Raw genomic sequence first — 111748 nt, 5'->3', positions numbered from 1 at the left:
GAGTTCGCAACTCGGCTAGGTGCCAACAAGTAAAGCAAGCAGAAGCCGTTTCGTGGCTCGGCTAAATTCAGACGTTAGGCATCGCAGTCAAGGACTTTGGCTCTTGAATACTCGAACCCAATTGAGCCTATATGTGCCTGATCCTACGGTCAGTTTGCTTGAGTCAGTCCGCCAGACTCTGGATCCTATCCAGAGCAACCTAATCCCTGCCCACGTGACGCTATGCAGGGAAGATGAGCTTGCTCCATTGGATCATCGCACCCTCACTTCTCGGCTTGCGGATTTCCCCGCCGAATCGGTAACCCTGTGCTTCGGAAAGCCTGAGCGCTTTTATGAGCACGGAGTCCTCTTGCCTTGCATCGCCGGGGAGCATGAGTTCACGTCTCTTCGGGAGCATGTTCTTGGCTCTCGTACCATCAGGCGCCAACCCCCGCACATCACTTTGGCGCATCCACGCAACCCAAAAGCTGCTGGAAACAGCCTCGCCAAAGCGGGTGTACTCCCTGAGGTAATCTCCGTCTCGTTCACCAGCGTCAATCTCATTGAGCAAACGGGCGTCACACCTTGGCGTGTACTTGGCACTTTCGACCTCCATGGTGCGCCGCCTAACAGTTCATTCAAGCCGAATCCGCTCCGCGGCTCGTATTGATTCAGGCAGCAGACCGATGAATGCGCCATGTGGTGAGCACGTCAGACAAAGTTGAAGGCAAGGAGCTATATGTCGCATCCGCTAATCTTCCCTATGACGGCACATGTTGCGCTAGCTGCTTTCCTTTACGTGCTACTTACCATCGCGCGAGCTCCGTCCATTTGGGGTGTTGGCCGGCTTCCTGATGGCAGCAATCCGTGGACAAAGATTGAACCTCGCATCAGCGCCAATCTCTCGAATCAGTTCGAATGGCCTGTATTTTTCTACGCGGCGTGCCTGATTCTTTCTCAGCATGAGACGGGACGCCTCGCGCTAGTGCTCGCATGGATCTTTGTTGGTGGACGTTTGTTGCACAGCTCCGTCCAGATTTTGACAACCAGCGTTCGACTTAGGGGCGCCGTTTTCACAGTGAACTTCATTGCCGTCTTGGGTCTTTGGGCAATGGTTCTATTTGCTGCACTAGAGGGTTCATAGTTCGATGAGCTATCAGAAGCGTCAGCGACAAAACAATCATTCAAGCCGAAGTCCGCTTTGCGGCTCGGCTTAATTCAGGGCGCACCTGCGAGCTAATCGCAGTCACAGTAATCGGAGATCAAATGTCAGGCCCAGCGGATTCTGGTCTTTTCATCTACGCAAAGGACATTTTGCGTGTTGCCGCCTTCTATGAGTCGATCCTTGGTATGGCCAGACGGCACGCCACCTCCGATTTGGTCGTACTCCAAGGTAGCGGGCTGCAGCTCGTCGTTCATGCGCTGGCACCAGAGATTGCGACCGCCGTTGCCATATCCGATCCACCGATCCCACGCGACAACGCAGCGCTCAAGTTCTTCTTTACTGTCCCAAGCCTTGCTTCGGCCAGAAAGATAGCTCCTGCCCTTGGGGGTGTGGTGCTCTCTCAGGAATACTCTGGCCGGGGGTTTCGCGCTAGCAATGCCGTAGATCCCGAGGGCAACATCTTCCACTTGCGTGAGAGTGCGTCCTAAGAATTCATTCAAGTCGAAGCCGCCTAGCGGCTCGGCCCAAGTTCAGACACTAGCTGCCAAGGAGACAACGTCGCGTGCGCATCATTACTATCCTCATACTTGCTTTTGCATTAATGCCTCAAAGCGCAGTCGCGCAGCATGATTCAGGGGCTCGCGCTCCGTTTGTTGTCGAGCACACGTATTGGATCAAACCCGGTAAAGAGCTGCAGTTCATAGGTTTGTTCGAGAAGAGTCGCGTTCCACTTCTGCGCGCCAAGATTAAGGAAGGCCGCGTACTATGGGTGCGCTTGTCCAGGCCGCACTTCAACGCTATCAATGAGCAATGGGATCTTCGGGTTACTGTCGCTTGGCGCGATGCGGACAGCGCCGTGGAGCGAACTCCCCAAGCAAAGGGACAACTGGCCATGGAACAGCAAATCATGGAAGAACTTATTATGGAGCGCACCGACGTACCAATTCAGGAGTGGAGCCTCAACGACGTTGGTGCCTAACAATCCATTCAATCCGAAGCAGCTACTCGGCTCGGCTTAATTAGGCGTTAGTCCCATGAAGCAAAGGATCGCACTCGTTGCAACTCTGCTGGCTCTGGCGAGTCAGCCCACCATCGCGTCGCAGACGGCCTGCACGTTTTCTGGTGGCAAGGAACCTCAGTACTTCGAGATGGAGTTCATCGGCTACAGCGACGCCAATCCGTTGATCGTCTTTAGTTCATCAGAATTCGCGTCCGGCAAACGTGTCACCCTGAATCCCACTCATTACGTTTTGAAGCACTTCAGCCAATCAACGGCGACGATCAATCTGGCATTTCGTAATCCCGGGAACCGCATGCTGCCTCCATCATTCAGCCTCCTCACAGGACATGATGGTCGTGATCAACTCAAGATGGGCTCCACGGTCGTCGACGGGGAGCTCAAATGCGACTATTGAATGTCCGTCGGATGGGCCTCCGAAGCCGCCTCGCGGCTCGGCTTGATTGAGGCCATTGGCATACTTATCGCGGGCTAACAACTCATTCAAGCCGCAGCTGCTTCGCGGCTCGGCTTAAGCCAGACGTCAGGTGGCCATGTCAGGTTCGATCACCCTTGTGGCAGTAGAGAGCCAAGAGCAGGTTGAGTTGGCGCGTAGGCTCTTTCGTGAGTATGCGGATGCGATCGGCGTGGACCTTGAATACCAGGGATTTACCGCCGAGCTAGAGGCCTTGCCGTTGCCTTACGTACCGCCGTACGGAGCATTGCTCTTTGCGCAGATCAACGGCGACACGGCTGGCTGTGTTGCTCTTCGGCGGCTCAACGACGAGACCGGTGAGATGAAGCGACTGTACGTGCGCCCAGCATTCCGTAGCTGGGGGCTGGGCAAGCACCTCATCGAGGCCGCCATTCAAGCGGCTCGCCGTGCTGGTTACATTGCCCTCAGGTTGGATACGCTTCCCAGCATGGCGGCAGCTCAGGGGCTTTACCAAAAGCTCGGCTTCACCGAGATACCCGCGTACAACAGCAATCATTTGCCAGGCACGCGATTCTATGAGCTCAAGCTGGCCTGACAAATATATCCAGGCCGAATCCGCTTCAGCGGCTCGGCCGAGTTCAACCCCACACCAACCATCTCGCGACCTATGCCAAACAAGCTCTTCCTAATGTTGTTGCTCGTTGCCCTTTCATTCCCCTTATGGGCCGATAACGTGGAACTGTCGCAACTGGCCGCGGAAGACCAGGCAGTTCGCACCGGCAGCAATGACCCTCAGTCCGATGACGCGCGTCGAGAACATGTACTTAAAATCATCGCGACTGGCGGTGCGGTTACCGCACAGGACAAGTTCAACGCTGCGCTCGTCCTGCAGCACACCGGGCTAACCTTCTGCGATGGACAGCTCAAGAGCCTCAGCGCCGAGAATTACCTGCTCGCGCATTTCCTGTTCAAAGAGGCCATGGATGGCGGGATCAAAGACGCGACCTATCTAGCTGCAGCCTCGATTGATCGCTACCTTAGCTTTAGCAAGGGCTATCAGCGCTATGGGACCAACCGCGTGATAGACCAGGCAACTGGTCGGGAGATGCTGGTGCCCATCGACCGGAGCGTCACGGACGAGGATCGAGCGCTCTACGGAATCCCGCCCTTGCATGAGTTGTTGAAGCAGCATCCCGAGCAGCGCGAGGTACCAGCGGTAGAGAAACAGCAGGCTGGCGGCTGACAATTCCAAGCCTCCGCAATGTTCACGGAGCTCTTCATGCAGATCAGGCAAGCCAGCGAATCCGATCTTGATGCAATGTGGGATATCTTCCAGTCCGTCATCGCTACCGGCGACACTCTGCCGTTTTCTGGATCGCTCGACCGGGACACATTCCATGCGCACTGGTTCGGCGCACATGCCGCTTACGTTGCGACGGCGGATTCTGTTGTTCTTGGCATGTATAAGGTCGGCCCCAACTACCCTGACCTCGGTTCACACATAGCAAGCGCCACGTACCTTGTCAGTCCGTCCGCTCAGGGGAAAGGCATTGGCCGAGCCTTGGTCAACCACAGCATCGCGCAAGCTCAAAGCAACGGGTTCATCGCCATGCAGTTCAACTACGTGGTGAGCACAAACACCCTGGCCCTGAAACTCTACGAGAAACTGGGCTTTTCCATTGTTGGCACCCTTCCCAAAGCTTTCCGCCACCAACAACTCGGCCTTGTTGATGCGCATGTCATGTATCGAGATCTGCAAGATGCATGAATACCCCAATCAAACCCACCCCATCCCACCATAACGTTGCCATGCCAAACAAAAGCGTTCCGACCCTTTACGAGTGGCTAGGCGGCATTGATGCCCTTGGCCGTTTGACAACGCGGTTCTACGAGCATGTCAAGAACGACTTGTTGCTGAGGCCTGTCTTCGCGCACATGGGCGCAGACCATCCCAGTCATGTTGCCGCATTCCTCGCAGAGGTTCTTGGCGGTCCGCAAGCGTACTCAAAACAACATGGCGGTCACCCGCACATGATCCAGCAACACCTGAACCGCCACCTCACTCAGGACCAAAGGCGGCGCTGGGTGACCTTGCTGCTGGAAACCGCGGATGAACTTTCCATGCCTGATGATCCAGAGTTTCGCTCTGCACTGGTTGGCTATTTGGAGTGGGGCTCACGCCTGGCGGTGATCAATTCACAGCCGGGCGCCACCGTCGACCAACATGCGCCAATGCCCAAGTGGGGTTGGGGCGAGGTCAAAGGTCCATACACCGGCTGACCTGGCGGGAGCCGCATCGTGGTCCCGCATGCGCAGTCCAGCACGAATGGAGGCACCATGCTCGACCATATCTCCATCCCTGTCGCGAACATCGAACGTGCGGCTGCCTTCTACGATGCCGTGCTGGCGACGATCGGCCTGAGCCGGCGTAAACAACGTACCGACGCGATCGGTTACGGGCCGGACAGCAGGCCGGCGCCCATCTTCTGGATCCTTGAGCAGGATGAAGGCAGCGCACGCGCCGGTGTCGGATTGCATATCAGTTTCCAGGCCGCGCAACGCACGGACGTGGATGCCTTTCATGCAACGGCCTTACGCCGCGGTGGCCGCGATGCGGGGGCGCCGGGATTGCGCCCTCAGTACACGATGCCGTTCTACGGGGCTTTCATTTACGATCTGGATGACTTCAAGATCGAGGCGGTGTGCCGTGCATCCGAATAAGGTTTCCTTGATCGTCGCGACCATGCTGTCCACCGTGGCCTTCACGGCCACGGCCGCCAGTTTTCCGTGCGAACGCGCGACCACCAAAGTCGAACGCATGGTCTGTGCGAATCCGGAACTGTCGACCTTGGATGAGCAGCTTGGACGCTATTACGCCGCGGCGAACGTGGAACTCGGCAGTGGCGCGGGTTGCCTGCGCGATGATCAACGACAGTGGCTACGGACGCGCGATGCCTGTCACGACGGGCAATGCCTGCGCAACGCGTACATCAATCGACTGGCCGAACTGGACGCACTGCAGCCCGGCGCGACCGCGATCAAGCAGATCGAGCTGCCTGCGGTGCCTGCGCTGGTCTGGGTCATTCCCGCCGCGCTGGACACGATTGCCGCGCCCCCGGTGTCGAAAGCGTCTTCGTTGCAAGCGCGCGGCCGGGTGATCAATGAACTCGAGACCGGCGGCGGCTACGTGCTGCGTACCGATAACGGCGAGCGGCTGCCATTGGTGCTGGACATGTTCCTGGAGCCAGGCACAGCGACCACGCTTGAGGCTTTGGCGCGCGAGGATGCCTGGTTTCTCGCCCGTGGTCATGAAGCCCTGGATCATGGCAAGCGCTACTTCGAATCCAGTCGCTGCGTATTCCTGTATCGGCTGCCCGCCGTAACGCGATGAGCGACGCATTCCCGGGTTGGGACGGTACCATCGCCGGCGCACGCGTTCTGCAGGAAGAGCTGGCGCAGCGCGTCTTGTTGCGTGACGGCTATACGAAGCCGTTACGTACCATCGCTGGGTTCGACGTCGGTTTCGAGGACGAGGGCAAGACGACTCGCGCTGCGGCCGTGCTGCTGGATGCGACGACGTTGCAACTACTCAGCGCGCAGTTCGTCCGTGTCGCCACATCAATGCCTTACGTGCCAGGCCTGCTCAGTTTCCGCGAGCTGCCAGCGCTGCTGCGCGCGCTCGAGTTGTTGCCGCAGGAGCCGGATCTCGTGTTCGTCGATGGCCACGGCATCGCCCACCCGCGTCGACTCGGCATCGCGGCACATTTCGGCGTCGCCACAGGATTGCCGAGCATCGGCGTCGCAAAAAAGGTCCTGATCGGTGAAAGCGCTGCCCTGCACCAGATTCGCGGCGCCTATACGCCACTGCGCGATGGACGCGAACAGATCGGCTGGATGTTGCGCAGCAAACCCAACTGTCTTCCGTTGGTCGTTTCGCCAGGACATCGCGTGGCGATGGCGTCCGCGGCCGATCTGGTGATGCGATTCGTCACCACGTATCGCTTGCCGGAGCCGACGCGCCTCGCCGACCGGCTTGCTTCACACCGCGATGAAGCGCATTGAGGTGCACTCATAGCGATGGCGGCGTAACCTGCACGCTGTGCACGCGATGGAGGCCTGCGATGAATCGTCTTGCATCCATGTTGTTACTCGCCGTCGCCATGCTGGGCTGCGCCAGCGGCGGCACGGCCCGCAGTGTTGCCCTGGGACAACCGTTCACGTTGCAACCTGGCGAGCGCGTATCGCTGCCCGGTGATGCCTCGCTGCGCTACCTCACTATCGCAAACGATTCGCGCTGTCCGCCCGACGCACAGTGCATCCGCGCCGGCGACGCCGACGTGCTGTTCGAATTCACTCCTGCCGGCGGTACTACCGGGAGAATTACCTTGAACACCGAACGCATGACCTCCGCCTCCATCGGCGCGTGGCAATTGCAACTGGTGACACTGGAACAGGGCGATGCGCCACGCGCAACGGTGCGGGTCGACGAAGCGCGTTAAAGTCGCTTCCCATGACAACAATCATCGCTCCACGCGTACATGACCTCGGCGGATTCCAGGTGCGTCGGGCGGTGCCGTCGATCCAGGCACGCAGTGTCGGCCCGTTCGTATTCGTCGACCACATGGGACCGGCCGTATTCGAACCCGGCCGCGGTATCGACGTACGCCCGCATCCGCATATCGGCCTGGCCACGGTGACGTTCCTGTGGGCCGGCACGATCACCCATCGCGATACGCTGGGCAGCGTGCAGGACATCAATCCCGGCGACGTCAACTGGATGACGGCGGGACGTGGCATCGCCCACTCCGAGCGCACGCCGCAGGACCTCCGTGGGCAGCCGCACCCGGCACACGGCATGCAGACCTGGGTGGCCTTGCCGAAGGCGCATGAAGAAGCGGCACCAGAGTTCTTCCACCATCCAGGTGCGACGCTGCCCCGCATCGAGCGCAACGGTGCCTTGTTGCGCGTGATCGCCGGCCGCGCTTATGGCGAGGAATCGCCAGTGCGCGTCTATGCCGACACCTTGAACGTCGCACTCGATCTCGACGCAGGGGCAGAGGCCGACCTCGATGCGTCGCATGCCGAGCGCGCGTTGTACGTGCTCGCCGGCGACGCACAGCTTGATGGCGTCGACATCCCGCCGCAGCACCTGGTGCTGCTCGATCGCGGCACCACGCCCCGGCTGCGAGCGAAGTCGCCGTTGAAGGCGATGCTGCTGGGCGGCGAACCACTGGATGGACCGCGCCACCTGTGGTGGAACTTCGTGGCCTCGTCGAAGGAACGGATCGAACAGGGCAAGCAGGACTGGCTCGAGGGTCGCTTCGGCCATATCGCCGGCGAGACCGAGTTCATCCCGCTCCCGGATCGTTGACACGAAGCGCGGCTGCGGTCGCGTTTAACGCAATTCGAACAACCCCGCGACACCGATGAACTAGCGTCGCTGCGGGCTGCCTTGCGCGGCCCGTCAATCAACCTTTGGGAGAGGAAGGATGATCAAACGACTTGCGGCCGAGTTCCTCGGCACGTTCTGGCTGGTGTTGGGCGGTTGCGGCAGCGCAGTGCTGGCTGCGAAGTTCGGTGGTGACGGCAATCCGCTCGGCATCGGCCTGCTCGGCGTGTCCCTGGCATTCGGCCTGACCGTGCTGACCGGCGCTTACGCCTTCGGCCATGTCTCGGGCGCGCACTTCAATCCGGCGGTCAGCATCGGTCTGTGGGCCGGCGGGCGTTTTCCGCTGAAGGACCTGTTGCCCTACATCGTGGCGCAGGTGGTCGGGGCGGTCTTCGCCGGCTGGATCCTGTTCCAGATCGCCAGCGGCTCCGGCACGTTCGCGATCGATCCGACTGCACCCGGCACGTTCGCCAGCAACGGTTACGGCGCGTTGTCGCCGGGCGGTTACACCGTGGCTGCGGCCTTCCTGTGCGAAGTGGTGCTGACCGCGTTCTTCCTGATCGTCATTCTCGGCGCCACCCATGCACGGGCTCCGGCCGGATTTGCGCCGATCGCGATCGGCCTGGCGCTGACCTTGATCCACCTGATCAGCATTCCGGTCACCAACACCTCGGTGAATCCGGCGCGTTCGACGGGCGTGGCCCTGTTCGCCGGCAGTGGCGCGATCGGACAGCTGTGGCTGTTCTGGCTGGCGCCGATCCTTGGCGGCTTGCTGGGCGGCGTGATCTACGGGTGGCTGGGCAAGGACAACTAGTAAGTCCACCACAGCGAAACGCAAACGGTCAGGTCGCGAGACCTGGCCGTTTGTTTTCAGGAACGATCGAAGCCTAGTAGCGGCCTTCCCTAGAAGCGGCCTTCCTGATAGTCGACGAACGCTTGCATGATTTCCTGCTTGGTGTTCATCACGAACGGGCCGTAGCGCGCGACCGGCTCGTGGATCGGCCGCCCGGCAACCAGGATCAGCCGTGCGCCGACGTTGCCGCCACGTACGGCGAACACATCGCCGCCACCAAGCACCGCGAGCTCATGGGTCTCCAGCGCTCGTGCATCTTCGCCATCACCGATCGTCGCCGCGCCTTCGAACACATACGCGAACGCGCTATGTCCCGCCGGCAACGTGTATAGCCACTGCGCGTTCGCGTCCAGTGCGATGTCGAGATAGAGCGGATCGGTCGCCGGCTGCACGATCGGGCCGCGCACGCCCTCGCCTTTGTCGGTATGCACGTCGCCAGCAATCACCTTGACGCTGACGCCCTCGCCCACCTGCACTACGGGAATCTTGTCGGGTGCGAATTCCTGGTATTGCGGTGCATCCATCTTGTTGCGCGCAGGCAGGTTCACCCACAGCTGGAATCCGCGCATGCGGCCTTCCTGCTGCTCCGGCATCTCCGAATGCACCACGCCGCGGCCGGCGGTCATCCACTGCACGCTGCCGGGCACCAGCAGGCCTTCGTTGCCGTGGTTGTCCTTGTGGCGCATGCGTCCGTCGAGCATGTAGGTGACGGTCTCGAAGCCCCGATGCGGATGCGACGGAAACCCGGCGAGGTAATCGTCGGGCTGGTCGGTGCCGAATTCGTCCAGCATCAGGAACGGATCGAGCATGTCGAGCTCGGGCGAACCGATGACCCGGGTCAGCTTGACCCCGGCGCCGTCGGACGCGGGGCGGCCGCGCAGCTTGCGGGCGACGCGGGCAAAGTCGGTGGTCGTGGTGGTCATGCGCCCTCCCGGGCAAACATTGCGAAGCCGGAAAGATCGGGCCGGGACGGGCCGCACGCCAGCGCCGTGGATGGAACGCAGGGTTGCGTGCGGGGGGTTACGACGGGGTGGAGGCCTCGCGGCCAGCCTGCATGTACACGTACACCGTCGCCGGCGGCACGTTGCGCAGCACGAACTCGCCGCGCCGCACCTGCAGGTCCAGAGCACGCGTCACTTCTTCGGCTACCGGAGGTTGCGGACCGTACGTGAACTGGATGAATCGTCCGCCCTCGCGCAGACAGGCGAAAGCCGCGGCGAGGATCTCGCCCTGCGTGTCGCGCGGCATCGACAGCAACCCGAGCCCGGACACGATCACGTCGACCGGGCCAGCATCGAGGAAACCGCAGCGCCCAGCGATGTCCTGCAAATCACGGGCATCGCCTTCGACGATCAGGACTTCCGGGAAGCGGGCATGCAGATGCGCGTGCAACTCTTCGTTGAGCTCCAGCACTAACAGATTCCTGGGGACGATGCCCGCACCGAGCAGGGCGACGGTGATCGCTCCCGTACCGCCGCCAAGTTCGATCACCCGTCGGGTGCCGGCAGGTAATTCAGCGATCATCGCCGCCGCCAACTCAGCGCTCGAAGGCACGACGGCGGCCGTGCGTAACGGGTTTTTCAGCCATTGCCGCAGCAGGGTCCAGTGCGGGCGCGACCGTTTGATCGGGTTTGTCATGTGAGCATCATGGACCGGGAATTATTCCAGCTGCGTTAAGTCCGACGGGCGGATCGTATCCGGGTCAGGGTTGCACCTGCGGAGATCCTCCATGAAAACCTCATCCGTATTCCTGTTTGCAACCACCCTCTGCCTGGGCACCGGTATCGCCGGAGCGGCCGGTCCGCACGCTCCGCTGCGACCGGTCGGCGAATGCATGGTGTCCCGTAACGTGATGGACTGGGGCGTGGTGGACAACCGTCGCCTGGTGGTCAAGACACTGGGCAGTCGCTACTACGACATCCAGCTGAGCCATAGCTGCCGCGACCTCAACCGCCGGCCGTTCCTGTCGTTCAGCGATGGCATGCAGCAGCTACCACTGGGGTCTGGACGTGGTTGGCGCCGTGGCATCGGCGCCGATCCGGTCACCACCGATGGCCGCATCTGCGGCGACATTGGCGACTCGGTGGTACCGCACAGCGCGCTGTGGACCGGCACTGAAATCCCCTGCCGTATTTCCAGTGTGCGCCGCATCGACAAGCGCGCCTTTGAAGGCGTGTTCGGCAAGTCCTCGGAAGAGGCGCGCCGCATGCTGGATTCCAGCCCGACGGTGCAGCGGACCACAGCCTCGCGCTGACGCCCTTACTGCGACCGCTTCTGCAAACGCCACGCGCGATGGATGCGCGCATCGCGGGCGAAGTCCGGCGGGATGGTTGCCGGCGTGATGTCCTCGCAGGTCGCGAACTCGGCAATCGCGTCGGCATCGATTCGGAAACGGCGGAAGTTGTTCGAGAAATACAACGTGCCGCCCGGCGCGAGTCGCGCGACGGCGGCGCGCAGCAGCCTGAGGTACTCACGTTGCACGTCGAAATCGGCGGCGCGGGCGGAATTCGAGAAGGTGGGTGGATCACAGAAGATCAGGTCGTACTCGCTGCGATCGCTGTCGAGCCAGGTCATCGCGTCGGCCTGCACCAGCCGGTGCTTGGCGCCGCCGATCCCATTCTCGCGCAGGTTGTCGGAACACCATTGCAGGTAGGTCGCGGACAGATCGACGGTCGTGGTCGAGCGCGCACCCCCGACCGCCGCGTGCACGCTGGCCGCTCCGGTGTAGCCGAAAAGGTTGAGGAAGCGGGTGTCCTCCGCTTCTTCGGCGATGCGCAGCCGCAGCGGGCGGTGGTCGAGGAACAGACCTGTGTCCAGGTAATCGAACAGGTTGACGCGAAGACGGACATCGCCTTCACGCACAACCAGGAATTCGCCGCGCTGGTCGAAGCGTCCCGCTCTTATATGTGCATATTTGCTGCCGCCCTTGCCGATGCTGCGGGTCTTCAAGGCGATGCGCTCCTTCGGCAGCGCAAACACTTCGCGTGCGGCAGCCAGCACTTCGTTGAGGCGACGACGGGTGATGTTCTCCGGAATCTCTGGCGGCGCGGCGTATTCCTGCACGTGCAACCAGACTTCACCATCGGGGTCGGTCGTGTAGACATCAATCGCGGCCGCATACTCGGGTAGATCGGCGTCATAGGCACGGAAACAGGTCACGTCTTCTCGCTCGCGCCAGGACTTGAGCTTCTTCAGGTTCTTGCGCAGTCGGTTGGCGACCATCTGCGCGCCTTCGGACAGGGCCAGCTGCTCGTCCGCGCTGCGTTCGCGCTGCGGCGTCGCGACGGGTTCGCACACGATCAGTGCGCATTCGATCGCGCCATTGAAGAGCTGGTAGGTCTTCTTGGCTCGCAGGCCGGTGGCGTGGGCAAGATCCGCATCGCCACAAAGCAGGCTGGCGCGCCAGGCGGGCACGGTGCGTTTCAGCGCATCGCCGAGCGCACGGTATAGCGCCGGGTCGGCGGCTAGGCGGGCGTCGTAAGGCGGATTGCAAACCACGAGGCCGCGCGGGTTGTCCTGCACCGGGATGGCGGAAACATCATGTGTATCGAAACGGATCGCATCGACGACACCAGCTGCGGCAGCGTTCTCGCGCGCGGTCCGGACCGCGTGCGGATCGAGATCGCTGGCGTAGAACACCGGGCGCAATGCCGCGCGCCCTGCCTGCTCGCGTGATTGTGCTTCGGCGACCAAGGCCTGCCATGCCGCTGCATCGAAGCCGAGCCAGCGCGTCGGTGTCATCCCGCCATGCCGCAACAGGCCAGGCGCCACGTCCGCCGCCATCAATGCGCCTTCGATCACCAGGGTGCCGCTGCCACACATCGGATCGGCCAGCGCGCCTCCTTCGGCATACAGCTGCGGCCAGCCGCCACGCATCACCACGGCAGCTGCAAGGTTCTCTTTCAGTGGCGCCTCGCCCTGCGCGCGCCGCCAACCGCGGCGATGCAGAGGGCCGCCACCGAGGTCGACGGACAGCGTTGCCCGTCCTTTGCGCATCACGAAGTTCAAACGCAGGTCCGGCGCTTCGACATCGACATCTGGGCGCGCACCGGTCTTCGCACGCATCACGTCGACGACGGCGTCCTTGATCCGTTGCGCGGCGTAGCGCGCGTGTGTGATCGCGGTGCCGGAGACATGCGCATCGACTGCGAGCGTGTGTCCTGGGCCCAGATGCTCCGGCCATGGCAACGCGGCGACGCCGGCATACAGGGCGTGCTCATCGGGGCAATCGAATTCGGCCAACGGCCACAACACCCGGCTCGCGAGGCGCGACCAAAGCACCGCGCGTTGCGCATCGGCGAGCGTGCCCTCGACATTGGCGCCGGCCATCGTGGCGGTCGCTTTCGCGCAACCCAATGCGATCAGCTCGTCGGCCAACAGGTATTCGAGGCCTTTGCCGCAGCTGGCGAAAAATTTCATGTTCAAAGCGAGGCCAACAGTGCGGCGAATGTTTCGGCACTGGCATCGACATGCGCCGACAAACGATGGCTGTCGTCGACCAGCAACAGCCGCGCCCGTCGTGTCTGCGCCCACGCGACCACGTCAGCGGCGGGAATCAGCTCGTCGCCCCAGCCGTGGATGATGCTGGTCGGTATGCGCGCGGCATCGATCCGATGGGTCACATCCAGTGTGATCGGCGGTGCCATCAGGAACAGCCCCGCAACCGGAACCTGCAACGAGACCCGTCCGGAGATCCACGCCCCGAGGCTGGAACCGGCCAGCACCAACGGCGCGCGCCCCGCCGCTGCTTGTGCGAGCGATAGGAGTCGTTGCTCGCGCGCAGGCACGTCCCCGAGTTCACTGACTTCACGCTTCGCATCGAGATCGGTGAAGTCGGGGCGTTCATGTGTCCAACCCAGCCGCTCGGCCACGTGCGCGAGTGCTGTGACCTTGGTGGCGTCGGGACCACTTTCAAAACCGTGGGAGAGGATGCAGTGGCCGCGCATGGGGACTCGTATTCCGTTCTTCTTAGTAGCGTGCGTTGCGCGCACGGCCTGGTATCGCGTGCGCCACCCCGTTATGGGTCGGCAAGCGCAACGACTGCGTCACCACGGCGGATCGTGCCGCCTTCGAGGATGCGCGCACACAGCCCACCGTGGCCACGCATCGCGTTGTATCCGCCATCACCAAGCGCAGTTTCCATGCGCGAACAGGGATCGCAGGATTCTGTGCCTTCCAGCAACACCTCGCCGATACGGAACCGACGGCCCTTCAACGCCACCAGCGGCAATCCGGACACGACGATGTTGCGACGAAGGATGGCGGGCTGGACTTCGTCATGCCCCGACAGCGCCGCGATCACCGACAGGTGTTCGGCCTGGATCAGCGTGATGCCCCGCTCGCCGCTCCCGGCGGTGTAGCGATCGCCGACCAGGCCAACGCCGGCGACGGCGACGGCTTCATCGACCTCGTCCATCGGCACGTCGCGCCGCGGCCGCAGACCGATCCACACCACGCGCCCGGCGCGGGGCAGCGTCGCCATCAGTTTGCCGAGCGCGGAGTCGGCGGCAGGCAGGGTCATGGGCGGCTCCGTAACGAGAGCGAATGTTAGCATCGGCCGCATGTTGCCCGACCTGTCGCCATCGCCCGTCATCCACGATCCGCTGCCCTACGAAGCGCGCCTCGAACCCCGCCCGGCGGCGCAGATCGACCTGGTGGTGATCCACTGCACCGAGCTACCGGACCTGGCCACGGCGCGCGAATACGGCGAGCGCATCCTTTACGAAGAACGTGCGGATGGCAGCGGTGGGACCGGCAACAGCGGCCACTACTACGTCGACCGCGACGGCACCGTGCTTCAGTACATCAAGCCCGAACGTATCGCCCACCACACCCGAGGCTACAACCCGCGCTCGATCGGCATCGAACTGGTCAACACCGGCCGCTTCCCGCATTGGCTGGACTCGAACCATCAGGCGATGGACGAGGCGTACACCGAAGCGCAGATCGATGCACTGATCGCATTGCTGCAACGCCTGCAGACCGACTATCCGACCCTGAAACTCATCGCTGGACATGAAGACCTCGATACAAACGAGGTCGAAGCCAGCGACGACCCGACGAAGAAAGTGCGGCGCAAACGCGACCCGGGCCCACTGTTTCCATGGCCGCGCGTGCTCGATGCAGTGAAGTTGCAACGCCTGACGCCATGATCGCTTTGTTTGAAGCCTTAGCGCTTCTAAGAAAGCAACGATAGGTAACGATCCCCATAACCCGTAGGGCGGCGCACAGGACGTGCGCCGTTTTTCGACCGAGGCAGGATGCCGAGTCGAAAAATCTCCGTGACCTCCACGCCGCGCGCTGTGCTCTTCCCGAGGAGGCCATTTCTTTTGGTTACTTTTCTTTGGGCCAGCAAAGAAAAGTGACCCGCTGCGCAGCAGTGGAATGCTCTGCTTGAGCAAAGTCACTGAAACCCCACCTTCGCGGAAATAGCGAGCAAGAGCCAAGGCTCAAACCCCCGCCGGTATACTTGCCACCAGGCCTGAACGACACCCCCGCATGACCTCCCCCGTCTCCGAACTGATCGAACTGCTCTCGCTCGAACGCCTCGAGGACAACCTCTTCCGCGGGCAGAGCCGCGACATCGGCACCAAGTACGTGTTCGGCGGCCAGGTGCTGGGGCAGGCCCTGTCGGCAGCGCAGGCCACATTGAACGAACCGCGCAGCGCGCACTCCCTGCACGCCTACTTCCTGCGCGCCGGCAACATCGACGCGCCGATCGTCTACGACGTCGACCGCTCGCGCGATGGCGGCAGCTTCTCGGTGCGGCGCGTCACCGCGATCCAGCATGGCCAACCGATCTTCGTGTTCGCCGCTTCGTTCCAGAAGGACGAGCCCGGTTCCGAACATCAACTGTCGATGCCGGCAGTGCCACAACCCGAGGATGTCGAACCTGCCTCCGCGGTACCGCCGGAAGTGATGGCAAAACTGCCGACCAAGATCCAGCGCTGGCTGACGCGACAGGGCCCGTTCGAGTTCCGCCACGTCTATCCGCGTGACGAGCTCAGCCCACCCAAGCGGCCGCCCTATCAGCAGGTGTGGTTCCGACTCGCCGAAAAAGTCGACGACGCACCGGAACTGCATCGCGCGCTGCTCGCCTACGCCTCCGATTTCTACCTGCTCGGTACCGCGACCTTCCCGCACGGCATCAGCTACTACCAGCCGGACGTGCAGATGGCTTCGCTCGACCACGCGATGTGGTTCCACCGCACGTTCCGCGCCGACGATTGGTTGCTGTACTCGATCGACAGTCCCAGCGCGACCGGAGCGCGTGGCCTCGCCCGCGGCATGATCTACGACCGTCACGGCCATCTCGTCGCCAGCACCGCGCAGGAAGGCCTGATCCGCATCAACACCGATGGCCGCCGGCATCCGATCAGCGACACCGCCGCTGCTGCGACGCCAGCGCCGGGTAGCGAGTAAGCCATGCGCCAGGTTTTCACCAGCCCCAGGCTCGAGAACGTCGAAGGCATCGCCAAGCTGTTGCGCGACGAAGGCATCGAAGTGCGCATCACCCACGGCCGCTCGTACAAAGGTGCGATCCGCGGCAACTTCAACTATCGCGATTCGCTCCGCAAAGGACCGCAACCGGCGGTGTGGGTGGTGAAGTCCGAAGACCAACCGCGCGCACGGGAAATGCTGCGCAACGCCGGCTTGCTCGAGTCGACCCGCACTCCGGGCACCGACAGCTTCCTCGCCCCGAGTGTCCACGAAGCGAGCGACAAGACGGCCACTCCGCAGCAGCGCGCGTTCCGGATCAAGATCGCGTTGCTGATCGGCATCAGCGTCGCCCTGGTGCTGGCACTCTCCCGCGTCTTCGGTTAAACGAGCGCGGTACCAGAGACCGAAGCAGGCCTGGTTTTACGTATGGGAGGTGGACCCCTCCCTGAGGCCGCTTCGCATGATCCGAACACTCCGACTCCTCATCTTGCTGCTTGCCCTCGGCGCGGCGTTCGCCGCCCTGGCGACAGAACCGCAGGTATTCCGCCTCGAGCCCAGGAAAATGGCAGGCATCGAGCATGGCAAGGCCATCGTCGTGAAAGGCGAAGCCGGCCCGCAGCCGCATCGCTTCCTGATCGACAGCGTGAACAGCCTGATGCCGGTCACTGTGCTGTTGCGTCCCGTGCGCAACGGCGATCAGGTCGGCATCAAGCTGACCAAATACGGTTGGAATCAGCCCCTGCGCACAGGGGAAACCAGCAGCAAGCCCGTCAGTTTCAAGATCCGCACCGAGGGCGAGTTCCAGATCTCGGTCGACGCGAAACAGGACAAGACGCCCTATCGGCTCCTGGTCTGGGTCGGCGACGAGGTCAAGCCCGAGCTCACGCCGGTCGTGGTGAAAGCCAGTGAGTTCAAGGGCGACAAGAAATCCGGATCGATCGTGCTTTGGGTGATCGCGGGAGCACTTGTCCTCGCGGTCGCGTTGCTTACAGCCCTGGTTCTGCGGAGGAAATCGTCATGACCCGTTTCCTGCTAGGCGTGGTGCTGGTACTCGCCGCTACCCCGGCATTCGCCCAGACCATGGGCATGGTCGAAGACTGGTACGACGGCGAAAACGAGCGTCGCGAGCAACGCAACGAAGAACAGGACGCGAGCGACGAGGGCGGTCGTGGCGCTGCCGACCAGGGCTTGGAACTGACCAACTGGGGCGTCGGCGTCGTCCAGACTGGCAGCGAATTCCTTCGCGACTGGGATGCGCTCGATGACGAAACCGCCAACTGCGGCGCCGCCTACACCGACAGTTCCGCGCCTACCGTTCCGTCCACCTGTGCCGAGAAGGCGGACTGCGAGGCGTGCTATTCGGCGGCGACCCGCAAGATCGACTTCAACCGCTTCTACATCGAACGTGCGCACTGCATTACGGTCACCAACATCAAGATGGCCAACTCCGCCATGGCGTTCGGCGACAGCACTTCCGGGATCCATGGCGTGGCCGGGCTGTCGTGGCAGCTGCAAGGCAAACCCCAGATCAAGGAAGCCGTCGAAGGACTGCAGCAGACCTATGTCACCAAGGCAGGCCAGTACCTGGCCAACCTCGACGAGGCGCTGCATGAGCTGGGGCAATGCGAGGCGAAGTACTACTCGGAGGGCGACTGGTTTGAGCGCTACGGCTGGATCTACCTCAACTTCATGAAGTCCAAATACGCTTCAAAGCCGGAATGACGCAGGCCCGCGGGGGCCTCGCCACGACCTGATCCGATCGGGGTGGCGTGGCCCTCGTGCGCGCGGTCTTCGCTAGTGCCCAGCGAGCATCACATCGCGACCGACCAGCCAATCGGCTACCACCGCTCATCAGGTGGCCTCCAAATCTGCCGCCTGGTTCCGAAACGGAAATCACCCCGCCCTGTATACGTCCGCCGGGGAGCGTGCCTAAACTCGGCACACCACAAGGAAAGGGGGATCAGCATGGGCTTTTTCAGCAGGCTGTTCGGCGGCGACAAGCAGGACAGCCGCCAGCACAACAACCACGCACGGGTCGACACTTCGGCCCCTGCACGCGGCATCAGCTACGACGCGAGCCTGATCGAGCGGCTCAAGAACGACCACGAAGACCTGGTGGCGCTGTACCAGAAGATCGGCGGCCTGCTCGAGACCGGCAAATATGGGGATATCCGCAGCGAACTGGTCAATTTCAAGACCCGTTTCGAGGCCCACATCCTCACCGAGAACGTACGCTTCTACGTTTACCTCGAACAGCAACTGCAAGACACGCACAACATTGAACTGATGCGGGACTTCCGCCGCGAGATGAATACGATTGCGCGTGGCGTGGTCGAATTCGTCAAGAAGTACCAGTTCACCGCCTTCGATGCCGGCCTGCGCGAGCAGTTCGCGCAGGACTACCGCACCGTCGGCGGGCTGCTGGCGCAACGCATCGAGCGCGAGGAAAGCAACCTCTACCCGCTGTACCAGCACGGCTGAGCCAGACCGGCCCGACCTGGTGCGGTTACGGTTAGCGCGCCGCCGTTCCCGCGGCGGCGCGCTATGCTGGTGGCATGGGCGCGAATGCTACCCACGATCAGGACGAACTGCGGGTCTTCCATACCGGCGAACACGCCTGCGGCTATTTCCCGGAACGGCTCGCCCGCGACCTGGTGCTGGACCCGCGCGATCCGCGCCTGCCCCAGCTATACCCGCAAGCGCTCGGTTGGGGTTTTCGCCGCTCCGGCGACATCGTCTACCGCCCGCATTGCCATGGCTGCCGCGCCTGCGTCGCGGTGCGCATCCCGATCGATGAGTTCCAGCCCAACCGCAGCCAGCGCCGTTGCCTGGCACGCAACCCGCAGGTCGAAGCGCGGATCGTCGCGCCCGAGCGCACCGACGAGCAACTGGCGCTGTACCAGCGGTATCTCCACGCACGCCATCGCGGTGGCGGCATGGACGAACACGGCGGTATCGAGTTCGACCAGTTCCTGCTCGGCACCTGGGCGCAAGGGCGATTCCTCGAGTTGCGCGAGCACGGGCAACTGCTCGCCGTCGCGATCACCGACCTCGTCGAGAACGCGTTGTCGGCCGTCTACACGTTCTACGACCCGGATGCGCGGGAACGCGGCCTGGGCACGCTGGCGATCCTGCGACAGATCGAATGGGCGCGGCGCGACGGCCGCACGCATCTTTACCTCGGCTACTGGATCGCCGGCCACGGCAAGATGGATTACAAGCGCCGCTTCCGCCCTCTGGAAGGCTTCAACGGCCATGGCTGGCAGCGGCTGCAATTCTGACGTCATCGACTTGTAACCATGGCGGTCTAAACAGGTGGTCTCCGGCGCACAGCCGGCCGTTTCGTGCCCAGCCTACGCAGCGATCGCCACCATGCTCACTACGTCCCGCCTGTTCGCCACCACCGCCCTTCTGTGCCTGCTAAGCGCCTGCAGCGCGGAAGGCAGCAGCAATACCGACGACGGCACCATCGGTGTCCTCCAGTGCGACGAATACCTCACCAAAGTGGCCGCCTGCATCGACAAGCAGGTGCCTGAAGCCAAGCGCGCGGAGTTGCGCGCCAGCATCGAACAATCGCGTCTAGGCTGGAAAGCCGCGGCAACCGCGACCACACGGGATCGCGACGCGCTACCGACCGCATGCAGCATCGCCCACGATCAGGCGAAGGAAGAACTCGCGCCGTTCGGTTGCGCGCTGTGACCTGACCGCCGCGCGTTCGCGCGGCGTTGACTCAATCCTTGCCCCGCGTCTGCGATGCGGTCGTGGCATCGTGCGGCAAGGCTTCCGGGAGTGCCTGCGCTGGCGTCGTGGCGATCCGTGGTGTGAAGCCGAAGACCGCATCGCTGTGCGCGGACACGATCATCCGCACCATCCCCGTCGGCACCATCAGCTGCAGTGCGACCGGCTTGCCCTCCGGCGTCCTGCCTGCCAGCGTCATCTCGATCAGCGCGCCGGCGGTGTCGATCTCCGCGCACAGCACATGCGGCTCGCCCGGCCCTTCCTGCAGGTAGGGCTTGATCGCATCGCCCAGCGCTTCCAGTGCCTGCGGGAAAAAGAACACGGCGTAGCCGTTGGCTTCGTTCATCGCGGGGTTCCCGTTGGTTCGATCCTGCCAATCATCGCAGTTCGACGGTGATCGCAGCGCAGGCATCGCGGGCGATGCTGCGCGCAGCCTCGACATCGTCGGCCCGTGCCAGGGTCACGCCGACACGGCGATGGCCCTCCACGCGCGGCTTGCCGAACAGGCGCAGCGCGGTGTCGGGCACGTGCAAGGCGTCCTGTACGTTGCCGAACACCGGCACGCCATGGCCGTGCGCGAGCACGGCGCATGAAGCCGAGGCGCCGAGCTGGCGGATGGCCGGGATGGGCAGGCCAAGGATGGCTCGCGCGTGCAAGGCGAATTCGCTGAGGTCCTGTGACACCAGCGTCACCAGGCCTGTGTCGTGCGGGCGCGGGGAGACTTCGCTGAACCACACTTCATCGCCCTTCACGAACAGCTCAACGCCGAACACGCCCCAGCCGCCGAGCTCGTCGGTGATGCTGCGGGCGATCCCCTGCGCCTTCGCCAGCGCGCGGGTGCTCATCGCCTGTGGCTGCCAGCTTTCGCGGTAGTCGCCGTCCCGCTGCAGATGGCCGATCGGCTCGCAGAAGTCGGTGCCGCCGGCGTGGCGCACGGTCAGCAGGGTGATCTCGTAATCGAAATCGATGAAGCCCTCGACGATGACGCGCCCCGCGCCGGCGCGGCCACCGGTCTGCGCGTACTCCCAGGCCTTGTCGATGTCCTCTTCGGTGCGCACCAGCGACTGGCCCTTGCCCGAGGACGACATCACCGGCTTGACCACGCACGGCAGGCCGATCTCGGCGACGGCGATGCGGTAAGCGTCGAGCGTGTCGACGAATTCGTACTTCGAAGTCGGTAGTGCCAGCGTCTCCGCGGCGAGCCGGCGGATACCTTCGCGATCCATGGTCAGGCGAGCAGCGCGCGCGGTCGGGATGATGCGAGTAGTCGCGCCATTGTCGGCCAGCGGTTGCGAGGCGAACTCCTTTTCGAGTTCGACCAGGGTCTGGGTATGGATCGCCTCGATCTCGGGCACGATCAGGTGCGGGCGCTCTTCCGCGATCAAGGCACGGATCGCGGCGGGATCGAGCATGTCGAGCACGTGGCAGCGATGCGCGATCTGCATCGCCGGTGCGTCGGCATAACGGTCGGCGGCGATCACTTCCACGCCGAAGCGCTGCAGTTCCAGCGCGACTTCCTTGCCCAGTTCGCCCGAACCGAGCAGCAGTACGCGAGTCGCGTGCGGGGACAGCGGCGTGCCAATCGTGATCATTCTGTTCGACTTCCGGATCGGGTCATGAGACAGCGGGCGCGTAGTTTACCCGGCGTCGCCATGTCATCCTGAGTACATGCCCTTTCGTCGTGCCCTGTTCGTCGTGCTGGCCGCACTCTGCTGCGGACTGGCCGCCTGCAACGATGCCCCCGAGCCGCGTCTGGCGGGTTTGCTGCTCACTGGCGATCTAGACGAGGCCAGTGGTCTGGCGGCATCGCATACGCACCGCAATGTGCTGTGGCTGATCGAGGACGGCGGCAACCCGGCGCAGTTGCATGCAATCAACAAGCGCGGCACCCGACTGGCGAGTTTCGCCATCGAGGGCCTGGTCAATACCGACTGGGAGGACCTCGCCGCGTTCGAGCTCGACGGCAAGCGCTACCTGTTGATCGCCGACACCGGCGACAACGGTGGCCTGCGCCGAACGCTGCTGCTGCATGCGGTTGCCGAACCGGAACAACTCAAAGAAGGCCAAGAGTTGCGACCGGCGTGGTCGATCGCATTCCGTTGGCCCGATGGCCCTCGCGATTGCGAGGCCGTAGCGGTCGATGCTGCGCGTCGGCAGATCCTGCTGATCTCCAAGAAACGCCAGCCGCCCGAGTTGTTCGTGCTGCCGCTGCGGCCTCGCGCCAGCGGTGTGCAGACCGCGCGCCGTATCGGATCACTGGCCGATGTGCCACAAGCCAGCGCCGAAGAGCAACGCGTCGATCCGCGCAGTGCCCGCATACGCAGCCAGGTCACCGCCGCCTCACTCGCACCCGACGGCCGCAGCCTGGCCGTGCTGACCTACCAGAACCTGCTGCTCTACCCGCGTCGCAAGGCCGAAACCTGGGCGCATGCCCTCGCCCGCCCGCCGCAGGTGCATGGCCTGCCCTGGCTGCATCAGCCCGAGGCCCTGAGTTGGTCTGCGAACGGGCGCGGCCTGTACGCCACCGGCGAGTTCAGCCCGGCGCCCCTGCTCTACGTCCCGGTCCAGCCCTGACGTCCACGCCATGCCGTTTGTCGGATTTCGCTTGTCTTTGTAGATATCATTTTGATATCAATATTTCGTGCCCATCCGGGCAATCCGCAGAGAACGCGTCATGAAAGAGAACCCTATCCGCTCCGCCACTGGTATCCCGGTCCTGCTGGGCCTGATCGTCGCGCTGGTGTTCGGCGGCTATCTGGTCTTCACCGGCTTCAACACCCATTCGCTGGCCTGGATCCTGTTCGGTTTCACGATCGAAATCGTTGCCCTCATCTCCTTGTTCGGCCTGTACATGGTTGAACCCAACCAGGCCGCCGTATTGAGCCTGTTCGGCAAGTACGTTGGCACCGTGAAAGAGAACGGCCTGCGCTGGAACAACCCCTTCTTCAGCAAGAAGAAGGTCAGCCAGCGCGTGCGCAACTTCGAGAGCGGCAAACTCAAGGTCAACGAACTCGATGGCAGCCCGATCGAGATCGCCGCGGTGATCGTCTGGCAGGTCGTCGATTCAGCCGAAGCGGTGTTCAACGTCGACGATTACGAAAGCTTCGTCCACATCCAGACCGAATCGGCGCTGCGCGCGATGGCGACCAGCTACCCGTACGACCAGCACGAGGAAGGCCAGGTCGCATTGCGCAGCCATCCGGCAGAAATTTCGCTCCATCTGAAAGAGCAACTGGACGAACGCCTCGCGGATGCCGGCGTCAGCGTCATCGACGCGCGCATCAGCCACCTCGCCTACGCCCCGGAGATCGCCCACGCGATGCTGCAACGGCAGCAGGCCAACGCCGTCGTAGCGGCCCGTACCCGCATCGTCTACGGCGCGGTCAGCATGGTCGAGATGGCGCTCGAACAATTGAAGGAAAAGGGCGTCGTCGACCTCGACGAGGAGCGCAAAGCGCAGATGGTGAGCAACCTGCTCGTGGTTCTGTGCTCCGACCGCAGCACCCAGCCGGTGGTGAATACCGGCACCTTGTACTGATCAATCCAGGAGGAATGCCATGAACGCTACGACCTATGGCGGCGCCGCCGTCCTGATTGCACTGCTGCCGATCCTGCCGCTGGCCATGTACCTGCGTCGCCGCGCCGGAACAGGTCACCGCCGCGCTTCCCTCGCGCTTGCCGCAGCCTCGCTCGCCCTGCTTGGCGTTGGCGTGGCCACCGCCGCCAGCCACGGTCTGTTCTGAGCGGCGGCGCGGCAGGAACTATGAGCGAGAAGAAAGCCTATCCGCTGCGCATCAACGCCGAAGTGCTGGCCGCGGCGCAGCGCTGGGCCGACGACGAGTTGCGCTCGCTCAACGCGCAGATCGAATACCTGTTGCGCGATGCATTGCGCAAGGCCGGGCGGCTGAAGGCGCCCGGCGACAAAAGAACGGAGAAAGACGATGGCGAGTGAACGCTGGACCTACCAGGTCGTGGAAGTGAAGCCGGGATTCCTCGGTTCCAGTCGCGAAGCGGTGCAGGAACGTCTCAACCAGCTCGGCCTGCAGGGCTGGGAACTGGTGAGCGTAGTGCAGTCGAATCGCTTCCATCCCTTTCAACTGTTCCTGAAAAAGCCGCACTGATGGACGCGCAAGCCACCATCCCGGGACCTCCTTGGAACCTGGATGTCAGGACGGCTGCGCTATGGGGATTGCTGGCGGGATTGTCGGCGATGGCGGTCATGCCTTACCTCATGCAATTGACGCCGCAGGCATTCGAGGGACTGCGGATTCCACTTCCGGCGTTAGTCGCCTTGCAAGGATTGCAGGCCTTCGTTTTGCTCGGACTGTTGTCCCTGCTGGGCCTGCGCATGGGGCATCGCGTAGGGCTTGGCAGCCCACTGCTGCAGACCTGGCTCGCGCGCCGCGCGATACCTGGCTGGCGCACGCTGAAGCCAGTACAGTCGATCGCCATCGGCGCCATCTTTGCCGTCATTGTGCTGGGCGCCAGCCTGCTGCTGGACCCATTGCTGCCGAAACCACTGCATGCCATCACCGATACCGGCAAGTCGGCGCTCAACGGCCTGCTTGCCTCGTTCTACGGCGGAATCGCCGAAGAACTGCAACTGCGCCTGTTCCTGATGACATTACTGGTCTGGTCTTTCACCGCCTTCGGCCGCCGTCAGCCGCGCGTCACCACCTACTGGGTGGCGATCGTGATCGCGGCGTTGCTGTTCGGCGTGGGCCACCTTCCTGCCGCAGCCAAGTTGTGGGGATTGAGCGACATCGTCGTGTTTCGCACCATCGCTCTCAATGCGGTCGTCGGTTTGGCTTTCGGTTGGCTGTACTGGCGGCGTGGCATCGAAATGGCGATGCTCGGTCACTTCAGCGCCGACATTGTCCTGCACGTGCTCGCGCCGATGGCCTCCATGGCGCCGACAGGATGAAGCGCGAATTCGCCATCGTCCCGCCCGATGCCCGCCTGGTCTGGCTGCTGCCCGGCCTCTCGGCACTCATCGTAGTGATCGGCATCATCCTGCTGGCGACGACGCGGGAATCGCATGCGTGGTTGGTACTGCCGGTCGCTCTCGCGTCGTTCATCGTGCTGGCACTGTTGCTGCGCCGACGTCGGGTCACGCTGGACGCCAATACGCTCATCATCGCGGCCGGCGTCAATACGCGCCGCGTTGCAGTCACCGGCCTCAATCTGGCCGCAGCACGGATCATCGACTTGCGCGAGCGCAGTGAATGGAAGCCATTGATCAAGATATTCGGCACGCGCCTGCCGGGTTGCAGCATGGGGCATTTCCGCCTGCGCGACCGCAGCCCTGCGTTCGTGCTGCTCACCGATCGGTCGCGCGTGCTGGTGTTGCCGGAGACATCAGGGAAGAAACTGCTGTTGAGCCTGCAGCAGCCACAAGCACTACTGGATGCATTGCGCATCGTCACTGGTTAAGTCCATCGCCTTTCGGTCCCGTACCGGGAGGACCACCGAGGAGCACCACATGAAACCGTTCACCACGCTAACCATCATCTTCCTGAGCCTGCTCTCGGTCCTGCAACTGGTGCGTTTCCTGCAAGGCTGGGACGTGATCATCAACGGCGTAGCGATCCCGACCTGGGTCAGCGGCCTTGCCTGCCTGATCGCCGGTGGGCTGGCCCTGATGCTGTGGCGCGAATCGCGTCGCTGACGGATGGGATGACCCCGGCCGCGGCCGCGGCTAAGCTGCGTGCATGCGCAGCCAAGCCCCGCTACTGATCAAGACGATCCTGATCAATACGCCTGAGATCGAGCTCTGGCCCAGCGCCCTGCTGCTCGCGCGCAGCAACGCGGATGCGCGGATTCTCTCACGCGCGCGGCGCGTGCTGCGGCGCAAACGCGATGGCCGCTTTCTCGCCGCCGACCTGCCCGAAGGCCTGCAGGGCCTGGTTCCGCGGCTGATGCGCGAACCCGGCATCGACGCCGCATTGGACGTGCTCGACGCAATGACAACGAGGCATCTGCGCGGGGATCGCATCGCCGAGCTGCCGCTGGATCGCCTGCAGGATCGCCTGCACCAACTCGGCCTCGATGATGGCTACGGCGAACGCACCGGCCTGCCTCTCGTCGCCGAACCCGAATGGCTGGGTTTCGCCGGCTTCGATCGCTATCGCCGCCCGCTCTGGCTGGTCGATCCCGCCGCGCGCGCCTGGGCACACATGCACGAAGGCGCGCTGCGCGACGACGTCGTCCTTGAAGCGATCTCCGGCTACCGCAGCCACGACTACCAGCTCGGCATCTTCGAACGCAAACTCGCGCGCGGCCAGAGCGTCGACGAAATCCTCACCGTCAATGCGGCGCCTGGCTACAGCGAACACCATTCCGGCCGCGCCCTCGACATCGGCACGCCGGACGAACCACCAGCCGAGGAATCCTTCGAACGCACGCCCGCCTTCGCCTGGCTATGCGACAACGCGGGTGCCTACGGTTTCGTCATGAGCTACCCGCGCGGCAACCCGCACGGCATCGTTTACGAGCCGTGGCATTGGTGCTTCTCGCAGGGATAATTCGCCGGAATGAACCTGACGAGACGTTCCACGCTGGCTGATCACTGGAACACCGGCCGCAACAATTTCAACCTGATGCGATTGATCGCCGCGTGGTTGGTGATCTATGGCCACGCATGGGTGATCACCGCCTCGCCAGGCGGCGACCTGGTCACACACGTCACCCGGTTCAAGTTTGCCGGCGGCGTGGCGGTGGATGTGTTCTTCATCATCAGCGGCTTCCTGATCGCCGCGAGTCTGCAGCGCAACAGCGTGCACAGCTACCTGGCTTCACGTGCGTTGCGCATCCTGCCCGGGCTGATCGTCTGCGCCGCCCTCAGTGCATTCGTGCTCGGGTCGTTGCTGACCACCGCCGCCGATTACTGGCAACGACCGGAGCCATGGCGCTATTTTTGGATCAACGCATCGCTGTGGTCGAACGAGTACTTCCTGCCAGGCGTATTCGACTCGTTGCCGCGCGCCGCAGTGAACGGCTCGCTGTGGACACTCCCGATCGAGGCGCGGTTGTACCTGGCACTGCTCGTCGCCAGCGTAGCCGGCCTGCTCACGCCGCGTCGATATACCCCGTTGTGGGCACTCGCGCTAGCCGGCGCCTACGCTTATGCGGTGTGGCGCCATCCGCTGCCGGAATGGCTCGCCAACATCATCTGGTGCACGGCGTTCTTCATCACCGGCACGGCATTGTGGGTGAACCGCGAGCGCGTGCGGATGTCGTGGTGGCTGATGGCGCTGCTCCTCGCGGTCTGCGCGGCGACGCGCGGTTCGCCGTGGTTCCACCTCGCTTATTTCGCGACGCTGAGCTACGGCACTCTGTTTATGGCATTCATGCCGAAGCTGCCGATGATCCGCCACAACGACCTGTCGTATGGCCTGTACCTGTATGGCTGGCCATCCGCCCAGCTGGTGCAGGCCTTTGCACCCGGCGGAGCCTTGCACAATACGTTCTGGACCACCCTGCTGGCGCTGGCATTGGCCGCGGCGTCGTGGTTCCTGGTGGAACGACCGGCGCTGCGATTGAAGCGTCGCTTCGGCACGCGCACGCCGGCGGCGTCGCCGGCGTCGGCTTAGTCCTGCGAGCGCTTGGTCGGCGTTTTCGTTTTCACTGCCGAATCGGCGATGCGCCACAGATACAGGCTGGCGTAGGTGCGGTACGGGCCCCAGCGCTCGCCGCGTTCGATGAGGTCCTTCGGCTTGAGCATGTCGTCGAGCTTGTCGACGACTTGCGCACCCTTGCGGATGCCGAGGTCGTCCACCGGCAGGACGTCGGGACGGCCGAGGCGGAACATCAGCATCATTTCCACCGTCCAGCGACCGATGCCGCGGACCGGCACCAGCGCGGCGATGATGGCGTCGTTGTCCATCGTGCTCATGCGGCGCAGGTCCGGGATCTCGTTCCGCGACTCACGCAGTGCGAGATCGCGTAGTGCCAACAGCTTGTTGCCGGACACGCCGCAGGCACGGATGGTGGTGTCGTCGCAGCGCGCCAGGGTGTCGCAGTGGAAGCGATCGCTCGCGATCGCGGTTTCCACGCGCGCAACGATCGTCGCGGCCGCCTTGCCGCTGAGTTGCTGGTAGAGGATCGCGCGCGCCAGTGCATCGACCGGATCGAAAGGCTTGCGCCAGCGTGGATCCGCTTCTATCGGACCGAGCTTCTTCATCCATGCGCCAAGTTTCCGATCACGCTTGCCGAGGTGCGCGAAGGCAGCGTCGGTATCGAATCCGCGGGCGTGGCGTGGCATGCAATAGGCTCCTTCAGCGTCGCAACATTTCGATCGCGTACAACAACCAACCGATGATCAGCAGCGTGCCGCCGAACGGCGCCAGCGTCGTCGGCCAGTGCGCCAGTACATTGAACACCAGGCTGCCGGAAAACAGCAGCACGCCCACGTACAGCAGCGACATCGCAAGGCGGCCGAGCCCGCGCGCGGCGGGCGCGAGCACCGCCAGCGCGAGACCGTGCCCGAATGCGAATACCGCTGCCAGCCACAGACGCGATTGTGCTTCACCGCTCGTGCCGTGCGCCGCGAAGGCCGCCAGCGCAACCGCCGCGGCGGCGCACAAGGCGCCATTGGCGGCGAGCCAGGAACGACGGGGCGGAGTTGCATTCATGACGATTGCGCTCGAATCCAGGCTTCAGAAACGACGAACGCCGCGTTTGGGCGCGGCGTTCGTAGCGTGTTGCATCAGGGCAAGCGTCTGGATTACTTCAAGGTCCAGTACACGTCGAACTCGCCGTTCTCGCTGAAACTTTCAGGAATGCCAGCCTTCCAGGACTCGAACGGACGGCCGGTCGTCTCATAACCGCGGGTCATCGCCCATGCGCGCAGCGCATCGCGGATCTTCGGCAAGTTGGCCATGTGGCCGGTGAACGGCACCACGGCGACGCGGCTGGGTTCGGTGCGGATGAATTGGACCGGCCCTTCCAGCTTCGGGCTGACCGGCGACGGAGCACCGGTTTCGCCCTTCTTGCGCACCGGGATGGCGATGTCGAAGGCGTAGCTTTCGGCGCCGAACTCGGTGGTGATCACGCGCACCGGACCCGCGGACTCGAGGCCGTTGGCATCGATGACCTTGCGGATCCACTGCAGGTTGTTGGACATCGCGCTCTGCACTGCGACGTTGTCGCGCTGCACGGCAGCCGGCGCAAACAACAGGTTCTCGGCCGGCAGTTCGATCGCCTTCGGTGCCTTGGTCGGATCGTCCTTGCTCATCTCGGCGTAGTCGTAGTTCGGCACGCTGGCGAGGATGTTGGTGAGCTTGTTGAGGCCGAGCTTGATGTCGTCGCCGACGTGGCGGCTGACGTACATGCCGCGGTAGCGACCGATCAGGTCCCAACCGTAATCGACGTCGTAGCTCTGGGTGATCTCGACGTTGCGGTTGTTGCGACCCGTCGCCTTGAAGGTGAACGCGGTCTTCTTGTTGGTGCCGCTGTCGTTGTTGACGATGTCGTAGGCGATGCGTTCACCGGGTTCGCTGGCGGTGATCTTCCAGCTGCCCTGGCCGAGTTGCGGCACGGCGGAATTGAATTCGGCAGTCGCGCCGACGCCGCTCTCGGGACCGGTGAACTTCCACTGCATGCGCGGATCGTGCAGCGCCAGCGGGTTCCAATCCTTGAGGCGACGTGGCGTGTTGAGCGTATCGAACACGATCGTCAGCTTGCGGTTGGTCTCGATCTTCTCGGACAAGTGGCGCGACGAAGGCAGCACCACGCCGACGACGACGAACAGCACGGCGACGATCGCCAGGGAAATCAGGATCTCGATCAAACGGGTCATTCAGGAATCTCCAGGGCCGGCCCGGCGCCAGCGGCAGGGGCCGGGCGCAGACCGACAATGCTAACAAAGCCGGCGGGGGCGGCCCAGCCCGCCCTGCCGGTTTTCGTCACACAAGCTGCAATTCGAGGGCCGTGCCGCGACTCAACTCGCCTTCCGGGCCCCTCGACGCGCCGGGAGGACGCGACAACGGGCCGTGGCTGCGTGCCTACACCAACTGCAATTCAAATGCCTTCAACACAGCCCGCGTGCGGTCGCGCACGCCGAGTTTCGACAGGGTGAGTGGCCGCTGCTTGCGAGCCAATGGCTCGCGCGGCCACGAACGCCCGGCGCGCTGCGCCGGGCAGGCCATCCTGTCCCATCAGACGAGTTGAAGCTCAAATGCCTTGAGAACGGCCCTGGTGCGATCGCGCACACCGAGCTTCGACAGGATGTTCGATACGTGGTTCTTGATCGTGCCCTCGGCCACGCCCAGCGAATTGGCGATTTCCTTGTTGGAGAAGCCGCTGGCCATCAGCCGCAGGATCTCGGTTTCGCGGTCGGTCAGTGGGTCCGGACGATCGAGACTGACGAAATCGTTGCGCATGTGCTCCAGCCCAGAGAGCAGGCGCTGGGTCACGGCCGGCTGCACCAGCGAGCCGCCGGCGGCGACCGCCTGGATCGCGCCGACCAGCTGTTCCAGCGACACATCTTTCAGGAGATAGCCCTTGGCACCGGCCTTGAGCCCGGCCAGCACGAGCTGGTCGTCGTCGAAGGTGGTGAGGATGATGGTCGGCGGCAGAGCATTGATGCGGGCCAACGCCTGCAGTGCTTCCAGGCCGGACATCACCGGCATGCGCATGTCCATCAGGACGACATCGGGTTGCACCTGCGGGATCAGCTCGACCGCCTGCTTGCCGTCGCCGGCTTCGGCGATCACCTCGATCCCCTCCGCCAACGCCAGCAGCGAACGGATGCCCTGGCGTACCAGGGTTTGGTCGTCGACCAGGCAGACGCGGATCATGCCGGCTTTCATATGACAAGCACTCCTTGGGGTACCACGCCAGCGGTAGCCGGCAACGAAAGACGCAAGCGGAAGCCAGCGCCGGGACGGGCTTCGATCTGCAGATCACCGCCGTGTTGCGACAGGCGCTCGCGCATGCCACGCAGGCCGTGGCCCGGAACCACGGTCTCGACGCCGGCGCCGTCGTCGCGCGCCTCGATGCCGATGCGCCCATCCTCTCGGCGGGCACTGATCCACAAATTGTGCGCCCCAGCGTGGCGAACGGCATTGGTGATGATTTCCTGGGTACAGCGCAGCAGCACGTGGGCGCGCTCGGGGTCATCGAGGGTGAGCGGCTCTTCGATATCCATGTGGATGGCCAATGCCGGCACATTCTCGGCCAGCGGCCGCAGCGCTGCGCCGAGGTCGATCGCCCCGCCCTCGCGCAGCTGGCTCACCGCCTCGCGGACGTCGGTTAGCAAGAGTCGCGCCAGCGTGTGCGCCTGCTGGACGTGGTCCTTCACCCGGCCTTCGGACAGGTGGCCGGCGACTTCAAGGTTCAGGCTGAGCGCCGTCAGGTGATGCCCGAGAAGATCGTGTAATTCCCGTGAAATGCGTGTCCGCTCATTGACGCGTGCGCTTTCGGTAAGCAGGGCCCGGGTCGCGCGGAGTTCGGCGTTCAGCCGGCGTTGTTCTTCGCGCGCCTGCGCCTGCTGCCGCGCCACGAGGCTGGTGACGAACACGAAGCCGGAAAAACCCGCATACAGCACGGATTGCATCAGGGCTTCCAGCATCGGGAAGCTCAGCCCGCGCACGAACACCGGCACCACTGCCAACTGGCTGACCAGCAGCCAGGCCACACCCAGCGGCAACGGCAGCAGCCATGGCAGCACGCAAGCCGCGACCATCAGCAGCACGCTGCCAAGGCCGCTTTCGTTGTAATAGCTGACTCCGATCGCGGCCAGGGTCAGGATCACCAGGAGCGCGAAATCGCCCAACGTACGCCGTCTCACCCCGAGGCCGCGGGTCAGCCAGGCGTAGCTCACCCCGAACGCGGCATACGCCACCCAGCCCTGCCAAGGCATCGGCCGCAGCGCCAGCTGCTCCTCGGCCGCTTCGCCGAGCAATGGCAGCAGCCACGAGTACAGCAGCGGAATGCTGACCACCGCCCAGGTGAACAGGCCGGAGTAACGCAACAGGCGGGTATGGCTGAAACGATCGTGCATGGCGCATCCTAGCCCCTATGCGGCCTGCAGCTGCGAGCCGAAAGTCATGCCCCTCCCACTGCCGCGCGTGCGATAATTCGCGCCACGGCCGCCTGGGTAGGATCAACAGCCGGCCGGACGTGGCGATAAGAAGCAAGTACCAAGTAAAAGCACGGAGTCTCGAATGTCGATTGTTGTCCGCGACGTGCGTGAGCACGAGCTGGATTCCGTCCTTGCCCTGAATAACGCCGCCGGACCTGCGATCCTGCCGCTCGACGCGGCGAAGCTGCGGGTCTTCTTCGACACTGCCGAATATTTCCGCGTCGCCGAGCGCGATGGATCGCTGGCCGGCTTCCTGGTCGGCTTCGGGTCGCAGGCCACGCACGACAGCGACAACTTCAGCTGGTTCCGCGCGCGCTATCCGCAGTTCTTCTATATCGACCGCATCGTGGTCGCCAGTCGCCGCCGCGGCGGTGGCCTTGGCCGCGCGTTCTACGCCGACGTGCAGAGCTATGCCGAGTTGCGCTACCCGCAGCTCGCCTGCGAAGTGTTCCTCGAACACGGCGCCGACCATGCCCTGCTCTTCCACGGCAGCTTCGGCTTCCGCGAAGTCGGTCAGCACGTGATGCAGCCGGCCGGCGTGCGCGCATCGATGCTGATGAAGGAGCTGTGCAGCTATCCGTGGGTACGCGAAACCTACGGCGAACAGCTGCCGAATGCACCGTGGTTGTCCCAGCCGCGCGCACTGGTCGCCCAGCAGCGTCCGACCGGAACCTGCGCGTGAGCACCGCCGTCGATTACGAACAAGCCGGTGAACTCAAGATAGGCCAGGTCGGCATCGCCAACCTGCGCGTACGCACCCTCGACGTCGACCAGCTTGTCGCCGAAATGCGCGAACGCGTGCAACGCGCGCCGAAGCTGTTCAGCCGCGCCGCGGTGATCCTCGACTTCGGCGGCCTCAGTAAGACACCCGACGTCGCCAGCGCGCGTGCCCTGCTCGAAGGACTGCGCAGCGCCGGCGTCCTGCCGGTCGCGCTGGCCTATGGCACCAGCGAGATCGAACGCCTGTCCGAACAGCTTGGCCTGCCGTTGCTGGCCAAGTTCCGCGCGCAATACGAACCGGTTGGACAAACTGTAGGAGCGACTTCAGTCGCGACCAGTGCGCCCACGGTCGCGACTGAAGTCGCTCCTACAAAGAAATCTGCGCCGCCACCCGCAGCCGGCGAACCCGGCCTGATGCAGGCAACGCCCGTGCGGTCCGGCCAGCAGGTCTACGCCGACAATCGGGACCTCACCGTGCTCGCCACGGTCGGCGCCGGCGCCGAAGTGATCGCCGACGGCTCCATCCACATCTACGGCGCGCTGCGTGGTCGCGCGCTCGCCGGCGCGCAGGGCAACGAGAAGGCGCGCATCTTCTGCCGCGAATTCCACGCCGAACTGGTCGCGGTGGCCGGGCACTACAAAGTGCTGGAAGACATTCCCAAGGAGTTGCGCGGCAAGGCCGTGCAGGTCTGGCTCGACGGCGACTCGCTGCGCATCGAGAAACTCGATTGAATCATCAACCGCAAGACACGGAGGACCAACACTTGGCCGAAATCATCGTAGTCACCTCGGGCAAGGGCGGCGTCGGCAAGACCACGACCAGCGCCAGCCTCGCATGCGGTCTCGCGCGTCACGGCAAGAAAGTCGCCGTGATCGACTTCGACGTCGGCCTGCGCAACCTCGACCTGATCATGGGGTGCGAACGTCGCGTCGTTTACGACTTCGTCAACGTGATCCAGGGTGAGGCGACGCTGAGGCAGGCGCTGATCAAGGACAAGCGTTTCGACAACCTCCACGTGCTCGCCGCGTCGCAGACACGCGACAAGGAAGCGCTGACCAAGGAAGGCGTGCAGAAGGTGCTCGACGACCTCGCCGCCGACGGCTTCGAATACATCGTCTGCGATTCCCCGGCCGGCATCGAGAAGGGCGCGTTCCTCGCCATGTACTTCGCCGACCAGGCCGTGGTCGTGGTCAACCCGGAAGTGTCGTCGGTACGCGACTCCGACCGCATCCTCGGCCTGCTGGCCTCCAAGACCCGTCGTGCCGAGAACGGCGAGCGGGTCAAGGAACACCTGCTGCTGACGCGCTACAGCCCGCAACGGGTCGGCGACGGCGAGATGCTGTCGATCGAGGACGTCGAGGAAGTACTCGGCCTCAAGAGTGTCGGCGTGATCCCCGAATCTGGCGACGTGCTCAACGCTTCGAACAAGGGCGAGCCGGTGATCCTCGACCTCGAATCGAACGCCGGCCAGGCCTACGACGATGCGGTCGCACGATTGATGGGCGAAACCCGGCCGATGCGCTTCACGCAACTGGAGAAGAAAGGCTTCTTCAGCAAGATCTTCGGGGGCTGAGCATGTCCATCTTCGACTTCCTCAAGCCCAAGAAGAACACCGCTGCGGTCGCCAAGGATCGCCTGCGCATCATCATCGCGCAGGAACGCCATTCCCACGGCGGCCCCGACTACCTGCCGCTGCTGCGTCGCGAGCTGCTCGAAGTGATCCGCAAGTACGTCAACGTCGACGTCGATGCGGTGAAGGTCGACCTGGTCAAGGACGGCGAGCACGACGTGCTCGATATCTCGGTCGCGTTGCCGGAAGAACGCCAGGCGCACGCCAGCGCCTGACGCTGCTTCGTAGGAGCGGCTTACAGCCGCGAGCTCTTCGCATGAACCAACCAAAGCTCGCCGCGAACGCCGCTCCTACAACCTCCAATGACGTGCTTCGCCTGAAGGACATCGCCTTCATCGACGCCGCAACCCTCCTCGCCCGCTTCGACCTGCACCTCGAATGCGTCGCCGACAACGCATCCATTCCTGGCAGCTACTGGGGCGAACCCGAAGCCGGCATCGTCGGTAACACCGTGTACGCCCGCGACGACACGCCGATCCATTCCTTGTTGCACGAAGCCGCACACCTGATCGTGTTGCCGCCCGAGCGCCGCGTCGCAGTACATACCGACGCCACGGACTCGGTCGAGGAAGAAGACGCAGTCTGCGTGCTGCAAGCCTTGCTCGGCGATGCCCTGCCCGGTGTCGGCTACTTGCGTGTCCTCGCCGACATGGATGCGTGGGGCTATACCTTCCGCCTCGGCTCGGCGCAGGCGTATTTCGAACAAGACGCCGAATCCGCATGGCAATGGCTCGCCACGCACGACCTCATCGATCCAATCACGCGGCGATTGCCGTAGGGCGGGTTTCAACCCGCCGACCGGATTTCGGCTGATCCACGACGGCGGGTCGGGTCAAGACCCGCCCTACAATCCGCACGCAACACACCGGCGCACGGCCGACGAAAATCTGCGCAAGCCATGCTGCGCCGCGACAGCGAATATCGCGAAATAGCTTTCGTTTTCATCCTCCGTGTGACCGGCGCAACGAAATAGGGCACTTCGTTGACCCACCGCGTCGAGCTGTGCACATTCGGTCACACGCCTGCAAGGTAGTCATCGAACACTTGCCGCTCGCCCACGATCAGGAGGATCGCCCATGGTGTCCGAAACCCGTCGTCAGTTCCTGAAACTCGCCGCGGCTACGGCCGGCACCGCTGCCGGCATCGCGATGCTGCCGAAAGTGATCCGCGACGCGCTCGCCGTCGAACCCGCGATCGTCACCGGCACCATCCAGGACGTGCAGCACGTGGTGATCCTGATGCAGGAGAACCGCTCGTTCGACCATTACCTCGGCGCGCTGCGCGGCGTGCGCGGCTTCGACGATCCGCGCCCGATTCCGCTCCCCGGCGGCAAGTCCGTGTGGCAGCAGCCCAACACCATCGGCAGCAGCAAGACCACGTTGCCCTTCCGCCTCAACACCGATACGACGTCCGCGCAATGCCTGTCGGACATCGATCACAGCTGGAAAGGCTCGCACACGCTGTGGAAGAACTACGACGCCTGGGTACAGACCAAGGGCAAGTTCTGCATGGGCCACTTCACCCGCGCCGACCTGCCGTTCTATTACGCGCTGGCCGACGCATTCACCGTGTGCGATGCGTACTACTGCTCGCACCACGGCCCGACCAACCCCAACCGCATGCATCTGTTCACCGGTACCAGCGGCATGACCGTAGGCGACTACGGCCCGCAGGCGGTGAACAATGCGGACGATGGCAACTGGACGGCGGATATGTCGAAGGACAATCCGAACTTCGTCGGCCATCGCTGGGGCACTTACGCCGAGCGTCTGCAAACCGCGGGCGTGAGCTGGAAGGTGTACCAGGAATACGACAACTACGGCGACAACTCGCTGCCGTGGTTCAAGAACTTCCGCAATCTGGACCGCACTTCGCCGCTGTACCTGCGCGGCCGCGATTGGGTCGCCGGTTCGAATGCTGGCAACAAGGACACTTCGCGCGGCGAACATCTCGTCGCCGCATTCGAGAAGGACGTGCGCGAAGGCACGCTGCCCCAGGTGTCGTGGCTGGTCGCGCCGTACATCATGAGCGAGCACCCCGCCGCGACGCCGGCCTACGGCGAATCGCTGACAGCGCGCCTGCTGGAAATCCTCGCCGCCAATCCGGCGGTGTGGTCGAAGACGGTGTTCATCATCAACTACGACGAGAACGGCGGTTTCTTCGATCACGCTGCGCCGCATTTGCCGGCGATCACCACCAGCCTTGGCCTGAGTACGGTCGATACCGCGACCGAAAACTACAACGGCACACCGGTGGGCCTGGGCGTGCGCGTGCCGATGTTCGTGATCTCGCCGTGGAGCAAGGGCGGTTGGGTGAATTCGCAGGTGTTCGACCACACGTCGGTGCTGCGTTTCCTCGAGCAACGCTTTGGTGTGATGGAACCCAACATCAGCGCATGGCGCCGCGCGGTCTGTGGCGACCTCACCTCGACGCTCGAATTCGCCGATCCCGACACTGCCTGGCCGGCACTGCCCGACACCAGCGGCAACATCAGCGACGCCGACGCGGCGTGCAAACTGAACCAGCCGCGCGTGCCGACCAAGCAGGCCATGCCGCGACAGGAACCAGGCCAACGTCCCGCCTGCGCCCTGCCCTATGCGTTGCACGTCAACGGCCATGTGGATGTCGCAGCCGGCAAATACTGGCTCGACTTCATCAACACCGGCGCGGCTGGCGCCGGCTTCAACGTGTATTCGCAGAACCGCAGCGACGGTCCGTGGTTCTACACCGTCGAATCCGGTAAGCAGTTGTCCGACTATTGGAGCGCGGTCTCGGTCACCGCCGGCAAGTACGACCTGTGCGCATTCGGTCCGAACGGTTTCCTGCGCGAATTCAAGGGCGATGTGCTGCTTGCCGGCGCGGGTCGCGCGCAACCGGAAGTGGAGTCGATCTACGACGTTGCCACCGGCCGCGTCATCCTGCGATTGCGCAACACCGGCAGCGCTGCCTGCACGCTCACGGTGAAGCCGAACCGCTACAGCAGCGACGCTGCACGCACGCACACGCTCGCCGCAGGCGCGACCCTCGACGATGCCTGGTCCGTCATCGGCAGCGGCCACTGGTACGACCTCAACGTGACCTCGAGTTCCGACGCCGGCTACCTGCGTCGCCTCGCCGGCCACGTCGAAACCGGCCTGGCCAGCATCAGCGATCCCGCAATCGGCGCCTGAACGATCGCGTGCGCCCCGCGGCGATGCTGCGGGGCGCACAAGGGCCGGATCACTTGCAGGGGGCCCCCACGGCGCACTAGCCTGCGCCTTCCGCGCCCAGTCCCGGCGCCGCCAAGGATTTCGCCGTGATCCATCGCCATGCCCTACTCGCGCTCGCGGTTGCCGCGAGCCTGTTGTCGCTGTCGGCCTGCAAGAAGGAAGAGCCCGCCCCGACAGCGCCGGGCGCAGCCGTCATTCCCGAAGGCGAGACCGCCGACCAGTTCGTCGCCCGCATCAACGAGGAATACCGCGCGCTCGCCACCGAGTTGAACCGGGCGCAGTGGCTGGCGAGCACCTACATCAACGCCGACAGCGAAGCGTTGTCGGCGAAGACCAACGAACGCTTCCTCGGCCAGCTCAACAGCTGGATCGCGCAATCGCGCAAGTTCGAAGGCCAGCAGATGTCGCCGGATTCGGCACGCACGATCATGCTGCTGAAACTCAACACCGCCATGCCACCGCCGAAGGATCCGGCCAAGCTCGCCGAGCTGACCCAGATCGCCAGCAAGATGGAAGGCATGTACGGCAGCGGCAAGTACTGCACCGGCGAAGGCGAAGCGCAGAAGTGCCGCCAACTCGGCGAACTTGAGGACGTGCTGCGCACCAGTCGCGACTACACGACGCAGCTCGACGCCTGGCAGGGCTGGCACACCATCTCGCCGCCGATGCGCCAGGACTACACCCGTTTCGTCGACCTGGTGAACGAAGGCGCACGCGACCTCGGCTTCGCAGATACCGGCGAGATGTGGCGTTCGGGCTACGACATGGCACCCGCCGAGATCGCCGCCGAAACCGACCGCCTGTGGGGACAGGTCAAACCGCTGTACGAGCAACTGCATTGCTACACCCGTACCAAGCTCAAGGCGAAATACGGCAGCGACAAGGGCGTGGTTGGCGACGGGCTCCTGCCCGCGCACCTGCTGGGCAACATGTGGCAACAGGACTGGGGAAACCTGTGGGACATCCTCGAGCCGTACCAGGGCGCCGGGAGCCTGGATATCACGTCTTCGCTAAAGGCGATGTACGAAGAGAATTACCGCGAGCAGCAGCGCAAGTTCTCCGGCGAACCGACGCCGGAGCAACAGGTCGAACTTGAACGTACCGCGCAGCTTGGCACCGCCAAGCAGATGACCGAGCGGGCGCAGGATTTCTATACCTCGCTCGGCATGCAGGCATTGCCCGAGAGCTATTGGGAGAAGACCCAGTTCATCAAGCCGCGCGACCGCGACGTGGTCTGCCACGCCAGCGCGTGGGAAGTGAACATGGCTGAAGACGTCCGCACCAAGATGTGCATCAAGCCGAACGAAGAAGACTTCACCACGATCTATCACGAACTTGGCCACGTCTATTACTACCTCGCCTACACCAAGCAGCCGCCGCTGTTCCACAGTGGCGCGAACGACGGCTTCCATGAAGCGATCGGCGACACCATCGTGCTGGCGATGACGCCGCAGTACCTGCGCTCGATCGGCCTGGTCGGCGAGCAGCAGCAGAGCAACGAATCGCTGATCAACTCGCAGATGCGTATGGCGCTGCAGAAGGTGTCGTTCCTGCCGTTCGGATTGATGATCGATCGCTGGCGCTGGGGCGTGTTCGACGGTTCGATCAAGCCGGACAACTACAACAAGGCGTGGTGGGAACTGAAGGCGAAGTACCAGGGCGTGGCGCCGGTGACACCGCGTGGCGAGGAGAACTTCGACCCGGGCGCGAAGTACCACGTGCCGGGCAACACACCTTACACGCGCTACTTCCTCTCGCACGTGCTGCAGTTCCAGTTCTACAAATCGCTGTGCGACGCGGCCGGCTACAAGGGCCCGCTGTACGAATGCAGCTTCTATGGCAACAAGGAGGCTGGCGCGAAATATCTGGCGATGTTGAGCAAGGGTGCCAGTCAGCCGTGGCAGAAGACGCTGAAGGAACTCACCGGCGGCGAGAAGATGGACGCCTCGGCGATCCTCGAATACTTCGCTCCGTTGCAGACCTGGCTGAAGGAACAAAACGAAGGCCAGACCTGCGGCTGGCAGGCGTCGGGCACGGCCACGGCAGCGGCGAAACCGGCGACGAAACAGGGCTGAATACGCACCCCATGTTCGACAACGAAGGCCGGCGCAAGCCGGCCTTCTGCTTGGTCACCCGATCGCGCGATACTCGCGCCATGAACCAGCCTAGCCCTTGCCGCCTGAGACCCTCCCCGGTGAAATCGCGCACCCTGTTTGCTTCTTTGCTGGGCCTTGCACTGCTGTGCGGCACAGCGATGGCGCAGTCCGTCGCTGCCCGCCACGACCACGCCACCAGTGACCTGGCTGCGATGGGGCTGCGCGACGATCCGTTCGCCCCGGTCCACATCGTCACTTCCCGAAAACTGTTCCAGGGCGGCATCCAGGTCATGGCCCGCGACTCGGTCACCCGTCGCGACAGCATCGGCAACGACCTGGTGATCGCCGAGATCCAGGCCCACCAGCTCGACGACGTCAGCCACCAGATCCACGAACGGGAGCGGCGTTGTGGCGGCTACTTCGCGTTCCGCTCGCGTGCCGAAGCCGATGCGTTCATCCGCGCGGATCGTTCGGCGCAGGCGATGGCCACCCAGTTGCTGGTCGCCCATCCGATCGACAACCAGGCCACGGTCGGCGGCTGGCTGCCGCAGGTGCAGGAAGCCAATATCCGCGCCACCATCCACCACCTGTCGACCGCGTATCCGAACCGCTACTACGCCAGCAGCTACGGCCTGGCCGCGGCGACCTGGATCCGCGACACCTGGCTGGCGCTGGGCAATGGGCGCGCCGACGTCAGTGCCGAGCTCTACACCGGCTGCACCAATTGCAGCACCCAACCCTCGGTGATCCTGACCATCCAGGGATCCGAGCTGCCGGACGAGATCGTGGTGCTCGGCGGTCACCTGGATTCGATCTCCAACAGCGGCACCGGCAACGCGATGAACGCCCCGGGTGCCGACGACGACGCCTCCGGCATCGCCACCCTGACCGAGGTGATCCGCATCGCGCTCGGCAGCGGCTGGAAGCCCAAGCGCACCGTCAAATTCATGGGCTATGCGGCCGAAGAAGTCGGCCTGCGCGGCTCGCATGCGATCGCGCAATCGTTCCGGAACCAAAACAAGAACGTCGTCGGCGTGCTGCAGCTGGACATGACCAATTACGCGGCCGGCAGCACCGTCGCGATGCGGCTGATCACCGACTACTCCAATCCCGGGATGCAGCAGTTCACCACCGACGTGTTCGACGCCTACCTGGCGCCGACCGGATTGACCCGGGGCACCTACACCTGCGGCTATGGCTGTTCCGACCACGCGTCGTGGACCAACGCCGGCTATCCGTCGGCGATGATGTTCGAACCGACGTTCTTCACGTACCTGCACACCACCTTCGACACCTTGCCGCAGATGGGCGGCACCGCCGCCAGCAGTGTCAATTTCGCCAGGCTCGGCCTTGCGTTCCTCGGCGAACTGGCGAAGACCAGCAGCACCGTGCGTTCGGATTTCAACGGGGATGGCAACTCTGACATCCTGTGGCGCCATGCCACGAGCGGTGCCAACACGATCTGGTTGTCGGCGAATGCCAACACGCGGCAACTCATGTCGAAGGTTGGCGACCTGGCCTGGAAGATCGCGGGCACCGGCGACTTCAATGGTGACAACAAAGTCGACATCCTCTGGCGCAACACCAACACCGGCGCCAACATGATCTGGAGATCAGGATCGGCGGCCACCCAGCAAGCGACGTCGGCCGCCAACGTGGCCTGGCAGGTCGCGGCCGTCGACGACTTCGATGGCGACAGTCACGCGGACATCCTGTGGCGGCATGGCAGTACGGGCGCCAACACGATCTGGTGGTCGGCCAACGCATCCACCGTGCAGGCCCTGACCAAGGTCGCCGATCTGGACTGGAAAGTCGCGGGAGCCGGCGACGTGGATGGCGATGGCCGCGCGGACATCGTCTGGCGCAACGGCCGCACCGGCAGCAATGCGATCTGGCGTTCCGGCAATGCCGCGAATTATCAGGCGATGACCAGCGTCACCAACCTGGCATGGCGCATCGTCGGCATCGGCGACATCAATGCGGACGGCCGCGATGACGTGGTGTGGCGCAACAGTGCCACCGGGGCCAACGTGATCTGGCGGTCGGCCAATGCCGCCACTGTCCAGTCCATGACCGGGGTCACCAACCTGGCATGGCACATCGTCGGTATCGGCGACTACGACGGTGACGGCCACAGCGACGTGCTGTGGCGCGACACCACCGTCGCGGGTGGCAACACGATCTGGAAATCGGCCAACCACACGACCCAGCAGGCTGTCGCCTCCGTCGCGGACCTGTCGTGGGAAGTCTCCAGGTAGCCAGACCGATCGATTTGGCCGCGCATATACTCCAGACATGACCCAGCAAACCATCCCCAGCAACGACGCCACCCTCGCCCCTCAGCCGCTCGACCACGCACGCGCCCTGCACGCGCGCTACTACACCGATCCGGCGATGGTCGCGCTCGATCGCCGCGCGGTGTTCGACCGGGGCTGGCAACTGATCGCCCACGTCTGCCAGCTGCAGAATGCGGGCGATCACGCCATCGCGGACTTCGGCGGCCTGCCGGTCATCGCGGTGCGTGGTGCGGATGGCGAAATCCGTGTGTTCCATAACGTGTGCCGGCATCGCGCCGGACCGATCGCGCAGTGCGACGGCCTCGCGGCGAAGTCGCTGCGTTGCCGCTATCACGGCTGGACCTATGGCCTCGACGGCGTGCTCAAGTCGGCACCGGAAATGGGCTCCGCGCCCGACTTCAACGTCGGCGACGTGCGCTTGCCGCAACTCGCGGTGCACGTGTGGCAAGGCATGGTGTTCGCCGCGGTGGATGCGACGCAGGCACCGGACTTCGATGCGTTCGTCGCCGGCATCGACGCGCGCCTGGGCGCCAACCGCGGGCTCGAGCGCTACGGCCACCACCGCCGCGTCGGCTACGACGTGGCCTGCAACTGGAAGGTGTACGTCGACAACTACCTCGAGGGCTATCACGTCCCGCACATCCACCCGGGCTTGAACAAGCTGCTGGACTACCGCAGCTACATCACCGACACCGCCGAGTGGTACTCGTACCAGTTCAGTCCGCTGGAAAGCGGCGACGGCCTCTACGGCGACGGCGACGCGCTCTACTACTGGATGTGGCCGAACACGATGCTCAACATCCTGCCCGGCCGCCTGCAGACCAACCGCGTGATCCCGAAAGGCGTCGACCGTTGCCGCGTCGAGTTCGACTTCTATTACACGCTGGACGAATCCGAGGAAGCCGCGGCACGCCGCCTGGCCGACCTCAACTTCAGCGACGAGGTCCAGTTCGAGGACCTGACCATCTGCGAAGACGTGCAGCGCGGATTGTCGTCGGGTTCGTACGAACCTGGACGCCTGAATCCTCTGCGCGAAAACGCCGTGCACCACTTTCACGAACTGCTGCGCCGCGTGTACCGCGAAGCACAAGCGTAACCCGTAGGAGCGGCTTACAGCCGCGAGCTCTCATGTACGCGGCGAGCAAGGGTTCGCGGCTATAAGCCGCTCCTACGTATAAGCAGCATAAGCACCACCACCGCATTGGCAGGAGCGAGCGTCCCGATGAGCACAAGCCGCCCTCTCGGCCTCTGGTCGGCCACCGCACTGGTGGTCGGCAGCATGATCGGCAGCGGCGTGTTCCTGTTGCCCGCGTCGTTGGCGCCGTACGGGGCCGCGAGCCTGTTCGGTTGGGCGATCACCCTCGGTGGCGCGATCCTGCTGGCGCTGACGTTTTCGAAACTGGCGATGCGTTGGCCACAGACGGGCGGACCGTACGTGTTCGTGCGCAATGCATTCGGCGAACTGCCCGGGTTCGTGATCGCATGGAGCTACTGGACCTCGGTCTGGTGCGCGAACGCCGCGATCGCGGTGGCGTTTGCCGGCAGCATCGGCTCGATCTTCCCCGGCATGACGGCGACGCCACTGCGTTCGGCCGCCTGCGCGCTCGGCGCGTTGTGGATCTGCGCCGCGGTCAACCTCGCCGGCGTGCGCCAGGCTGGCCGCATGCAGTTGCTCACCACCGTGCTGAAGTTGTTCCCGCTGCTGCTGTTCGGCGGCATCGCGCTGTGGTTCGTCGATACCAGCTATTACCGCCCCTTCGATCCGGGCAGCGAGTCGTTGCCGAACGTCATCCAGGCCACGGTCGCGCTGACGTTGTGGGCCTTCCTCGGCCTGGAAGCGGCCACCGTGCCGGCCGGCGCGATCGAGGACGCCGAACGCACCATCCCGCGCGCGACCGTGCTCGGCACGCTGCTGGCAGGCATCGCCACCATCCTCGCGTGCACCGCGGTGATCGGGTTGTTGCCGGCGGACGTGGTCAAGAATTCGCAAGCCCCGATGGCCGATGCCGCGCGCAGCTTATGGGGCCCGGCCGCCGGCATCGGCGTTGCCGCCGTCGCGGCGATCTCGTGCTTTGGCGCGCTCAACGGCTGGGTGCTGGTCTCGGCGCAGGTGCCGCTCGCCGCAGCGCGCGACGGGTTGCTGCCGCAGCGGTTCGCGAAACTCGATGCGCGCGGCACGCCGGTGTTCGGCGTGGTGGTCAGCAGCACGCTGGCGTCGCTGCTGGTGCTGTCGAACTACAGCGACTCGCTGGTGCAGCTGTTCACCTTCTCCATCCTGCTGTCGACCGCGGCGACACTGTTGCCGTACGTCGCGAGCAGCGCCGCCTGGTTGCGGACCGGCGAAACCAGGGGCCGTGTAATCGCCGCGCTCGCCCTGCTCTACAGCCTGTACGCGCTGATCGGCACCGGCAGCGAGTCGTTGTTGTGGGGTGGCGTGCTGGTGTTGGCGGGATTGCCGATCTATTTCTGGCAACGCCGACGCCAGCGCGCCAATCCATAAACCCGCGACCTCGTGACTCCGTAGGAGCGGCTTACAGCCGCGAGCTTTTGGCGTTGTCGAGACGCCTGAAGAGCTCGCGGCTGTAAGCCGCTCCTACACACAGCTGCGGCTACATCCCCTCGGGCGTTTCCACTGCGGCCGATTCCGGCGGGCACGCTGGCAGATTGCGACCCACGTGCATCTGCCAGCGCCAGAACGCCCAGCCCAGTGCGGTGAAACACGCCGCGCCGATCGCCAGGTGCAACGGCTTGTGGCTCAACCACGGCGACAGCACACCCGCGATCACCGCGTTCGACACCAGCGCTGTAAACGCCTGCAGCGACGATGCACTGCCGCGCTGCCGCGGATACATGTCGAGGATCGCAAGCGTGAGGATCGGGAACACCAGCGCGATACCGAAGGCATTGAGCGTCATCGGCAACACCGCCCACGGCACCGTCGGCGTCGTGGCGAACACGTTGTAAAGCACGTTCGCCGCCATCGCGACGCCACAGCAGGCGAAACCGATCGCCGTCTGCCGTGTGCCGCTGATCTTGCCCGCGATGCGGCCTGAGAAAAACGCGCCTAGCATCATGCCGCCGATCATCGGCACGAAGAACCAGCCGAACTGGCGTTCGTTGAGCTTCAGATGATCGATCACGAACGCCGGCGCCGAGGCGATGTACAGGAACAACGCACCGAAATTGAACGTGCCCGCCGCCGCCAGCCGCTGGAAACGCGGATTGAGGAAGATCGCCACGTAGTTGCGCAGCAGCGGCTTCGCCTTGAGCGGCAAACGCACTTCGCGCGGATGCGTTTCCGGCAGCAGCAGCCAAGTCGCCACCAGCAGCGCCAGCGAGAACGCGACCAGGAACCAGAAAATCACCGGCCACGCACTCCAGCCCAGGATCCAGCCGCCGATGATCGGCGCTATCGCCGGCGCGATGCCGAAGATCATCGACACCTGGCTCATCAACCGCTGCGCATCGTCGCCATGCAACACGTCGCGGATCACCGCACGGCCGACGATCAGTCCCACGCCCGCGCTCAACCCCTGCACCGCGCGGAAGAACAGCAGCGTGCCGAGGTCCATCGACAGCGCGCAGCCCACCGAGGCCAACGTGAAGATGACCAGTCCGCCGAGGATGACCTTGCGCCGCCCGATCGCATCCGACAGTGGCCCATGCACCACGCTGGTCAACGCATAGGCCAGCAGGTAGACGCTGATCGTCTGCTGCATCGCCAGCTTGTCGGCCCCGAGCTGCGCCCCCATCGCCGGGAACGCCGGGAAGATGGTGTCGATCGAGAACGGCCCGAACATGGCCAGGCCACCGAGCAGCAGGGCCAGGCGGCGGATGGAGACACCAGTTCGCGCGTTCATGTGGTCCTGCGGGGAGAGCGGGCGCCCATGGTACGGAATTACGCAGCATCGTCAGCCAGACGATGGGTTGCGGATGTAGAACAACCACGCACCCGTAGCCCGGGTGGACCCTGGACTTCATCCGGGGGATACCCGGGACTATCCCGCCGAATCGAAGACTGTCCCTGTTACCGAAGGCGCAACTTGCGAATCACGAGGTATCCGGTTCCAGCCTGAATATCGCAGGTAGTCATTGCAGACATATGCCGGCATGGGTTTGCCTAGCAGGTAGCCCTGCAAAGCATCGCATTCCAATTCCTGCAGATAATCGGCCTGCGATTTCGTTTCCACCCCTTCAGCGATCAACTGCAATCCCAGCTCGTGGCCCAGGACGATGATGGTCCGAATGATTGCCGACTTGGACTCGGCGAGGGGGACACGATCGATCTCGCGAACGAAGGATTGGTCGATCTTGAGCGTGTCGACGGGCAGATGCTGGAGCGAGGTAAGCGACGAGAAACCGGTTCCGAAATCGTCGATGGCAATCCGCACTCCCAGCTTTCGCAGCTTCTCGAGCATGGCGGCAGCCGCCAGGACGTCATGCATCACGACGCTCTCGGTCAACTCCAGTTCAAGCAGGGCAGGTTCCAAGCCACTTTGCGCGAGCGCCTGCCCCACGGTTTCCAGCCAGGTCGCGCGTTCAAATTGAATATTCGAGACGTTCACGGAGATGATCAGATCGTGGGAGCCGGCCCGCTGCCAGGCTGCCATCTGGCGGCAGGCCTCCTGCAGCACCCACTCTCCGATGGGCGCGATCAGTCCCGACTCCTCTGCAATCGAAATGAATTTCCCGGGGGGCACCATGCCCAGCTCGGGATGATTCCAACGCAGCAACGCCTCCAGGCCGCGCAACCTGCCATCGCGCCAGAATTGGGGCTGGTAATGAAGCTCGAACTGCTTGCTTTCGAGCGCCCGGTGCAGGTGGCTCCTCAGGTCGAGACTCTCCAGCGAATGCATCGAGAGATTGGGCGTATAGAAGTGAAACGCGTTCTTCCCGCCCTGCTTGACGACATACATGGCGACGTCGGCCTGGCGTTGCAGCTCATCGACGCTCTGCGCATGCTCGGGAAAAACGCTGATGCCGATACTGGCGCCGACAAAAAGCTCATGGCCTTGCAAATGCATGGGCTTGCGAAGGATATTCAGGCACTGTTGCGCCAACTTCGCCGCATTCGCGGGCGTCTTCAGGGAAGGAAGCACGACCATGAACTCGTCCCCGCCCATCCGGGCAAGGGTGTCGCTACGGCGAAGGCGCCTCTTCAGGCGACGCGCGACCTCCTGCAGAACCTGATCACCCACTTTGTGCCCGAGGGTGTCGTTGATCTGCTTGAATCCATCCAGATCGAGGAACAGCACGCCGACGAAGAGACCATCGCGGGCGGCATGGGCCACGGCCTGCTCAAGCCGGTCGCGGAACAACAGGCGGTTTGGCAGACCGGTCAACGTGTCGTAGTGAGCCTGATGTCTCAGCGTGTCCGCGAGTTGACGGTGCCTGATGGCCATTGCCGCCAGACCACTCAGCATCTGCATCAATTTGATGTCGGAGGCATCGGGGGAGCGCGCCTGCGAATGATGCAGGGAAAAGGTCCCTATCTGCTCCCCATCCCGTGTCACAAGCGGCAAGGCCCAGCAAGATTCAAGTCCCGCCAAGGCGCCTGACGCCTGGTGCGGCTTCCAGTAACGGTCCCGGGTCGTGTCTTCGATGACTTGAACGGAATGCGAAATTGCCGACCAGGGTTGGAGCAGTTCGGTCACGATTCCGGGATCGGCGCAGTCGGAAATCTCTGGCGAGAATTCGCCGTTCTGGGCTTGGAACAGCCGTTTGTCGTGGTCGGTCACAATGAAGCACCGCCCGGAGCTGGCCTGCTGTTCGGCCATGGAGGCCACATCTTCGAGGATCGATTCAAGCGGGGCTTGTTTCACGATCCGTTCCAGAAGCCGCTCGATGCTCTCGGCCTGGAGGCGGCGACTTATCTCCAACTGGAGCTGCGCATTGGCCGCATTGACGATGTCGGCCTGCTCCTGCAGGGCAGCGAACGCTCGCTTCTGTTCCTCACGGGACAGGAAGAGCTCCAGGCTCTTGGCTTCGATGAAGACCTCGGCCTCCTTGCGGGCCCGCCTTTCCCGCTCCAGCTGTCTTCTGAGCAAGCTGGCCTCATCCACGGATCACCCCAGGCGCGTGATGAGAAAGCGGATAGCGGTTCCGGATTCCGCGGCGAGAGGCTCACGCTGAATCTGGATCTGTTCACCGAAGTGTTCGGCGCATCCAGCGATCAACCCTTCGGCCAGATCCCCGAACGGTCGCCGGGAGCGGTACTCGAAAGCCAGTCGATTTTCGTCCATCCGCTGGCTTGTGAACTTCGGCAATTCCGCCTCGGGGTAAAGCTTGAGTACCTCGACGTGGACATACGCGTCCACCTGTTCCAGGAACTGGAAGCTGGAACTCACGCCCTGAAAAAAGCGCGGGTACATTTCAGTGAAGCGCCCGAACAGATGATGACCGAAGGCGCGGACAAGATCTGGGATGGGGATATTTGTTTCCAGGCTGAGCAGCTGGACGAGCGTCATCAACTCGTGATGGTCATAGGTTCCGACCGCGGTATAGCTTCCACCACTGGGAAGGTCGCAAGTAGTCAGGATTCGGTCCGCAAGTTCGAGGCCAAACTTGCTTTCCACCATCTCCATGAACTCGGTAAAGACCATGCCTTTCATGGCAACTCCTTTCCCTAGCCCGCATCCCGCGGCGAGCGGATCACAACTACAGCCAGGCGTCAATAGCATCTTCCATGTCACCACGGGATGATCGGTGGTCGCCTCTGGCGCCGGCATGGGGAAGAACTCAGGCTGACCCGCTTCGCTGTTGGAAGCCCTGCGCACCATCCCGGCTACGTACGGTCTGTTCATTCGACGCACGACGTGCGCGGAAAGCGTCCCCGCCCGCGCTCCCCGTAGGAGCGGCTTATAGCCGCGAGCTTTTTCGCCTGGCGCAAGGACTGTGAAGAGCTCGCGGCTATAAGCCGCTCCTACGGGGGCAGCCGCCCCCGCTTCGGACGGCAACCCGCCCGGGCTATAATTCCCCCGCAGCACACGGTGGGAGAAGCGGCCGATTCCGAAAGGAACCATGCCGCTGCCGAAGGCGCAATCGCCCGGAATCGCTCAGGCCCCACAACCGCCGCGTGCACACACTCTGGAGAGACCGGCCTGCCTGTCATCGGCATGGAACCGGCGCCGAAGGGGCAAGAAGCGCAGCGGGATTCCTCCCCCTCCCCACGCTTCCAAACTCTCAGGCAAAAGGACAGAGGGGCGCCTCGCTCTCAATGAGCACTTCCTGCCGCAACCGCACCCGCGACCTCGGCCCAAGAGACGCCCTGACATGACCAAGTCCGCCTCGCTGCGCACACTCGAACACCACGACGCCTTCCTCGAGCGCCACATCGGTCCCAACGACGCCGAGATCGCCCACATGCTCAAGGCCGTCGGCCACGATTCGCTCGACGCGATGACCGATGCCATCGTTCCCGGCAACATCAAGTCGCCCGCCCCGCTCGCGCTGCCCGCGCCGGTCACCGAGGTCGAAGCGCTCGCGCAGATCCGCGCCATCGCCGACAAGAACCAGGTCTTCCGCAGCTTCATCGGCCAGGGCTACTACGGCACCCACACGCCGAACGTCATCCTCCGCAACATCCTCGAGAACCCCGCGTGGTACACGGCCTACACGCCGTACCAAGCCGAGATCTCGCAGGGCCGCATGGAAGCGCTGATCAACTTCCAGACCATGTGCGCCGACCTCACCGGCATGGAGATCGCTAACGCTTCTTTGCTCGACGAAGCCACCGCCGCCGCCGAAGCGATGACGCTGGCCAAGCGCTCGTGCAAGTCGAAGTCGAACGTGTTCTTCGTCTCCAACGGCGTGCACCCGCAGTCGCTTGAAGTGATTCGCACCCGCGCCGAGCCACTGGGCATCGAGCTGGTGATCGGTAACGACGCCGACGCCGTCGCCCTCGACGCCTTCGGTGTGCTGCTGCAATACCCCAACACCTTCGGCGCGGTGAACGACTACCAGGCGCTCGCCAATGCCGTACACGCGCGCGGCGGCCTCGTCGCCGTCGCCACCGACCTGCTCGCGCTGACGCTGATCAAGGCGCCGGGCGAATGGGGCGCCGACATCGTCGTCGGCAATTCGCAGCGTTTCGGCGTGCCATTCGGTTTCGGTGGCCCGCACGCTGCGTTCATGGCCTGCCGCGATGCTTACAAGCGTTCGATGCCCGGTCGCCTGATCGGCGTGTCGATCGACGCCGAAGGCAAGCCCGCCTACCGCCTCACCCTGCAGACGCGCGAACAGCACATCCGCCGCGAGAAGGCCACGTCCAACATCTGCACCGCGCAGGTGCTGCTGGCGGTCATGGCCAGCATGTACGCGGTCTATCACGGTCCGGAAGGCCTGACCCGCATCGCCCGCCGCACGCATCGCCTCGCCGCGATCCTCGCCGGCGCGCTGCGCAATGCAGGCGCGCATGTCGGCGACCACTACTTCGACACCCTGCATGTCAGCAACGTCGACGCCGCCGCCGTGCATGCCGCCGCGAAGGCCGCGCAGATCAACCTACGCACCATCGACGACCAGAACCTCGGCATCAGCCTCGACGAAACCAGCACGCGCGAAGACATCGTCAAGATCGCTGCGCTATTCGGCGCCAAGATCACCGACATCGACGCCCTCGATGCCACCACCGACGACGCACTGCCGTCCGCTCTGCAGCGCAAATCTGAGTTCCTGCAGCACCCGGTGTTCAACACCCACCACAGCGAGCACGAACTGCTGCGCTACATGCGCGCGCTCGCCGACAAGGACCTGGCGATGGATCGCACCATGATCCCGCTCGGCAGCTGCACCATGAAGCTCAACGCCACCGCCGAGATGATCCCGGTGACGTGGCCGGAGTTCGGCAACCTGCATCCGCTGGCCCCGGCCGACCAGGCACTGGGCTACAAGGAACTGATCGACGGCCTCGAGGCGATGCTGGTCGAATGCACCGGCTACGACGCCGTCAGCCTGCAGCCCAACTCCGGCGCGCAGGGCGAATACGCCGGCCTGCTCGCGATCCGCGCGTACCACCGCTCGCGCGGCGACGACAAGCGCGACATCTGCCTGATCCCGGAATCCGCGCACGGCACCAACCCCGCCTCGGCGCAGATGTGCGGCATGCAGGTCGTCGTCACCAAGTGCGACAGCAACGGCAACGTCGATGTCGACGACATCAAGCGTGCCGCCGAGAAGTACAGCGACCGTCTCGCCGCGCTGATGATCACCTACCCCTCCACGCACGGCGTGTTCGAGGAAGACATCGTCCAGATCTGCGAGATCGTCCACCAGCACGGCGGCCAGGTGTACACCGACGGCGCCAACATGAACGCCCTCGTCGGCGTCGCCAAGCCCGGCAAGTGGGGCTCCGACGTCTCGCACCTCAACCTGCACAAGACCTTCTGCATTCCGCACGGCGGCGGCGGTCCTGGCGTTGGCCCGTGCGCAGTGAAGTCGCACCTCGCGCCGTTCCTGCCGCGCACGTTCGGTGGCGAAGGCGACGTCGGCATGGTCAGTGCTGCCAGCTTCGGCTCCGCTTCGATCCTGCCGATCAGCTGGATGTACATCGTGATGATGGGCGCCGCCGGCCTGCGCAAGGCCACGCAGGTCGCGCTGCTCAACGCCAACTACATCGCCAAGCGCCTCGCTCCGCATTACGAAACGCTCTACACCGGCCGCAACGGTCTGGTCGCGCACGAATGCATCCTCGACCTGCGCCCGCTCAAGGACGCCACCGGCGTCAGTGCCGAGGACGTGGCCAAGCGCCTGATCGATTTCGGCTTCCACGCCCCGACGCTCAGCTTCCCCGTCGCCGGCACGCTGATGGTGGAGCCGACCGAGAGCGAATCGCAGCACGAACTCGACCGCTTCATCGACGCGATGATCCAGATCCGCGACGAAATCCGCGCCATCGAAGACGGCAAGCTCGACCGCGAGGACAACCCGCTCAAGCACGCCCCGCATACCGCCACGGCCGTGTCCGCCAGCGAATGGACCCACGCCTACCCGCGCGAACTCGCCGCCTTCCCGCTGCCGTCGCTCAAGCTGCAGAAGTACTGGCCGCCGGTCGCGCGCGTCGACAACGTCTACGGCGACAAGAACATCATGTGCGCGTGCATTCCGGTCGATGCGTACAAGGAAGAAGTCGAGGCGTAACTTCAGCTGTGTGGATATGAAAAAGGCCCCGCATTGCGGGGCCTTTGCTTTGCGGCGACAGCACTCAGATCGCCTGGATCCCGCCCTTGGCGATGATCGGCCCGGTCGGCACGCCCTGCGGTGCGCCGCCCGGTGGCTCCAGCGAGATCGCCAGAGTGGAGCCCTTCGCCAGCGCGCGCAGCAATGCCTGCGGCACGACGACCAGCTGCGTCTTGTCGACCGACACCAGGCCCAGCGAACGCGGGGCCTCGCCCGGTGGGATCACCCACAGTTCGGGCACGCGCCCCTGGGCGTCGGCCGGCGCGGGTACGGGCACGATCCTCACGATGCCGCGCACGACATCGATCGAGGCCAGCCAACCCGGCGTGCCATCGTCGCGTGCCAGCGTGGTCACCGGTTGCGCCGGCTCACTGGGCTGCATCACCACGGGTGGCGTGACCGGTGCAGGCGCCTGCGGCACGCGGCCGAGGAACACCGCGGCCACCGCAATGGCAGCGGCCAAGGCCGTCGTCGCGCGCCAGAAGGTGACGCTCTGCCACGCGCCGCGCGAGCTACCTTCCACCGGCGACCAGCCCAGGCGGGTGCGGATGCGCGGCCACACATGCGCGGGGGCGGCCATCGGTTCGATGGCGTCGAGCAAGGCGCCGAGGCGTTGCTCCCACGCGTCCACCAGGCGTGCGAACGCCGGAGTCGCCGCGATCCGCGCTTCGACCTGCCGCCGCTGTGTCGCATCGAGCACGCCGAGCACGTACTCCGCCGCCTGCACGTCTGCGCTGGGTGGCTCGTGCCCGGAGTCTTCGTCGAATTGGGGGTCGCGAATGTTCATTGTTCCAGGCACGCCCGTAGTTGCATCAGGCCGCGGCGGATCCAGCTCTTGATCGAACCAAGCGGGGAGCTGCTGCGCACCGCCAGTTCCTCATAGGTGATCCCTTCAAAGAAAGCAGTGTGGATCAGCATGCGACGGCGGTCGTCGAGCTGTTCCATGCAGTCGTCCAGGCGTGCGCGCTGTGTCGTCGTCTCGGTGTACTGCAAGGGCGAAGCCAGCGGATCGGCGACGTCGTCCGCCCATTCGATCGGCGCGTGCCGGTGGGACGCCGGAAGCACGCGCAGGCGATCGATCGCCTTGTATCGCGCAATCATCCCGAGCCAGGTGATCGCACTGGCGCGCGCGGCGTCGAACTGCGCCGCCTTGTGCCAGACGCTGACGTAGACCTCCTGCAGCACGTCTTCAGCTTCGGCGCGATCGGAAAGCAGCCGCATGCAGATGCCGAAGAGCTTGCCCGAGGTTGCGCGGTACAGCGCCTCGAACGCGCTGCGGCTGCCGTTGGCGACTTCCGCCAGCAGCGCCGTCAGGTTCTCGCTGGGATCGGCACTCAGCTGAAGCGATGAATGGGACATCCAAGGCACCTCACAGGGCACAGGCGGCCAGCGGCAGCGCCATCGCCGTTTAGGACAAACGAAGCCCAGCAATCGCCGCGGCCAGCGTCCATGCAAATGGCACGTCTTCGACCGGGATATACGGAGCCAGTCCCCCTCCGGATGCAGCTGGATCACGACTTGCAAGCGCACCGACAAGCGGCTGCATCCGAATGCGGCGTTGCCTCGAAAGCACACACGGACAGCAGGTCACCGCAATGCGCAGGCGCCTGGTTGTTCGACCCGCAAGTGCACTCCGCACCTGCGCCCACTCGAGGAACCCGTCATGAAACAGCTCATCGCCAAACACGCCACGCTCGCCATTGCCATCGCGGGCCTGGTGTCCGCGGCAGGCGTCGCGCTCGGCTCGAGCCATCGCGAAGCTCCGCTGATTACCCAGAGCCCCAAGGTCGACGGCACCGATTTCTACATGTTCCGCAGCTACGAATCCGGCCGCGCCGGTTACGTCACTTTCCTCGCCAACTACCAGCCGTTGCAGGCGCCCTATGGTGGTCCGAACTATTTCCTGATGGACCCGAACGCGCTCTACGCCATCCATATCGACAACGACGGCGATGCCAACGCTGACATTTCCTATTTCTTCAAGTTCTACAACCGCTTCAAGAACCTCACCGTGCCAGTGAACGGTGTCGATGTGGCGGTGCCGTTGAGCAATATCGGCTCGTTCGGCGCCACCGCGGCGCAGGAAGCCAATCGCAACGTTGACGAAGCCTACGCCGTGGTCACCGTCAAGGAAGGCGGCCGGGTCGGCGTGGCCCGCAATCTCGGCACAGGCGGTTACCTGTTCAAGAAGCCGTTCGACAACATCGGCACCAAGTCGATCGCCGACTACGCCACCTATGCAGATCGCCACATCTCGCGCATCGGCGTGAACCAGTGCGCGGGCGAAGGCCGCGTATTCGTGGGGCAGCGCAAGGAAGGCTTTGCGGTCAACCTCGGTGAAGTATTTGACCTGGTCAACACCAACCCGGTCGGTCCACCCGATGGCGAACGCAACCTCCTCGACGATGCCAACATCACCACGCTCGCACTCGAATTGCCGATCGCCTGCCTGACCCAGTCCGGCAACCCGATCGTTGGCGCCTGGACCACGGCCTACACGCGCGTGGGCTTTCACTACCGCCAGGTGTCGCGCCTGTCCGCGCCGCTGGTGAATGAAGTGGTGATCGGATTGCCCGACAAGGACAAGTTCAACGCCTCGCTACCAGGCAACGATGCGAACTTCGCCAAGTACGTCACCAACCCGAGTCTGCCGATCCTGCTGCAGATCCTGTTCCCGGGCGTGCAGGCGCCGACGAAGTATCCACGCACCGATCTGGTCGCCGCCTTCCTCACCGGCGTGCCGGGCCTCAACCAGCCGGCTTCGGTCAAGCCCGCGGAAATGATGCGGCTCAACACCGCGATCGCACCCAAGGCAGCCGCGGTGCAGCAGACCCTCGGCGTACTCGCCGGTGATACCGCCGGTTTCCCCAACGGGCGGCGTCCTGGCGATGACGTGGTCGACATCGAGTTGCGGGTGGCGATGGGCGTGCTGTTGCCCGCCGCCGATGCCCCGTCCGGCCAGTTGCCGTACACCGATGGCGCAGCGCTCAAGGCAAGCGACTTCCGGTCGACGTTCCCATACCTCAACACGCCGATCCCGGGCTCGCCCAGCAACTAACGCGCGTCACGGATGAAACGCACCGCAATCCGGCAGCGAGCTGTACGCGCTGCCGGATTGCACAGGAGTCCTCACGATGTTGCGCACACTGACTCTGATCGCGACCCTGATCATGATGCCCACGGCATGGGCGCAGCGTCCCGCGGCCGTGGTGCCAGGCAATCCGAGTGTCGTGCTCGAACACCTGCCGCGCGGCTACGCGCGACTGATGCCGGCGAACGCCGCGACCCCCGCTGCATCGCCCCTGCGCATCCAGCAATGGCTCACGACGGCTGCGCAGACTGGCGATGCGCGGCTGGCGGCACGCGCCGAGTCGTTGCTGGCGCGTATTCCGGCCCACGCGCAGGATTCAAGCGTGCTGCAGGCGCGTGCGTTCAGCGCCCAGCACCGTCACGACTTCGCTGCGGCAGTGGCCTGGCTCGATCGGGTGATTGCCCAGTCGCCGCGCGACGGCGCCGCACGCCTGGCACGCGCACAGATCCATGTGGTGCGCGGCAGGCTGGATCTGGCGCGCGCGGACTGCACCGCGCTGGTGCTCAGCGTCGATGCCGGGAACGGCCTGCTATGCGTGGGACTGATGTCGTTGCGCAGCGGACATTACGCGGCGGCCGCCGCCGCGCTCGATCGCTGGTTGGAAGCCAGCTCAGTCGCCGATGAAAGCCAGCACTACGCGTTGGTGATGCGTGCCGAAGTCGCCGCACGCGCCGGTGATCGCAATGCCGACGCCTGGTTCCGGCGCGCGCTGGCGCTGGCACCGGACGACGTGCGCACACTCGCGGCGTATGCGCGCTACCTGCGTAGCGTGGGCCGTGATCGCGAAGTAGCGCCGTTACTCGTCGCACAAGCCAATCACGATGGATTGCAGCTGCAACGCACGCTGGCCGCGCATCGCATCGATCCACGCACCGCCGCGCCGATGGTCGCAGCCCAGGCGCGGCGTTTCGCTGCCGCGCACGCGGCGGGCAGCCCGCCGGAGTTGCGCGATGAGGCCGAGTTCCTGCTCGTCGCGCGCGGCGACCCGACCGCCGCGCTGCGCCTGGCGCAACGCAACTTCCACAGCCAGCGCGATTACGAGGATGTCGAGCTGCTGCGTCGTACCGCCATCGCGGCACATCGTCCGGAAGCTTTGCAAGCACTGCACGCCTGGGCGACCGCGCAACACCTGTCGTTGCCACCGACGCCGGAGGGTGCACGCTGATGCCACATCGACTGTTCCCATGGTTGCTGCTGCTCGCATCGTGGCCGCTGCACGCGCATACGCTGTCGGTCGCGCATCTGGACATCACGCGGATGCCCGATGGCGAAGCGCAGATCGAACTGGACCTGGCGATCCGCGACCTCGCCCTCTCCCTACCGCTCGATACCAACCTTGACGAGCGAGTGACCTGGGGCGAACTGCACGCGATGCAGCAGCCGTTGGAGCAATGGGTAGTCTCCGGCCTTTCGCTGTCGACCGATGCCGGCGCCTGTGCGCTGCGCCCGCGCGGGCTTGCCACCCGCCGTTACGACGATGGGACTTACGCCACGCTGCAGATGGTGGCCCAGTGCCCCTCCCGATCGAGCGTGCGGGTTCGCTACGGCCTGCTGTTCGCGGTTGATCCGCAGCATCGCGCGCTGATCACGCTACGCGAGGGCACGACCGTCCGCACGGCGACTGGTCGTGCCGATGCACGCGAGGTCGTCCTCGGCACCGCACCCAGCCGTCCGTTCGCCGACTTCCTGCGCGAGGGCTTCCACCACATCGCGATCGGCTACGACCACCTCGCCTTCCTGCTGTCGTTGCTGTTGCCCGCGGCGCTGCTGCGCCAGCGTGGCGAGTGGTTGCCGGCGGAGGACTTGCGTCGCGTCGTGATGCAAGTGCTGGGTATCGTCACCGCGTTCACGCTGGCGCACTCGCTCACGCTGAGCCTCGCGGCGCTGGGCTGGGTGACGCCGGCCTCACGCTGGGTCGAACCGGCGATCGCGGGCAGCGTGTTGCTGGCCGCCGCCAACAACATCCATCCATTGGTGACGCGTCGTGCGTGGGTCGTGGGGTTCGGCTTCGGCCTGATCCACGGCTTCGGCTTTGCCGGTGCACTCGGGGAACTGGGCCTGCCGCCCGACACCCGATTGCTGACGCTGCTTGGCTTCAATCTGGGTGTCGAGCTGGGCCAGTTGGCAGTGGTGTGCGCGGTGTTGCCGGGGTTGTTCCTGCTGCGGCGCCAGCGCTGGTACGTCGGTATCGCGATGCCGTTGCTCTCGATGGTGATCGGCGCGGCGGCGATGTCCTGGCTGTGGCAGCGCCTGGCCGCGTAACACGCATGCACAGAAGCCGAAGCACGTGACGTATCCACAACGTCCACCCCGCGCCATCTGCCCTAAGTCACCCTGCCGACCGCCAGCTGTCCCCATGCAGCCCGATCGTCAAACTGCGGCCATGACCTCTCCCCCGAAGTCTGCAGCGGAAGCAGTCCTGATCACCGTCTCCCCCACCCAGCATGGCTGGCTGCTGATCGATGGCGAACGCATCGCCGAAGTCCTGTCGAGCCGCTTCTGGGCGCTCAAGGCCGCCGACGCGCTGGCCCATCGGCGTTTCCTCGAAACCGGCCTGCCCACCACCGTGCTCGAACGGACGCGAACCGGGGACAGTTCGGTCGCAAGTCGCTACGAATAACCGTGGCCTACCGCTTTCGCCTACTTCAGCAACGGCTCCAACGCACGCCACACATGATCGCGCAGCAACGGCTGCACACCCGCCACCAGGTGCAGGTTGTCCGCCTGGAACGCATCGCGGTCGCGCGCGATCGGCTCCAGCAGGAACGGCAACAGGGCCGTGTCGAACAACGCGGCGAGATCGGGGTAGGTCTTCTCGAACTCACGCGTGTACTCGGCGCCATAGTTCGGTGGCATGCGCATGCCGACCAGCAACACTTTCGCCCCCACGCCCTGCGCGGCGCCGATCATGCGGGCCAGGTTGCTGCGCGTCTGCCGCAGCGGCAGGCCGCGCAGGCCATCGTTGGCGCCCAGCGCGATGACCACCACCGTTGGGCGATTCCGGGCCACCTCGCGCACCACGCGCGCAGCACCGCCAGCGCTGGTCTCGCCGCTGATGCTGGCGTTGACCACCCGCCAGCCCGGCCGCGTCTGCGCGATGCGTTCGGCGGTCAGTGCGACCCAGCCCTGCGCGGCGTCCAGCCCATACGCGGTCGACAACGAATCTCCGAAGACCAATACCGTCGGCGGCGGCAGCGGTTGCACCTTCGCCGGCAGGGCTGCGTGCGTCGCACCGAACAGCGATACCACCAGCAGTACCAATGGCACGGTCCATTGAAGCCAGCGCCGCGGAGCCTCATTTCGTTGTTTCATGCACGCTCTCTCCAAACCTGTGGCCAGACTGCAAGGCCGCATTCCAACCCCCGATGAAGAGGGCTGCACCCACGATGGATGCACACGATGAATAGGGACGATACCGCGCACATCCAAGCCGAAGCCATGGTGCCGGCACATTCTGCAGCCATGCCCCGGCGCGCCCTTGAGGTCACCGGCCTCGGTAAGCGCGTCCCGCTGCCCGCGGGCGAGCTCACCATCCTCGATGGCGTGAACTTCGCCATTGATCGCGGCGACGCCGTCGCGATCGTCGGCGCCTCCGGCTCTGGCAAGAGCACCCTGCTGGCGCTGATGGCCGGGCTCGATATCCCCAGCAGCGGCAACGTCGTGCTCGAAGGCGAGCCGATGTCCAAGCTCGACGAAGACGGCCGCGCTCGTGTACGCGGCGAGAAAGTCGGTTTCGTGTTCCAGAGCTTCCAGTTGCTGCCGTCGCTCACTGCACTGGAAAACGTAATGCTGCCGCTGGAGTTGCGCGGCGACATCGATGCCGAATCGCCGGCGCGCACGATCCTCAAGCAGGTCGGTCTCGGCGAACGCCTCGGCCACTACCCGCGCCAGCTCTCCGGCGGCGAGCAGCAACGCGTGGCGCTGGCGCGCGCCTTCGTGACGCGGCCAGCGCTGCTGTTCGCCGACGAGCCCACCGGCAATCTCGATACCCGCACCGGCCAATCCATCATCGACCTGCTGTTCGATCTCAACACCGCAGCCGGCACCACGCTGGTGCTGGTCACCCACGACGAACATCTCGCCAGCCGCTGCACCCGCATGCTGCGTCTGGACGGCGGCCGGCTGGTGTCGGCGTGAACCTGCACTTGCCTGCGCTCAGCCTGGCGTGGCGCCAGTTGCGGCGCGACCTCAAGGCGGGCGACATCCGCATCTTGCTCGCCGCGCTGACGCTCGCGGTGGTCGCAGTCACTGCCGTCGGCTTCGTCACCGATCGCGCCGAACGCGCGCTCGCGATCGAAGCGAACCGTTTGATGGGCGGCGATGCCGTCGTGCGCGGCGATGCACCGATCACCGGCGCGATACGTGATGCCGCCAATGCACCCGGCCTGCGCACCGCGGAGACGATCGAACTCAACAGCATGGTTCGCGTTCGTCAAAGCGGCGTCGGCGAAGGCGACGTGTCCAACCTCCGCCTCGGCGACCTGCGCGCACTCGGCCCGCACTTCCCGTTGCGCGGCGCATTCCGCGTCGTCGACCAAAACAAGATCGAACGGGACACCCGCGACGCACCACAGCGCGGCACCGTGTGGATGAGCCGCGCTGGTGCCGACGCGCTCGGCGCCTCCATCGGCGACACCGTGCATCTCGGCGAAGCGAAACTGCGCCTCACCGCGCTGGTGCTGCAGGAACCCGACGCCTCGCTCGACTACTTCAACGTCGCGCCGAAAGTCTTCCTCAACCTCGCCGACCTGCCCGCCACCGGACTGGTGCAGGAAGGCAGCCGCCTGTCGTATCGCCTGGTCGTCGCCGGCGACGCGACCGCCATCGAACGTTTCGTCGCGAAGGCCAAGCCGGCGCTCGCGCGTGGCCAGCGTCTGGAAACCATCGGGCAGGCGCGCCCGGAAGTCCGCTCCGCACTCGATCGCGCCGGCCGCTTCCTCGGCCTCGCCGCGCTGGTGTCGGTGGTGCTCGCCGCCGTCGCCGTGGCGATGGCTGCACGCCGGCATAGCGAACGCCATCTCTCCGGTGCCGCCGTGATGCGCTGCCTCGGCGCCAGCCAGCGCACGCTGGTCGCCATCCACGTCGGCGAACTGCTGATGCTCGGTTTGTTCGCCAGCGCACTCGGCGTGGCGATCGCATTCGCGTTGCAGTGGGCGGTCGCCGGCTGGCTCGCCAGCACGCTGTCGTTGTCGATCCCACCCGCTGGCTGGTTGCCGGCGCTGCAAGGCCTTGGCGTCGGCATGGTGGTGTTGCTCGCGTTCGCCACGCCGCCGGTGCTGGCATTGCGACGCGTCTCCGCGCTGCGCGTCTTGCGCCGCGACCTCGACACCACCGAACCCAGCGCCTGGCTGGTTGCCCTCGCCGGTATCGCCGGCATGGCCGCACTGCTGTGGTGGAAGGCCGGCGATGCCACGCTCGGTGGCGCGATGTTGCTCGGCATCTCCGGCACGCTCGCGGTGCTGGCATTCCTGGCGTGGATCTTGATCGTGGTGGTGCGACGCCTGCGTCCGCGCCTGCGCGGCAGCCTGCGCTACGGCCTGGCCAACGTCAGCCGCCGTGCCGCCACCAGCATCGCGCAGGTCTCCGCACTCGGCCTCGGCTTGATGGCGCTGCTGCTGCTGACGTTCGTACGCACCGATCTGCTCGACCGCTGGCAACTGTCGCTGGCGAAGGACGCGCCCAACCGCTTCATCATCAACGTGCAGCCCGACCAGGTGCAGCCGGTGCGGGATTTCATCGCCGAGCAGGGATTGCCTGCACCCACCCTGTATCCAATGACCCGCGGCAGATATCTCGCACGCAACGGCACGCCGGTCGCAGCGCTACCGGTGCGGCGCGATAACGACGGCAGCACTGAAGGCAATGGCGCGATGGAACGGCGCCGCACCGAACGCGAGTTCAATCTCTCCACTGCCGCCACGCTGCGCGCCGACAACAAGATCACCGCCGGGAAGTTCTGGGGTGCGACTCCGACGGCGGGTCAAGACCCGCCCTACGGCGCAAACGCACCGAGCACACCACAGCTCTCGGTCGAAGAACGCTTCGCCGAATCGCTGGGCTGGAAACTCGGCGACCGCATCGCCTTCGACATCGCCGGCCAGCGTTTTGAAGCACCGATCACCAGCCTGCGCAGTGTCGACTGGGAAAGCTTCCGCCCCAACTTCTTCGTGATCGCCTCGCCCGGTGCACTCGATGCGTACCCCGCCAGCTATGTCACCGCCGTCACCGTCCCGCAATCGGACGCACGTTTTACCGCAGGCCTGGTCGATCGCTTCCCCAACCTGTCGGTGATCGACATCGACGCCGTGCTCAAACAGGTGCGCGCCACCGGCGACCAGGTCTCAACCGTGGTGCAGGTGGTGTTCTGGTTCTCGCTTGCCGCCGGCGTGCTGGTGCTGCTGGCCGCGATCAGTGCCAGCCAGGACGAGCGCCTGCTCGAAGGCGGCGTGATGCGCGTCCTCGGCGGCAGCCGCCGACAACTACGATTGGCGCAAGCGTCGGAGTTCGCCGCCATCGGCCTGATCTCCGGCCTCGTCGCCGCGATCGCCGCATCGATCCTCTCTGGCGTCGTCGCCAACCGCGTCTTCGACCTGCCGTGGGAACCCAACTGGACCCTCGCCATCGTCGGCGGCAGCCTCGGCATGCTCGCCGCGTTGCTGGCAGGTCTGTTCGCAACGCGACGCGTCCTGGATGCCCCGCCCAGCGTGACGCTGCGCGAGTTGCAAGGCTGACGCTCACCGAGAGACCCTGCGGGAGCGACGTAAGTCGCGATCAATTCTCCCCGACAGTGCTGCTGGGTATTGCCTTCCTGGACAAACACAAACGCCACCAGAAGGCGGCGTCTGTGCGAAAGCTCATCGCGATGATCACCTCACCGCTTTAGTCGTCCTGACGATATACGCCGGCCTGAAATTGCCCTTGAGCCGCGTCCCTCGTCCAACATCAGCCTTCAGCACATACCCGACGCCTTTCTCCGGTTGCAGGTGGATGCTGTAGTGGTACGCAACGCCCTTCTCGACGACCGGTTGCGAAAGACGCTTGAACTGGCCGACTTGCTTGCCGCGGGAATCGAACACGCTGACGCGCATGACTTCTTCGCCGGGATTGATGAAGATGTCGATGCCGCACATCGGGCACTTCAACCACCACCAGGGGTCATAGATTCCGAGGCACAGCTCCGGACGCCGGACGCAGATGTTGCAGAAGCCCGGCGACCTGTCGCAGATGCCCGACTTGACTTCAAAGAAGTAGGGGTCAATGGACGGCGTGACCTCCATGGTGTGCGCGGCATCCGCATACAGCTTGTGCGCCACCCAATCCACCTCACGCTGGAATTTGACCCCGTCCAGGAAGTTGGCCTTGTCCGGATAGTTGCTCGTGGAGAACATGCCGACGAAGTTGCTATCGGAGGCGACCAGGGACGCGTAGTCACCGATGTAAGGCCAGTAAGTTGCTGCGGGCGTGCTGGCGCTCTGGCGTGCAAGCAGCGTGCCCGGGGTTGGAAAGTTTGTCGCATCCAGGTCAGTGGAACGGGTGAAACGGGTTTCCCAGTTACCCGACACCACGCTCTGGTACAGGACACCGGTGACCCCGCTGTCGTTGATCGCGATCTGCGGATTCATCGCACTGGTCACCGTCAGCAGGTCATCCGACCAGTCCACGCCGCGGTTGATCGATCGCCGCACATGGATCGTCTCGCTGTTGGCCCCATTCGAATCTCCCCAGGCGACGTAGACGCGGTCGCTATTGCTCGGGTCAACCGCGATCGAAACGTTGCTCGCACCCAGGCGGTTCTGGCCCATGTTGCCGGAAGCCAGGGTCAGTGCGCCGGTGACGAAGCGGCCCGCGACGGAATCGCTGGGATCGGTGAGGTCGGCGAAAGGCGAAGGTCCGATGCCCCAGTTGTCATCGCGCACCACGACCAGTCGCGGTGAACTGCTCCAGTCATGCAGGAACGCCGCGTACACGGTGCCATCACTGTGCGGCGCCGCGACCTGCGCAAACCCGTCCTGGCAGGCGGTGTTGCGCGCTTCGATCACGTCCAGCGCGAAGGTCGGTCCCGCGATTTTCGCGTCCTGCGAAACATCGAGCGTGGACGTGCGACCGGACGGAACCCCGCACCCGTATCCATCGTTGAACCCGACGTAGAGCTTGTCCTGCCCGGCACCAGTTTGCGAGATGGTATGTGGCTGATCGACATTGCCGGTGCGCGTGTCCATGACGGTCATCAACGTCGAAGAGTAAGCATCCTGCGCGCGCAGCACCGTCATCGGCCGGCCGCTGTTGGTGGACCTGAGGATGCCGCCGTACAGCCAACTCGTGGTGTGCGCTGGCGCACCGCTGAGCGTCGAGCTGAAACTGAGCGTGATGTCTCCGGTTGGAAACCCCGATCCCAGCAGGCTGGGCACGATGAATGCCATCGACCAGTTGTTGCCGTTGTCGTTGGACATGTAGATCGGCGCAGTCGCCGTGACCATGGGCGCCCCGGTCAGGTTGTCCCAGGTGAAAGCCGCACCAGCCATCCGCGCCGCATTGTTAGGGTCGGTGGTGATGGTGGGTTCCGCATCCTGGACGGTCTCGCCGCTACGCGAGTTGGGCACCATGTTGACCAGGCGGGTTTTGGCGGCGAATGCAGGCAGCGTGCACGCGGCGAGGGCAAGCGCCAGCGCCGACGTGTGGATGATGGTCCTCATGGATTGTTCTCCTTGGCGCGCGCAAGCAGGTTGCGAACACGCGCTTCATCCTGCGATGGCAGTACATCGGATGGTGCAGTCACCACGTAGGCCCGTTGCCGGCCTATCAGGCGGGCGATATCGCCGTATTCCTCGTGGTTCTCCCGATCCGGTGCATGCGCGATGAAAACGGCATCCTGCCCAGCCCTCAACTTGGGGGCGTTGAACCAGACGATGTCGCGACTGGACGGAAACAGGATGTTCACCGTCCTTCCGGCCTTGCCGTCTTGCAGCGCCGACTCGATGCGAACCGTCGCGACCCGCCATTCCGGATCGTGCTCGCTGGACGGCTCTGACGTGCCTTTGCGCCTGGTCGCGCGGGCATCGAGCGGCTGGATCTTCTCCACATGGCCGCGGAACACCAGGGCCGCAGTGGCGAGACGGTCATGCACGGGTCGATCCCGACGTGCTTGCGCGCCACGTTCCATTTCGGAAGAGAGCGCCTGAGCGCCTGCCCGGGATACGACCTCGCCTTCGTCGGCGATCGTCAACGTTCGCCCAACGAACCGCGGATTGCCAAAAAACAACGCCACTTCCCCGACTTTCAGCCGCTTCGAATCAGCGAGGATGACGGTGGCAGTGCGTCCGGTCTGATCACCGGCGATCTCGCTGCCAGCGTCCATACGCAACACCGAAACCACCACGGTCTGATCGGACGCCGCCAGCAACGGCTCGTCGCTGGCGTGCGTCTTCAGGACCTTGCCCTGGATGACGATGGCCGAACGCTCGCGCAGCGACTCCACACTTTGCTCCTGCGCGCAGGCCGCTTGACCGACAAACGCGGACAACAGGAGTAGCGGAGGAATGAGTGGCGATCGGCCACCACCGACCCGCGCTCGGCGGGTATTGCCGGACGTGAAAGTACTGAATGACATGGAACCTCCCTGGCTTGCGCCGTATGTCCTTATGGGCGGCGACACTGGCGCCGCGACGGGCACAGCACCTCGGTGCGGTGCTCACAGGGGCACAACGCGGAGCTGCGGCTGGGCCGGACAGTGCAGGACAGGGATTTACGAAGGGCGAAGTCGCCTCACGCGGTGACGACAGGTCACACACGAGACGCTCACCGCCAGCGAGCTAGGCTCCGTACGCTCAATGACCGGGACTGCGCACATGCTGCAAGTCGCGACGATTCTGCTGGGGATCACAGCCTTGGGCGGACTGCTCATGGCGGGGATTCGTTTTGCAACCAAGACCAATCCCCCTGCATGGCTAGCCATGCTGCACGGCTTGCTCGCCGCATCCGGCTTGACCTTGCTGATCTATGCGATCTGCATGATGTCCGTGCCGTCGCTGGCGATACTCGCGCTGCTGTTGTTCCTCGCCGCTGCCTCAGGCGGCGCCGTGATGAGCCTCGTCTACAAATGGCACCAGCGCCTGCTGCCTGCCTGGCTCGTCATCGCACACGCCATCACCGCAGCTATCGCCTTTACGTTGCTGGCGGTGGTCGCCTTCGCATCGCCTGCTGTTTAAGGCTCGGCCTTGCAACGATGCTGGACAAAAAAAGCCCCGCGATGCAGGGCCTTTGCTCGTCATTCCCGCGAAGGCGGGGCTTTCAACAACCGAATGGCTGGTCATCTAGTGACCTTGCTCGGTTCTTCCTTCCGCGCAACAGCGGCAGAAGCTGCAACTCCACCGACAGTTCGTAGGATGGGTTGAGCAGTGGGCGATGCGCCCATCACTAGCTAGCTACCGGCCGCCCGCGCCTCCTGCAACGCCGGCGCTCGCGTTCCCTTCCCCGCAATCTTGATCAACGCTTCATAAAATCCACGCGCCTGTGCCTTGTCGCCGAGCGCACTCGCCGCCCGCGCCGCACCCAGCACACTGTTGAAACGGTTCGGATAAAGCGTCATCCCACGCTGGTACGCCGCGAGCGCTTCGCCAGGTTGCTTCTGCTCCATCAGCAAATCGCCCAATTGCTCGTACGCCGGAAGCGTGGGCCCCGGTGTCACCGGGTGCTTCGGCGTTGAAGTCTCGAGTTCGGCGGCCTCGCGCATCAGCGCCACGCTGGATTCGCGTTGCCCTGCGGCGTTGGCGATCCACGCGCTCAATTCGAGGCGGAGCACCTGGATGTTGCGGGCGAACAGATCCTCACCCGCCTTGCGGGTCGCCGCTTCAAGCACCTCCAGCCGCGCGACTACCGCTTTCGCATCATCGGCCTTGCCCACGCGCACCGCACCCAAACCGTGCGCGAATTGCGCGATGGCTTCCGGCCATGCGAAGCGGTCCCAGTCGAGGATCGCCGGCTCGCGCGGAACAATCGCCGCCGCCTCGTTCCATGCCCGCCGCTCCAGTGCGTAGCGCGCCTGCGTGGACGCCAGGTGGAACGCCGTCTTGAAACTCGGTTCCAGGTGCGCCGTCGCGCGCAGCCGTTGCAACTGCGCAGCGGCGGACGCGTCATCGCCCTGCTGCAGATACGCATAGACCAGATATTCGATCGCATGCGGGAATTCGTCCCAGACGAATTGCCCCTTGTCGCCGGCGGGGTGCTGCAGCGCCGCCTCCGCCGCGCGCAGGTTGCCGCGCTCCACCGCATCCCAGTCGCCCAGACGCGTGTAGATATGCGTCGGCATGTGCAATGCGTGCGGATTGTTCGGCGCCACGTGCTCGTACTTGCGCAAGATGTCGAGCGACTCGCGTTCGCGACCGGGCACGTCGTTGGCGTGGACGAGGTAGTGCATCGCACCCGGATGGTCCGGATTCTTTTCGTACACGCGCAACAGGATGGCGGCGGCCTTGTCCGGGTTGGTGCGCGACAGGGCATTGGCAGGCGCGGTGGCCAGCAGCGCCAGCGCCTGGAATGCCGCCACTTCGGAATCGTCAGGCAACGCCGCATACAACTTGGCCGTCGCCTCCTGCCACCGGCGGATGCGCAGCCAATAGTCGGACGATTCCGGTTCGAGGAAGAACGCCTCCGCCGCGGCCACGAACAACCGCTCCCGCTCGGTCGGCGGCTGCAACGCCTTCGCCTTCTGCACTTCCTCCCATCCCCGCTGCAGTTCGGGCGGACGCGGTCGTGTCGGCCATAACGGCTGGAACAGCGTCACCGCCACGCCCCAATGCGCCATCGCGCAGTCGGGATCGGTCGCAACCACCTGCTCGAACGCCGTACGCGCCTGCGGATACGTCATGTGATGCAACAGCGCCATCGCGCGGTTGAATTCCGCCCGCGCCGGCGCGGAGCAGCTAACAGGAAAATCCACCGTCCCCAGCGCGTGCCCGGCATGCTGCTGCCCCTGCCCGTTCGCCGTGCCAACGCCCATCAACAGGGCCAGCATCGCCAAGCCGGTGCCGAAGACCCGCAAGGCAGGACGACGTGCGCGCGCCCCTGATGTCGTATCTGTTCCGGAACCAGTGCGCTTGCCGTTGACCATGGGTATCTCCTCGTTCGCTGCATCGCGATGTGGTCGAGTCCCGAGGCTGCAGCGCTCAGCCACTGCAGATGCAGGCGCAACGTCGGGCTCCGTGGCTACCAACGCCTTGCGCATCGACAATCGGCCAGCCCGTAGGTGGGCTTCAGCCCACCGCTTTTCGGTCGCCGCGATGGCGGGTCAAGACCCGCCCTACGATCTGTGGGAGCCCCTGTGGGAGCGACGTAAGTCGCGATCAAAGCCCCGACTAGCATGACCCCTTCGGATCGTCGTGACCTACTCCTCCGGCGGAGGCTGCAACTTAACCGCCAACTCCTCCAAATCCCCAATCACCTTCTCCAACGCCTCATAGAACTGACCCTGACGCTCCATCAGATCCTCGATCTTCTCGGTCTGCTTCAGCTTGGAAAGCTCACCGTCGAACAGCAGCCACTCCCGCGTCAGCATCTCCACGTTGTTCTTGGAGTAATGCCGCATCTCCTTGAGCTGCGACAGCGTATCGGTGACGTGATCGAGCGGGGTCTTCGGGTTTTCCTCGGACATGACGAGCTCCTTCGCGGGAAAGGTGACCACCGCCCGATGGTACCTAGGGCACGTGAATGCCGATGTCATGAAACCCTGTGGGAGCCCCTGTGGGAGCGACGTAAGTCGCGATCAGAGCCCCAAGCAACGCCGACGGCCCAAGTCGCGTGAAAAACCCCTTACCCTCACGCCTATGCATTGGCCACTGGACACCCCGGCGCCCCAATGAACGCATCCCCGCCCCAGCCAATGGATGCCGAGCATGACCTGCTCGAGCACAACCGCCGCTTCTACGACGGCCTATGGAGCAGCGCGCGCCTAACCGACCCTCAACGTTTCAACACCTGGCCACTAGTCAGCCGCCTAACCTCCAACGCCACACACCGCCTCGAAGTAGCCCCTGGCCTACGACCACGATTTCCCCTTCACGGCACCCACTTCGTAGACATCAGCCCGCCAGCACTGCAGCGCCTGCAAGCCAACGGCGCCAATGCCGTGCAAGGCCGCGTGACCGCACTACCCTTCCCCGATGCCACGTTCGATGCAGTCTGCGCCATGGACATCATCGAACACGTCGTCGACGACGATGGCGTACTCGCCGAACTTGCCCGCGTCGCCAAACCCGGCGCGGCCGTGCTGCTGTCAGCGCCACTGCATCCGGCGAGCTGGACCGCGTTCGACGACTTCGTCGGCCACTACCGCCGTTACGAACCGGAACAGTTACTGACAAAGATCCGCGCACACGGTTTCACCCTCGAACACAGCGCGATCTACGGCATGCAACCGAAGTCGTCGTGGCTGCTGGACCTGGGCATGTGGTTCCTCACCCATCGGCGCGAGCAGGCGATGCGGTGGTACAACCGGACGCTGCCGCTGTTTGCGCGGTTCCAGAAGCCGCTTGCGTTGGTTTCGGGGATGGTTGGTACTGCAGAGGTGGATGAGGTGCTGCTGGTTTGCCGTAAGGACTGATTGCCGCCGGTGTGGAAATGAACCTGCCCTTCGTTCGCCTTGGGCGCGCTACCGTGAAGACTCGATACCACCAACCCCTGCCTTTTGCTTGAAAGCGTCATAGACCAAGTCCAGCACCAGATCCGCGAATTGCTGCTTCTTTCGCTGATCCCCTAGGACTTGCTCGGCCATGGATTGATAGTTGTCCAACCCTTCAATGACCGAATCTTCGAGAGCGGCGTTGAAGTCGCCTAACGCGAACTGCGCCTTGGTGTTGCTCGCCGCCTGCTGCGCCAACGTATCGTTCTCCAACAACTTGCCGGTGATGTGCTGCACATAAGCCACAGTATCGCTGTCGGTCAGATCACCCTCGAATAAATCGTTGAGCTTCTTGACCAGTTCGGACAGCCGCACTTTCTCATCCTGATGCGCCTCCCCGCTGCCGAGTTCTGTGATCGGCTTGAGCTGATATGTGGCCGGGTCATCATCGACTCCGAGGGGAATGCCGCCCTCCTGTCCTTCTCGCAGCTTGTAGTGCGTCAGCTTGACGCCGGACAGGTCGACCGCTTCGCCACGGCCCTGCTCGCGAATCCACGGGATCAAGCATTTGAAGAAGTGGTAGCGCTTCTCCAGATCGGTATCGCCATAGTTGATGATCTGCGAGAGGAAGTCGTACATCCGCACAAAGCTGCCCAGGTCGCGGACGAACTGTTCCAGTGCATCCTCGGCCTCGCTATCGTCAGACTTGCGTGCGTCATCCAGCTGACCGCGAAAACGATCCACAGCGGGTGCGATGAACGGCTGCAATGCCTTCTGCGTGCCCTTTGGGTCGAACCACGCATTGGCAAAGCCATCGACTTCGCTGGGCGTGTAGATCAGCTTGCCGTCTAGCTTGGCTTGCAAGTCATGGATCAGGTTCGGGTCGGACACGCCGGCCAGCTGCGCAGTACGGTAGTACGGCTCGAACGACTTGCGGATCTCATCCGCATCGTTGACGAAGTCGAGCACGAAAGTTTCCTTTTTGCCTGGGTACATGCGGTTCAGGCGCGACAGCGTCTGCACCGCGCTCACACCCGCCAGCCGCTTATCCACGTACATCGCCACAAGCTTGGGTTGGTCGAAGCCGGTCTGGAACTTGTTGGCCACCAACAACAACTGGAACTCTCCAGTTGCAAAGCCCTCGCGGATGTCGCGTTTGCCCAACGCCGGATTCATGTTGTTCTCGGTGAACTTGTCGGGCCCGCTATCCAGGTCATGGACCTCGCCGGAAAACGCCACCAGCGCCTGGATATGCCCGTACTTGTTCTCGGCCAGGTACTTGTCCATCGCCAGCTTGTAGCGCACGGCCTCCTTGCGCGATGCAGTCACCACCATGGCCTTGGCCTGTCCATCCAACCGCCCGCCGATGTGCTGGCGGAAGTGCTCGACGATGATCGCGACCTTCTGGCTGATGTTGTACGGATGCAGGCGCACCCAACGCGCCAGCTGCTTCATTCCCTCGGACTTCAAGACGGCGGTGTCGTCGTAATCCTTGCCGTTGTGCGCCAGCTTGTAGGCCAGCTTGTACGGAGTGAAGTTGAGCAGCACGTCGAGGATGAACTCCTCCTCGATCGCCTGGCGCATCGAATAGACATGGAACGGTTCTGGCTTGTTGTCGTCCGAGGCCGGGCGCGCCGTATCCGGTCGCCGACCGAACAACTCGATGGTCTTGGCCTTGGGTGTGGCGGTGAAGGCGAAGAAGCTGATGTTGCCCGGTAGCGTGCGTGCCGCCATCTCGGCCAGCATCAGGTCTTCGGCACTGACCTCGACGCCCTCCTCTAGTTCTTCCGCTGTCAGCACTTCCTTGAGCTTGCGGGCCGCGGCGCCGGTCTGTGAGGAATGCGCCTCGTCAGCGATCACCGCGAAGCTTCGGCTCTTGAGGTCGGCCTCGCCCTTGATCGCCTCCAGCACGAATGGGAAGGTCTGCAACGTCACCACGATGATTGGCGTGCCATCGATCAAAGCCTGCTTGAGCTGTCCCGACTTGGCACCGTCCTTGGCCTCGATGGTCTTGACGAAACCGGTCTTGTGCTCGATCTGCGCAATCGCTTCCTGCAGCTGCGCATCCAGCACTGCGCGGTCGGTGATAACAATGACGCCGTCGAACACCTTGTCGTCGTGCGTGTCGTGCAACACAGCCAAACGATGTGCCAGCCACGAGATCGAATTCGTCTTGCCCGAGCCGGCCGAGTGCATGACCAGATAGGTGTGGCCCGCACCTTCTGTACGTGCGGTCGACACCAGCTTGTTCACTGCCTCCCACTGGTGGAAACGCGGGAACAGGAGCGTCTCCTTGATCTTCTTGCTGCCCTTGTTGTCGACTTCTTCCTTGCGTTCCAGATGCAGGAAGCTGCCGAGGATCTCCAGCCACGCATCACGTTGCAGCACCCGTTCCCACAGATAGGCAGTGCGATAGCCATCGCTGGGCGGGTTGCCCGCACCCTCGTCATGGCCCTGGTCGAACGGCAGGAAGAACGTGCCCTTGCCGGCCAGCCTAGTGGCCATTGCCACCCGATCGGTGCTGACCGCGAAGTGCACCAGCGCGCGGCGGTTGAACGCCAGCAGCGGCTCGTCCTGCTTGGCCACCGGGTCACGCGGCAGGCGCGCGTCGCGGTACTGGCGCGTGGCATCCGCCAGCGTCTGGGTGAAATCGGTCTTCAGCTCAGCGGTTGCCACCGGAATACCGTTGATGAAAAACACCAGGTCGATCGAGTTGTTGTGGTGCTGCGAGTAGTGCACCTGCTGCACCACTCGCAAGCGATTGGCGGCATAGCGCGCCTGCGAATCAGGGTTATGGCCATGAGCCGGGCGGAACTGACACAGGTCGAAACGTGCGCTGTGGTCCTTGAAACTCTTGCGCAGCGCTTCCAGCGGACCGACCTTGTCGAGCAGTTGCGCGACGCGCTGCTGCAGCTGCCTCTCGGTATCGCCCTTGTGCCAGGCCTCCAGCTTGGCCCACTCGTCCTTCTGGGTGTCCTTGAGCCAGCCGATGAGGTCCTCGGGATACAACGCCAGAGCCTTGTCGTAACCCTTGTCGTTCGTTGAATGCAGCCAGCCGTGCGCGGCGAGGTGCTGGCAGATCTCGCGCTCGAAATTGAGTTCCTTATGCAGGTTCATGTGGGAGCTACCTCAGACGTTTAGTCGCTGGACGGGTTCCCGTAACGCATTCGCCAACCGCACCATCGCGTCGATAAGGATGTCCTGATAGTCAGGCCACTGTTCTTCGGGCAATGTCCAGCCGCCCGGAAACTCGAAACAGAGACGAGAGCCGATTCGGTTGGGAAGGGATTGCCATTCGAGAGGAGCACCAAACTTTTTCTCGATCGCTTCCTTCTGAGCGAATAGCTGCTCAAAAGCCCGATCTGAACGCTCACCGTCGTCGCCGGGCAATCGTACGTAGCACTCCACGCGCCCGAAGTCCTGGGCAAGACTGAGATTTAGGCCGAATCCAGAGCGGCCAATACCGGCACTTAGCCAGTGGTCCGTCGTCGCACTGCGGTTCGTCAAGAGGTTAGTTTTCGGCCTGGATCGATCGATCAGCTGAGCCCAGAACTGCCTGAGAATCTGCTGCCTACCATTGACCACCTTGCGCTTTTCCTGCTCACGCTCACGCACGCGTACGACATAGTCCGCCGCTTCAGGTAGCGGAATGATCTGACTGACATCCAACAGCACTTGCCCATCCAATCGATACGGCTTCAGGCGAATACATGTGATGTCCAGCTCCTGCTTGTTGAGCCACATAACGGAAGTGGTCAACTCGGTCGAAAAATCAGCGGCCACAAGGATCATCCGAACCTTGTCAGACAAGGCACCTTCATCAACCGAGGGAAGATCGAGGAACTCTAGGATCTCGCGCTGTGCCTTGGCCTCGGCATCATCCCCACCGAGGGTGCGCGCATAAGTCGCCACCGCCCGCTCCAGCGTCATGCTGGAGACCATCGCCGCGTAGCGAATAGCTTGGAGCTCCATGTGACCGCCGTCTTCGGTGCGTTTGAGCTCCACCACGACAAGGCTGGCATCCCGGTCCAAACAAAGCAGGTCGATGCGTCGCTGGCTGGCGTCCCACTCCGCGAACTCCTCCGCGATCACCATGATGTCTTCGCCCAATGGGCTGATATCGGCACGCAACAATCGTTGCAAGTCGCGGCGTTCCAGCAGACGTTCGCTGGCAAAGGTTGTTTCGGCAACGGGCTGAAGGGAGCTATCGGTTACTCGGTAAATCGGCATTTACTTCCCCTGATTCTTCTTGCCGTTGATCGTTTATTTAGCCGCCAACCAACTTGCTCATCAAGTTAACCAGCACACCCTCGTCTCACGCGGCTTGCCTCACGTCGATTTTGCCGGTGACAGCGGCCGATATCAGAGCCGCCCGATGCTCCCTCGAAAGAGCGACCATTCTTTGAGTTTGATCGATCAGGTGGTCGATTTTTGTCGTTTCGCTATCGAGGAAGTCGGCGATTTCAACTTGCTCGTCCGTTGGGGGCACAACGACGAGGAGGTTCATCGCCGTTCCTACATTGAAATGCTGTTGGATTGCGCCACCTGACCCTTCTGAGAACTGCCGGACTGCCACATCGGCCGCCAAATACCAACAAAGATATTTTTGGCAGCCTTCGACCGGCTTCCGGATGATGATCAGATCAATGCAGTTGCACCCATCTAGTTCCGCAGGGATGACCGCAGTGGTCCCTGGCTGGCCAGTCCGCACCGCAACCAAGTCTCCAGACCTGAGCCTTGACTTGGACAGCAGGCGGTTGGAATCATCCGAGATGTATACAAGGTTGGATTGATCAATAAATCCTGGCCGTATGTTCAGCGATCTCAGAGTCGGAACACCGGATTCAACGTAATGCTTCGCGGGTTCAACGACGATTCCAACGGTAAGCGCGCTAATGCGTTTGAGTGGGTGCACATGCCAATGTGCCGGCACCTCGCCCAGCCACTCCACGCCGCTGTCCTTCATCGACACAGCCGGGTCGAGGCCCTTGGTGACGGCGCGGGTGATAAGGGCCTGGCGCCTTTCCTGAAGCAGCTCGACTAGCCGCTGCTGCTTGGTGATCAGGGTGTCGATGCGAGAGGTTTCGCGGTCGAGATAGCGAACTATCTCAATTTGTTCATCACCAGTCGGGTAAGGAGTTAGGGCAGACTGAACTTTCTCGGCCGTGAAGTGAGCGATTGTCGACTTGTTGCACAGCGCATCAATGTATCCAGCATCCTTTACTGCCCGGAGCCAGTAGTAGAGGAAGCGCGCGGTGTTGGGCTCATAAGCTCTAACCCGATTGACCGAATTCTGAAAGCCAAGCTCTCCATTAACAGGCCCTGCTATGACTGCCCGACCGACATCACCGCCTTCGCTTACGAGAAGGTCACCTTGCTCGATCTGCAGACGGTGCAGTTCCGTTGAACTGAACCACATCGTTTTCAGGTCATCCAAGTCCAGCCCCGTTGGCTGGATATTCGCGGCTCTGAGATACGGCGCCTCCAGATCAAGAGTGGTTGCTGGCGCCCGCTTGAGCATCTTGCCCAGTACAACTTCGTAGCCGCGCTTAATTGGTCCAGCATCCCAGTGCGTCGGTATCGTGCCGATCTCGGGTAGGCCCGTATCGCGATATTCGGGATAAGTCCTCATGCAGAAGCGACCTCCCCCAGCAACTCCATGATCTCCGCCGACAACGCCTTCAGCTCGGTATCGATCTCCTCCAGCGGCCGCGGCGGCACGTACTGGTAGAAGTGACGGGTAAACGGAATCTCATAACCGATCCGGGTCTTGTCATGGTCGATCCATGCGTCAGCCATATGTGGCAACACCTCGCGCTCGAAGTAAGCCTGGATGTCGTCGGACAGTGGCACGTTCTCGGTGTCGCGCAGGTCGCTGTCCGGCTCGGGGCGACCTTTGCTGTCGGTGCAGGCTTCGGCGTGTTCGTCGCGTTCGCCCAACGTTTCCCACAGGGCCTTGAGTTGCGGCGGCGCCAGCGTCACGCCGGCAGCGGCAATGGTCTTCTTCGCGTCCTTCAGGAACGCCTCACGGCTGCTCCATTGCCTCTTCGCGCCCAGCTTCGCCAAGGCTTGCTTGAGCGCGTCGAGGTCATCGCCGAGTTTCGCCAGCGGCTTGCTCGTATCCAGTCGCGACAGGCGCTCGGCGCTAACGGCGAAGTTGAGCCGCAATGGGCGTTCGACGGTGATGGTGGAGTAGCCGAAATCGCGGGTGTCGAAGATCTTGCTGTGCTCGGTCGGCGCGTAGTCGCCATACAACTTGACGATGCGATCGATGTCGCCTTGTCCCAGTTCCTTTCGCTTGGAACCCAAGCTCTTGCGCATCTTCTGGAAGAAGTCGACGCCGTTGATCAGAATGACCTTGTCCTTGCGCGCCTTCGGCTTGTGGTTGGACAGGATCCACACGTAGGTACTGATGCCGGTGTTGTAGAACATGTCCGTGGGCAGGGCCACGATGGCATCGAGGTAATCGCTCTCCAGCACCCATTGGCGGATGGCGCTCTCGCCCGATCCGGCGTTACCGGTGAACAATGGGCTGCCGTTGAGCACGATGCCGACGCGGCCGCCGCCCTGGCTGACCGGGCGCATTTTGCTGAGCAGGTGCATCAGGAATAGCAGGCTGCCGTCGGACACGCGCGGCAGGCCCGGGCCGAAGCGGCCGTGGAAGCCTTTCTTCTCATGCTCGTCACGAACTGCTTTCTCGACCTTCTTCCACTCCACACCGAACGGTGGATTGGACAGTCCGTAGTCGAAATGCGCGCCGGCGTGGGCGTCGTGCGACAGGGTGTTGCCCAGCGCGATGCTCTCGATCTTCTGACCCTTGATCAGCATGTCCGCCTTGCAAATGGCGTAGGACTCTGGGTTCAACTCTTGGCCGTGCACCACCAGCTTGGCGTCAGGGTTAAGGACGCGCAGGTATTCCTCGGCGACCGACAACATGCCGCCGGTTCCTGCGGTCGGGTCGTACATCGAGCGCACGGTGCCGGGCTTGGTCAGCACCTTGTCGTCAGGGTTGAACAACAGGTCCACCATCAGGCGGATGACCTCGCGCGGGGTGTAGTGCTCGCCCGCGGTCTCGTTGGACAGTTCTGCAAACTTGCGAATCAGCTCCTCGAAGATCATGCCCATCTGCACGTTGCTGACGTGCTTGGGGCTGAGGTTCACCTTGGCGAACTTCTGCACGATCAGGTACAGCAGGTTCTCCTCGTCCAGCTTCTCGATCTGGCGGGAGAAGTCGTAGCGTTCGAAGATGTCGCGCACGTCGTCCGAGAACCCGGCGAGGTAGGACGCCATATTCTTGCGGATGTTGCCGGGGTCGGCCAGCAACGTGACGAAGTCCAGCTTCGATGTGTTGTAGAAGCCGTGCTTGCTCTTCTTCGTCAGGAACGGCTTGAGGTCAATCTTGAGCTTCTTGCGGTCGGCGTATTCGGCCAGCACCGCCGCCTTGGTCGGAGCCAGCACGCAATCCAGGCGACGCAATAGGGTGAACGGCAGGATGACCTTGCCGTAGTCGGATTGCTTGTAATTGCCACGCAGCAGGTCGGCGACAGACCAAATGAAAGCGGATAGCGCGGATTGGTTCATTACATTCCTGCGAATTCGAAGGTTTTTGGCAGATTTGGCCGACAGGCTAGCTCAACTGTAGTTGACGAAGTTGTTCCATGCATCGATGGCCTCTTCTGCGGCCTCGGAAGGTTCCTGGCCTCCTCGTTCTGTTCCCCGGATGCGCCAGTGGGTGGTCAAGAGGGGTGACGCGTCGGAGGCGTTCTGCCGCAAGGCGCTGGACGTGATGGCCGAGAACACCGGGATGCTGTCGCGCGACCTCGACATCGAGGAAATGCGCCGCGACCTGGCCGCGCACGATGCGCTCAACACGCGGCTGGTGCGGTTGCAGCGCGTGATGGAAAAAGCCAACGACACCGAGATGGCGTTGGGCAGCGACGGAAAACAGGGGTCAGAGTACATTTTTATGAAATGGTTCTCTGACCCCTGTTTTCCCTGTTTTCACGCGAGGCGCGTGCCCGCGCCTCGGTTTTTTTGCGCCTGTCCGGATTCATTCGCGCACGTAGTACGCCACCGAATCCGCCTCCGGTATCGACACCGACACTCCGCGCACCTTGCCCCAGGCATCGCGGCGGAAATCGAACACGAACATGTAAAGCCCGGCCTGCACGAATTGCGCCGGCCCCAGCGGCAGCAGCGGCTGCGGCTTGTCCTGACCCGGCAGTACGATTTCTGCTGCATCGCCAGTGATACGCACCTGGAGGGATTCGTAGTCGAAGTTGTCGGCCGACGCGCGGCGCAGATCCATCGGCACGGTGGCGTCGAGCCGGTAGCTGCCGGCATAGTCCGGCGATGGCGGCACGCGCGGCGCCACGCTACGCAGCAACGGACGCGCGCCCAGGCCGATCGCGTCAGCCAGCGCGTTGCGGATCTCGAAGGACAGTTGGGTGCCATTAGTGCCGTTGGTGAGGATCACAAAACCGTCGCCGGTTTCCGGATACCCCTCCAAGTAGGCCCGGTAGCTGTCGTTGGCGCCCATGTGGAAGAAATGCCGTCCCAGGCCGACACCGCCCAGGCGCGGTCCCAGGCCGAACGGGCCCGGTGACACTGGCGTCATCATCGCCGTGGCCAGTGGCTGCAGCAGGAAATCGGTACGCCCCTGGTAGCTCTTGATCAGGCCGCCCACGAGCCGCCCCAGATCGTTCGCACTGGTCCACAGGCCCGACGCCCCGGCCTCGGCGAAACTTTCCCAGCCGCGCGGCAACGCGGCCGGCGCACCGTCGCTGTTGTGCGCTTTGGCGATGTTGCCGCGCGCGGCGGACAGCGGGCTCTCGAACGTGCTGCGACGCATGCGCAGCGGCGCAAACAGTTGTTCCTCGGCGAGACGTTGCAGCGGTTTGCCGGTCGCATCCTCGATGACCGCCTGCTCCACAGTGACGCCGCCGCCGGAATAATCGTTGACTAGGCCCGGCGCCCATTTGAACCGCACCGCCTCGCCCTTGGCTGGCTTTTGTCCGTCGAGCACCTGCACCAGGGTCGGCAACGGTTCATTGGGCTGGTAATCCGCGAACCCGTGCAAGCCCAGCCCGGCGGTGTGCGACATCAGCATACGCAGGCTCACCCGCGGCTGCGGTACTTCGGCGGAGGCCGGCAGTTCCCAGCGCTTGAGGTAATCGTCGACATTGCGATCCAGATCGAGCCGCCCCTGCGCCACCAGTCGCAGCGTCGTCGTCGCCGTTGCGACCTTGCTGATCGAACCGACCGAGAACAGTGTGTCCCCATCGACCCTGTCCTGCGTACCGGCCTCGCGCACGCCGTAACCGGCCACCTGCACCACTTCGCCATCCTTCAGCACCGCGACCGCCACCCCGGGCACCTTGTAGTGGCGCATGCGCTCGTCCAGCGACCAGCGTGGTACCGCCTCGCCCGGCGCGGTCACGCTGGGGCGCAAACCATGGTCGAGGACGGCGAGCGGATTAGGCGTGGCCGATGTCTGCGCTTGCGCGGCGGTGGCGGCGGCGAGCGCGGCCAAGGCCAGCCAACGCAGACGCATTGCAGGGAGGCGGTCCGCGGCGGAACCGAGCCCGCGCTGAGTGAGGGTGGTGGGCACGGGATTCCCTTGCGATGAAGGAAGGCCAGCGTGGCGGGAAGCGGTCGCTTGGGCTATGTGCTTCTAGTAATGGGTCATACCGGCATTCCGTTGATCGCCCGCTTTGCCGATGGCCTCCTTGCGGATTGGGAGGCCCAAAAACAGGGGTCAGAGTGCATTTTCTCATCGACATCGAGGAAATGCGCCGCGACCTGGCCGCGCACGATGCGCTCAACACGCGACTGGTGCGATTGCAGCGCGTGATGGAAAAAGCCAACGACACCGAGATGGCGTTGGGCAGCGACGTGGTGGTGATGGCGCTGGAGCGCTATGCCTTCCTGAAGATCGCCGGCAAGGGCGAAGGCCTGCACGGACTGCGCAGGACGCGGGCAAGCGCTTCGAGAACAACGGGCCGCGCAAGGTGGAAGCGGAGCCGGTGCCGCCGGCGTAAACGCTGGTCTGACTGCAATGAAAAAGCCCCGCACGCCGCGAGGCTTTTTTTGAGGCTGTCTGTCTGGCCGTTTACGGCCGGGAGTCGCCGCTTGGTCAAGGCAACGGGTCAAGGGATCGTCGTCTTCTGTCAATATCTGCCGGACTGCGAAAAAGCTTCGGAAGAAGCTGGCTTGATGACCAACTGCACCATCGGGACGATGTATCTCCAAAACGCGGGATTCAACGTGGCCTTGCTCCAAAGCGACATCAGGGCGGTGGCCAGAAACGGCTACGCGCTGACACGCGGAAATCCCAAAGAATCAAAATAGCCAGAGACGGTGCATGAAGAAGCCCACCAAAAATAGTTGCGCGATTCTGGCGCTGTTGCCTTTGGCGCTGCTGTGCGCATCTTGCACGCAAGGAGACCGCACAGCGCCACGACAGGCGTCTGCGCCGGACACAGATCCAGCACATTCCTCCGTCGCGGCTGAGTCGGACATGGAGGCACTTTCCTCAAGCGCATCTGCCTCCTCGGCAGCACCGCCGGCTGGTGTCCCCTCGCAGTCTCATAGCTCCCCATCCAACGGCCCCGCGACGTTACCTTCGCCAGAAGCAGTGATGGCCGAGTACCTCGACGAGACAGCGGAGAACGGCGCCGGGAGCGCACCCACGATAGGTCGTCAGAACCACGCAGCCTTCCTCGCCGAAGAGCGCGATGTCTCCTGGGCCGACTATGTCGAAGCGCGTTTGCGCGACTATTTTTCCCGTCAGCGCGTCAGCAGCTTCAACATCATCGGTCTGGAATGCCGTTCCACGCTGTGCGAAGTGCTTGCCGTTAACCGGAGGCCGCAAGGGACATCAGTCGATGTCGACAGCTGGCAGGACGTGATTTATGCCATGAAGCGTGAGCCATGGTACCAACCTGCCCAGATACGAGAACCGGAGATCGAGTTCGGGCTTTCCAAGGACGGCCGTGTGGCGATCTTGACGCATCTGGTGCGTAAATGAATCGGAGCTTATCGACGAGTGTGGCTGGGCTGATCATCGTTTCGTCCCTTTCTGCGTGCGCGAAACGGGAGGAGATGGTCGAAGTCGTGACGTCGGAGGCGATGCTCAGGAACAGAGTCGCCAGCCAAAGCGCCCTGCCGAAGTTCGATCAAACCGTGCTCGGAAAACGGGATTGCGGCTTGGCTGTGCTTGAGGTTGCGCTTCGCAAGGACGGCGAACTGCTGCATGCGAGCATCCTGGAGGCACCCACCGCAGCCATCGGCGACCAAGTTCGCCTCGCGGTATCGCATTGGCGATTCAAGCCGATTCAGGACGAGCGGATGTTTATCCTGAAGGGAAAACTTTCCTTCTATCTGATAAAGGAGCAGTCAGCCGTCACGACAGTCAACCCTGAAGAAGTGGGATTCATCGGCACTTGCAGTTCACCATCGACCATCTAGAAGGATATGGATATGATTTCGTTCAAGTCTTGGGCGCTTACCGGTGTGTTGGGGCTGTTCTCCGTCGTCGCCGTCGTCGCAGCGGCTGCGCCAGCAGCCGCCCTTCCCGTTGGCTGTTACAAATGTTTCTACACGAGCGGCGGCGGCGGGACCATGGGGTGCAAGAGCGGATACACAGCGGGTGGCAGTGGTTGCGTAATCAGCGGCAGTAGCTGCGGCATTACCGGGCAATGCGGGGTCTAAACTCGCTTCAGATCCGCACAAGCTCGAGGGCCTGCAGCGGTGCAGGCCCTGTTTTACGCACCAGCGCCGAACCGAACGTATGCAGGCGCATCATTGATCCCAAGTTGAACAACATTGCCCTGGCGACTAATACAGGGTTCGGGAGTCTATTTGGTGCTCTACCGCCCCGCCCCCTATTCGCCGTCGGCTCACCAGGTACTCACCCGGCCAAGGCGCAAGGTCGAAAAAGTACGTGGGCGTCCGCAATGAACGAGCCGGCGTAAAGGGCTGGTTGGAATGCAATAAAAAAAGCCCCGCAGTGCGGGGCTTTTTTTGAGCTTGTCTGGTTGCTTGCGGCCAGTAGCGGAGCGATATCCGTCGTCCTTCGCAATGGCGTTGATGGGTATCGCCAGGTTCGCGTCACTGCCACGGACTATGGCGGAACGTGTAGCGCCCGATCTCGCGACTGCCGTCGTCCTCGACCGCCAGCAGCCGCAACTGCATCTCGTGCGCCGGCAACTCGCGCAACTGGGCAATGCGGATGGCGAGCACGACTTCACCGCTCAACGGATCGAAAGGGACATCCGGCAGGTGTTCGGTGGCGCCATCGGACGGCTCGGCGATGAGGTCGAGACGATGCACGCCCTGCAGCGAAGCCTGCAGGCGGCTGACCAGCACCTCGTCGTCAGGCGCCACGGTGCAATTGACGCTGTCGCCGGGCAGCACGCGGTATTCACGCACGTGCATGTCCCGTTCCGCCAGCCGCGCCACGAAGCCCGCGCTGACCACTGCGCTCACCTCGCCCGCCGCGAACGCTTTGCGCACGCCGTGCCCGAGCGTAGCGATGCGATCGGCCTGTGCGCCGCAGGCGTCGCACTGCATCAGGTGCTCGTCGACGGCCTGCGTTTCGGCTTCGCCGGCATCGCCGAACCAGTAGTCCACCAGCCGGTCGAAGGCGATGTGTTTGCCGCTGTCCATCGTATTCATGGGTTGGCTCCCGTCGACTCGACGCAGTCGCGCAGCCTGGCGATGGCGCGGTGCCGGATCACCCGCACGTTGCCGGCGGAGAGTCCCAGCGCAGCGCCGACATCGCCGGCTTCGCGTTCCTCAATGAAGCTCAGCAGCACCACGGATCGTTCGCGCTCGGGCAGGCGTTGCAGGCAGTCGGCCACGCGCTGGTGGCCGGTCCATGGAGCGTCGTCGGCGACATCCGGCAGCAGCGCTTCGCCGTAGTACTGCAGCAGCTCCTCGCGACGTCGCGCCCCACGGCGAAGTTCCAGCACCGTGAGCCGGCACGCGCCGAGCACGAACGACAGCACGCGCTCCGGTTCCCTCAGCTGGCCGGTGCGCAACTGCTCGAGGGTGAGTGAGATGACGTGCTGCATGAGGTCGTCGGCTGCGTGCGGATCGCGCAGGTGACGCAGGCCGTAGCGGCGCGCGCGCGGCGCGAGCAGGCGGTACAGCTCGGCTTCGGCGTCGCGCGCCTGCCCGGGCGCGGCCGCGACGATGCGTCGGGCGAGCACCGCCTCAAGTCCCTCCACACCTGTTTCCACCACGCTCATGGCGCGCAGCATAGCGTCGGGGCGGGGATGTGGCATCGCTGTAACGCCCGGCCTCCCGGGCACACGTCCTGCTACCAACCCCAAGGAGACGTCGATGCTCACCAACACCCAGTCCGGCACCAACATCCACGAGATCGAGGACGGCATCTACCGCATCAACACGCCCGTTCGGCTCCCGGACGGCCAGTCCTTCAACTTCAACCAGTACCTGGTCGTAGACGATGCGCCGCTGCTGTTCCACACCGGCCCGCGCCGGATGTTCCCGCTGGTCAGCGAGGCGATCGCCCGCGTGATGCCGTTGGAGCGATTGCGCTACATCGGCTTCTCGCACGTCGAGTCGGACGAATGCGGTTCGCTCAACGAGTTCCTGGCCGTGGCGCCGCAGGCGGTACCTGTGTGCGGACAGATCGCGGCGATGGTGTCCGTCGAAGACATCGCCGACCGCGCCCCGCGCGCACTCGCCGACGGCGAGGCGCTGTCGCTCGGCCGCCGCTCGCTGACCTGGTTCGATACCCCGCACCTGCCGCACGGCTGGGAATGCGGGCTGATGATGGATCTCGCCACGCACACGTTCTTCTGCGGCGACCTGTTCACCCAGCCTGGCGACGGTACGAAAGCGCTGATCAGCAGCGACATCCTCGGCCCCAGCGAAGCCTTCCGCGCGCCGATGGACTACTACGCGCACGCACCCAACACCGGCGCACTGCTCGAACGCCTCGCCAGCATGAATCCGCGCACGCTCGCATGCATGCACGGCAGCGCATGGCAGGGCGACGGCGGCACGCTGCTACGCGAGCTGGCGCGCGCGCTTGCGGCGGACGTGGTGCGGGATGGCGTCGAACGACCCACGATCGCGCACGCTGGCCACGTTCCAGTCGCCTGACGACGGCCGCGGAAATGTCACTCCTACCATCAAAGCATCGCAGGGCGGGTTCAACCCGCTCAGCCTGACTGCCAGCACTGGAACTGACCGACGACGATCGACTGCAATGAAAGGGCCCCACATCTGCGGGGCTTTTTTGGGTCGCTCAGTCGCGTGGCGACTACGGCGTCGTCAATGACACATTGACGATCAGAAGATCGCGGCTTGGTGTTCGGACAGCTCAAAAAAGTCCTGGACAACAGCCACTGCACGGTCTTCGTCGAACTCGCCGCAGGTGTAAATGATGGTCGACATGAACCGTGGGTTGACCCATGCGGCAACGTAGATTCCGGAATCGATCAGCGGCACGAACCCATCAAAGCCTTCGTTGAGGGCCTGGCCCTCGCCACTTGTTTTGTGAATGATCGGATCACCGTAAGTGCGGAGACCGAGGTCTTGCGTAATGCGCTGAAAATAATTCAGCAGAGCGTCGTGAGTGACCTCAATCCGAAAAAAACCTTCGATCAGGAGCCGCTTTCGAAAGATGTGCGGGGCGATGGTCGTGAGCGCTGTCCGGTTCATGTCTGGTAGGACCCTTCGTACGTTTAAGCCTCGACGTCGAGGCAAGCATTCAACTATTGGGACCAGCAGTAAAGTCAGCTATCGACTCGGCAGCGATCGCGGTAGCCCGAACCACGGGAGCACGATGTTCTCGAAGCGGGTCATGGCACAGATCCGGTCACCGGAGAGGGTGAGGACGAAGAGGCCGACTCCGTGCGCAATACCGTCAGGGGCGCGCAAGTAGGCTCCGAACGCCGGCTGGCCGTTGGCACGTGTCGGAACAAGATCGAACCTGCGACCCGAGCCGAAGATGCTGGCGAAGAAGCGGGTTACGACGTCTCGGCCCTCGTACTCGAATGGCATCGGTGGCATCGAGACAAAGACGTCATCGGTCAGAAGAGACACGAGCGCGTCGAGATCGGCCGACTCGTAGGCGCGGGCGAACTTCGCCACGATCGCATCCTCGGAGGATGCATCGCGGGCGGGAGGTCGTTCGCGATCGGCAGCCGTCGATTGTCGACGCTGCAGGCTGGCGCGCGCCCGCTTGAGGGCGCTGTCGACCGAATCGAGAGTCGAGTCCAGCATGTCCGCCACCTCGTTCGCACGGAGTCCGAGGACGTCGCGCAGGATGAGGACAGCGAGCTGGCGAGGCGGAAGGGTCTGAAGGGCGGTCACGAATGCCAGGGAGATGGATTCGGTCTGCTCATATCGGGCCTCCGGGCCGAGCGGTGCGCCGATCGCACCTTCGAGAAGGGCGTCGGGATATGGCTCCAGCCAGACGACTTCGCCGAGCCGGGTCGGTTCGGGCGGTTCAACGTGGGGCACGTCCCACTCCTTGGCTGGGCGTCGGCTGGCCGAGCGACGCGCATTGAGGCATCGGTTGGTGGCGATCCGGTAGAGCCAGGTGCGGATCGAGGCGCGTCCTTCGAACCCGGCAAGGCCTTGCCAGGCGGAGAGCACGGTGTCCTGGAGGGCGTCCTCGGCATCCTGGAAGGATCCGAGCATCCGGTAGCAGTGCACCTGCAACTCACGGCGGTACGGCTCGATCAGCGCTCGAAACGCCTCGTCATCTCCGGCCTGCGCCTTTGTCATCAGGTCGGCTGTCACCAGCTCCACTCGTGTCACCTCTCCCGCTCCTTATCGCACTTCCATCCTGCATGGACACCGGCCGAGTGGCGAACTGGGCGGTGGGTGGGCGCCCACTTTCCCGACGTCGCGGTGTCTACCTCATCGACGGCTCGGACGATCCGGACGTCGCCCACCCGGACACAGCAAGGAACCAGCGATGCTATTTCAAGACAAGGTTGCGGTGATCTACGGAGCCGGAGGTGCGATCGGCAGTGCTGTCGCACGCGCCTTCGCGTCTGACGGCGCCAAGGTTTTTCTCACGGGACGCCACCAGGCACCCGTCGACGTTGTCGCCAAGGAGATCGCTTCTGCTGGCGGATTCGCCAAGGTGGCGGAGGTCGACGCTCTCGACGAGGAGGCTGTGGACAGGCATCTGCAGTCCGTGATCGATCAGGCGGGACGCGTCGATATCTCGTTCAACGCGGTCGGGATACCGAATGCAAAGATTCTGGGATTGCCTCTGGCCGAGCTGGATGCCGGACAGTTCTCCCTGCCGATCACGGCTTACACGATGTCGTACTTCCTGACCGCACGTCTGGCCGCAAGGCGCATGGTGCCGAACAAATCGGGAGTGATCATGACCGTCACCGCACTCCCCTCGCGGATGGGCACCCGATTGAACGGAGGCTACGGTCCGGCGATGGCCGCCAAGGAGGCTCTCACTCGCGACCTATCCGCCGAGCTCGCACCTCAAGGCATCCGCGTGGTCGGTCTGCGACCACACGGCATGCCGGAGACAAGCACGATGAAGGAACTCTCCGACATCAAGGCCAAGGCAACGGGTATGACCTGGGAACAGTTCCAGCAGTACCTCGCGAGCATGTCCCACCCGCGACGGGTCATGAGGCTCGAGGAGATGGCCAACATGGCGGTCTTCATGGCGTCCGACAAGGCGAGCGGGATGACGGGAACTACTGTCAACCTGACCATGGGTAGCGTGGATGACTAATCGATTACTGTTTCGTAGCTCACCCGCGGAGCCTGTGCCGGCGTTAAGGCAAGCATCGAGCCGTGGCGATGGCTTTTTTTGGGCTGTTCGTCTGCCGCTTTCGGCCAGAAGCAGTCCTTCAGAACTGCATATCCCCTTCGACAGCAGATTGCGGAATGCGTGATCGCTGCCCGACTTCAAGATGAGTCAGGTAGAGGCGCAAATCGAACTCCAACTGGTGGTAGTCAGGCTGCATGTGCGTGCACAACTGGTAGAACGACTTGTTGTGCTCGGCTTCCTTCAGGTGCGCAAGTTCATGCACCACGATCATCTTCAGGAACTCAGCGGGCGCATCGCGGAACACGGTGGCAATGCGGATCTCGCGGCTCGCCTTGAGCCTACTGCCCTGTACCCGAGAGATGGCAGTGTGGGTACCGAGCGCGTGCTTCATCACCTGCAGCTTGCTGTCGTAGATCACCTTGCCCAACGGTACCGATTTTCGTAGATGCCGGTCTTTGAGTGCTTGGACGTAGTCTTGTAGCTGACCGTCGTTACGCACGGCGTGGGGTTGGCCATACTTATCGGCCAGTATCGCGCCCAGCCGACCCTGCTCGATCAGCTCGTGCACCCGCGCCTGCACGTGTTGCGGGTAGCCGGCGAGGTACTTCAAAGGTTCCATCAGCAGGGACGAAGGTGGGCGGCGGGGACGGCAAGTATGATGGGCCGGAAATTCCCGACAAGAAACTGCGACATGGCGAAAGCGAATCCGCTCCAGGAACAGTTGCTCAAGGCGGGCCTGGTCAAGAAGTCCAAAGTGGCCGAGGTGGCGCGCGAGCAGCACAAGGCCCGGCATGCCAAAGGGCCGTCAGAACTCAACGAATTCCAACTGGAAGCCGAGCGGGCGCGGGCCGAAAAAGCCGAGCGAGACCGCGCGCTTGCCGCCGAGCGCAAAGCCCAGGCACGCATCACTGAACTTCGTGCCCAGGCGCGACAGATCATCGACGACAAGAAAGTGCCGCGCTCGGGGGAGAGCGAGTACCGCTTCACCGCCGACGGCGCCATCCGCACCCTGCTCGTCAACGACGACCTGCGCAAGAAGCTGTCTTCCGGCGCGGTGGTGATCGCCCGCCTGGGCGACCGCTACGAGCTGCTGCCACGTGCGGCCGGCGACAAGGTGCGCGAACGCGACGCCAGCATGATCGTGCTTGATCACGGTCAAGACGCGGGCAACGAGACCACCGCCGCAACCTCCGAAGATGATGCGTATTACGCGCAGTTCCAGGTGCCAGACGACTTGGTTTGGTAGCGGCGGCAAAAGGGGTCAGAGAGCATTTGTGTTTCAAACCAAATGTTCTCTGACCCACAGATTTACATCGGGTGATTTACTTCAGCACCTGCTCCGTATCGACGATCTCAACCCCGGAGAGCTGCCCCAGCCAGCTGTCGAACCACGGCTTGTGCGACGCGCCGACGATGGACAGCACGCGCGCATCGGGGCGCTCGCGGAACGCCGCGCGGATGTTGGCCACCATGCGCAGGTTGCGGGTTTCCCAGCCGGCCACCCATATCTGCGGATAGTGCTGCGGTGACGGGAAACGCATCGCAGTGGAGACGTTGTTCTCGGCCAGCATCTGCAGGTTCTGTGGACTGTTGATGTGCTGGTACAGCGGCAGCAGGCTCTTCTGCTTCGACAACTCCGCGTGTGCCTTCTCGGTGGCGTCGAGTTCCGCCCGTTCCGAATTCCACGCCGCCTGTATCGACTCGCCGAACGCCTTGATGTCGGGGAGGTCGGTGTTGTCGCCGGTGTGGTTGTCCACCGCGTGCACGCGCTGCAGGCCCAGCCGCGCCGCCAGCTTCGCGGCGATCCGGTAGTTCTCGTTGTTGTTCGCCTCAATCTTCTTCAGTACCGCCATCAGTGCGTCGTCGATGCCATCGCCCGTGCGACGCTCGGCGGACGGCAACTGCAGCCATTGCACATAGGCCGACGATCGGTCGTTGGCCGCAAGGAACAGCGAGGTCAGACGACGACGCTGCGCAGGCGTCGGCTGCGCCGGCCAGGCCTTGAGCGTCTTGTTGACCTCGGCGATGGCGCCCGGAATCTCCAATCCGGTCGCCTTCTTCGCCGCTTTGGTGGAGGAACAGTAGTCCTCGCCGTAGACTGCCTGATTGCGCGCGGCCATGTCGCACTCCTCGCCCGGCAGCGCCTCGATGGTGATGATGTCCGGCTTGAACGCCGCCAGCTTGTCCAACACGGGATCCAGCGCTTTCGGATCGAACTCCTTGGGCATTCCGCTCAGATGCACCGTGCCCAGCACCAGCACCTGCGCACGCGGCCCGACCATGTCGCGGTCCAGCACCGTCAGATCCACCTGCGCCTGCGCCGCGAACGGTACCGCCAACGCGAGTCCCCAACCCCACTTCCTGCTCATGCACGACTCCCTGTTAGACATTGCGTCGAAAGCAAGATGCGCTTCCGGGCGGCTGGGTTTAAAGCGACATCGGGAAAAAGACGTCAGGTTCCTTTTTGCTTTATTGGGGCTAGACCTCTGACGCTTCTGTGGGAGCAATCCATAAGACCAATACTTAGGTATTGACCTAAGTGTTGTACGGCGCTAGGCTGCCCTCGTCAGATCGACTCACCCAACCAATCGAGTTTTGAAATGGCTCAAACCGCCGTCATTGACGACATCTTTTATGCCTTGTCCAGCCCGATTCGGCGAAAGGTCCTGGACCAACTAGCTAACGGGCCCGCCACGGTCAGCGAGCTGGCGGCACCGTTCGACATGAAGCTCCCGTCGTTTGTGCAGCACCTTTCGGTGCTGGAACAGGGCCGGCTGGTGAAGTCACACAAGCGAGGGCGGGTGCGGACCTACGAGATCGCTCCGGAGCGGCTCAAGGTCGCTGAAGGCTGGCTCGCCGAGCGACGTCAGGTGTGGGAATCCCGATTTGACCGGTTCGACACGTACGTCAAACAACTCAAGAAAAGCGAGAAGAGATCATGAGCAAGCAGTTCGCGATCAACCCGAAGCTTGATTTCGTTATCGAACGCTTCATCGACGCGCCCACGCGACTCGTCTGGGAAGCGTTGACCAAACCGGAGCATCTCAAGGAGTGGTACATGCCCAAGGCGTGGGGCCGTGTGTCGAAAGCCGAAATGGACTTGCGTCCTGGTGGCATCTTCAGCATCGACATCGCAGGGGAAGACGGTCAGGATTTTCCCAATCTCGGCTGTTTCCTGGACGTCGTTCCGATGGAGCGGCTCGTTTGGACCTCCATGCTGTTTCCTGGCTATCGCCCTGCAGTCTTTGACGACGTTCCGATTACTGCCGTCGTGACGATGGAGGCAGTTGGCACTGGAACTCGCTACGTGTTCACGGCGTTACACCGGAACGAAGCCGACTTTGAGACGAACAAAACGTCCGGCTGGGCGGAGGGGACGGAGATCGCCGTCGGTCAGTTCGTCGCGCTTGTTCAGTCGATGACGTAATCGAGGGAGGACATCGCCATGCCCCACAAGACGACTTCGCTGCTGATTGCCAGCCTGCTCATTGCCACTACGGCGATGGACCCGCCTCACGCCAGCGCCGCTGAGACGCGCTACGAAATCGATCCGCAACATACCTATCCGTCTTTCGAGGCCGACCACATGGGCCTGTCGCACTGGCGCGGCAAGTTCAACCGCACTTCGGGGACGGTGACGATCGACAAGGCGGCAGGCACTGGTTCGCTCGACATCACGATCGACATCGACAGCATCGACTACGGCCTGGACCTGATGAACACCGAAGCGCTCAAGCCAACGCTGTTCGATGTGGAAAATTTTCCGAAGGCCAGCTATCGCGGCACGTTCGCGAAGTTCGAAGACGGCAAGCCCACCGCCGTGCAGGGCATGCTCACGTTGCACGGGGTGACGCGCCCGGTCGAACTGCGCATCACGCGCCTCAAATGCATGCCCCATCCGCTCGACAAGCGCGACTGGTGCGGTGCGGATGCGGAGACGACGATCGACCGTTCGCAGTTTGGAATGGACGCCGGCAAGGATTTCGGCTTCGACATGGCGGTCGCGCTGCGGATCCAGGTGGAAGCGGTGGCGGAAAAGTGACCCAGCTCCGCGCGGGCGTGGCCTGACAATCAAACATATGTCCGCTTTGGATCGAAAGCGTCATTTTAGAATTCGTGCAGTCAACTCTCCCTGATGTCCACACTCGGCCAGAAGCCGTCCTTGGAGAACAGTATGCGCAGTGCCATGCAATCACCACGGAGCCTTCCAATGACCCCCACGATCACCGCGTTTGAACGGTCACCCGATGGCGGCAAGGGACTGGCGCGCGATACGCGCGTTCGCTGGGCGCTTGAAGAAGTGGGCCAACCCTACGAGGTTCGCCTTGTTTCGTTCGGTGCGATGAAGGAACCTGCGCATCTGGCGCTTCATCCTTTCGGCCAGATTCCAACCTATGAGGAAGGCGATCTCGCCCTGTTCGAAACAGGCGCAATCGTCTTCCATATCGCCGAGCGCCATGCGGGTCTGTTGCCGGACGATGCCAATGCCCGGGCGCGTGCGATCACATGGATGTTTGCCGCGCTCAACAGCGTGGAGCCGGTGATCCTTGACCTCTTTACCGTCAAGGTTCTGGAGGGCGATAAGCCCTGGCGTAAGGAGCGCCAGCCTCTGGCCGAGGATCGCGTCCGAAATCGACTGGGCCAGCTGTCTGCTCGTCTGGGCGATGCCGACTGGCTCGATGGCGCATTCAGCGCGGGCGACCTGATGATGGTGTCGGTACTGCTCAGGGTGAAAGCATCGGGCATCCTGGACGAATTTCCGAACCTGGCTGCCTATGTCGCCCGCGGCGAAGCGCGGCCCGCGTACCAGCGGGCTTTCGCCGCTCAATTGGCGATTAACGCCGCACCGGCCAGCTGATATAGGCCTGCTATCGCGTTTCGTGCGTTATCGGAGACTCATGAGCGCACGAGCGCTGAAATTGTCTTCCGGTAACTCCTCGACACTTTCAATTCCTGTCCACAGTCCAGTGTCAGGAAAGCCTCACCATTACTGTGCGGACGGGAGGACACGACCCGCCGCGCGTTGACGATGGTTGACCGGTGGATCCGCAGGAAACCCGTTGTATCCAGTCGACGCCCAAGATCCCCGATGGTCGCCCTCACCACATGCGTGCCCTCATCGGTATGGATGCAGACGTAGTCACCAGCAGCGTCGACCCACCTCACGCCACCGGGTGATACGCGGATCGTACGCGTGCCGTCCTTCAACGAAATTTGCTTGGTTGCCTCAACCAGACGACTGGGGTCTTCCGTCTCCAGAACCTCTTCCAGCGTCAGATCCGGCTTGCCGCTGAGCGCACTCAAGAGCGCCAACAACCTGGCACGATGACCGTCCGCGTGGCTGCGTTCCAGGATCGAGCGCGCCTTGTCCAACGCCTGGCTCAGGCGAGAGCCATCGACAGGCTTCAGCAGGTAGTCGACTGCATTGGCTTCAAATGCATCGATCGCATAGTGATCATATGCGGTGACGAAAACGACCAGTGGCATCAGTTGCGCCGGAATGGCCTTTAGAGTCTCGAAGCCACTCATCCCCGGCATCTGGACATCAAGCAACAGCAGGTCGGGAGCACACTCCCGAACCGCGTGGACGACAGCTTCGCCATCCCCGACCTGCCCTACGATGACGACGTCCGGATCGGAAGCCAACCTCAGTTCCAGCCCGCGCCGGGCCAATGGCTCATCGTCTGCGATGAGCACCCGAATCTTCCCTCCCGAAGGACCAGGTGCAGTCATGTGGGATCGGTACCGCCCTTCTCATAAGGCAGGCTGATTTCGACAACAAATCCACCTGGACTTCGATTGGATGCTTGAAACGAATGGCGATCGCCATAGAGCGCCCGCAATCGATTCCGGGTATTGACCAGCCCAACACCAACGCCGGTCATTTCCCCTTCGCTGGAGCCACCCACGTCAAACTCGTTTGGGCTCCCTGGTCCATCATCGAGCACCGTGAGCAACAACCAAGCGTTGTCCCGTTTGGCATTCAGCACGATGGTGCCGCCCCGGCTGCTTCTGGCCACGGAATACTTCACTGCGTTCTCGACAATGGGCTGGAGCAGGAGGCTTGGGACCATCGCTGGCCAGCACTCAGGGTCAATTTCGACGTTCATTTGCATGCGGTCGCCAAAGCGAACCTTCTCGATCGTCAAATACAGCTCGAGTGCGCGAACTTCCTCTTCCAGGGTCACCCGCTGCACAGGGTCGACATCCAGGGAGTGCCGCAGGAAGGCACTCAGGCTATGGACCATGCGGTTGGCGGTGGCGTTGTCGCGATCGAGCAGCAGTGTCGATATCGCATTCAACGTGTTGAACAGGAAATGCGGGTTCAGTTGATAACGCAGCATCTTGAGCTGCGCCTGGTGTGCCATCGCCGTAGCCGCAAGTGCCGCCTCGGTCTGCTTGCGCAGCTTTCGATTCGTTGTAATCACCAGGTAGAGGCTGCACCAGCCAACCACCACGTACATCTGGAACGTGACATAGCTGAAGTAGCTCGACAAGGAGAATGGCAGGCACCCGCCACACCAGCCCTGTCGAGCGAACACTTCATAAGCCAAACCCATCGATGCACTCACCACCAGGATCGGCACCACCATCAACAGTGCCAGCTTCAGTGGAGGCGTGTCCCTGAACGTGCGGAGCAAATACCGAAGTGAAAGCGTGCCGATGAATCCAGTCGCAGCTACGGCGAACCAGACACGACCAAAGCCCTCCGGTTTGCCGTTCGAAAGTAGAGAGAGATAGCCGACGAGAAAGACGCCCAACCAGCCCCCGACATGCAGCAGCCAGAACAGCGATTCGGTTCGCCACCGCTGTTGGCGGTCATGGTCGGCTTGCGATTTCACGGATCGGTAAGGTGCTCGTATTGGCCCTGCCGATTTCAGAATACGACAAAAGTTCGCCGCCGTTGGCTCGCCCCACTCGCCTTGGCGCGAGATCAGAACGTTTCGTCGCAAACCACTTCCAATTGCCAGTCGGGCCCCTACGCTTCCTTCCGGAACCTCCCAACCCGGCGCGCATGCGTCGCCTTGGAAGGTAGTGCCAACTCAATCTGAAAAGGCTCCCTCATGGCAACAACCGCGTTCAACCCACGACATCTAATCGCCATGGCGGTATCGCTCGCCACGGCCATGACGATCTCCATCGCGTTGCCGACCACGGCACAGGCCCAGGGAACGACGAGCGCCGAAAAACACAAGTTGGTCGATGCCCTCTTTTCCACATGGTCTGGAGAAGCCACGCCGGGCTGCGCGGTCGCAATCGAGAGCGATGGCACGATCGACTACATGCGCGGTTATGGCATCGCGAATCTGGAGCACGCGATCCCGGTTTCACCGGATTCGATCTTCGGCATTGGTTCAATCTCCAAGCAGTTCACGGCGTTCTCGATCGGGCTTCTCGTCAACGAAGGAAAGCTCTCATTCGAGGATGATGTCCGCAAATACGTCCCCGAACTGCCGGACTACGGGAAACCCATCACGATCGCGCATCTCGTTCACCACACGAGTGGCCTGCGGGAGCATGGGTATCTGCTGAACCTGGCGGGCTGGCGTGGCGACGACGTCTATACGGAAGCGGACGTGCTGCAGGTCCTGGCTCGACAAGGCCGCACCAACTTCGAACCGGGAGAGGAGAGCCTTTACGGAAACTCGGCCTATGAACTCTTGAGGTTGGTCGCCCAGCGTGCGTCCGGCAAACCCATGAGCGCATATGCGGAAGAACAGATATTCAAACCGCTTGGCATGGCAGATACGCGCTTCAACGTAGATCACGCGCAGGTTGTTCCCAAGCTCGCCCAAGGCTACCACCAGCGCGATGGAGGCTGGAAACGGGCGCCATCGAACATCGATCACTATGGATCCACCGGGGTACTGACGACCGTGAGGGACTTGTTGAAGTGGCAACAGAACCTCATGGATGGCCGCGTCGGCGGACTGCCTTTGGCGACATGGATGCAGACATCCGGAAGGCTGAACGACGGAACGGAAACCACCTATGGCGGTGGATTGTTCATCAGGAACTACCGCGGGTTGCGAACCGTCAGTCACGACGGATTGGGAGGCGGATACCGGGCGAGCTCCGTTCACTTTCCAGATCAAAGGACCAAGATCGTTGCCCTTTGCAATACGCAGGCAGCTCCGGCGGAAGAGCTGACGTTCAAGATCGCCGACATCTACCTGGGCGACAGGATGAAGGAACCTGCCTTCGCGCCCGCGGTGCGGATGCCTGAACTCGAACAGTCATCCCTGGCAGGGACCTACTGGAGTCCCAAGACCGATGAGATCGTTCGACTTGAATGGCGGGAAGGCGCTCTGCGCCAAGTCGGATCTCCAGTGGCATTCGTTCCCATCGATCGGAATGTGTTTCGTCCTGGTGATGCGCGAGGCCAGTGGAGGTTCATCCTTGCAGAGGCAAACGCCACCCCGGAACTGCACATCTTCGATGCTTGGCCCACTCCCCGAATCTTCAAGCGCCTGGCCGATCCACTTCCCTCGGACTCCGCCTTGAGTCGCTATACCGGCGAGTACCTCAGCGATGAAGTCGAGACGACATTCGTCGTTCGGGTCTCCGACGGCAAGTTGAAGCTCGCCTGGCCACGCGAGTATGAGATCGAGCTGGAGGCAGTCGGCGGGGATCGTTTCAACAGCTCTCGCGGTGCGGTGACGTTCACGCGCAACGAGGCTGGCCTGATCGACGGACTCACCATCAGCAGCCGCAGGACCAGGAGATTCCGAGCGGACCGGGTGAGCACCGTGGAGCGCGCTGAAACACCCTTGGCGAAACAGATCCCCTCGCTCACCGGGCGAACCCATTAACCCGCATGCCCGCGTTCGGCCAGAACCGGGTATCACGGCTTGCGCGAACCAGAGAATTTTTTAAAGGTAGTATCTTTCCCTTCTCGTGGACTCCACGAGCACTGCGAATTATGGCGAGGTGATGAGGGATCCCATGGCCGACGATCTTGCCGCAGCTAATGTCAATCGGTCGTATCAGCTCGCGGCATCGAGCATCGCGATCTTCACGTTCCTGCTGTTCTTCCTCTACCCGAAGTTCGCAAGCGGCCAAGTCGACGCCTTTTCGTATCAAGCCACGTTGATCGTGATGGGTGTGGCGACGTTCTCATTCGCGTTCTCGTCCTTCTATTATTACGGCGCCTCGCTTGGCGGCCGGATCGACGATGTCGTACGTGCTCAGTACTCGCGTCGAGGCGATCGCTTGTGGCTGCTCGGATGCGTCCTGCTGTTCCTGGCCCCGAGTTTGATCCTCTTCACGGTCAGGCTTCTTGCCGTCGCGTCTGTATGGTTCGCACTCTGGCTGGTGTACCTGTTCTTCGTGATGCGCTACTTCCCTCGCGTCCAGACTGCGGGAAAGAGCTGAGCTGGCGCGGGCGCTGGAACCAGTCTGCGCCCGCTTCGGGTCGATGGCAGTCGCTGAGCCATCCATGTCTTCTACTCCTCAAAGCGACTCGTGGCGTCACGATCGCGGTCGTATCGTTTCATGAGTGGAAACGGTGGCAACCAGGACTCGCGACGGACGGTCCAGAGTTCGTAGGTTGGCCTCAGTTGGTCGGGGGCATCGAGGGATCCCAGGTTCACTTCGATTTCGTCTGCGCTGCGTCCGAAAACGGACGAGCCGCAGCGGGGACAGAAAAACCGCCCGGCGTAGTCGCGTGTTTCGCCATCGATCGTCACCGCATCCTGGGGGAACACCGCGGAAGCGTGAAACAGGGCTCCATGATGCTTGCGGCAGTCGAGACAGTGACAAAGGCCGACCCGGTATGGGAGTCCCGACGCCACGATTCGTACGTTGCCGCACAGGCAACTGCCGGTGAATCGGTCCATGCTGCGTCTCCTTTGAAATCAAGCGCAATGCTTATAACGAACAGCACCGTCATTGCAATTGCCCCCTGATGAGCCGCAGTGACGTCGCGTTCACGCATGCGCGCCGAATGTCCGCCTGCGCCGCTTGAATGCGCGTATCCCCCTGGATCGAGGAGAACCAAGATGGTCAGCAAGAATACGATTTGTCTCTGGTATGACGGCACCGCATTGGACGCCGCGAAGTTCTACGCCGAGACGTTCCCGGACAGCGCAGTAGGCGCTGTCCTTCGCGCACCTGGCGACTATCCAGCGGGCAAGCAGGGTGACACCTTGACGGTCGAGTTCACGGTCATGGGCATCCCTTGTCTCGGCTTGAATGGAGGGCCCGAGTTCAAGCACAACGAGGCGTTCTCGTTTCAAGTCGCTACCGACGATCAGGCCGAAACAGACCGCTTGTGGAACGCGATTGTTGGAAACGGCGGCCAGGAAAGCGCATGCGGCTGGTGCAAGGACAAATGGGGGCTGTCGTGGCAGATCACACCACGCGCCCTGACGGCCGCGATCACCGATCCTGATCCAGCGGCGGCCAAGCGCGCGTTCGACGCCATGATGGAGATGACGAAGATCGATATCGCTGCGATCGAGGCCGCTCGGCGAGGCTGACGCTCCCCCAAAAAAGGGGTCAGAGAACATTTTTTGAAACGGAAATGTTCTCCGACCCCTCTAGACCAGATCGCTGCCAGGGTGAACCTGCCCCCTTTATTCGCCGAAGCCATCACGCGGCTTCGGATGCCGGGCCGCACTCGCATCCTCCATGCTTGCCGGCTCGACCCACCTGTTGAACACGGCATCGATCTCCGCCGCATCCACGGGCTTGCCTTCCTCAATGCGCTCGGCCTGTTCGAACAACGGGACGATCATCGCCATCCCATCGACCTTGGCCTTCAGGTGCACGCCAGGCGATTCAGCCAGCTGCGCATTCCAACGTGAGCGCACCTTGGCCCAGTAATCCCGCGTTGCGTCCCAGTAGCGGTAGGCTGGCGAGAAATCGGTTTCCTTGGTCTTGCGGTAGTCGTTGAACCCGAACTCACGCGTCAGTTCGACCTGGGCACTGCCCGGCTCGCGCAGCACCTTGGTGTTGAACTGCTCGTGGGTCCAGCCGTTCGGCGTAATCGTGTGGCGATTGACCGCTGCGATGGCGTTGTAGTCGTCACGCTTGGTGTATTCCCGCCGAGGAAGCGGACGCCAAGTCAGGTCGCTGGTCCACGTGGCGACACCGTTCGCATGGCTCCAATGGCCAGTGCCGCAATAGCGGGGTGCATCACTGACCTCGTGCACGCATTGCGTCCATGCACCCTGGGTCCGTTCGGCCGGAATCGCGCGCACCAGCCAGGTCTGGTTGGCACTGAACTCGAAGCGTCGTGCGGCTTCGTAGGTCCAGTCCTGCCGCCAATGCTTGGTGACGTGTCCACTTTTTGGATCGACCAGGATGTGTTGCAGCACAATCTTGGTCGGTGTGTCCTCGACCACGATCACGACCTCGTTTCCACCGCTGCGCTGCGCCGCACGGCGCTTGTAGTCCGGTTGCAGCAATACGGTCTCGTCGAAGGCGAAGTCGACCAGATACTCACCCTGCATGGCGAGGATCGACGCCCGATCTCGCACTGGATCGACTGAGGGCGTCGGACTTGCCGCTGTGATCGGGCCGGCAGCCACCATGCAGACGGCCAGCGCTGCCGCATGGAGCCATCCACTTGCCCGTGCTTTGTTGGTGCACATCGCGAGTCCTGCCATTAGCTGCTTCATGTTTGTCCTTGGGAGCTGCATTCAAAAAGAGGTGTCGAGTACGTCGAGCTGCCAACTACGGGCAACGCGGTACGCCCACAGCTGCTATCGGCCACAACGAACGATCCATCCGCACATTCGGCTCGCGCGATCCGTCTCGCTGCTGCTTCGCCGCACCGGGATAACGGTGCGAGACTTGCCGCCAGCACTGATTGCTCCACGGGTTTGACCGTCGTCGCAACGGGCAGCACATGCAGTCGCAGCGCACATGCGCGCCAACAGTCGCCATGCACCTGCCCTGCGACCCTCCGCCAAATGCGTTGACACGTGCCAATGCTGGAATCGCAGTCCACGCGGGACGGCAGCGCTCGCGACAATCGATCCCAAGCCCGGAAGTCGCTGTCCGGCAACAGACACAGGCGCCAACAACTGCGGCCATCGCGGTCATAGAAACTCAGGCTCTCGCGCAGCCCGTCGCTGTCGATGCCGGCCCCCATTTCCGCGCATGCCGCCTTCGCCCAACCGGCCAACGCCGCGCCGTGCCGGGCGCGGTACAGGCACAACACCGCACCCAGCGCAGCGAGCTGCCGCGGGTGCGGCAGGACTCCGGGGATACGACGCGGTTCAATGTCCCGATGCATCCGGTTACCAGCTCACTGCGACGCTCATCGCTATCGCGCGTCCGGGGCGGGTGTAACGATCGAGAACGAGGCTGCTTGCTCCGACGCCACCGACATCACTCCAGTCCCAATACTTTCTGTCGGCGAGATTGAATACGCCGAAGTTGATGGCCGCGCCTGGCGCGAAGTCCCAGTGCGCGAGCAGATCGAGTACGCCATAGCCGGGGGGCGCGAACTGAGCAGCGTCAGGAAGACGACGCTTGTGTTCCGCGAAGCGACCTGCCAATTCCACACCCCAGCGCTCCTGGTCGTAGGCGACGCCGAGCGAAGCCCGCGCCGGATCGATGGAAACGAGCGGCCGGTTGGCGGTCTTGTCATCGCCCTCCTGCCAACTGGCGGCTGATCGCAGAGACCAACCCTGCAACACATCAGCCCATTCGCCCAGCTGGACGCCTGCCTTCAACTCCACGCCGCGAATCTCCGCTTCGGCGACGTTGCGGGACTGGAACACGAGCAACGGCGACTGCGGGGGCTGGCTCACCACCACGCCCGACTCGATGAAGTCATCGTACCGATTGAGAAAACCGGCGACGCTGAGGTCCACTGCCGGACTGGCGTAGCGCACGCCGAGTTCGAAGCCATCGCTGGTTTCAGGGCGCAGGTCCGGATTCGGGATCGTGGCGTATCCGAACTGCAGGTTGGTGAAGCCGAGATTGACGTCGTTGTAGGGCGGCGAACGGAAGCCGCGTGCGTAGTTGGTGAACAGCGACCAGTCGCCGTGGAATTTCCAGACTGCGCCGAACTTGGGCGAGACGTTGGTCTCGGTGATGTCGGCGGGCACGATGCCGGGGTTGTCCTCGGCGAAGATCGGATCGTGTTGCGGACGCAGCTCGAAGCGATCCACGCGCACTCCCGGCACCAGGCGCACCGCGTCATCGGCCAGGCTGATTTCGTCCTGCACAAACAGGGCGCTGGCGGTGGTTTCACTGATCGGGAAGTCGCGAACCGGATACACGTCCGGCGCCACCACGTTGGTTACGCGGCCACTGGCGAGATCGATGGCGCGGCCATCGCGCTTCTGCCGCAATTCGGTCCGACTGAAGTCCAGGCCATAAGTCAACGTGTGCTGCATCGCGCCGGTCGCAAACTCCTTGTGCAGCGTGATTTCCGCTCCGACCACGCGCTGGTCGAAGTTGAACTCCCGTTCGCGGCGCTGTGCGGCACCGGTCGCGGTGATGCGCTCTTCGATCGTGTCCTGTGTGGTCTCGCTGTCCTGGCGATAGACCTGCCAATCAAGGCTGTCGGCAAAGGCTGCATCTAGCGCGTCGACTTCGTGCGCAAGCGACAGCCGTGCGCGTGTCTGATGGTCGTCGCCCCACAATGAAAGCGTCGTGGCTCGCGTGGAAGGCTGGAACCCGCGCAGGTGCATTACATCGGTTTCGGTGGTGCCTTCGTTGCCCTCGATGGTCAGCTTGAAGCGCTGGTCCGCGCTCGGCGCATACACCAGCTTGGTCAGCAGGCTGCGGCCATCGTGCGACTGCGGATTGGATGCCGTGCGCAGCGCCCCTGCAGTCGTGTTGTCGCCCTGGTTGTCGGTTTCCTGGCCTTGCCGATGGCTGACTGCCACCAGGCCCGACCAGCGTTCGCCGCCAAATGCCGTCGTGGCCCCAGTGAACAAGCCATCCCAGTCGCTCTCGAAGCCGAACTTCATGCCGAAGTAGGCATCCTTGCCCTCCGTCAGATAATCGACGGGATCCTTGGTGACGAAGGTGACCACACCCCCGAGTGCATCCGAGCCGTACAACGAACTGGCCGGACCGCGCACGATTTCCACGCGCTTGAGCGTGTCCAGGTCGACGAAGTTGCGATTGGCGTTGGAGAAGCTGCCGATCGCGAAACTGTCGGAAACCGCGATGCCGTCGGTTTCGATCCGGACACGATTGCCGCCGAGACCGCGGATGCGGATGTCGCCGATACCGAAGCGGCCAGTGCCGCTGCCCACTGACACGCCGGGCTCATACCGCACCAGGTCTTTGAGGTCGCGTACGAGTTCGCGGTCCAGCTGAGCGCGATCGATCACGTCGACCGTGTTGGGCACGTCCGCGATCGCGCGTTCGGTGCGCGTGGCGGTGACGGTGATGGTCGCGAGATCGTGCACATCGACGGCAGCGTCAGCGGGCGTCTCGGCAGAAGCGTAAGCAGGCACGCCAAGGGCAATCCACAGGGCGGCGTTGAGTAAGGTCGGGCGCATGGCAGTCCTACGGATCTCCGGGAGAACCGAGAGGGCTGGCGGCCGGCAATGCCGGTAGCGGGCTACTCGAGAAGGGGTTTGGGTGACATTGCGGCCGCCAAGGGTTCCCTTCAGGGCAACCTTTGGGGGCTGGATGATTCCTATTTGGTCAGGATCAGCTTGTCGTTCCGCGTGTGGCGCAACCGATAGACCTCGCCGCCATGCCGGATCAACACCTCGCGGGCGCCGCCGAGCAAAGCGTTGCTATCAATCTGTGTGCCACTCCCTGCAGCGGAAACACTCGACATCGGGCGCGGGGCACTTGGCGTGACACGAGACCTGTGGGCATTCGCATCGGGTTCGCGTGGGGACATAGGTTTGGCCGGTCTAAGGACCGCTCCTGGGCGGTGTCGAGCCATCATAAATGCGAATGAGTCTCATATGCAATTATCCCGCACACCTGAAGGAGTGCTGGGTAACGCGCTGTCACGCCTGCGGCGGATTGCTGGGCAACCGCCGCCTCGCCGGCCTCTTCTTTTTCTTCTCGTCGCTGGTCCTGGCTGCAGCACCCGCCAGCAAGCGGCGGAACGTCGGGCATTCGAGGTGGCTTGGCGCGGGGCAGACGGCGGCGTGTCGCAGGCCATCGCGCATGGCGCTCAATTTGCGAATCGTCCCGTCCAGTTCCTCCGCCTTGGCCGCGAGCGCGTGCCGGTCGATCTGCGGACGTCCATCGGACGCGAACATGCGGGCGATTTCATCGAGTGAGAAGCCGGCAGAGCGCGCCAGTGCAATCAGCGCCAACCGTTCCAGCACACCGGCATCGAACACGCGGCGTAGTCCTCGCCTGCCGACCGAGGCGATCAAGCCCTTTTCGTCATAGAAGCGTAGGGTCGAGGCAGGAATCCCGGATCGCTTCGCTACCTCGGCAATGTCCATGTCTCGCGCCCCTTGACCTCAAGTTGACTTGAAGTGGCACTGTGCTGTCTGTGCCACGCAAAGACAAGGCATTGGAGATGGTCATGGACTATTTGATCTGCACCCTTCTCACCGGAGTGGGAGCGACGGCGGCGGTGGACCTTTGGGCGATCGCCCGGAAGTACCTGCTCAACATCCCTCCTCCGAACTATCGCCTGGTGGGCCGCTGGCTGGCGCACATGCCGCGAGGGCGCTTTCGCCATGACGCCATCGCGGCAGCACTACCCGTGAAGGGCGAAGGCCTCATCGGATGGACCGCCCACTATCTGATCGGCATTGCGTTCGCCGCCATCCTGCTTGGCATCTGGGGGCTAGCGTGGGTTCAACACCCCTCGCTCGGACCTGCATTGATCGTCGGGATCGGCACGGTCGCGGCGCCGTTCTTCGTGATGCAACCGGGCATGGGTGCGGGCATTGCCGGAAGCCGCACGCCGCGCCCTGCCGCCACCCGATTCCAGAGCCTCGTCACGCACGCGATTTTCGGCCTCGGTCTGTACGCAGCAGGCTGGATTGCTAAGGCGTTGTGCATGCCGTGATTGCGGGCTTCGCAACAACACACTTATTCAATCAACAACTTCCAACTGGAGAATGTCATGCGTATCCCCGCTCGTTTTGCGCCGATCGTTTTCGGCGCGCTTCTCTCGGCCGTCATGGTCGCCATCGTGTCTGCCTTCGTCCTGGCGACTAGCCAGGGAATCCACCCGGGGTTTCTGGCGAAGTGGGCCAGGAGTTGTGCAACCACCTGGCCCATCGCGTTTGTTGCCGTGACCCTCATTGCGCCGTGGGTACGCAAAGTCGTCGCGCGTGTGACCGCTTGATGCAGCTCGGACCGGCACATGTCGGGAAGGACAGCGTCCGTTGCGGCTTAAGCGACGGCGCTGCGCCACGCCGACAAAGTCAGCGTTGCCATCTGATTTCATGGAAGCTTCACGCTGCATTCCCCGTCGACGTTCCCTAATGTCGTCGCCGGGCCCGAGGCCATCGCCTCGAGGTAGCAGCCGTGCGACATGGCGACCACGATGGACTCCCGGTCGGCAACAAAGAGCTGTTCCTGCGCGCCCACTCCAGACGGGCGATGTCCCGACTACGCCGGCGCCAGGCGTCGTTCCTGTTATTACCAGGAGACATCGCCATGACGCGACCCACACGTCTGCTATCCGCCCTCGCGGTCGCGATACTTGTCCTCGGCCCAACCACTGCGACCTGGGCCGCCAAGCTCGCCATCGCGCGGATCTACATCGAGTTCAACGCCTCGGCCAACGATCTGGGCTTCCATGTCTTCCTTGACGGCGAAGACTGGAAGGACATCGCCATCGTCAACCCGGGCGGCACCCCCATCTTCATGGTGGAAGGCAGTGGACCCTACGCCGAACTGGGCATGACCGAACTGTTCTTCGAGGGCGCCGAACCGTCGCTCGACGACGTCCCCTTGAACCAACTGCTGGGCCAGTTCCCGGAAGGGCGCTACCGCTTCACCGGCAGCACGGTCGACGACGTCCCCTTCGGCCGCAACGCCACACTGTCGCATGCCGTCCCCGCTGCACCGGTTGTCTCGACGCAGGTCGTGGGCAACAGCATCACCATCAGCTGGCTCCCGGTCGCAAGCACACCGAGCGGCTTCCCCGCGCGACCGATCGACATCGTGGGCTACCAGGTCATCGTCGACACCTTCCAGGTCACGCTTCCGGATTCGAGTACCCAGGTGACCCTACCGCTTGAATTCGCTGCCTCGCTCGGTAAGGGCACGCATCTGTTCGAAGTGCTGGCCATCGATGTCAGCGGCAATCAGACCATCACCGAAGGAAGCTTCGTGATTCCATAGGTGTTGGCGGCCAGCATGATCTTGATTGCAATGAAAAGGCCCCGCACTGCGAGGCTTCTTGGGGCTGTTCGTCTGCTCGCTTACGGCCAGAAGCGGTCATGCGGTTTGACGACAGCACGATCAGTCCACATAAGAGGCAACTGTCGTTGCCGTTCCATATGGGTAGCGAGTCATTGCTGACACAACCCACTCTTGCCCCGTGACTCAGTTCCTTCACTGAAAGGCCAGCGAGAGAACGCGCAATGCATTGCGCGTTCGCCGGTCGCTGAGGTTGCTATAGAGCATCACGTCCTGCGAGCGAATCGGCGGCAGCGACAGGAGCCCGCTGACGTCAACTGTGACCGGCGGCGCCGCGCGCCGCGCCAGCACCGCCACCGCGAGGCCGGCGACAGCGGCGGCACCCAGGATCGCGGCGCCCTTGCCGACGAAGACTTCGCACCATTCGATGCCGGCGCGATCAAGCGCGCGTACCGCCTCGATGCGGACGCGGCACGACTCGCCTTGCGTCGCCAGTGGCAACGGCTGGCCGGCGCGCGGCTCCCAGCCGGCCGCCGCGAACCATGAAAAGGTTTCCGCGCACACCGCCTTGCCCCGCTTGCCGCGATCCTCGGGGCGCAGCACCAACACGGCGTCGAGTTCTCCCTGTTCCAGGCCTCGCATGAGTTCGTTGGTGCCGGCGATGCGCATCTCGACCAGTAGATTCGGATCGTGGTCCCGCATCCGCCGCAACAGAAACGGAAGTTCGCTTCCGACCAGTTGTTGGTTGATGCCGATCGCCAACCGGCGCTGCTCGGTCTCAAAGGCGGCGGCCGCGCGGTCGTGGGACGACACCAGTTCGCGCGCCACGCCGAGAAAGGCCAGTCCCTCGACCGACAGGCGAACATGCCGCGGCGTGCGTTCCAGCAGGCGGCGGCCGAGTTGCCCTTCCAGGCGCCGTAGCTTGAGGCTGACTGCGGACTGGGTGGTGCCCAGCACGTCGGCTGCCCGGGTGAAGCTCTGCAAGTCGGCCGCCAGCAGGAAAGCCCTGACCGCGTCCACGTCCATCGCCTTCATATGGATGGATTCGATTTTGAAATGACAGATATCTTTGTAAATGCATTTCTCATATCTATCAAGCGGCCTAGGATGGACCGGTCGATCCCCGATCCATAAGGACTCACTCTGATGAAACTACTGACCGGCGCACTCGTCGCAATGCTGGCGGGAATGGCCGCGAGTGACGCGCAAGTGCCCACACGCGGGTTCCCACTGCAAGGCACCTGGACCCTGGTCGCCGCGGACAAGGTCTTGCCGGATGGCGAGACGACGCGGGACTACGGCGAGAACCCGAAGGGCAGGCTCGTCGTCGATGCCAAGGGGCAGTATTCGCTGCAGATCTTCAAGTCCGAACGCCTGCGTTTCGCCAGCGACAGCAAGGCCGATGGCAGCGTCGACGAACTCAGGTCCGCGGTCATGGGCAGCAGTACCCACTACGGGACGATCACGATCGACGAACGCGCAGGGATGCTGGTGTTCTCGATCGAAGGCTCGTCCTTCCTCAACTGGGAAGGCACGACCCAAAGGCGCCAGTACAAGCTGGACGGCGCCGAGCTGCGTTACAAGGTGCCGCCCCGGGTAGATGGGAGCATCCCGGTTTCCGTGTGGCGCCGGCTTGATTGAACCCTGCCTCGTTTCGCTCGGAAGCGATCGCGCCCCTCGATTCACTCTTCAACCGATGAAGCCATCATGCCGCACTTCGTAGTCGACTGTTCTCAGGGAATACTTCAGATTCATGACGAAGAATCGATCATCACCCGGCTGCGTCGAGTGGTGAGTGCTTCAGGGCTGTTCGAAGAATCGGACATCAAGATCCGTATACGCCCCTTCGGGGTCTACGCTGCTGGCAGCGGGCGGGAAGATTTCATTCACACCTTCGCCTGGATCATGCAGGGGCGCAGTGTCGAGCAACGCGCTGTCTTGTCGAAGGCCATCGTCAGCGAGCTGACTGAGATGTTTCCACTACTTCCCCGCATTGCCGCGAACATCGCTGAGTTCGAGCAGGCGACCTATTTCAATCGCGCCATGATGTGAGCCCCTGGCCAGTCTCTGGCCGAGGATTCCATCGCTCATGATAGTGCGCGGGTTGACCAGGACGAGATCAGCGATGAATGACCGCTATGGGTCGTCAGCGCTCATTCCGTCAAGGTCCGCTTTCGGCCTCGGATGAGCAGGACTGCCCCACAAACAGAAGGGCCGGCATAGCCGGCCCTTCCTCCATGCATCCGCAGCGCGCGATCAGGCTTTCTTCGAAGCGATCCAACGATCGATCTTGCCTTCGAGGATATCCAGCGGCACCGCGCCATCCTTCAGCACTTCGGCGTGGAATTCGCGGACGTCGAACTTGTCGCCGAGTTCGCGTTCGGCGCGGTCGCGCAGTTCCTGGATCTTGAGCTCGCCGATCTTGTACGCCAGCGCCTGGCCCGGCCAGGCGATGTAGCGCTCGGCTTCGGCGGTGGACTGGGTTTCGCTTTCGGCGGAATTGTCGAGCATGTACTTGATCACCTGCTCGCGGGACCAGTCCTTGCTATGCAGGCCGGTGTCGACAACCAGCCGGATTGCTCGCCACAGTTCGTTCTGCAGGTAGCCGAAGTAGTCGTACGGGTCGGTGTAGACGCCCAGGTCCTTGCCGAGCGATTCGGAGTACAAACCCCAGCCCTCGGCGAACGCGGTTTCGCCACCGAAGCGGCGGAACTTGGGCAAGCCGGTCAGTTCTTGCGACAACGCGATCTGGAAATGGTGGCCGGGGATGGCTTCATGCAGGTACAGGTCTTCCGCATCCCAGGTCTTGCGCGTCGGCAGGTCGTAGGTGTTGACGTAGAAGATGCCGGGGCGGCTGCCGTCCTCGCTCGGCGCGTGGTACTCGCCGCCGGCTGCCGATTTGGCGCGGAAGGGTTCGACCGCGCGGATCTCGAACGGCGATTTCGGGATCAGCGAGAACTGCCCCGGGATCTTCTTGTTGATCCTGGCTTCAAGTGCGCGGTAGTGGGCGAGCAGCGCGTCCTCGCTCTTGAAGCCGAAGCGCGGGTCGTCCTGCATGAACTTGAAGAAGTCCTGCAGCGATCCCTTGAAGGCGACCTGGTCCATCACTTTCTGGATCTCGCCGTGGATGCGCGCGACCTCGCTCAGGCCGATCTGATGGATCTCGTCAGGCGTCTTGTTGGTGGTGGTGCTCTGGCGCGCATTGAACGCGTACCACGCTTCACCGTTGGGCAGCTTGTCCAGACCGAAGGTGTCGCGGGTCCTGGGCAGGTATTCGTCATTGATGAAGGCGCGCAGCTTCCTGTAAGCCGGCATGAGCTTGTCGGCGATCATGGCGCGATATGCGTTGGTGAGGCGCTCCTTGTCGGCCGCGGAGAAATCGGCCGGGAAGTTCTTGATGGGGCCCCAGAACAACGTGTCCTCGGGTTTGTCCTTGATCAGCGCATCCAGCTGCGGGACCACCTTGACCATCAGCGCCTTGGGCTGCACCACGCCGGCCTTGATGCCTTCGCGCATGTTGGCGATGGCGGTATCGAACAACACCGGCAGGCGGTCGCCGCGCTTGAGCCAGTTGTCGTAATCCTTGACCGTCTTGAACGGCTGCGCACCGGTGCCGGATCCGAGCTGCACGGCGAAGCTGGGCAGACTGCCCATCTGGTTGACCGGCATCATCCAGTCGGGGAACTGCTCGCCTTCCAGCGAATCCTTCGCGTCAGCGACGAAGATCTGATAGCTGAGCAGGTCCTGGCCTTCGAGTCCGCCCGGGCCGATGTCCTCCATGGTCTTCAACCAGCGCGTGGTGAAGTCGTGCATCTGCTTGCGGTATTGCGCCGAGCCGAAATCAGGCAGCTGGTCGTTGTAGCGCGGGTCGCCCTGGAAGGTCGCTGCGACCGGATTGAGCTTGAGGTTCTCTTCCCAGTACTGCTCGTACAGCGCAGTGAGTTTCGCGGCCTTGCCCGACTGCGATTGCGTGGCTTTGGGCGTCGCATCCTGGGCTAAGGCGGGGGCGGCCGTGGCCGCGAGGGTCAAGGCGAGGGCTAGGGCAAGCGGACGCAAGGTCATGGCGAGTTCCGGGGAGATGAAGCCCGAGCATGGTCGAGTACCGTGACGGCCGCGCCGGTCGGAAGTCACGGTCGAGTGGCTGGCGACTGCGACCACTGCGAAAATCAGTGGCCGGCGACAGGACGCCATTGCTCCTGACTACCATGTCCTGAAGGAATTCAATGCGTGCCATCCATGCCCAGGAGATCCTGGTCGATACCCACCAGGGTCGGATCTTTGCGAAGCGCTGGAACCATGCGACCAGCGCTCCAGATGGCAATGCCCCAATCGTGCTGTTTCACGACTCCCTGGGCTGCGTGGATCTGTGGCGCGATTTTCCCGAGCGCCTTGCCCGTGCGACCGACAGGGATGTGATCGCCTACGATCGCCTTGGGTTCGGCAAGTCCGAACCGCATCCGGGCACGCTGGATGGCAACTTTGTTCGCGAGGAGGCACAAGGTGCTTTTTCCGCGCTGCGCGAACAGTTGGAGATCGAAAGTTTCATCGCATTCGGGCACAGCGTCGGCGGCGGCATGGCCGTTGCGTGTGCGGCAACCTACACGCAGGAGTGCCATGCCCTGATCACGGAATCCGCCCAGGCGTTCGTCGAAGATCGCACGATCGCGGGCATCCTCGATGCCAAGCGGGCCTTCGTTTCGGAAGGCCAACTTGATCGCCTGAAGAAGCATCACGGGGACAAGGCAGCCTGGGTTCTGAGTGCGTGGATCGATACGTGGCTGGCTCCTGACTTCGCCGGTTGGAATCTGGACGAAGACCTGCGTCGCGTGCGTTGCCCCGTGCTTGCCATCCATGGCGACAGCGATGAGTTCGGCTCCATTCGCCACCCCCAGCGTATCGGCGAGCTGACGGCTGGGCATTCGACCATCGAAATCCTTCCGCAGTGCGGGCATGTGCCGCATCGCGAGAAGGGCGACGTCGTGGCTGAGATGGTCACTAGATGGCTTGAAGCGATCGTCGCTTAGCTCGCCAAAAAAAGCCCTGCCCAACCTGCCGCATGGCCCCCTTGCGCCGCGCCTCGGAATTTAATATGATGTTAATCATATGAAACGAGCCGCCCCCAGATCCAAGGAAGCTACGCACGATCGCATCGTCGACGCCGCCGCGCGCGCCATTCGGCGCAGTGGCTACAACGGCACCGGCGTCGCCGACATCATGAAGGCCGCCGGTCTGACGCACGGCGGCTTCTACGCCCATTTTCCGTCGCGCGAGGCGATGCTCGCCGAGGCCGCCGACCGTGCCGGCAGTGAAAGCGTGGAGATGATGGAGCGCATCGCCGCCAGCTCGCCACCGCAGCAGGCGCTCCCGGCCATGATGCGGGCCTATCTCTCGGAAGAGCACCTCGAGGCGATTGAGACTGGTTGTGCAACTGCCGCGCTTGGTTCGGAGATGCCACGCCAGGCGCCTGAGGTAAGGCGCGCCGCCACGCGCCGCATCAAGGAGATGATTGACCTCGTCGCCCGCCAGTCGCCCGACTGGGGGCAGCCGGGCGCACACGAGCGCGCCCTCTTCACCGTCGCGACGATGGTGGGCGCACTGGTGCTGGCGCGTGCCGTCGACGAGCCCAGGCTTTCCGATGCGCTGCGCAAGGCAGCGCTGAAGCACCTCGCTCCGAACCAGAACTGACCCCCACTTGGAACCCCGTCTGCGCGCTCGTCCTTGAATATGACGATCATCATAAAAGCAGCACAACTTCCCCTCTCCGACTGAAGGCATCCCAATGAACATCAAAGGTTCCATCGCGCTCGTCACGGGCGCCTCGTCCGGCATCGGCCAGGCCACCGCGGAGCGGCTCGCGAAGGCTGGCTACAAGGTCTACGGCACCAGTCGACGCGGTGCGCAAGAGGGCAAGCGATCGTTCCACATGCTGCCGCTCGACGTGACCAGCGACGAATCAGTCGAAGCTGCCGTCAGCCAGCTGATCCGGTTGGAAGGCCGCATCGATCTGCTGGTGAACAACGCCGGCTTCGGCGTTGCGCCCGCCGGAGCGGAAGAGAGTTCGATCGAGCAGGCCAAGGCGATCTTTGAAACAAACTTCTTCGGACTGATCCGCATGACCCGTGCCGTCGTGCCGCACATGCGACGTCAGGGAAACGGCCGCATCATCAACATCGGCTCTGTGCTTGGTTTCCTTCCGATGCCTTACGGGGCGCTCTATGCCGCAACCAAGCATGCGGTTGAAGGCTATTCGGAGTCGCTCGATCACGAGCTGCGCACAAGAGGCATCCGGGTCTCGGTGATCGAGCCCGCCTACACGAAGACGCAGTTCGACACGAACTTCCTGGCTCCCGATGCGAAGCTCGATGAGTATCGCGAGGTTCGAGCGCTCCTCGACAAAGTGCTCAAAAAGGTAATGGCAACGGCTGAGGAGCCGACCGTTGTGGCCGACGTCGTGCTGCAAGCGGCCATCGCCGTCCAGCCAAAACTCCGGTACACGGCCGGCGGGCTCGCGAATCGCCTGCGATTGCTTCGCAGATTTGCGCCGGCTCGATTGGTGGACGCTGGCATTCGAAAGGATCTGCGACTCGATGCCCCGACTCGACTCTTCTTCACACACCCAGAGAAGCAGTCATGAAGGCATTCATCGTCGATCGCTACAAAAACAACAGCGCATTGCGCCTCGGCGAAATGCCGGAGCCGGAAGTTCGCGACCATGATGTCCTGGTCGCCATCCACGCAGCCGGTTTGAACGCGCTGGATGCCAAGATCCGGGATGGCGAGTTCAAGCTCATCCTGCCCTATCGCTTGCCGCTGATCCTGGGCAACGACGTGGCTGGGGTCGTGGTCCGTGTCGGGGCCAAGGTCCGAGGGTTCAAGCCTGGCGACGAGGTGTATGCACGGCCGAACCAGGACCGGATCGGGACGTTCGCTGAACTCATCGCCATGAATGAAGCCGACGTTGCGCTGAAGCCCAAGAATCTCACCATGGAAGAGGCCGCCTCCATCCCGCTGGTGGGCCTGACCGCGTGGCAGGTATTGATCGAACGCGCGCAGCTGAAAAAGGGACAGAAAGTTCTGATCCACGCCGGTTCCGGCGGGGTCGGCACGTTTGCCATCCAGTTGGCAAAGCACATCGGCGCAACGGTGGCGACGACGACCAGCACGGCGAATGTCGATCTGGTCAGAAGTCTCGGCGCGGATGTCGTCATCGACTACAAGAAAGAGAATTTTTCGCAGGTCCTGAATGGCTACGACGTGGTCTTGAACAGCCTGGGCACGGACACGCTCGAAAAGTCCCTCAAGGTGCTGAAGCCCGGAGGGAAACTGATTTCCATCTCCGGTCCGCCGGATATGGCATTCGCCAAAGAAAGCGGGTTGAACTGGTTCCTGCAGCAAGTCACGCGCCTGTTGAGCTCCGGCATCCGGAGGAAGGCCAAGCGGCACGGCGTCAGCTACTCGTTTGTGTTCATGCGGGCCAACGGCGAGCAGTTGAGCAAGATCACGTCGCTCATCGAATCTGGCGTCGTCCGGCCGGTCATGGATCGGATCTTCCCGTTCCAAGCGACCAACGAAGCAATGGACTACCTGGCAACGGGGCGTGCAAAAGGCAAGGTTGTCATCAACGTGAGATGACACGGGCCTTGCCCGGACGACAACCGGGGCATCGACGTGGCGGAGGCGACGTCCAGTCGTCAATCCGGTTGTCTTGCGGCATTGTTCGCAACCTGCTCCGCATTTCCTTTCAAGCGCCATGCCCAAAGTCATTTGCATGCTGGTTTATGCAGACGCCCAGTCCCTGGACATCAGCGGTCCGCTGGAGGTGTTTGCCCTCGCCAGCCGCCAGGCGCAGGAAGACGATCCGAAAAGCCCCCCGCTCTACTGCCTTCAGGTGATCGCCAAGCAACCGGGACCAGTCACGTTGGCGTCGGGCATGCGACTGCTGCCCGACATGGCGTGCGCGGACATGCCGGACGGGGTGGACACGCTGCTGGTCAGTGGCGGCATGGGCGATGCGCTGGATCGGGTGCGCGCCGACGCCGAACTGGTTGCCTGGTTGAAGCACGTATCGTCGCGGGTGCGCCGCGTCGCCTCCGTCTGTAGCGGCGCGTTGTTGTTGGCCGAAGCGGGCGTGCTCGACGGGCGCGAAGCCACCACCCATTGGCTGGACGTTGCGGAATTGAAGCAGCGTTATCCGCTGGTCCGCGTCGTGCCGGATGCGATCTACACGCACGACGCATCGGTGTGGACGTCGGCAGGCATCACGGCAGGCATGGACCTGGCACTAGCGATGGTGGCCGCGGACCACGGACTGCCGCTGGCGCTGAAGGTGGCCAAGCGCATGGTGATGGTGTGCAAGCGTTCCGGCGGGCAAAGCCAGTTCAGCCGTCAGCTGGAAGAGCTCGATCTGCCGGATCAGTTCGCGCAACTGGCGGCGTGGATCCGCGAGCACCTGCGCGCGCGGCTGGACGTCGAACAACTGGCGCAGCGGATGCACATGAGCACGCGCCAGTTCGGTCGGCGTTTTCAGGCCGTCTTCGGCACGACACCGCAGAAGTACATCGAACAACTTCGCGTCGAGGCCGCGAAGCCGTTGCTGGAGAGTACGAACAAGGACTTGAAGCGGATCGCTTCCCACTGCGGCTTTTCATCGGACGAGGCGATGCGGCGGGCGTTCGCGCGCCAGCTGGGCGTACGTCCCAGCGACTATCGGGAACGCTTCAGCGCGCCTTGAGTTGCCGCAGCCGCGCGGATGTCCGAAAGCGCGGGTTCGTTGT

General features: G+C 63.3%; 117 protein-coding genes, 2 pseudogenes and 1 riboswitch (1 of these 120 running past the window's edge). Of the genes and pseudogenes, 75 read left to right on the top strand and 44 right to left on the bottom strand.

Annotation, left to right across the window (positions count from 1 at the left end):
• The 14 genes from MO486_RS13910 to aqpZ form a co-directional block, all read left to right on the top strand.
• On the top strand, window positions 1–33 hold the 3' portion of the coding sequence (locus MO486_RS13910; protein WP_242908929.1) for an alpha/beta hydrolase. The gene continues 669 nt to the left of window position 1, outside the view; the window shows 33 of its 702 coding nt (coding positions 670–702); the start codon falls outside the window, past its left edge; it ends in the stop codon at window positions 31–33.
• Window positions 34–1245: 1212 nt separating this feature from the next.
• On the top strand, window positions 1246–1632 hold the full coding sequence (locus tag MO486_RS13905; protein WP_345779218.1) for a VOC family protein: 387 nt from the start codon (window positions 1246–1248) through the stop codon (window positions 1630–1632).
• A 74-nt stretch (window positions 1633–1706) separates the two neighbouring features.
• The gene (locus MO486_RS13900; RefSeq protein ID WP_242908927.1) at window positions 1707–2123 is read left to right on the top strand and encodes a hypothetical protein; all 417 of its coding nucleotides are present in this window, start codon (window positions 1707–1709) and stop codon (window positions 2121–2123) included.
• A gap of 55 nt (window positions 2124–2178) precedes the next feature.
• Window positions 2179–2559, top strand: a complete 381-nt coding sequence (locus tag MO486_RS13895) for a hypothetical protein (protein WP_242908925.1) — start codon at window positions 2179–2181, stop codon at window positions 2557–2559.
• 136 nt (window positions 2560–2695) lie between these two features.
• A complete protein-coding gene (locus tag MO486_RS13890; protein ID WP_242908923.1) occupies window positions 2696–3172 on the top strand; it encodes a GNAT family N-acetyltransferase in 477 nt (158 codons plus the stop codon).
• A gap of 93 nt (window positions 3173–3265) precedes the next feature.
• A complete protein-coding gene (locus MO486_RS13885) occupies window positions 3266–3820 on the top strand; it encodes a hypothetical protein (RefSeq protein WP_242908921.1) in 555 nt (184 codons plus the stop codon).
• A gap of 36 nt (window positions 3821–3856) precedes the next feature.
• Window positions 3857–4345 carry an N-acetyltransferase gene (locus tag MO486_RS13880; RefSeq protein WP_242908919.1) on the top strand — a complete coding sequence of 163 codons (489 nt, stop codon included), beginning with the start codon at window positions 3857–3859 and terminating at the stop codon, window positions 4343–4345.
• Entirely contained in the window at window positions 4342–4857 is a 516-nt protein-coding gene (locus MO486_RS13875; RefSeq protein WP_242908917.1) for a group II truncated hemoglobin, read from the top strand. Before MO486_RS13880 ends, MO486_RS13875 begins: the two co-directional genes overlap by 4 nt.
• 57 nt (window positions 4858–4914) lie before the next feature.
• Window positions 4915–5298 (top strand): VOC family protein, encoded by a 384-nt coding sequence (locus tag MO486_RS13870; RefSeq protein ID WP_242908915.1) that lies wholly within the window; start codon window positions 4915–4917, stop codon window positions 5296–5298.
• Window positions 5285–5968, top strand: a complete 684-nt coding sequence (locus MO486_RS13865; RefSeq protein WP_242908913.1) for a lysozyme inhibitor LprI family protein — start codon at window positions 5285–5287, stop codon at window positions 5966–5968. The genes MO486_RS13870 and MO486_RS13865 overlap by 14 nt, the downstream gene beginning before the upstream one ends.
• Window positions 5965–6639 (top strand): deoxyribonuclease V, encoded by a 675-nt coding sequence (gene nfi / locus MO486_RS13860; protein ID WP_242908911.1) that lies wholly within the window; start codon window positions 5965–5967, stop codon window positions 6637–6639. Before MO486_RS13865 ends, nfi begins: the two co-directional genes overlap by 4 nt.
• Before the next feature lie 59 nt (window positions 6640–6698).
• The gene (locus MO486_RS13855; protein WP_242908909.1) at window positions 6699–7076 is read left to right on the top strand and encodes a hypothetical protein; all 378 of its coding nucleotides are present in this window, start codon (window positions 6699–6701) and stop codon (window positions 7074–7076) included.
• Window positions 7077–7087: 11 nt separating this feature from the next.
• Window positions 7088–7948 carry a pirin family protein gene (locus tag MO486_RS13850; RefSeq protein ID WP_242908907.1) on the top strand — a complete coding sequence of 287 codons (861 nt, stop codon included), beginning with the start codon at window positions 7088–7090 and terminating at the stop codon, window positions 7946–7948.
• 118 nt (window positions 7949–8066) lie between these two features.
• Window positions 8067–8780 carry an aquaporin Z gene (gene aqpZ, locus MO486_RS13845; protein WP_242908905.1) on the top strand — a complete coding sequence of 238 codons (714 nt, stop codon included), beginning with the start codon at window positions 8067–8069 and terminating at the stop codon, window positions 8778–8780.
• An 89-nt stretch (window positions 8781–8869) separates the two neighbouring features.
• On the opposite strand, the gene MO486_RS13840 is transcribed toward aqpZ, so the two are convergent.
• Together MO486_RS13840 and MO486_RS13835 are read right to left on the bottom strand one after the other, a co-directional pair.
• Entirely contained in the window at window positions 8870–9742 is an 873-nt protein-coding gene (locus MO486_RS13840; RefSeq protein ID WP_242908903.1) for a pirin family protein, read from the bottom strand.
• Between the two features lie 97 nt (window positions 9743–9839).
• On the bottom strand, window positions 9840–10457 hold the full coding sequence (locus tag MO486_RS13835; protein WP_242908901.1) for a methyltransferase domain-containing protein: 618 nt from the start codon (window positions 10455–10457) through the stop codon (window positions 9840–9842).
• 91 nt (window positions 10458–10548) lie between these two features.
• Here MO486_RS13835 and MO486_RS13830 point away from each other — a divergent pair, with 91 nt between their 5' ends.
• Window positions 10549–11073, top strand: coding sequence for a DUF6491 family protein (locus tag MO486_RS13830; RefSeq protein WP_242908899.1), 525 nt, complete (start codon window positions 10549–10551; stop codon window positions 11071–11073).
• Between the two features lie 5 nt (window positions 11074–11078).
• On the opposite strand, the gene rlmKL is transcribed toward MO486_RS13830, so the two are convergent.
• The 3 genes from rlmKL to MO486_RS13815 form a co-directional block, all read right to left on the bottom strand.
• Entirely contained in the window at window positions 11079–13238 is a 2160-nt protein-coding gene (gene rlmKL / locus MO486_RS13825; RefSeq protein WP_242908896.1) for a bifunctional 23S rRNA (guanine(2069)-N(7))-methyltransferase RlmK/23S rRNA (guanine(2445)-N(2))-methyltransferase RlmL, read from the bottom strand.
• A gap of 2 nt (window positions 13239–13240) precedes the next feature.
• The gene (locus tag MO486_RS13820) at window positions 13241–13765 is read right to left on the bottom strand and encodes a hypothetical protein (RefSeq protein ID WP_242908892.1); all 525 of its coding nucleotides are present in this window, start codon (window positions 13763–13765) and stop codon (window positions 13241–13243) included.
• A 71-nt stretch (window positions 13766–13836) separates the two neighbouring features.
• Window positions 13837–14340 carry an MOSC domain-containing protein gene (locus MO486_RS13815; RefSeq protein ID WP_242908890.1) on the bottom strand — a complete coding sequence of 168 codons (504 nt, stop codon included), beginning with the start codon at window positions 14338–14340 and terminating at the stop codon, window positions 13837–13839.
• Window positions 14341–14380: 40 nt separating this feature from the next.
• On the opposite strand from MO486_RS13815, the gene MO486_RS13810 reads away from it, so the two are divergent.
• From MO486_RS13810 to MO486_RS13775, 8 genes are all read left to right on the top strand, one after another.
• On the top strand, window positions 14381–14971 hold the full coding sequence (locus MO486_RS13810) for an N-acetylmuramoyl-L-alanine amidase (RefSeq protein ID WP_242908887.1): 591 nt from the start codon (window positions 14381–14383) through the stop codon (window positions 14969–14971).
• 346 nt (window positions 14972–15317) lie between these two features.
• Window positions 15318–16241 (top strand): acyl-CoA thioesterase II, encoded by a 924-nt coding sequence (tesB, locus tag MO486_RS13805; protein WP_242908880.1) that lies wholly within the window; start codon window positions 15318–15320, stop codon window positions 16239–16241.
• A gap of 3 nt (window positions 16242–16244) precedes the next feature.
• On the top strand, window positions 16245–16643 hold the full coding sequence (locus MO486_RS13800) for a pathogenicity-like protein (RefSeq protein ID WP_242908879.1): 399 nt from the start codon (window positions 16245–16247) through the stop codon (window positions 16641–16643).
• Window positions 16644–16692: 49 nt separating this feature from the next.
• A complete protein-coding gene (locus MO486_RS13795) occupies window positions 16693–17280 on the top strand; it encodes a hypothetical protein (protein WP_242908878.1) in 588 nt (195 codons plus the stop codon).
• Window positions 17277–17981: a hypothetical protein gene (locus MO486_RS13790; RefSeq protein ID WP_242908877.1), complete on the top strand. Its 705-nt coding sequence runs from the start codon at window positions 17277–17279 to the stop codon at window positions 17979–17981. The genes MO486_RS13795 and MO486_RS13790 overlap by 4 nt, the downstream gene beginning before the upstream one ends.
• A 243-nt stretch (window positions 17982–18224) precedes the next feature.
• Window positions 18225–18740 (top strand): hemerythrin domain-containing protein, encoded by a 516-nt coding sequence (locus MO486_RS13785; protein ID WP_242908876.1) that lies wholly within the window; start codon window positions 18225–18227, stop codon window positions 18738–18740.
• Window positions 18741–18814: 74 nt separating this feature from the next.
• Window positions 18815–19540: an arginyltransferase gene (locus MO486_RS13780; RefSeq protein WP_242908875.1), complete on the top strand. Its 726-nt coding sequence runs from the start codon at window positions 18815–18817 to the stop codon at window positions 19538–19540.
• Window positions 19541–19631: 91 nt separating this feature from the next.
• Window positions 19632–19958 (top strand): hypothetical protein, encoded by a 327-nt coding sequence (locus tag MO486_RS13775; protein ID WP_242908874.1) that lies wholly within the window; start codon window positions 19632–19634, stop codon window positions 19956–19958.
• 31 nt (window positions 19959–19989) lie between these two features.
• On the opposite strand, the gene MO486_RS13770 is transcribed toward MO486_RS13775, so the two are convergent.
• Window positions 19990–20343: a hypothetical protein gene (locus tag MO486_RS13770; protein ID WP_242908872.1), complete on the bottom strand. Its 354-nt coding sequence runs from the start codon at window positions 20341–20343 to the stop codon at window positions 19990–19992.
• A 31-nt stretch (window positions 20344–20374) separates the two neighbouring features.
• Entirely contained in the window at window positions 20375–21589 is a 1215-nt protein-coding gene (gene purT, locus MO486_RS13765; RefSeq protein ID WP_242908870.1) for a formate-dependent phosphoribosylglycinamide formyltransferase, read from the bottom strand.
• A 76-nt stretch (window positions 21590–21665) separates the two neighbouring features.
• Here purT and MO486_RS13760 point away from each other — a divergent pair, with 76 nt between their 5' ends.
• The 10 genes from MO486_RS13760 to MO486_RS13715 all read left to right on the top strand — a co-directional run bounded on the left by MO486_RS13760 (window position 21666) and on the right by MO486_RS13715 (window position 27589).
• On the top strand, window positions 21666–22571 hold the full coding sequence (locus tag MO486_RS13760; protein ID WP_242908868.1) for a hypothetical protein: 906 nt from the start codon (window positions 21666–21668) through the stop codon (window positions 22569–22571).
• Between the two features lie 100 nt (window positions 22572–22671).
• The gene (locus MO486_RS13755) at window positions 22672–23535 is read left to right on the top strand and encodes an SPFH domain-containing protein (RefSeq protein WP_242908866.1); all 864 of its coding nucleotides are present in this window, start codon (window positions 22672–22674) and stop codon (window positions 23533–23535) included.
• 19 nt (window positions 23536–23554) lie between these two features.
• Entirely contained in the window at window positions 23555–23740 is a 186-nt protein-coding gene (locus tag MO486_RS13750) for a hypothetical protein (protein ID WP_242908864.1), read from the top strand.
• A gap of 20 nt (window positions 23741–23760) precedes the next feature.
• The gene (locus tag MO486_RS13745) at window positions 23761–23949 is read left to right on the top strand and encodes an Arc family DNA binding domain-containing protein (RefSeq protein WP_242908862.1); all 189 of its coding nucleotides are present in this window, start codon (window positions 23761–23763) and stop codon (window positions 23947–23949) included.
• Window positions 23939–24118: a DUF4177 domain-containing protein gene (locus MO486_RS13740; protein WP_242908860.1), complete on the top strand. Its 180-nt coding sequence runs from the start codon at window positions 23939–23941 to the stop codon at window positions 24116–24118. Before MO486_RS13745 ends, MO486_RS13740 begins: the two co-directional genes overlap by 11 nt.
• Window positions 24118–24921, top strand: a complete 804-nt coding sequence (locus MO486_RS13735; RefSeq protein WP_242908858.1) for a CPBP family intramembrane glutamic endopeptidase — start codon at window positions 24118–24120, stop codon at window positions 24919–24921. Before MO486_RS13740 ends, MO486_RS13735 begins: the two co-directional genes overlap by 1 nt.
• A complete protein-coding gene (locus MO486_RS13730; RefSeq protein ID WP_242908856.1) occupies window positions 24918–25430 on the top strand; it encodes a PH domain-containing protein in 513 nt (170 codons plus the stop codon). The genes MO486_RS13735 and MO486_RS13730 overlap by 4 nt, the downstream gene beginning before the upstream one ends.
• A gap of 49 nt (window positions 25431–25479) precedes the next feature.
• Entirely contained in the window at window positions 25480–25665 is a 186-nt protein-coding gene (locus MO486_RS13725) for a hypothetical protein (protein WP_242908854.1), read from the top strand.
• A gap of 43 nt (window positions 25666–25708) precedes the next feature.
• Window positions 25709–26521 carry a M15 family metallopeptidase gene (locus MO486_RS13720; RefSeq protein WP_242908853.1) on the top strand — a complete coding sequence of 271 codons (813 nt, stop codon included), beginning with the start codon at window positions 25709–25711 and terminating at the stop codon, window positions 26519–26521.
• 9 nt (window positions 26522–26530) lie between these two features.
• Window positions 26531–27589, top strand: coding sequence for an acyltransferase (locus MO486_RS13715; RefSeq protein ID WP_242908851.1), 1059 nt, complete (start codon window positions 26531–26533; stop codon window positions 27587–27589).
• On the opposite strand, the gene MO486_RS13710 is transcribed toward MO486_RS13715, so the two are convergent.
• The 6 genes and pseudogenes from MO486_RS13710 to MO486_RS13685 form a co-directional block, all read right to left on the bottom strand.
• Window positions 27586–28260 (bottom strand): DNA-3-methyladenine glycosylase 2 family protein, encoded by a 675-nt coding sequence (locus MO486_RS13710; protein ID WP_242908849.1) that lies wholly within the window; start codon window positions 28258–28260, stop codon window positions 27586–27588. The genes MO486_RS13715 and MO486_RS13710 overlap by 4 nt on opposite strands.
• Before the next feature lie 13 nt (window positions 28261–28273).
• Window positions 28274–28630, bottom strand: a complete 357-nt coding sequence (locus tag MO486_RS13705) for a DUF423 domain-containing protein (protein WP_242908847.1) — start codon at window positions 28628–28630, stop codon at window positions 28274–28276.
• Between the two features lie 92 nt (window positions 28631–28722).
• Window positions 28723–29796 (bottom strand): SRPBCC family protein, encoded by a 1074-nt coding sequence (locus tag MO486_RS13700; RefSeq protein ID WP_242908845.1) that lies wholly within the window; start codon window positions 29794–29796, stop codon window positions 28723–28725.
• Between the two features lie 205 nt (window positions 29797–30001).
• Window positions 30002–30070 (bottom strand): annotated as a pseudogene (locus MO486_RS13695) (DNA-binding response regulator); the annotation flags it as partial.
• Between the two features lie 84 nt (window positions 30071–30154).
• A complete protein-coding gene (locus MO486_RS13690) occupies window positions 30155–30796 on the bottom strand; it encodes a response regulator transcription factor (protein WP_242908987.1) in 642 nt (213 codons plus the stop codon).
• An 8-nt stretch (window positions 30797–30804) separates the two neighbouring features.
• Window positions 30805–32001 carry a sensor histidine kinase gene (locus MO486_RS13685; RefSeq protein ID WP_242908843.1) on the bottom strand — a complete coding sequence of 399 codons (1197 nt, stop codon included), beginning with the start codon at window positions 31999–32001 and terminating at the stop codon, window positions 30805–30807.
• Window positions 32002–32164: 163 nt separating this feature from the next.
• Between MO486_RS13685 and MO486_RS13680 the strand changes: the two genes are divergently transcribed.
• The 10 genes from MO486_RS13680 to MO486_RS13635 all read left to right on the top strand — a co-directional run bounded on the left by MO486_RS13680 (window position 32165) and on the right by MO486_RS13635 (window position 44535).
• Complete coding sequence (locus MO486_RS13680) at window positions 32165–32764, top strand: GNAT family N-acetyltransferase (protein ID WP_242908841.1); 600 nt, start codon at window positions 32165–32167, stop codon at window positions 32762–32764.
• Window positions 32761–33534 (top strand): septum site-determining protein MinC, encoded by a 774-nt coding sequence (minC, locus tag MO486_RS13675; RefSeq protein WP_242908839.1) that lies wholly within the window; start codon window positions 32761–32763, stop codon window positions 33532–33534. The genes MO486_RS13680 and minC overlap by 4 nt, the downstream gene beginning before the upstream one ends.
• Window positions 33535–33566: 32 nt before the next feature.
• Window positions 33567–34376 (top strand): septum site-determining protein MinD, encoded by an 810-nt coding sequence (minD, locus tag MO486_RS13670; protein ID WP_242908837.1) that lies wholly within the window; start codon window positions 33567–33569, stop codon window positions 34374–34376.
• 2 nt (window positions 34377–34378) lie between these two features.
• Window positions 34379–34648: a cell division topological specificity factor MinE gene (gene minE, locus MO486_RS13665; protein WP_242908835.1), complete on the top strand. Its 270-nt coding sequence runs from the start codon at window positions 34379–34381 to the stop codon at window positions 34646–34648.
• Window positions 34649–34689: 41 nt separating this feature from the next.
• Complete coding sequence (locus MO486_RS13660; protein ID WP_242908834.1) at window positions 34690–35211, top strand: hypothetical protein; 522 nt, start codon at window positions 34690–34692, stop codon at window positions 35209–35211.
• Between the two features lie 298 nt (window positions 35212–35509).
• Window positions 35510–37603: a phospholipase C, phosphocholine-specific gene (locus MO486_RS13655; protein ID WP_242908833.1), complete on the top strand. Its 2094-nt coding sequence runs from the start codon at window positions 35510–35512 to the stop codon at window positions 37601–37603.
• A gap of 125 nt (window positions 37604–37728) precedes the next feature.
• A complete protein-coding gene (locus MO486_RS13650) occupies window positions 37729–39717 on the top strand; it encodes a M2 family metallopeptidase (protein ID WP_242908831.1) in 1989 nt (662 codons plus the stop codon).
• A gap of 119 nt (window positions 39718–39836) precedes the next feature.
• On the top strand, window positions 39837–41996 hold the full coding sequence (locus tag MO486_RS13645; protein ID WP_242908829.1) for a M20/M25/M40 family metallo-hydrolase: 2160 nt from the start codon (window positions 39837–39839) through the stop codon (window positions 41994–41996).
• 37 nt (window positions 41997–42033) lie between these two features.
• Entirely contained in the window at window positions 42034–43131 is a 1098-nt protein-coding gene (locus tag MO486_RS13640; protein WP_242908827.1) for an aromatic ring-hydroxylating dioxygenase subunit alpha, read from the top strand.
• A 126-nt stretch (window positions 43132–43257) separates the two neighbouring features.
• On the top strand, window positions 43258–44535 hold the full coding sequence (locus MO486_RS13635; protein WP_242908825.1) for an amino acid permease: 1278 nt from the start codon (window positions 43258–43260) through the stop codon (window positions 44533–44535).
• 109 nt (window positions 44536–44644) lie between these two features.
• Here MO486_RS13635 and MO486_RS13630 read toward each other — a convergent pair whose 3' ends face one another.
• The 3 genes from MO486_RS13630 to MO486_RS13620 all read right to left on the bottom strand — a co-directional run bounded on the left by MO486_RS13630 (window position 44645) and on the right by MO486_RS13620 (window position 48646).
• Window positions 44645–45895 (bottom strand): multidrug effflux MFS transporter, encoded by a 1251-nt coding sequence (locus tag MO486_RS13630; RefSeq protein ID WP_242908823.1) that lies wholly within the window; start codon window positions 45893–45895, stop codon window positions 44645–44647.
• Window positions 45896–46033: 138 nt separating this feature from the next.
• Window positions 46034–48097, bottom strand: coding sequence for an EAL domain-containing protein (locus tag MO486_RS13625; protein ID WP_242908821.1), 2064 nt, complete (start codon window positions 48095–48097; stop codon window positions 46034–46036).
• A 3-nt stretch (window positions 48098–48100) separates the two neighbouring features.
• Window positions 48101–48646, bottom strand: coding sequence for a heme NO-binding domain-containing protein (locus MO486_RS13620; RefSeq protein WP_242908819.1), 546 nt, complete (start codon window positions 48644–48646; stop codon window positions 48101–48103).
• A gap of 465 nt (window positions 48647–49111) precedes the next feature.
• Window positions 49112–49243, top strand: a riboswitch (glycine riboswitch).
• 64 nt (window positions 49244–49307) lie between these two features.
• Here MO486_RS13620 and gcvP point away from each other — a divergent pair.
• Window positions 49308–52172, top strand: a complete 2865-nt coding sequence (gene gcvP, locus MO486_RS13615) for an aminomethyl-transferring glycine dehydrogenase (protein WP_242908816.1) — start codon at window positions 49308–49310, stop codon at window positions 52170–52172.
• Between the two features lie 64 nt (window positions 52173–52236).
• On the opposite strand, the gene MO486_RS13610 is transcribed toward gcvP, so the two are convergent.
• Complete coding sequence (locus tag MO486_RS13610; RefSeq protein ID WP_242908814.1) at window positions 52237–52998, bottom strand: anti-sigma factor; 762 nt, start codon at window positions 52996–52998, stop codon at window positions 52237–52239.
• Window positions 52995–53570 carry a sigma-70 family RNA polymerase sigma factor gene (locus MO486_RS13605; RefSeq protein WP_242908812.1) on the bottom strand — a complete coding sequence of 192 codons (576 nt, stop codon included), beginning with the start codon at window positions 53568–53570 and terminating at the stop codon, window positions 52995–52997. The genes MO486_RS13610 and MO486_RS13605 overlap by 4 nt, the downstream gene beginning before the upstream one ends.
• A gap of 304 nt (window positions 53571–53874) precedes the next feature.
• On the opposite strand from MO486_RS13605, the gene MO486_RS13600 reads away from it, so the two are divergent.
• From MO486_RS13600 to MO486_RS13585, 4 genes are all read left to right on the top strand, one after another.
• Window positions 53875–55269, top strand: a complete 1395-nt coding sequence (locus MO486_RS13600) for a DUF4331 domain-containing protein (RefSeq protein ID WP_242908810.1) — start codon at window positions 53875–53877, stop codon at window positions 55267–55269.
• A gap of 76 nt (window positions 55270–55345) precedes the next feature.
• Window positions 55346–56467: a hypothetical protein gene (locus tag MO486_RS13595; RefSeq protein ID WP_242908808.1), complete on the top strand. Its 1122-nt coding sequence runs from the start codon at window positions 55346–55348 to the stop codon at window positions 56465–56467.
• Window positions 56467–57564 (top strand): HupE/UreJ family protein, encoded by a 1098-nt coding sequence (locus MO486_RS13590; protein WP_242908806.1) that lies wholly within the window; start codon window positions 56467–56469, stop codon window positions 57562–57564. Before MO486_RS13595 ends, MO486_RS13590 begins: the two co-directional genes overlap by 1 nt.
• 121 nt (window positions 57565–57685) lie before the next feature.
• Window positions 57686–57922 carry a hypothetical protein gene (locus MO486_RS13585; protein WP_242908804.1) on the top strand — a complete coding sequence of 79 codons (237 nt, stop codon included), beginning with the start codon at window positions 57686–57688 and terminating at the stop codon, window positions 57920–57922.
• A 20-nt stretch (window positions 57923–57942) separates the two neighbouring features.
• Here the strand turns inward: MO486_RS13585 and MO486_RS13580 are convergent, their stop codons facing one another.
• Window positions 57943–58614: an arylesterase gene (locus MO486_RS13580; protein WP_242908802.1), complete on the bottom strand. Its 672-nt coding sequence runs from the start codon at window positions 58612–58614 to the stop codon at window positions 57943–57945.
• 150 nt (window positions 58615–58764) lie between these two features.
• On the opposite strand from MO486_RS13580, the gene MO486_RS13575 reads away from it, so the two are divergent.
• Together MO486_RS13575 and MO486_RS13570 are read left to right on the top strand one after the other, a co-directional pair.
• Window positions 58765–59439, top strand: a complete 675-nt coding sequence (locus tag MO486_RS13575; protein ID WP_242908985.1) for an ABC transporter ATP-binding protein — start codon at window positions 58765–58767, stop codon at window positions 59437–59439.
• Window positions 59436–62033 carry an FtsX-like permease family protein gene (locus MO486_RS13570; RefSeq protein ID WP_242908800.1) on the top strand — a complete coding sequence of 866 codons (2598 nt, stop codon included), beginning with the start codon at window positions 59436–59438 and terminating at the stop codon, window positions 62031–62033. The genes MO486_RS13575 and MO486_RS13570 overlap by 4 nt, the downstream gene beginning before the upstream one ends.
• Window positions 62034–62168: 135 nt before the next feature.
• Here MO486_RS13570 and MO486_RS13565 read toward each other — a convergent pair whose 3' ends face one another.
• Together MO486_RS13565 and MO486_RS13560 are read right to left on the bottom strand one after the other, a co-directional pair.
• Window positions 62169–63995 (bottom strand): hypothetical protein, encoded by a 1827-nt coding sequence (locus tag MO486_RS13565; protein ID WP_242908797.1) that lies wholly within the window; start codon window positions 63993–63995, stop codon window positions 62169–62171.
• The gene (locus MO486_RS13560) at window positions 63992–64909 is read right to left on the bottom strand and encodes a hypothetical protein (RefSeq protein WP_242908795.1); all 918 of its coding nucleotides are present in this window, start codon (window positions 64907–64909) and stop codon (window positions 63992–63994) included. Before MO486_RS13560 ends, MO486_RS13565 begins: the two co-directional genes overlap by 4 nt.
• A 238-nt stretch (window positions 64910–65147) precedes the next feature.
• On the opposite strand from MO486_RS13560, the gene MO486_RS13555 reads away from it, so the two are divergent.
• Complete coding sequence (locus MO486_RS13555) at window positions 65148–65507, top strand: hypothetical protein (RefSeq protein ID WP_242908793.1); 360 nt, start codon at window positions 65148–65150, stop codon at window positions 65505–65507.
• Window positions 65508–65719: 212 nt separating this feature from the next.
• On the opposite strand, the gene MO486_RS13550 is transcribed toward MO486_RS13555, so the two are convergent.
• Window positions 65720–67408, bottom strand: coding sequence for a tetratricopeptide repeat protein (locus MO486_RS13550; protein ID WP_242908791.1), 1689 nt, complete (start codon window positions 67406–67408; stop codon window positions 65720–65722).
• 273 nt (window positions 67409–67681) lie between these two features.
• Complete coding sequence (locus MO486_RS13545; protein ID WP_242908789.1) at window positions 67682–67948, bottom strand: hypothetical protein; 267 nt, start codon at window positions 67946–67948, stop codon at window positions 67682–67684.
• A 204-nt stretch (window positions 67949–68152) separates the two neighbouring features.
• On the opposite strand from MO486_RS13545, the gene MO486_RS13540 reads away from it, so the two are divergent.
• Complete coding sequence (locus MO486_RS13540; RefSeq protein WP_242908787.1) at window positions 68153–68896, top strand: class I SAM-dependent methyltransferase; 744 nt, start codon at window positions 68153–68155, stop codon at window positions 68894–68896.
• 48 nt (window positions 68897–68944) lie between these two features.
• Here the strand turns inward: MO486_RS13540 and MO486_RS13535 are convergent, their stop codons facing one another.
• The 6 genes from MO486_RS13535 to MO486_RS13510 all read right to left on the bottom strand — a co-directional run bounded on the left by MO486_RS13535 (window position 68945) and on the right by MO486_RS13510 (window position 78467).
• Complete coding sequence (locus MO486_RS13535; protein ID WP_242908783.1) at window positions 68945–72031, bottom strand: type I restriction endonuclease; 3087 nt, start codon at window positions 72029–72031, stop codon at window positions 68945–68947.
• 12 nt (window positions 72032–72043) lie between these two features.
• A complete protein-coding gene (locus MO486_RS13530; RefSeq protein ID WP_242908780.1) occupies window positions 72044–73144 on the bottom strand; it encodes a DUF4268 domain-containing protein in 1101 nt (366 codons plus the stop codon).
• Between the two features lie 85 nt (window positions 73145–73229).
• A complete protein-coding gene (locus MO486_RS13525) occupies window positions 73230–74546 on the bottom strand; it encodes a restriction endonuclease subunit S (RefSeq protein WP_242908768.1) in 1317 nt (438 codons plus the stop codon).
• Window positions 74543–76495, bottom strand: a complete 1953-nt coding sequence (locus MO486_RS13520) for a class I SAM-dependent DNA methyltransferase (RefSeq protein ID WP_242908766.1) — start codon at window positions 76493–76495, stop codon at window positions 74543–74545. The genes MO486_RS13525 and MO486_RS13520 overlap by 4 nt, the downstream gene beginning before the upstream one ends.
• Before the next feature lie 51 nt (window positions 76496–76546).
• Window positions 76547–76876, bottom strand: a complete 330-nt coding sequence (locus MO486_RS13515; RefSeq protein ID WP_242908764.1) for a hypothetical protein — start codon at window positions 76874–76876, stop codon at window positions 76547–76549.
• Window positions 76877–76964: 88 nt separating this feature from the next.
• Window positions 76965–78467: a serine hydrolase domain-containing protein gene (locus MO486_RS13510; protein ID WP_242908762.1), complete on the bottom strand. Its 1503-nt coding sequence runs from the start codon at window positions 78465–78467 to the stop codon at window positions 76965–76967.
• 209 nt (window positions 78468–78676) lie between these two features.
• Between MO486_RS13510 and MO486_RS13505 the strand changes: the two genes are divergently transcribed.
• The 3 genes from MO486_RS13505 to MO486_RS13495 all read left to right on the top strand — a co-directional run bounded on the left by MO486_RS13505 (window position 78677) and on the right by MO486_RS13495 (window position 80383).
• Window positions 78677–79264 carry a hypothetical protein gene (locus MO486_RS13505; protein WP_242908761.1) on the top strand — a complete coding sequence of 196 codons (588 nt, stop codon included), beginning with the start codon at window positions 78677–78679 and terminating at the stop codon, window positions 79262–79264.
• Window positions 79265–79553: 289 nt separating this feature from the next.
• Window positions 79554–79943 (top strand): hypothetical protein, encoded by a 390-nt coding sequence (locus MO486_RS13500; RefSeq protein ID WP_242908759.1) that lies wholly within the window; start codon window positions 79554–79556, stop codon window positions 79941–79943.
• A 74-nt stretch (window positions 79944–80017) separates the two neighbouring features.
• Window positions 80018–80383 carry a hypothetical protein gene (locus tag MO486_RS13495; protein WP_242908757.1) on the top strand — a complete coding sequence of 122 codons (366 nt, stop codon included), beginning with the start codon at window positions 80018–80020 and terminating at the stop codon, window positions 80381–80383.
• A gap of 642 nt (window positions 80384–81025) precedes the next feature.
• On the opposite strand, the gene MO486_RS13490 is transcribed toward MO486_RS13495, so the two are convergent.
• The gene (locus MO486_RS13490) at window positions 81026–81592 is read right to left on the bottom strand and encodes a zf-HC2 domain-containing protein (RefSeq protein ID WP_242908755.1); all 567 of its coding nucleotides are present in this window, start codon (window positions 81590–81592) and stop codon (window positions 81026–81028) included.
• Window positions 81589–82167 carry a sigma-70 family RNA polymerase sigma factor gene (locus MO486_RS13485; protein ID WP_242908753.1) on the bottom strand — a complete coding sequence of 193 codons (579 nt, stop codon included), beginning with the start codon at window positions 82165–82167 and terminating at the stop codon, window positions 81589–81591. The genes MO486_RS13490 and MO486_RS13485 overlap by 4 nt, the downstream gene beginning before the upstream one ends.
• A gap of 94 nt (window positions 82168–82261) precedes the next feature.
• Here MO486_RS13485 and MO486_RS13480 point away from each other — a divergent pair, with 94 nt between their 5' ends.
• Window positions 82262–83050: a hypothetical protein gene (locus MO486_RS13480; RefSeq protein ID WP_242908751.1), complete on the top strand. Its 789-nt coding sequence runs from the start codon at window positions 82262–82264 to the stop codon at window positions 83048–83050.
• A gap of 189 nt (window positions 83051–83239) precedes the next feature.
• Here MO486_RS13480 and MO486_RS13475 read toward each other — a convergent pair whose 3' ends face one another.
• Together MO486_RS13475 and MO486_RS13470 are read right to left on the bottom strand one after the other, a co-directional pair.
• Window positions 83240–83611, bottom strand: a complete 372-nt coding sequence (locus tag MO486_RS13475; protein WP_242908749.1) for a hypothetical protein — start codon at window positions 83609–83611, stop codon at window positions 83240–83242.
• 78 nt (window positions 83612–83689) lie between these two features.
• Window positions 83690–84697 carry a sigma-70 family RNA polymerase sigma factor gene (locus tag MO486_RS13470; protein WP_242908747.1) on the bottom strand — a complete coding sequence of 336 codons (1008 nt, stop codon included), beginning with the start codon at window positions 84695–84697 and terminating at the stop codon, window positions 83690–83692.
• Between the two features lie 178 nt (window positions 84698–84875).
• Between MO486_RS13470 and MO486_RS13465 the strand changes: the two genes are divergently transcribed.
• Entirely contained in the window at window positions 84876–85667 is a 792-nt protein-coding gene (locus tag MO486_RS13465) for an SDR family oxidoreductase (RefSeq protein ID WP_242908745.1), read from the top strand.
• Between the two features lie 118 nt (window positions 85668–85785).
• Here MO486_RS13465 and MO486_RS13460 read toward each other — a convergent pair whose 3' ends face one another.
• Window positions 85786–86325, bottom strand: coding sequence for a M48 family metallopeptidase (locus MO486_RS13460; RefSeq protein WP_242908743.1), 540 nt, complete (start codon window positions 86323–86325; stop codon window positions 85786–85788).
• Between the two features lie 72 nt (window positions 86326–86397).
• Here MO486_RS13460 and MO486_RS13455 point away from each other — a divergent pair, with 72 nt between their 5' ends.
• Complete coding sequence (locus MO486_RS13455; protein WP_242908741.1) at window positions 86398–86952, top strand: DUF2058 domain-containing protein; 555 nt, start codon at window positions 86398–86400, stop codon at window positions 86950–86952.
• Between the two features lie 76 nt (window positions 86953–87028).
• Here MO486_RS13455 and MO486_RS13450 read toward each other — a convergent pair whose 3' ends face one another.
• On the bottom strand, window positions 87029–88075 hold the full coding sequence (locus tag MO486_RS13450; RefSeq protein WP_242908739.1) for a DUF5694 domain-containing protein: 1047 nt from the start codon (window positions 88073–88075) through the stop codon (window positions 87029–87031).
• A 231-nt stretch (window positions 88076–88306) separates the two neighbouring features.
• Here MO486_RS13450 and MO486_RS13445 point away from each other — a divergent pair, with 231 nt between their 5' ends.
• The 4 genes from MO486_RS13445 (at window position 88307) to MO486_RS13430 (ending at window position 90564) form a co-directional block, all read left to right on the top strand.
• Window positions 88307–88648 (top strand): metalloregulator ArsR/SmtB family transcription factor, encoded by a 342-nt coding sequence (locus MO486_RS13445; RefSeq protein WP_242908724.1) that lies wholly within the window; start codon window positions 88307–88309, stop codon window positions 88646–88648.
• Window positions 88645–89133 carry an SRPBCC family protein gene (locus tag MO486_RS13440; protein WP_242908684.1) on the top strand — a complete coding sequence of 163 codons (489 nt, stop codon included), beginning with the start codon at window positions 88645–88647 and terminating at the stop codon, window positions 89131–89133. Before MO486_RS13445 ends, MO486_RS13440 begins: the two co-directional genes overlap by 4 nt.
• 18 nt (window positions 89134–89151) lie before the next feature.
• Entirely contained in the window at window positions 89152–89748 is a 597-nt protein-coding gene (locus MO486_RS13435; protein WP_242908682.1) for a YceI family protein, read from the top strand.
• A gap of 168 nt (window positions 89749–89916) precedes the next feature.
• On the top strand, window positions 89917–90564 hold the full coding sequence (locus tag MO486_RS13430; protein WP_242908680.1) for a glutathione S-transferase family protein: 648 nt from the start codon (window positions 89917–89919) through the stop codon (window positions 90562–90564).
• Window positions 90565–90602: 38 nt separating this feature from the next.
• On the opposite strand, the gene MO486_RS13425 is transcribed toward MO486_RS13430, so the two are convergent.
• Entirely contained in the window at window positions 90603–91403 is an 801-nt protein-coding gene (locus MO486_RS13425) for a LytTR family DNA-binding domain-containing protein (protein WP_242908678.1), read from the bottom strand.
• 32 nt (window positions 91404–91435) lie between these two features.
• Window positions 91436–92548 (bottom strand): histidine kinase, encoded by a 1113-nt coding sequence (locus MO486_RS16520; protein ID WP_242908624.1) that lies wholly within the window; start codon window positions 92546–92548, stop codon window positions 91436–91438.
• A gap of 222 nt (window positions 92549–92770) precedes the next feature.
• On the opposite strand from MO486_RS16520, the gene MO486_RS13415 reads away from it, so the two are divergent.
• Window positions 92771–94519, top strand: coding sequence for a serine hydrolase domain-containing protein (locus MO486_RS13415; protein ID WP_242908622.1), 1749 nt, complete (start codon window positions 92771–92773; stop codon window positions 94517–94519).
• Window positions 94520–94652: 133 nt separating this feature from the next.
• Window positions 94653–95081: a hypothetical protein gene (locus MO486_RS13410; protein ID WP_242908620.1), complete on the top strand. Its 429-nt coding sequence runs from the start codon at window positions 94653–94655 to the stop codon at window positions 95079–95081.
• Between the two features lie 71 nt (window positions 95082–95152).
• Here MO486_RS13410 and MO486_RS13405 read toward each other — a convergent pair whose 3' ends face one another.
• Window positions 95153–95545, bottom strand: coding sequence for a GFA family protein (locus tag MO486_RS13405; protein ID WP_242908618.1), 393 nt, complete (start codon window positions 95543–95545; stop codon window positions 95153–95155).
• Window positions 95546–95707: 162 nt separating this feature from the next.
• On the opposite strand from MO486_RS13405, the gene MO486_RS13400 reads away from it, so the two are divergent.
• On the top strand, window positions 95708–96187 hold the full coding sequence (locus tag MO486_RS13400; protein ID WP_242908616.1) for a VOC family protein: 480 nt from the start codon (window positions 95708–95710) through the stop codon (window positions 96185–96187).
• A gap of 96 nt (window positions 96188–96283) precedes the next feature.
• Here MO486_RS13400 and MO486_RS13395 read toward each other — a convergent pair whose 3' ends face one another.
• From MO486_RS13395 to MO486_RS13380, 4 genes and pseudogenes are all read right to left on the bottom strand, one after another.
• Window positions 96284–97243, bottom strand: a complete 960-nt coding sequence (locus MO486_RS13395) for a DUF6607 family protein (protein ID WP_242908983.1) — start codon at window positions 97241–97243, stop codon at window positions 96284–96286.
• Window positions 97244–97954: 711 nt separating this feature from the next.
• Window positions 97955–100180: a TonB-dependent hemoglobin/transferrin/lactoferrin family receptor gene (locus MO486_RS13390; RefSeq protein WP_242908614.1), complete on the bottom strand. Its 2226-nt coding sequence runs from the start codon at window positions 100178–100180 to the stop codon at window positions 97955–97957.
• Window positions 100181–100320: 140 nt separating this feature from the next.
• Window positions 100321–100431: pseudogene (locus MO486_RS13385) on the bottom strand (hemin uptake protein HemP); the annotation flags it as partial.
• 214 nt (window positions 100432–100645) lie between these two features.
• Window positions 100646–101095, bottom strand: a complete 450-nt coding sequence (locus tag MO486_RS13380) for a helix-turn-helix domain-containing protein (RefSeq protein WP_242908612.1) — start codon at window positions 101093–101095, stop codon at window positions 100646–100648.
• Between the two features lie 83 nt (window positions 101096–101178).
• Here MO486_RS13380 and MO486_RS13375 point away from each other — a divergent pair, with 83 nt between their 5' ends.
• The 3 genes from MO486_RS13375 (at window position 101179) to MO486_RS13365 (ending at window position 102956) form a co-directional block, all read left to right on the top strand.
• Complete coding sequence (locus MO486_RS13375) at window positions 101179–101670, top strand: DUF2938 domain-containing protein (RefSeq protein WP_242908610.1); 492 nt, start codon at window positions 101179–101181, stop codon at window positions 101668–101670.
• Window positions 101671–101727: 57 nt separating this feature from the next.
• On the top strand, window positions 101728–101952 hold the full coding sequence (locus MO486_RS13370) for a DUF2798 domain-containing protein (protein ID WP_242908608.1): 225 nt from the start codon (window positions 101728–101730) through the stop codon (window positions 101950–101952).
• Window positions 101953–102266: 314 nt separating this feature from the next.
• Window positions 102267–102956 (top strand): hypothetical protein, encoded by a 690-nt coding sequence (locus tag MO486_RS13365; RefSeq protein ID WP_242908606.1) that lies wholly within the window; start codon window positions 102267–102269, stop codon window positions 102954–102956.
• Window positions 102957–103169: 213 nt separating this feature from the next.
• Here the strand turns inward: MO486_RS13365 and MO486_RS13360 are convergent, their stop codons facing one another.
• Window positions 103170–104009, bottom strand: coding sequence for a LysR family transcriptional regulator (locus MO486_RS13360; protein ID WP_242908604.1), 840 nt, complete (start codon window positions 104007–104009; stop codon window positions 103170–103172).
• 111 nt (window positions 104010–104120) lie between these two features.
• Between MO486_RS13360 and MO486_RS13355 the strand changes: the two genes are divergently transcribed.
• Together MO486_RS13355 and MO486_RS13350 are read left to right on the top strand one after the other, a co-directional pair.
• Window positions 104121–104615, top strand: a complete 495-nt coding sequence (locus MO486_RS13355; RefSeq protein ID WP_242908602.1) for a lipocalin-like domain-containing protein — start codon at window positions 104121–104123, stop codon at window positions 104613–104615.
• Window positions 104616–104681: 66 nt separating this feature from the next.
• Window positions 104682–105026, top strand: coding sequence for a hypothetical protein (locus tag MO486_RS13350; protein WP_242908600.1), 345 nt, complete (start codon window positions 104682–104684; stop codon window positions 105024–105026).
• Between the two features lie 204 nt (window positions 105027–105230).
• On the opposite strand, the gene MO486_RS13345 is transcribed toward MO486_RS13350, so the two are convergent.
• The gene (locus MO486_RS13345; protein ID WP_242908598.1) at window positions 105231–107036 is read right to left on the bottom strand and encodes a DUF885 family protein; all 1806 of its coding nucleotides are present in this window, start codon (window positions 107034–107036) and stop codon (window positions 105231–105233) included.
• A 161-nt stretch (window positions 107037–107197) separates the two neighbouring features.
• On the opposite strand from MO486_RS13345, the gene MO486_RS13340 reads away from it, so the two are divergent.
• The 5 genes from MO486_RS13340 (at window position 107198) to MO486_RS13320 (ending at window position 111705) form a co-directional block, all read left to right on the top strand.
• On the top strand, window positions 107198–107998 hold the full coding sequence (locus tag MO486_RS13340; RefSeq protein ID WP_242908590.1) for an alpha/beta hydrolase: 801 nt from the start codon (window positions 107198–107200) through the stop codon (window positions 107996–107998).
• A 79-nt stretch (window positions 107999–108077) separates the two neighbouring features.
• Complete coding sequence (locus MO486_RS13335) at window positions 108078–108659, top strand: TetR/AcrR family transcriptional regulator (RefSeq protein WP_242908588.1); 582 nt, start codon at window positions 108078–108080, stop codon at window positions 108657–108659.
• Between the two features lie 94 nt (window positions 108660–108753).
• Complete coding sequence (locus tag MO486_RS13330; protein WP_242908586.1) at window positions 108754–109608, top strand: oxidoreductase; 855 nt, start codon at window positions 108754–108756, stop codon at window positions 109606–109608.
• Window positions 109605–110606 carry an NADP-dependent oxidoreductase gene (locus MO486_RS13325; protein ID WP_242908584.1) on the top strand — a complete coding sequence of 334 codons (1002 nt, stop codon included), beginning with the start codon at window positions 109605–109607 and terminating at the stop codon, window positions 110604–110606. The genes MO486_RS13330 and MO486_RS13325 overlap by 4 nt, the downstream gene beginning before the upstream one ends.
• A gap of 136 nt (window positions 110607–110742) precedes the next feature.
• Entirely contained in the window at window positions 110743–111705 is a 963-nt protein-coding gene (locus tag MO486_RS13320; RefSeq protein WP_242908582.1) for a helix-turn-helix domain-containing protein, read from the top strand.
• The last annotated feature ends 43 nt before the right edge of the window (window positions 111706–111748 follow it).

The organism is Lysobacter sp. CFH 32150, assembly GCF_022758295.1.
GTDB lineage: Bacteria > Pseudomonadota > Gammaproteobacteria > Xanthomonadales > Xanthomonadaceae > CFH-32150.
This window is presented reverse-complemented; position numbering and strand designations above follow the sequence as displayed.

Bases quoted from the DNA above. Each gene is read 5' to 3' on its own strand.
- MO486_RS13525 (WP_242908768.1), bottom strand. From the start codon at position 74,546: ATGAGGACTTATCCCGAATATCGCGATACGGGCCTACCCGAGATCGGC.
- MO486_RS13510 (WP_242908762.1), bottom strand. From the start codon at position 78,467: ATGCGTCTGCGTTGGCTGGCCTTGGCCGCGCTCGCCGCCGCCACCGCC.
- MO486_RS13705 (WP_242908847.1), bottom strand. From the start codon at position 28,630: ATGAATGCAACTCCGCCCCGTCGTTCCTGGCTCGCCGCCAATGGCGCC.
- MO486_RS13350 (WP_242908600.1), top strand. From the start codon at position 104,682: ATGCCGCACTTCGTAGTCGACTGTTCTCAGGGAATACTTCAGATTCAT.
- MO486_RS13360 (WP_242908604.1), bottom strand. From the start codon at position 104,009: ATGAAGGCGATGGACGTGGACGCGGTCAGGGCTTTCCTGCTGGCGGCC.
- MO486_RS13320 (WP_242908582.1), top strand. From the start codon at position 110,743: ATGCTGGTTTATGCAGACGCCCAGTCCCTGGACATCAGCGGTCCGCTG.
- MO486_RS13430 (WP_242908680.1), top strand. From the start codon at position 89,917: ATGACCCCCACGATCACCGCGTTTGAACGGTCACCCGATGGCGGCAAG.
- MO486_RS13560 (WP_242908795.1), bottom strand. From the start codon at position 64,909: ATGTCATTCAGTACTTTCACGTCCGGCAATACCCGCCGAGCGCGGGTC.
- MO486_RS13565 (WP_242908797.1), bottom strand. From the start codon at position 63,995: ATGAGGACCATCATCCACACGTCGGCGCTGGCGCTTGCCCTCGCCGCG.
- purT (WP_242908870.1), bottom strand. From the start codon at position 21,589: ATGATCACGATTGGCACGCCGCTGTCCCCGCACGCGACTCGCGTACTG.
- MO486_RS13575 (WP_242908985.1), top strand. From the start codon at position 58,765: ATGCCCCGGCGCGCCCTTGAGGTCACCGGCCTCGGTAAGCGCGTCCCG.
- MO486_RS13540 (WP_242908787.1), top strand. From the start codon at position 68,153: ATGAACGCATCCCCGCCCCAGCCAATGGATGCCGAGCATGACCTGCTC.
- MO486_RS13875 (WP_242908917.1), top strand. From the start codon at position 4,342: ATGAATACCCCAATCAAACCCACCCCATCCCACCATAACGTTGCCATG.
- MO486_RS13370 (WP_242908608.1), top strand. From the start codon at position 101,728: ATGCGTATCCCCGCTCGTTTTGCGCCGATCGTTTTCGGCGCGCTTCTC.
- MO486_RS13780 (WP_242908875.1), top strand. From the start codon at position 18,815: ATGGGCGCGAATGCTACCCACGATCAGGACGAACTGCGGGTCTTCCAT.
- MO486_RS13480 (WP_242908751.1), top strand. From the start codon at position 82,262: ATGCTCACCAACACCCAGTCCGGCACCAACATCCACGAGATCGAGGAC.
- MO486_RS13800 (WP_242908879.1), top strand. From the start codon at position 16,245: ATGCGCCAGGTTTTCACCAGCCCCAGGCTCGAGAACGTCGAAGGCATC.
- MO486_RS13750 (WP_242908864.1), top strand. From the start codon at position 23,555: ATGAACGCTACGACCTATGGCGGCGCCGCCGTCCTGATTGCACTGCTG.
- MO486_RS13435 (WP_242908682.1), top strand. From the start codon at position 89,152: ATGCCCCACAAGACGACTTCGCTGCTGATTGCCAGCCTGCTCATTGCC.
- MO486_RS13830 (WP_242908899.1), top strand. From the start codon at position 10,549: ATGAAAACCTCATCCGTATTCCTGTTTGCAACCACCCTCTGCCTGGGC.
- MO486_RS13335 (WP_242908588.1), top strand. From the start codon at position 108,078: ATGAAACGAGCCGCCCCCAGATCCAAGGAAGCTACGCACGATCGCATC.
- MO486_RS13790 (WP_242908877.1), top strand. From the start codon at position 17,277: ATGACCCGTTTCCTGCTAGGCGTGGTGCTGGTACTCGCCGCTACCCCG.
- aqpZ (WP_242908905.1), top strand. From the start codon at position 8,067: ATGATCAAACGACTTGCGGCCGAGTTCCTCGGCACGTTCTGGCTGGTG.
- MO486_RS13375 (WP_242908610.1), top strand. From the start codon at position 101,179: ATGGACTATTTGATCTGCACCCTTCTCACCGGAGTGGGAGCGACGGCG.
- MO486_RS13330 (WP_242908586.1), top strand. From the start codon at position 108,754: ATGAACATCAAAGGTTCCATCGCGCTCGTCACGGGCGCCTCGTCCGGC.
- MO486_RS13735 (WP_242908858.1), top strand. From the start codon at position 24,118: ATGGACGCGCAAGCCACCATCCCGGGACCTCCTTGGAACCTGGATGTC.
- MO486_RS13610 (WP_242908814.1), bottom strand. From the start codon at position 52,998: ATGAACATTCGCGACCCCCAATTCGACGAAGACTCCGGGCACGAGCCA.
- MO486_RS13885 (WP_242908921.1), top strand. From the start codon at position 3,266: ATGTTGTTGCTCGTTGCCCTTTCATTCCCCTTATGGGCCGATAACGTG.
- MO486_RS13325 (WP_242908584.1), top strand. From the start codon at position 109,605: ATGAAGGCATTCATCGTCGATCGCTACAAAAACAACAGCGCATTGCGC.
- MO486_RS13690 (WP_242908987.1), bottom strand. From the start codon at position 30,796: ATGATCCGCGTCTGCCTGGTCGACGACCAAACCCTGGTACGCCAGGGC.
- MO486_RS13620 (WP_242908819.1), bottom strand. From the start codon at position 48,646: ATGAAAGGCATGGTCTTTACCGAGTTCATGGAGATGGTGGAAAGCAAG.
- MO486_RS13555 (WP_242908793.1), top strand. From the start codon at position 65,148: ATGCTGCAAGTCGCGACGATTCTGCTGGGGATCACAGCCTTGGGCGGA.
- MO486_RS13630 (WP_242908823.1), bottom strand. From the start codon at position 45,895: ATGAACGCGCGAACTGGTGTCTCCATCCGCCGCCTGGCCCTGCTGCTC.
- MO486_RS13635 (WP_242908825.1), top strand. From the start codon at position 43,258: ATGAGCACAAGCCGCCCTCTCGGCCTCTGGTCGGCCACCGCACTGGTG.
- MO486_RS13855 (WP_242908909.1), top strand. From the start codon at position 6,699: ATGAATCGTCTTGCATCCATGTTGTTACTCGCCGTCGCCATGCTGGGC.
- MO486_RS13405 (WP_242908618.1), bottom strand. From the start codon at position 95,545: ATGGACCGATTCACCGGCAGTTGCCTGTGCGGCAACGTACGAATCGTG.
- MO486_RS13485 (WP_242908753.1), bottom strand. From the start codon at position 82,167: ATGAGCGTGGTGGAAACAGGTGTGGAGGGACTTGAGGCGGTGCTCGCC.
- MO486_RS13775 (WP_242908874.1), top strand. From the start codon at position 19,632: ATGCTCACTACGTCCCGCCTGTTCGCCACCACCGCCCTTCTGTGCCTG.
- MO486_RS13895 (WP_242908925.1), top strand. From the start codon at position 2,179: ATGAAGCAAAGGATCGCACTCGTTGCAACTCTGCTGGCTCTGGCGAGT.
- MO486_RS13410 (WP_242908620.1), top strand. From the start codon at position 94,653: ATGGCCGACGATCTTGCCGCAGCTAATGTCAATCGGTCGTATCAGCTC.
- MO486_RS13685 (WP_242908843.1), bottom strand. From the start codon at position 32,001: ATGCACGATCGTTTCAGCCATACCCGCCTGTTGCGTTACTCCGGCCTG.
- MO486_RS13400 (WP_242908616.1), top strand. From the start codon at position 95,708: ATGGTCAGCAAGAATACGATTTGTCTCTGGTATGACGGCACCGCATTG.
- MO486_RS13465 (WP_242908745.1), top strand. From the start codon at position 84,876: ATGCTATTTCAAGACAAGGTTGCGGTGATCTACGGAGCCGGAGGTGCG.
- MO486_RS13660 (WP_242908834.1), top strand. From the start codon at position 34,690: ATGAACCAACCAAAGCTCGCCGCGAACGCCGCTCCTACAACCTCCAAT.
- MO486_RS13655 (WP_242908833.1), top strand. From the start codon at position 35,510: ATGGTGTCCGAAACCCGTCGTCAGTTCCTGAAACTCGCCGCGGCTACG.
- MO486_RS13730 (WP_242908856.1), top strand. From the start codon at position 24,918: ATGAAGCGCGAATTCGCCATCGTCCCGCCCGATGCCCGCCTGGTCTGG.
- MO486_RS13355 (WP_242908602.1), top strand. From the start codon at position 104,121: ATGAAACTACTGACCGGCGCACTCGTCGCAATGCTGGCGGGAATGGCC.
- MO486_RS13530 (WP_242908780.1), bottom strand. From the start codon at position 73,144: ATGCCGATTTACCGAGTAACCGATAGCTCCCTTCAGCCCGTTGCCGAA.
- MO486_RS13850 (WP_242908907.1), top strand. From the start codon at position 7,088: ATGACAACAATCATCGCTCCACGCGTACATGACCTCGGCGGATTCCAG.
- MO486_RS13340 (WP_242908590.1), top strand. From the start codon at position 107,198: ATGCGTGCCATCCATGCCCAGGAGATCCTGGTCGATACCCACCAGGGT.
- MO486_RS13840 (WP_242908903.1), bottom strand. From the start codon at position 9,742: ATGACCACCACGACCACCGACTTTGCCCGCGTCGCCCGCAAGCTGCGC.
- MO486_RS13365 (WP_242908606.1), top strand. From the start codon at position 102,267: ATGACGCGACCCACACGTCTGCTATCCGCCCTCGCGGTCGCGATACTT.
- MO486_RS13390 (WP_242908614.1), bottom strand. From the start codon at position 100,180: ATGCGCCCGACCTTACTCAACGCCGCCCTGTGGATTGCCCTTGGCGTG.
- MO486_RS13600 (WP_242908810.1), top strand. From the start codon at position 53,875: ATGAAACAGCTCATCGCCAAACACGCCACGCTCGCCATTGCCATCGCG.
- MO486_RS13880 (WP_242908919.1), top strand. From the start codon at position 3,857: ATGCAGATCAGGCAAGCCAGCGAATCCGATCTTGATGCAATGTGGGAT.
- MO486_RS13755 (WP_242908866.1), top strand. From the start codon at position 22,672: ATGAAAGAGAACCCTATCCGCTCCGCCACTGGTATCCCGGTCCTGCTG.
- MO486_RS13740 (WP_242908860.1), top strand. From the start codon at position 23,939: ATGGCGAGTGAACGCTGGACCTACCAGGTCGTGGAAGTGAAGCCGGGA.
- MO486_RS13870 (WP_242908915.1), top strand. From the start codon at position 4,915: ATGCTCGACCATATCTCCATCCCTGTCGCGAACATCGAACGTGCGGCT.
- MO486_RS13450 (WP_242908739.1), bottom strand. From the start codon at position 88,075: ATGAGCAGGAAGTGGGGTTGGGGACTCGCGTTGGCGGTACCGTTCGCG.
- MO486_RS13595 (WP_242908808.1), top strand. From the start codon at position 55,346: ATGTTGCGCACACTGACTCTGATCGCGACCCTGATCATGATGCCCACG.
- MO486_RS13590 (WP_242908806.1), top strand. From the start codon at position 56,467: ATGCCACATCGACTGTTCCCATGGTTGCTGCTGCTCGCATCGTGGCCG.
- MO486_RS13905 (WP_345779218.1), top strand. From the start codon at position 1,246: ATGTCAGGCCCAGCGGATTCTGGTCTTTTCATCTACGCAAAGGACATT.
- MO486_RS13445 (WP_242908724.1), top strand. From the start codon at position 88,307: ATGGCTCAAACCGCCGTCATTGACGACATCTTTTATGCCTTGTCCAGC.
- MO486_RS13700 (WP_242908845.1), bottom strand. From the start codon at position 29,796: ATGACCCGTTTGATCGAGATCCTGATTTCCCTGGCGATCGTCGCCGTG.
- minE (WP_242908835.1), top strand. From the start codon at position 34,379: ATGTCCATCTTCGACTTCCTCAAGCCCAAGAAGAACACCGCTGCGGTC.
- MO486_RS13345 (WP_242908598.1), bottom strand. From the start codon at position 107,036: ATGACCTTGCGTCCGCTTGCCCTAGCCCTCGCCTTGACCCTCGCGGCC.
- gcvP (WP_242908816.1), top strand. From the start codon at position 49,308: ATGACCAAGTCCGCCTCGCTGCGCACACTCGAACACCACGACGCCTTC.
- MO486_RS13455 (WP_242908741.1), top strand. From the start codon at position 86,398: ATGGCGAAAGCGAATCCGCTCCAGGAACAGTTGCTCAAGGCGGGCCTG.
- MO486_RS13810 (WP_242908887.1), top strand. From the start codon at position 14,381: ATGTTGCCCGACCTGTCGCCATCGCCCGTCATCCACGATCCGCTGCCC.
- MO486_RS13890 (WP_242908923.1), top strand. From the start codon at position 2,696: ATGTCAGGTTCGATCACCCTTGTGGCAGTAGAGAGCCAAGAGCAGGTT.
- MO486_RS13770 (WP_242908872.1), bottom strand. From the start codon at position 20,343: ATGAACGAAGCCAACGGCTACGCCGTGTTCTTTTTCCCGCAGGCACTG.
- MO486_RS13545 (WP_242908789.1), bottom strand. From the start codon at position 67,948: ATGTCCGAGGAAAACCCGAAGACCCCGCTCGATCACGTCACCGATACG.
- nfi (WP_242908911.1), top strand. From the start codon at position 5,965: ATGAGCGACGCATTCCCGGGTTGGGACGGTACCATCGCCGGCGCACGC.
- rlmKL (WP_242908896.1), bottom strand. From the start codon at position 13,238: ATGAAATTTTTCGCCAGCTGCGGCAAAGGCCTCGAATACCTGTTGGCC.
- MO486_RS13495 (WP_242908757.1), top strand. From the start codon at position 80,018: ATGGTCGAAGTCGTGACGTCGGAGGCGATGCTCAGGAACAGAGTCGCC.
- MO486_RS13605 (WP_242908812.1), bottom strand. From the start codon at position 53,570: ATGTCCCATTCATCGCTTCAGCTGAGTGCCGATCCCAGCGAGAACCTG.
- MO486_RS13550 (WP_242908791.1), bottom strand. From the start codon at position 67,408: ATGGTCAACGGCAAGCGCACTGGTTCCGGAACAGATACGACATCAGGG.
- tesB (WP_242908880.1), top strand. From the start codon at position 15,318: ATGACCTCCCCCGTCTCCGAACTGATCGAACTGCTCTCGCTCGAACGC.
- MO486_RS13520 (WP_242908766.1), bottom strand. From the start codon at position 76,495: ATGAACCAATCCGCGCTATCCGCTTTCATTTGGTCTGTCGCCGACCTG.
- MO486_RS13820 (WP_242908892.1), bottom strand. From the start codon at position 13,765: ATGCGCGGCCACTGCATCCTCTCCCACGGTTTTGAAAGTGGTCCCGAC.
- MO486_RS13535 (WP_242908783.1), bottom strand. From the start codon at position 72,031: ATGAACCTGCATAAGGAACTCAATTTCGAGCGCGAGATCTGCCAGCAC.
- MO486_RS13515 (WP_242908764.1), bottom strand. From the start codon at position 76,876: ATGTACTCTGACCCCTGTTTTCCGTCGCTGCCCAACGCCATCTCGGTG.
- MO486_RS13760 (WP_242908868.1), top strand. From the start codon at position 21,666: ATGCCCTTTCGTCGTGCCCTGTTCGTCGTGCTGGCCGCACTCTGCTGC.
- MO486_RS13835 (WP_242908901.1), bottom strand. From the start codon at position 10,457: ATGACAAACCCGATCAAACGGTCGCGCCCGCACTGGACCCTGCTGCGG.
- MO486_RS13745 (WP_242908862.1), top strand. From the start codon at position 23,761: ATGAGCGAGAAGAAAGCCTATCCGCTGCGCATCAACGCCGAAGTGCTG.
- MO486_RS13785 (WP_242908876.1), top strand. From the start codon at position 18,225: ATGGGCTTTTTCAGCAGGCTGTTCGGCGGCGACAAGCAGGACAGCCGC.
- MO486_RS13500 (WP_242908759.1), top strand. From the start codon at position 79,554: ATGGCCGAGTACCTCGACGAGACAGCGGAGAACGGCGCCGGGAGCGCA.
- MO486_RS13415 (WP_242908622.1), top strand. From the start codon at position 92,771: ATGGCAACAACCGCGTTCAACCCACGACATCTAATCGCCATGGCGGTA.
- MO486_RS13725 (WP_242908854.1), top strand. From the start codon at position 25,480: ATGAAACCGTTCACCACGCTAACCATCATCTTCCTGAGCCTGCTCTCG.
- MO486_RS13395 (WP_242908983.1), bottom strand. From the start codon at position 97,243: ATGGTGGCTGCCGGCCCGATCACAGCGGCAAGTCCGACGCCCTCAGTC.
- MO486_RS13380 (WP_242908612.1), bottom strand. From the start codon at position 101,095: ATGGACATTGCCGAGGTAGCGAAGCGATCCGGGATTCCTGCCTCGACC.
- MO486_RS13460 (WP_242908743.1), bottom strand. From the start codon at position 86,325: ATGGAACCTTTGAAGTACCTCGCCGGCTACCCGCAACACGTGCAGGCG.
- MO486_RS13440 (WP_242908684.1), top strand. From the start codon at position 88,645: ATGAGCAAGCAGTTCGCGATCAACCCGAAGCTTGATTTCGTTATCGAA.
- MO486_RS13475 (WP_242908749.1), bottom strand. From the start codon at position 83,611: ATGAACCGGACAGCGCTCACGACCATCGCCCCGCACATCTTTCGAAAG.
- MO486_RS13815 (WP_242908890.1), bottom strand. From the start codon at position 14,340: ATGACCCTGCCTGCCGCCGACTCCGCGCTCGGCAAACTGATGGCGACG.
- MO486_RS13640 (WP_242908827.1), top strand. From the start codon at position 42,034: ATGACCCAGCAAACCATCCCCAGCAACGACGCCACCCTCGCCCCTCAG.
- MO486_RS13680 (WP_242908841.1), top strand. From the start codon at position 32,165: ATGTCGATTGTTGTCCGCGACGTGCGTGAGCACGAGCTGGATTCCGTC.
- MO486_RS13585 (WP_242908804.1), top strand. From the start codon at position 57,686: ATGACCTCTCCCCCGAAGTCTGCAGCGGAAGCAGTCCTGATCACCGTC.
- MO486_RS13710 (WP_242908849.1), bottom strand. From the start codon at position 28,260: ATGCCACGCCACGCCCGCGGATTCGATACCGACGCTGCCTTCGCGCAC.
- MO486_RS13715 (WP_242908851.1), top strand. From the start codon at position 26,531: ATGAACCTGACGAGACGTTCCACGCTGGCTGATCACTGGAACACCGGC.
- MO486_RS13720 (WP_242908853.1), top strand. From the start codon at position 25,709: ATGCGCAGCCAAGCCCCGCTACTGATCAAGACGATCCTGATCAATACG.
- MO486_RS13580 (WP_242908802.1), bottom strand. From the start codon at position 58,614: ATGAAACAACGAAATGAGGCTCCGCGGCGCTGGCTTCAATGGACCGTG.
- MO486_RS13490 (WP_242908755.1), bottom strand. From the start codon at position 81,592: ATGAATACGATGGACAGCGGCAAACACATCGCCTTCGACCGGCTGGTG.